Origin of the sequence: Sporolactobacillus sp. KGMB 08714, from assembly GCF_036598985.1 — a bacterium.
Lineage (GTDB): Bacteria > Bacillota > Bacilli > Bacillales > Sporolactobacillaceae > Sporolactobacillus.
Genome location: NZ_JAUUBW010000009.1, coordinates 1 through 99,258, shown reverse-complemented (window position 1 = coordinate 99,258; position 99,258 = coordinate 1). Strand labels below are relative to the sequence as shown.

The window sequence follows — 99,258 nt, the reverse complement described above, 5'->3', positions numbered from 1 at the left end:
GAGCCATTGATACGATCGTCGAAAGTTTTCTGGAAAAACTGCCCACCAGCTACCGCAAACAACTGAAAAAAGCAGCAACTTGAACTAATTTACTTGTGGAAAACGTAGAACCGGCAAGGTGTTAGGGCACTTTTTTAACTTTCAAGTTTTAGTCTATAACAAGGAGTGATTTACATGGGAGATGGGAACTGTAGCATATGTTATGGATTCAGACCTGCAAACAGAAGATTATAGTTCCAGTTCATAGGTCTGTTCCATATGTCGGACACCCCATGAGGCATCTTCCACCTCTTTTGTTTTTTGGAAGCCAACTTTTTGATACATCGCAATCGCCGTTTTCTGATCGTCGGTAGTCTCAAGATAAATTTTTCGGTATCCGGCCTTTCTTGCGAAATCAAGAGCCTCTACCAAAAGATGTTTACCGATTCCTTGTCCTCGGAAATCCGGATGAATCAAAAACCAACGCAGTTGAGCAATCCGAGCCGGATGCTTGGCTATGGCAATCGCACCGATCTTTTTATCTCCAGCCTCTGCAAACCAGAGACGGTCTTTTTGAGGGTCATAATCTTTTAAGAAGTCGAAAAGAGTTTCACAGACATAACCTTCAAACACATGATTGTATCCACATTCTTTCGCGTAAATCCATCCATGCAAATAAATCAGTTCTCCCGCGTCCCCCGGTCTGAGATCATGCCGGATCTGGATCGGTTGTCCTTGTTCATGGGACAAATACTGTTGAATCAATTCCATGCTGTCCGCCAGTTCTCTCTGTTGCGTTTCAGGCAGATTGCTGATCAGTCTCTCCGACTGTTCGTCCGACAGACGGTTCATCTGTAAAAGCGTTTCTTTCCCTTTTTCCGTCAGACGTATGGGATACAGACGGCCATCCTCTTTTGATTGAGTGCGGACAGTAAGCCCATTTTTTTCAAATTTCTTTAAAATTCTGCTGAAATAGCCGGGATCAATGTTTAACTTCTGAGTCAATTTGCTTGCCGAACAGGTATCCGTTCCTCCGATTTCATACAAAATACGAGTTTCAGTCAAGGAGAATTCCGTATTGAGCAGGTGTTGATTCAGAAGCCCAAGGAGGTTTGTGTAGTAACGGTTGAACTTTCGCATTCTGACAATAGGGGAAGATTGTTCCGAATCCATAAAGACACCTCTTTCGACAATTTATTACCTTCTAGTTTAACGTTTTAATTGACAAAGTCAACTATTTTAGTTGCTTTGTCTCCTATCTCTTTTTCCAGCAAAATTTCAATTTGAAACTGAACAAACATGGCGCTTAGTGGATTGGGATAATTCTTCAGAACGTATAATTTATACGAAAAAAGCAAAAAAACTTGTTACCCCTCTTCAAGTCATTGACTCAATTTTTTTTAATAAGGGCCTTGGATTCTTCAGTTTGTGCCTGAAGAGAAAATCCTTTTTGTTCCAGTTTTTTGATCCATTTTCGGATGACTCTTATTTCTCGGTTCAAATAATCCTGTCCAAGCTCAAGATAGGGTTCTTTCTTTGAAAGCATTTGGTAAATGATCCGCAGAAGCAAGTGGGCAGTGGCAACAATCGCTCGTTTACTGCCTTGCGACGTTTTTAGCCGCTGATAATAACTTCTCATTCGGCTCTGCTTTTTCTTTACCGCGACCCATGCCGATTGAACCAAAATCGACTTGAGGTATTTATTTCCTTTCCCGATATGGCTGTCCCGTTTCTTGCCGGCACTTTCGTGGTTTCCGGGACATAGGCCGGCCCAGGAAGAAAGTTTAGCCGATGAACCAAAGACCTGCATCTTATTTCCAATCTCGGCCAGGATGACCGCCGCCGCATCCTGGCTGACACCGTATATAGATAAAAGCAGATCTCTTTCTTCTGAAAAGTAATCGGTAATGAGTTGATCTCGATGCTGAGCGATCGCTTCCACCTGTCTTTCAAAAAAATGAATGATGCTCATATAGTGGTCGAGCAGCTGGCGTTGACTCGGAGTGATCGAACCATTCAACGCCTGAACGATGACTGCTGTTTTTTTCTTTAATTGGAACTTGACCATTTGCCTGACCTGGCTTTCTGTCAGGACTTCACCGTCAATAATACTCTGAAGGAGCGCCCGCCCGGAGACGCCAAACAAATTTGTCAAAGCAACTGAAAGTTTAATGTTACTGCTCTCCAGCACTTTATGAATACGATTCTTATAGGTCGAGATATTCTGCCTGAGTTTCATGACCGACCGGGTATACTCTCTTAATTCCCGGATCTCTCTTCTGGGAACAAAGCTGGCCGTCACTAATCCGCATCGATAGATTTCTGCCAGCCATTCCGAATCCAAACGATCCGTTTTACGACCCGGCATATTTTTAATCGTTTTCGCGTTCGCAAGGACCAGATGAAACGCGTCTTCCATCAGATTCCAAATCGGTTTCCAGTAGATTCCGGTGCTTTCCATCACTACATCCTTGATGCGATAGTGAGAAAGCCATTGAGCTAATTTTTTGATCTGTTCCGTGGTCGTTTGAAAAACATGATGAAGCTTTGAAGGCTTTTGATCGACCGGGCCCCATAGAATGGTGGCGTGGATCGTGTACGATGAATATCCAAACCGGCGCAGCGTTCCAGCACGGCTTCCATGTGAACCACATCCCCGAATGATTATTAGAAGCTGGCCAGGATATCCTGAGAGTTGAAAAATTTATACACGTGTTTGGCACACAATCGGCGGTCCTCCCAGATATCCTTGATTAGTTTGTGTAACGGCTTGTTCAGCCATTTTATACGATAACCTCCGACCGGCTCCTACTTAAAGAATACCCACTTTAAGCAAAATTTTTTTGATTTTTCATCCTCGGCGGTGCCGGGAAGGCATGAAAGTTTTCATATACACCCTGTCCGCTGCGAAAGCGGATTGTCATTTGTGCTTCTCCCTGCCACAACTTTTTGTCCGCTTTCTTGCCGCCTCGCAAAATCGTGTGCCAAAGGGTGCCCTCTTTGGAAACCCGCAAAACAAAACGGCGATATGCACCCTTTCCGGGAACATATCGCCGCTTGTTATTAGCAGCCCGTTTCACGGTCTGCATGTAGTTCCTTGTAAACTGACTTTAGGTTACCTGTAAACCAAAAATACATGTAATAAAAGTCCATCCAGTTTATTTACCTTATCTTGATCAGGAACGAAGTTGAAATTTATTAACTACGGCGTGAAATCATTCTTTTCAACGGGGAAAAATGACACCGGTGAGATAAGAGATCGATATTGCGGGGTTATCCAAAAGGGCAACCCTCTTTATTTATAGCATTATATTATTTATCCAACTTCACCAATAACAGCGAATTTTTCAATAATATGCTGCACTTTTTCTCTACAAATTTTGCATGTTCTTATTTGTACTCAAATCAAGATACTCATGCTTTAATTTATCGATAATTTCTGCTACGGTTTCCTCTTTTTTAATTGCTCCTACTCCATGTCCTGCTGACCATATATTCTTCCATGCTTTTGGACCATTATCATTTGCTTTAGACCAATTAAAAGATCCTTTCGTTGGCAATTGCTTTGGATCGATTCCAGCTCTTTGAAGACTCGGGATTAAATAATTCGCATTGATTCCACTAAATACATCGGTATAAATAATATCTTCAATAGTCGATTCAAGAAGCATTTTTTGATATTCACTGCTGGCTAGGCTTTCTTTAGATGCAAGGAATCTAGTCCCCATATAAACGAGATCCGCACCAAGAATTCTTGCAGCCAAAATATCCCTGCCTGTTGAAATTCCACCAGCTAGAATGGTGATTCCATCCCAAAACTCTTTTACCGCATGGATAAATGCGAATGGATTATAAGTTCCGGCATGCCCTCCTGCACCGTTGCAGACAAGAATTAAACCATCAGTCCCTCTTTCGGCAGCTTTTCTCGCATGAACAAGATTTACAACATCCGAGAACACAAGACCACCGTATTCATGAACAATGCCGACAACCCGGCTTGGATCTCCAAGAGAAGTAATGACAACAGGAGGCTTGTACTTTCTAATATACTCTAATTCTACTTCATATCTTGCATTAGTACGGTGAACAGCCAAATTAACGGCCCAAGGAGCTATCTTTCTCGTTGGTTCATTACGCCTTGCTGTAGAAAGACCTTCTGTGATGCGAATCATCCAGTTATCTAAATCCTCTAAAGTACGAGCGTTAGCCAAAGGAAATGAACCAATGACTCCTGCTTTACAACCTTCAATGACCATTTCAACACTTGAGACCAAAAACATTGGTGAGATTATTATCGGAAGTTCAATCCGAGATACAACAGTAAAAGGTTTTTCATTTGTCATGAAAACTCTCCCTTCCCGGAATACAGTTCTAAATTTTATTTTTAAACAAGTTTAAACACTTTTTATTCTTTAAGATTAATTCTAGAATTGACATAAATATATTCGATGTTATTTCAAAAATTCCGATCAGGTCTTTTTTTGTGTGTAAATTCATCTCAGGAAGGAAACAGGAGCGCGCACTGGCATCAACACTTGACAGATGGCCTGTTGGATCATTCGGTCCAGTCCCGGGGGATGCCCAGTTTGCGCCGGGTCCCGTCCGGCTTAGGAAGACATACTCGTTTGACCGGTTGAGGCCTGTAGGTGCCCGTTTTAAGTTTCCGAATCAGCGGCCGGCAGTATTTCCGAACCTGACTTTCCAGTTCGCCCACGGTGATGCCGTCAATGCCCGGCGCGCCATGATTCGCCTTTACTTTCTGGAGTGCTTTCCATAAGTTTCGAAGGTCTATAACTTTTTCTATCAGTGATACAAGAATCCGTATCTGTCACCGAGTGTTTCCGTTGCTGAGCACTCCTGCATTGTCTCCAGCGGGCAGCTATCTGCCGCTCATGGCGGACGCACAAGACAATAAGCCGACGGACTATGCCGCCGGCTTATTGGTCATGACTTCGTCTGAGGGAGCGGCCGATTCAGCCACTCAGTATAAAAGGCATCAATATCGGGTTCAAAATCTTGCAATATCGGATACCAAGGCGTGACAGCTTCCACTTCGAGCTGCGTTGCACATGATGGACAGTAATATTCGCGAATAACCTGCCACTTCGGATCAGGGGCCAACATGTTCGGGTACAGTTCCGCCAATTTTTCCGGGGTATCCCGAACATAGATCAGCGCATGGAGCTTCCAGTTATCTCCCGCTTCACAAAATTCATGTCCGCAATCACATTTGACCACTCTGCTGCCATCCGGTTTCTGTACATAATATAAATGCAGACCGGCCGGCAGCAGAATCAGATCCTCCCATTTGACCCTTTCCTGCAGGATACTGATGTACTTTTCAAATCGATCGGCATCTTTAAAGTTGGAAAGCATCTCTTTCAGTTTATAAAAATCAATCGTCCCATCGATTAACTCCTCAATGGTCTTGCGGTCATATTGCGTCATGTTCTCACCTCATTTGCCATTATTTGTTGTTCTTTTTTATTTTCGCCCCAAATACTGGAATGCCCAACTCATCTTCTGTCAGATTCCACTCTTCCGGCAAATTCCAAAACGCTTTAAATTCTTTTGCAAAGTTTTCGCTGAGCGCAAAACTGCCCGCATACATATGCTGGACCTGAACGGATGCTTCTTTCTTTAAAATGTTTCCTTTCTCTGCCTCCATCCACTCGCCCGTCGGGACTCCGCGCCTGAGCCGATCTTTTCTTATTTGTTTGCGGCGCTTTTCCGTCGTCTTCTCATCGACAACATACTTTCCTTTCTCATTTTTGCTGACATTCGCGCCATATACATTTTCTGCATAACGCGGCAGAATGAGGCCTTCATTTAAATCGTTTTCAATATTTTTCGGCAGACGCTCAAGCGGATCGCCAAATCCCGGACCTCCGCGGAGGTAGTTCAAATAAAGATCATAATTATCAAAAATGGTTTCAGTCGTAATCGATTGCTTATCGCGAATGATTTCTTTTGCTTCCATTAATTTCTCATATTCAGGATAGTCCGGATCACTGTCTCCCCCGGTCGGAATCGGCAACCCTTTTTTAATCCGTTCCCTTAAATCTGTCCCATGTGCTTCAAAACGGTAACCTGAAGCGGCGGGATAGCCGCCCATCAAACCACAGTCACTGGACATATAGCCATTGCCCATAAAAAACATTGTCCAATCCTTCGCCCCGTATACCATTCGCAGTGTCTCATAACCGCAGCCGCCGCGGTATTTTCCATAACCGGCCGTATTCGGCTTAACGCTGCGTCCTAGATAAAGAAGCGGTTCGGCCAGTTCCCAAATTTCCATGTCACCCATATCACCTTCAGGATTCCAAATCGCCGCCGCATGGCTGATGCCGTCCTTGACTGCACCTGCACCAACCCCTTCAGCCGCCGATTCAAAACTATTCACCGCGTGATTTTCGTTAAACTGATTATATCCGCCGCCTTGCAGCCAATTGGACGTATTTGCATTCCCGGCATTCACTTCTTCTAAATAACCGCGGGCAAAGTAGTTGCGGCTGAGCGCGCGCCACAATGGACTCCATGCAGAAACAAGGAAATGCCAGGCGTAGCTGTGTGCGGTGCGGATATCATCCGGATTGAGCCATGAACCATACGGGAGATCAAAGCTGCTCGCATACAGCGGCCCGTCATTGACACGATCATTGGGAATGAGCGTTTGGGACATCATGACCCATATCCCGCTCGTAATAGAAACCGGTGTTGCATTATAACTGTGCCATCCCCAACGATTTACCCCTTCAAAGTTGATCTGGAATTTTCCATCCTTGTGAACCGTAAGTTCGGTAGGCGCATGCATAATGGTATTGATGCGGGCATATGGAGGGACATCAAGGCCTTCATAAGGAACGTCAACGAATGAAACTTGACGGTATTTCCCCGGAATCAGCAGAGTCTTCACTTGATTGACAAAGCCTCTCCGCCCATCTTCAATCACTTCGCGAATAAAATGTTTATATGTGTCCGCGCCCTCTTCTTTGATGATGTCGAGAACAAGATCCCGGATCATGTGGCACCCGGCAATACGCGTCCGCTCATCAAGAAGCCAGTATTTTGTCGTCCGTACCGAGCGCTGGCTTTCGATGACCCAATCTTTCAGCAAGGTATCGTCTTTGCCGATTTTCCGGCAGGCCACTTGATAACCGTCGTCATAACGGGTCACCGGCCCCACGGTCATGCTTCCCGGCGCCGTTGCGCCGACATCAATAACGTGCGTGACACCGCCGACCCAGCCTATCAGCTCATTTTGATAAAAAATCGGAACAATCGTATGGACATCGCAGGGGTGAACATTCCCGATTTGGCAGTCATTATTGCAGAAAATATCGCCATCCTCAATACCCGGGTTCACCTCATAATCATTTTTAATCATATATTTAATAGCGGCACCCATTGTACCGACATGAATAATAATACCGGTTGATGTCACAATTGAATCGGCGTCCGGGGTGTAAAGTGTAAAACATAATTCTCCTTCTTGTTCAACAATCGGTGAAGCGGCAACTTTTTTGGCTGTTTCCCTGGCGTGCACAATGCCTCCGCGCAGTTTTGAGAAGATTTTTTCATAGCGGATCGGATCACCTTCTTTTAACGGCAGTGTCTTTAATCCGGCATAATATCCGGTTTCACGGCTGAGATCATCAGTCTCCCTGCGCATTTGCTGAAGCGTTTTCCCGTCCCAGCCGATGCTTTTACGGCTGTTCAATCGTTTATCGATTTTCGCCATGCGGCAAACCTCCTTTTACAATTAAAGTTCTTTCAAGTGAAAAATGCGGTGAGCATCCAGATACGTTTCAAATCCAGCCGGTATAACAAAGGTAGTGGCCGGCGATTCAAGAATGGCGAAGGATTGAATACGATTCCCCGGTTTCAATTTTTCCATCTCCCAAATATCCGCTTTTAGCCATTCTCCTTTCCAGTACACACTGCGTTTGCCAAGAAAAGCGTCTGCCGGCGGCGTTTCACCTTCGGACGGCTCCTCCGAAATTCTCGGCTTGGCGACTTCCACAACACCGCGGATGATTGCGCCTGTGATACTATAACCCAGTTCAGGCGATGTGGCCGCCTTTGCGTAAACTCTCGTATAAGTCGCTTCGAAAGCCTTCACTAGCGCATCCCAGTCATCCACACGGCGAAATGCCTTTATCGGCGCTTCGATTTCCAAATCATTTAATTGTCCCTGATACTGCATCCGGAAATAGAGGCGGAAATCCACATCTTTTTTGGCAAACTGGTTTTTTTCAAATTCCCCGGCAACTTTTTCCATTAATTCATCCCAGACGTACTGTAATTCTCTGCCGCCGATCAGCTTTTGGTCATCCTCAGCATCGGCGTCGACATTGATATCGAGTGTTTTATCATAGCGGTATTCGAAATCCGCTGCTCCGCAGCCAAACGCGGAAAATCCGGCGGCCCATGCAGGAACAAGCACATCCTCGAATCCGAGGTTCTTTGTATAGCCTGCCGTATGAAGCGGTCCGCCGCCGCCGTATGAAAAGCAGACATACTGTGAAGGTGAATAGCCTTTGCCTAAAATCATTGATTCCAGATAATTGCGCAACTGCGACTCAAGCAAGTCAATCACGCCGTAGGCCGCATCCTCTACCGTTAGTCCCAGTGGATCGGCAATCTGTTTTTTCACCGCTGCATAAGCGCGATCGGGATCAAGCTGGATCTCGCCGCCAAGAAAGTTATTTGGGTTGATTAACCCGAGAATAACATGGCAGTCGGTGACCGTCACCGTATTCAAACCGCCTTCCGGATAACAGACGCCCACTTTCGAGCCGGCACTGTCCGGCCCCAGTGTCAGAGATTTGAAATTCGGATCGATTCTGACAAAACTGCCGGCCCCCGCTCCCACTGTATCCATCGCGACCAGTGGCAGTGATAGAACCAATCTTGCCATATCCGGACTTGTATTGATGCTTAAATCGCCTTGAGTGATGAGCGCCATATCAAAGCTCGTGCCTCCGATATCCGAACAGGCGATATTACGGATACCAAGATGTTCGCCAAGATATTTCGCACCAATGACACCGCCGATCGGGCCGGAAACCAGTGTTCTTGCCAGTTCATTTGCCTGTGTGCTAATCGTTCCGCCGTGGCTCGCCATGACACGGAGATCAAAATCTGCCCCATGCGCCTTCAGCATGCGATCGATTTTTGCCAATGTCTCACGGGATGGATCGGCTGCATAAGCTTCAATGATCGTGGTATTGGTCCGATGGGTTTCTTTTCTCACGGGATAGTAGTCAACCGAAGCAAAAACAGGGGTGTTTTTTCCCGCTTTCTTTATTGTTTCTCTGGCGATATCTCTGATCCTGCGTTCATGGGCCGGATACTTATAAGAGTGGAGCAAGCTTATCACAATCGCTTCCACATCCTGCCTGAGCAATTCCGAAACAGCCGGTTCGACTTCTTGTTCATAGAGCGGAATGATAACGCTTCCAAAAAGATCCACTCTTTCGGTAATCCCTTTCGTCCATTCCCTCGGTACAAGCGGCGGATCGAAGCGGTGAGTATTTAAATGCAGCCGGTCGGAATAGGAATAGCCTAAATAAGACTGAATCGCCCGGCCCATACGGTGAAAATCTTCCATTCCTTTGTTGACGATCAAACCGACACGACGCCCGTTTCTCGAAACGAGACGGTTGAGCATCGCTGTGCCGGAGTACACACCGGCCAGGAGCTTCGGAAATTCATCCTCGACGCTTGACCCCCAGTATGTGAGTGCATCTCTTGCGGAGTTCAGCAAGCCGATCGATTCATCTTCCGGCGTTGACTGCGCCTTCCCAACGACAAAATCACCGTGATCATCAATGATGAATGTGTCGGTCATCGTACCGCCGGCATCGATGGCCAGAATCTGCGCCTTTCTCATTTTATCTCCCCTTTCAAGCTTATTTCGTGCTCAGCAATTTTCAATGCAAGGATCGTGCCAATTTCCAAAAGATGAAAGCATCCGTCTTTTTAGCCTAATAAACCGAATGAATTGTTGCGAATCGCTACAGCTGTATCGCTACACGTTCTATGCATGTGCACAACCGCTCCGTCTTTTTGCTCCTTGCTGTCGCCCAAGGCCGTTCACAATTTGAAAGCATTTTCATTTCTTTCTTCAGTATGAAATGTTAAAATGGTTTTGAACTTTTCAGGCAGGGAGGACAGAGATGCGGAATCCTTATCTATCCATTTTCTCAACACATGACTTGCCCAGTAAAACAAAGGAATTAGAAAATTTGTGGGATATGTATGTTGTAAAATGTCGAGAAGAGGCTATATTGGATAAGATCAGAGAAAGTGTTTTGCATTCCTGGAGACGTTGTCATCATGCAGGCGTCGATCCTGCACAGTTGCGAACAAAGCAGATATTAACTGATCAAGAGTTGAACCATTTGCTGAAAACATCGGAGATCTATTGGGTGGCAAAGCCGATTATCGATGAATTATTTTATAAAATGTCAGGAACAGGCCATCTGATCACGTTGTCTGATCAAAATGGCCGAATTATTTATTTAAAAGGCGATCCGCCGACAATTCGCAGAGCCGAAAAAATGAATTTTGCTGCCGGTATGGACTGGAGCGAAAGTACTGCGGGCACAAATGCAATTGGCACGAGTATTGTCACGAAGGGCCCGATTCAGATTTTTTCCGCCGAGCATTTTTGCCACGGCTGCCATCCCTGGTCATGCTCCTCCGCACCTATCTTTCATCCTGTTACACAAGAAATCATCGGAACCATTGATTTCACAGGAATTTGGGCCCACGCTCAGCCTCACACATTAGGGCTGGCAGTATCGATAGCTCAAGTGATCGAAACAAAGCTGGCGGAAAGCTACCTGGAAAAAACCTGTCATCTTGTAGAAACTTTTTTCCGCTCAGCTGATAAATGGAAAACCGATCATGTTTTGGTGCTTAACCACGACTTTTTTGTTGTTAAAAGCAGTGAAAAGCTGGCTCACTTTTTCAAACTATCCCCCGCCTCAAAGTTATCTAACCATCCTGATTTTCAGTCCTTAATCAAGGACTATATACGTGCACCGGATTCCAGCTCAAATCTTGTCGCGAATGCATGCTTAATTCAAAATTTTCTGGTCGTCGATATTGAACCCATTTATTTTCATAAGGTTCTTGCCGGTTATTTGATTGTATTAAAAGACGCTGATATCGGAAGAACATCTGAATCTCCATCAGAAATCCCCGCGCAGGCCGGACCTTGGGCTGAGGTGATTGGGCATTCAAAATCTTTTGCGGCGGCAATAAATAAATGCCGCAAGACCGCTTCATCGAATGTGCCGATTATTGTATTAGGCGAAAGCGGCACCGGGAAGGAAAAAATCGCACGGACCATTCACCGATCAAGCAACAAAAACCGTAAACCGTTTTTGGCTATTAACTGCGGTGCGATCCCAAAAGAGTTAGTAAGCAGTGAACTGTTCGGGTATGAACGGGGGACATTCACCGGTGGCATGGCAGGAGGGAAAAAGGGGATCTTCGAAGAAGCAAACGGAGGCACTCTCTTTTTGGATGAAATCGGTGAAATGCCGCTTGACTCACAAATTCACCTGCTCAGAGTTCTTCAAGAGAAAGAAGTCACCAGACTAGGATCTTCTCAACCTATCCCAGTAGATGTCAGGATCATCGCCGCAACGAACAAAAACTTGCTCGCCCTTTGTAAAAAGGGCGAGTTTCGTAAAGATTTATTTTATCGTCTTAATGTCGTGTCGGTAACCATTCCGCCTCTCCGTGAACGAAAAGATGATATTTTACCGATCACAAATTATTTTTTAAAACAATTCGTTGAAAAATATGAACGAACCAGCCTGTCACTTTCGGATCATGCGTTGTCATTTTTTTTAGATTACTCATGGCCGGGCAACATTAGAGAGCTGCAAAATGTTCTGGAACACGCTGTTATTTTCAGCGAATCTTCTTTCATAGAAATGGAGCATTTGCCCAGTTATTTAATAGAATGCGGGAATCATTTATCTGCGGACGATGCAGCGGCGAATATGCCTCCGTTAGATGCGGAAGAGAAAAAAATACTGCTTCAGCTTTTAGAAGAGAGCGGCTGGAACATATCGGCGGTCGCTAAAAAAATGAACATCGCTCGCTCCACTCTGTATCGAAAGCTAAAGAAATACCGGCTCAGACTCAGATAACGCTGATATTAAAAAATCGGCGGAAAAGCCATCTGAAGAACTTATACGGACAGCTTTTGGAAAATGCCGATGAGAGGACAGCCAAATCATCTGACCATGCCTTTGACGAAATTAAAATCATAAAATGCTCATCTTGCCTGCCTATTCTTTAACGGCAGGCATTTTTATGTCAGCGTATCACACTCACATGAAAGAACTTCCGAATCGATATCCCGACAAATCAGAATTCTCCAAAAGCCTTGAAGCTGGAAATTATTTCTAGTCACCATTTATTTTAAAAAACGACAACAATTGAAAACTACTGATGCCTAGCAGATCGAAGGCCCTTCCAGCGCCAAAAAGGATCTGCGTGTCAATACTGTGAAGACCTTATTTCTTTATAATTTTATTTATATTGTAATAATGAAGTAATACACAATTGGTAAAATTAGACTGAATTAGATTATGAAAAGAGGAAATGGTATGTGCAGACAGGAGAAGACACTAAAGGAATGGCTAATAGGGCAGATTAAACAGTTACCTGAAGACGGATTAAAATACATTGAGAAGTCATTAATTGACTACATGAAAAATAAGATTCAAAAATAAATGAATATGACATACCCTGTTCGATATTTTTATCGGTCATTTCTTTATCTAAAGTAAAGGTAAAAATACAAAAAAAGGATCATATGAATTGATTTCTGTTATCAGATTATAAATTATTTAAAAATTTTTTCGGAGGATGCAACGGATATCGATCTAAATTCGGATGTTTTCATAAGTTCTTCCGGATCCAGATCAATTTTTGTTGGATCGATATTGACGGACTAATCGCCAGCATGATGATGTCTAACTGCACGATAAAAGTATGCACGGCACCATCTTTGACTAAAACTGATGGCTTGTGGGCGTGCACTTCGTCAATTTCACCGTGACGCACAATTGGGATAGAAATATCAAAAGCAGATTATTCGATGATCGAACAGCGTAAAGAATACCCAAAATAGTGAATATGCATCAATTATCTGGCTTCTAACTTAATTAGAGAAAAAAGTGCATCCCATTTGGATGCACATCTTCACTTTGCCCATGATTCAATGGGTGCCATTGTCTTTGTTTCGGCAGCCATGCAATACCACAATTTTTGGTTTTTCTGGGGTGCTTCGATGTCCTGCAAGAGCATCGCAGGACATGGCACATTGCTCATACCGAGTATTGCGGCTAATCATTTTGTATTTTTAACCGCCTTTTCGGACGGCTTGTTCGATTGTGAAGCGTACCGTTGCGACGGATCTGCCGGATTTCACCGGTGCATACGAAATTTTGAAATGACCGGTCTCGTTGATCTCATCAACTGCCGGATCGATGACACGGCGCTTTAAGTCAACCCAGCGTTCCAGCTTTCCATCACCCACATCCATTAGATAGCGCAACTGTTCCAATGTCAGCGGCAGCTCATGAAACTTCTCGTGGATTCGTAAGACCTCATACAGCCGTGAACTGTATTTGCTCTTCAGATGCACATCGCCCTGTGCTCTCTCATAGTCAGAGGTCTGAAATCGATCGTGCAGACTCGTGATGTAAGGATAAAGCACCGGGCTCAGTATGACAACAAACTCGGCAGTTTTCTGATCATAAATTGCGTCATCGATCCAGCTTGTCAGTAATTCCCGGCTCTCCCCCTCTGCCTGCCGTATCCAAAATGAATGATTACTGATCTTCCGCAGGATGTCTTTCAGAAGATCAGGGTCATCAGGCAGATCGGACGATTTCAACGAAACACTCTTCGGCTGAAATCGGACATAAGGATGATCCGTTTGAACGGTGCAATATTTAATCAAGTAAAAAAGCATCCGATTTTCTTCAAGACTGCCAATTCTTTGATGCGTTTCTTTAAATAGTTTATTTGCTTTTATTGACCAGTAAACTCTGTCTTTTATCGGTTTCATGATTAGTTTGTCACTTTGGCTCATTTGTTGATGATACATATATATTGCCGCCTTTACTGTTTCATGATAAGATTTAAAAGTGACATAAAATATAAATTTAGAATATACGTCACTTTTCAACTTTGTTGGGGGAGGTGGTTTATTCATGTATTTGGCCTGGAAAGAAATCCGGCGCAGCAAGGGCCGGTTCTTCTTTATGATGGTTATTATTGCACTGCTCGCTTATCTTGTCTTTTTCGTCTCCGGATTGGCCAATGGTCTCTCAAAAGATAACGCTTCGGCTATTGAAAAATACAGCAATGAGACGTTTATCTTGCAAAAAGACGCCGATCAAAGGATCAGCCGTTCCGCACTTTCAACAGACACAGTGGACCGGCTGAGAGATAAGCTCGGCAGCGGCAACGCAACGATCCTGAATATCCTGAACACGACGGTCAATCGAAGCGGAAAGCAAGAGAAAATCGATCTGACGCTATTCAGCCTCGACGCCGGCCGATCATTCCGGCCATCGCTGACTGCCGGCAAGTATCCGGCAAATCATTCTACTGTTGATCTTATCATAGATCAGTCCATTGAGCGAAGCGGCATTCATCTTCACGATACCATCAAAGACCAGCAAAGCGGTCTCACTTTCAAAGTCGTCAGATTCACAAAAAATGCGACTTTTTCGCATATGCCGGTCGCCTATCTGAATCAAAACCAATGGGCATTGCTCATGAACAAAGATGGGTTTTCTGCTGACCAGGCCGTCCATTCCGCCGTGATGACACCCTTTTCCGTTCAGAAAACAAATCGGCTGATTCATCATATCGGCTTGGAACAGACCGTCACAAGTGTATCTTTAGCGCATGTCGTTGAATCTTTACCCGGATACTCAGAGGAACAAGGGTCACTGGATATGATGATCAGCTTTCTGTTTATCATTTCTGTTTTTATTCTCGGCGTTTTCTTTTATATTATTACGGCACAGAAAGATATTCAGTTCGGTATTTTGAAAGCGATCGGTACGGATACGGGCTATCTCGTACGCAGCCTGATTTTTCAAACACTGATGATGCTATTGATCAGTCTGGCTGTCAGTCTGCTGCTGACCTATCTGACAACAATCATTCTCCCGTCCGGAATGCCCTTCTCACTTGCCCCCGGCACCATTACCGGTCGACTGGCCGGATTTATCGGCATCAGCATTGTGAGTATCCTATTATCCATCCGGCAGGTCATAAAAGTCAATGCCCTTAAGGCTATTGAGGGGAGGTAATCAGTGTATGGAGACCATTCTGTCATTTAATCATGTAGACAAGGTTTACAAGGATGGCGACACGACACTTGATGTTCTGAAAGATATCAGTCTTGAAATAAAAAAAGGCGAGTTTGTTGGATTGGTCGGTCCCTCAGGCGCCGGTAAAAGTACTCTTCTGTCTCTTGCCGGGGCACTGATTGCTCCTTCGCGCGGACAGATTCTTCTTAACGGGAAGGCGATCGCTTCAATGAGGGCGAAAGAACGGACCGCACTGCGCCTGAAATCAATTGGTTTTATCTTCCAGAGCGCCCATCTGGTCCCTTATCTTAACGTCCAGGAACAGTTGATCTTCATTTCCAGACTTCAGGGCAATTCGAAAAATCAGTCGGTCCGCCTGGCGAATGAACTGCTAGAAAAAATGGGACTTGCCGACCGTGTACGCCATTTTCCAGAACAACTTTCCGGCGGTGAAAAGCAACGGGTAGCCATTGCCCGGGCGATGATTAATCAGCCCGATCTGATTCTCGCCGATGAGCCAACAGCCAGTCTTGATTATAAACGAGCGAAAGCGGTGATTCATTGGCTGAGCCGTGAAGTTAAAGATCAAGAGAAGGGGGCACTGATGGTCACTCATGACTCGCGGATGCTCGACTTTTGCGATCATGTGATTCAGCTGGAAGACGGCAGGATCCATACAAATCCCGGGGCATGAACAATGTTGATTGAACGGCTATATTCTCACTTTTAAGCTCCTCTGTATTAATCCGCGGCTTTCCTCCCCAATGATAAAAAAAGGCTTACACTGTATTGAAAAGATAACTTCCGTACGGAACGGGGCCACTGAAAAAGTCCTTTAAAAATATAGCACATCATTTTTCACATGGAGTGAAAGGATGGTGCTTTTTTTCTGTATAGTTTTGACGCTGACATTACTTTCAACTTTCTCGGATATGCTTTCTTTGATCTCATGAACATATCAGTCATGCATTGTTCGAAGTCATCCTGATTCATCCAATTGTTGTACTCGCTGCTTATCCAATATACTTTTCCGCTTCCCCGTCTCGAAGAATAAGTAAAAAAAATAGACCCTGACCGGGTCTGAAAATGATTCTTTGATGGGGTATTGGGGGTATTAAATAGCCCAGCTAATAGAACACAACAAGGGATATCATTTAATATCCGTGCCGACCTTTACCACTGTACTTATGCTTTTTTATCGAATCGCCTAAGCCTTTAGAACACGTAACGCAAAATGTGATCAACTCATAAACATAGCTGAATTCATTTATTTCTCTTTATCGGGGAGTTCTTCTGCCCATTTATTGATATTTTTGCGCGCCGCTTTCTGATTGACAAGAGCCCACGTATAAGAAAAATAGTTTTTCCATATTTTATCAGTAGAGGCCATTGGTATTGCTCGATTTGAGGAGAGATCGTTCGATCCGGCTTCAAAAGATTGGCCAACAGATCCAACCCAAAAGCAGAAAAAATTGTTACGGTTACTTCCCCATTTTCATCAACTACCCAATTATATTGATTAGGGTTGAAAAATATGGAAATATCTTTTTCTATTTCGTTGAGAGCTCTTCTCTGTTGCAGAACATAGAGCTGCATTCTTGTTCATTTGGTAGATAAAGTGAAAAGTAGCAGTCTTGTAAAAACAATGGAAACGTACCTGCAAATTTTTGACCTGAATCAATGTCAAAATTATCCGGTCTGGAATATACGTATGCGTGGCTGATTAAATCTCTCAGATGTGCAAAAAAACCGGGAACTTTTGTAAAGATAGACAGGTAGCGAGCGTATTTGCCTTTTATATGTGTCAACAGCGTCACGCACTTTCATAGAACGAACAGTTGTTGCATTTAAAGAGCGGTCTGCTTTATCAATAAAGCGTATCGGCCCCACCTTTAAAAGGAGCGCTATTTGATAGCTTACCTTATGTCGTCATCTGCCCTTTTAAAAGTCTCTTTTTTCTTAAAAGACGGTTTTATCTCGGAAAGCAAAACAGATGCCAAAATGAGTACAGCTCCCAGAATCATGCGAGCCGTTACTAACTCGTGCAAAAATATTATCGAAAACAGCATTCCGAAAAAGGACTCCATTGATAAAATAATCGCCGCTCTGATCGATGTTGTGTAGCTCTGTGCAATGTTTTGCAGGAGATAAGCAATGGCCGTTGAAAAGACTGCCAAATAAAAAATGGATAACATTCCTGTTTTCTCAAGTACAGTCGGGGTGCCTCCTGTAAGGAACATGGTCAGAACACTGAGCAGAGAAGCTGTTACAAACTGTACAATGGTTAGCGTAATTGAATCTTCCTCATGCACAAAGATATTGGTGAAAAAGATTTCAAAAGCAAAGGCTGCTGCACAGGCAAGCGACAGCACATCACCGATATTCACTGTCAGCGAATTCTGCAGAGACATAAAGCCAATCCCGACAAGCGCCATCATCGAGCCGAGCATCTCATAGCGATCGATTCTGCGCCGGTAAATCAAAAATGCAATAATGGGAACAATGACGACATTCACGGCGGTTAGAAAAGCATTTTTCGAAGGAGTCGTATATTGCAGACCGACTGTTTGCAAAATAAAACCCGTGTAGACGCAGGTTCCTAATAGAGCGCCCTTCCACAGCACCGAGCGACTTATTTTTTTTACCTTGCGGTAAAATGCGATGATGATGAGAAAAGTTGCTAAAACGAATCTTCCGGCCATCGTTTGATAGGGATTGAAAAACTTCAGCGCAATATCCGTCACTACGAACCCGCTTCCCCAAATACTTGCCGTGACGAGCATCATGCCATCACCCAAATATTTTTTCATTCGTATTCTCCCTTTTAAAATCGCACGCAAAAAAATAATAGTTTGATAAAAATATATTTTCGCTCAAACTATTATTTCCCACTGGTTATCAGACAGTTAAAATCAATCGGAGTATCTAATATTTATCCAAATACTTGCCGAGATCAGGCACACACCTACCCAGAATCCCAGACCGATGGCTTCTCCTAAAATCAACCAGCCCAGCAGCGTCCCCACTAAAGGCTGGAACACGAAAAATAATCCCGAGCTGGCGGCATTCATTAATTGTAAACCTCGATTCCACATCACAAAAGCAACTGCCGTTGAAATCACACCTAAATATAAAAGGCAAAAGATGACAGCCGGTTGCATGAGATAATGCCAATGTACTGCAGACCGTTGAATGAAAACAATTGGCGACAGGCAAACGATAGCGGTTGCCGTTGCCAGGGTTGTCACCTGTACAGGTGCATATTTGCCGGGAACTAATTTAATCAGCACTGACATTAACGCCCACGTCAGCGCGGCAATCACTAAGGAGACTGCACCCAGTAATTTTTCTATGCCAATGGCGTGAACACCGACAATCATCAGTACCCCAATCGTCGCCAGAGCGACCGAACCGATTTTAACCCAAGTTAGACGCTCTTTTAATAGCCACCACGCAAATAAAACCATGAATGTCGGGGTCGCCGCTGTAATGACGGCCCCTAATTGAGCGGAGGACAGCCAGGTGCCGGTTTCCTGCGTCACAATAGAAAGCGCATTACCAATTACACCAATTAGAATGATTAAAGGTAAATCTTTTCGTTTCACACGCCAGTCGACACGTTGCAGGAAACCAATGATAAACAAAGCGACGATTGCGATTAAATAGCGTAGCCAGACTAATTCAATGGGGGGAATAAATTCCACCACAACTTTGACCACGATAAACATACCGCCCCAGATGCCGGCGGCAGTGCTTAATAATAACGCACCAAAAATCTTATTTTTTTTCATTTATTCTTATCTCCGTATTCGTAATTTATAAATGCATGGTTACGAATTTAACGGAGAGCGGCTCTCCGCTAAATTAACGGAGAACCGGAACATCACATTCGGTTGCCGGTGCATAAATCATGGGTTATGCCTCCCTTGCAGTTTTATCATTGGAAATAACTATATCATGTATCCAAGTATTTTTCGATAGCCAACGATTAGTCTCAGTGTTATCTTGCTCAAATACTTTGTTTAATTTTTGTCTCGAGTAGTCTGAATGATAAGGATCCGCTGCTCACTGTGCTGGAATTCAGATAAAATGAATTTTTCCCATGGAATAATATATATCAATGAAATCAAAAATTCCTAACAGAAAAAAAGAAACGGAACAATAGCCTAAATTATCATCCAGCGGTCTCCAGCTGACTGGTCAAGCGATTTTTATCAGATATTTCAATCTTATTTATGATCATGTAAATTTTTAACTGCTGAGCGACGCAGAGATCATAACAATCGCTAGAGAAAAAGAAAGGAATTTAAACGAGAAGCTGAAAATAACATACAAAATTGCAGACTGAGGTGACAACGTTGAATAAAACACTCGGAGAAATTGCGCGGATAACGGCACAGCTGAATCTTTATTTGTCAAAGTGATTTTTCTCGGTACATCTAGGCCGGGTGCAAAAACTCTCAGTGAATTGCATTTTAATATAAATGAACCCGGTTGTACGATAGGAGACGCCATCTGGGCCGCTTTAAGGGACCCCCATTAGATAAAAACGTAATTTTGTCAGCTGTCAATTACTATTTCCATTCCAGCTTGAGCTGCCGTAACACAATAGAAATACCCCACAATTGTTTTGCAATAATCCCCCTTTGGCTGACACAGATGAACTATCAAAAATTCTTCTGTCGTCTACGGGGGGATTTTGAGAGTATTACCAAGATATTCAGCAGCAGAGACATTCGATATCAAAAACCGATACAGACTGGGTAACCAATCGCTGCGCGCTTTTAGCAAACAGCAAAACATTGTCAATCACACACGAGTCCATTAACCCCGCCAGCAGCCGCTTTCGATCGCAGATGTAATCGTTTGTACGCCCGCTTCACCATTCAGGCGAAATGTATCAAACCAATTTTCGGCACTTTAATACCATTACTCAAATGGGAATATTCCATACTTTTCGCCTCACTGCTAATAAATTTGAAGAAACCGCAGCGAAGAATAGTTACTCAAATGGGAACTTCATTCCCCAGGCATTACGGACACCGTCCATGATATGGCTGACGTCGTGAGATAATTCCAATTGACCGTCATCGTGGCCTGCCTCAATGTAACGTTGCATATCTCTCACTTCATATATTAATGCTTCATCAGAATTGCCCGCAGTAATTGTTTCCGATGCGGACTGATGGGCATCTTCAGTATAGGTAACCTTTGCTTCGGTTGCACGCGGATAATTGTCAATTTCCACATAACCCTTTGTGCCAGAAATAACGCCGCGCTTTGGCTGCCTAGCCCGCAGAGAGAGTGCCATTACAGCCAACTGTTCCTGCGCATTCTTAAGGATAATACCCGATTGTTCATCGACTCCAGTTTCAAAGAATTTTCCAGTGGTCAACGTTACGTTAGGCTGCGACGCTAGAAACGAACGTGCAAATACGGTCGCATAGCCACCAATATCAAGCAGGGCGCCGCCCGCAAGACTCTTATTGAAGAAGCGATTTTTCGGGTCATAATTCTTTAAGCTACCAAAATTAACCTGAACCAGATGAATGTCACCAAGTTTTCTCCGCTCAATTAAGTCTTTGACCTTTTGGTAAATTGGCATGTGGAGCAGTGTCAGTCCTTCGGTCAAAATCAGACCCTTGTCGTGCGCTAATTGCTGAACCTCATCAAATTGCTTCGCATTGACTGTGATCGCCTTTTCTGCAAAAACATGCTTTCCGGCGTTCAGAGCCTTTTTAATGTATGAATAGTGAAATGTATGCGGCGTTGCAATATAAATAATATCAACATTAGGATCGTTAATCATTTCATCGGCATTATTATACGTATGTGCAATGTTCTTTTCAGCCGCAAACTTTTTGAGCCTATCCGGATTGATGTCGGCAACAGCGTAAATGGACCCATTCACACTGTTCAAGGCATCTGCCATTTCATGTGCAATCCACCCTGTTCCAATCATACCCCAATTATATTTTTTCATGTCATTCATCCTTCCTTAAAGTTCGAACAGAACCATTTTCGGTTTCTGCAAGAACAGTTGATGCGAGTCCCTTAAAGTAAGAAGTTCCAACAACACCGTTCACTAGTGACAAAGTACGGTCAATATAGTCGATTTGAGCCCAGTTATCCGTATAACAGTCGACCAATTGGTTACCATTTCGTGTACGGATATAACCCATGTATGAAGTTGAAATACGACGACAGGGTTGCAAGCCGAGTTCTTTCGCTAATCTTAAGAACTGCGGAATAGCTTCATCAATGACTTCAACAGCCAGGGGTACTGAGGGGTCAAGTTGCTGGCCGATTTTTGACTCATCTGTCAAAATAACATACGCACCGGCTGCCTGCGCGTTTACTTTTTCCAAGGTATGAATGCCACCGTTACTCTTCAAGAGGTTCAGGTTTTGGTCGAGACTATCACAGCCATCAAAAGCGATATCCAATGCTTCTGGAGATTCTATGACATCTAATCCCAATTTTCGGCAATATGAAAGCGATCGTTCAGAAGGGCTACAGATACGGATGTCGCTCAGATTATCTTTCTTGATTGCCTCGGCAAGTAATTGCATGTGGTGTCCCCCGCCGAGACTGACTGTCATACCAGAATGCATCAAATCTAATGCAAGCGTTAGCTGGTTTTCCATGCCAGACACCTCCTTTCACGTTTTGGAAAATTAATTTCACGATTATATTATTACTGAAATTAATTTTTGTCAATGCAAGTCAGTTGTTCTTGCTTTACCGGATATTACGCGTTAGAATTCAGTGATAGAGGATTTCATTGACTTATTTTTTTTGAAATTCATTTGAAGGTGATTAGTTGGAAAATCGATCAAATATCATAAACTTGCTATACGGCAGTCTTCCAAAAATGTCCGATACAGATCATAAAATTGCAGAAGTTGTACTCGCAGATCCAGCCAGTATTGTTAATATGACCATCTCGGCACTTGCCCGAAAAGCCAGTGTCAGTGAGGCTTCAGTTTCACGCTTTTGTAAAAACCTTGATCTTGATGGATTTCATCAGTTGAAAATTGAATTAGCAAAAGTTGCGGAGGATAGATATAGCTACTATCAAAAGGTGAACCCTGACGACCTTCTCCAAGCTTTGAAAAATATCAGCGACAATAAGGTGGCAGAAATCGTCAATACACTCACCTCCGCCTCTACAGCAACTATCCGACAGGTATTGAATGCATTAAAAAGAGCAAATCTTATCCAAGTTGCAGCATCGGGGGGAACTTTCCCCGTTGCTGCAGATGCTGTTTATAAATTCAATCAACTTGGACTATTAGCAGTCACTGACGAACTGTGGGAGACCTCGATCGGACAAACTATGAATCTGCCGACAGGTGCGGTGCTGCTGGTTATTTCCAATTCCGGCGAAACGCGAAATTTACTCACCCAGATTGAAGTTGCCAAAAGTCGCGGGATTCTGGTCATTGCGATTACCAACCGTGCGGATTCGCCTATTGGTTTGAATGCCGATTTGCATATATTAACCGCAATTCGACAACAAATCTTTGAATCTGAGTACTACTTCTCACGGGTTGCCGCAATGGCGGCAATTGAGGCCTTGTTCCTGTTATTGCTATCGGGGGATAAAGACAATTTACAGCACATCAAGACACATGAAGAACTGATCGCACAAACAAAAATCTAATGCCATATCTTCACAACGTTGAAGATCCAACTTCCAAGTTACTAAAATCGGATCTCTTTCCGAACGATAAAAAAAACTCTCCATAATGGAGAGTTCGGAACAGAGGGATACATTAACAGTTTGGACAAAATTCATGACTTCTATACTTTTACTACAAGTACCCTAGCTGAATAGGATGACTATTTACATCAAAACTTATAATCCGAGGAGGATTGATGAAATGGATTTAGGAAATGCGGCATTAGTAACGATTGATCTGCAAAACGGGATTCTATTCGGTCTGCCATCAAAGGGTGCGCTTCTTGATAATCATGACGTACTTGCACGTAATGAACAGTTAATCCGTGCAGTTCTCGGTAAAAATAGGCCCGTGGCTGTGGTTCACGTAACTGCCCCCAGTTTCCTCAGTGTCCTTACCAAAAGCTTTTCAAAGCTTAGTATCAATCCTCAAATTTTAGAAAATCCGAATGTGAAGATTTTTGAGAAACATCAGCCCAGTGCCTATTCAATTACCGCATTTCGAGATTTTTTGAAAGAAAAACAGATTAGAACGGTTTTATTAACCGGGGTTTCCACCAATAATGGTGTGCTAAAAACGGCGCGGAATCTGGCAGAGAACGAGATTAATGTCATCACCGTAACAGATGCAACTAACGCTCGTTCTGAGGTCGAATATAACGAGGCGTTGAACGAACTTGGAACACTCGGTGAACTAGTGACGACAGCGGAGCTGCTTAATATGCTCGACAAAGAGTCAAAACCGAAGACTGATTAAGCCGGGTTCAGGGTGAGTCCGGCGCCATTTGGACACGCCGACCGATAAACGAGGTATGTTGACCGATAAACCGGGTATGTTGACCGATACACATTCCTGAAACAGGCTGTTTAACGTTTCGGTGCAAGTTCAGCTGCATTCGGTGCGGCTTTCTCACATTTCGGTGCGACTCAAACCCGATTCGGTGCGACTGATAGTTTTTCTCAGTTCCGACTCTACCTTTTTTGATTGGGTGCAGCCTCCTAAATCCGATCGACGGTTGCGCAGTACCCGTCTGCTGTTTACTTTTAAACCATAACCTGAGCGCTCTTATAGCTAATGATTTAAAAATCAATAGCACTGTCTTTATGATTATTGCAATAAACAGGGGTATTTACCTATTAAAATTTTTTATGATGCTGTTTCATCTGCCAAATTATAGATACCCTTCCATTTTTGTTTCAATGGGCTGCCTTTTACTCTTTAACAGTATGGGTCCTAGTTTTTAACTTTTTGAGACTAAACGACTACCTGCTTTAGCAGGTGGGTTCAGACATCAATGTCTGCGACTTAAAGTCGCCGTTCAAGACTGAAGTCTTCTGAAAGACCTTATGCTCATAGCACACTGAATGCTGACTGAACTCAGTCGTCAATCTTGAATATGTCGTCCTTGACTTACAGTGTGATTGAAACAGCTAAAGAAAACGGGCGATCCGTTCCACTATTTAACCTATCTCTTTGAAACAGTTTCCCAATATCGAGAAAATTATAGACGAAGCTGCAGATGCGCTTCTCCCATGATCCCAAGCGATATGGACAAACCCCCGGGCAAATTCATCGAGAAATAAAACTTGAAAAAGCTAAAGAACTAATTACCAGCACAAATTTATCTGTCAACGAGATTGGTGAAAGGCTCGGTTATACTAGTTCTTCATACTTTATGAAACAATTCAGAAGCAAATATGAAAAAACACCCCTTAAATATCGAAAACAGCATCAGCAAATTGGCTTAAAGCCAGTGGATTTAGACCCTTATTAAAAACGCCGGACACTCCATGGCTTGGGAAAAACCGCGGAGATTGGCTCGGGCGATTGCCAACGGTACGAAAAATTAAGTCAAAATTTATTTTTGTATGTCCTCCTGTAAAAAAACTGGAAGGGGGGCCTTATTTCTCATGCCAAACCCTCAATCAATTGCCAGGTCTGAATTCACTTATCTCGTCTAAATATTGCATTTTATATTGCAATTCTTAATCTAGCAACTTGCGTGCTCAAGTATGATAAGATAGCCTTTGTATCAATTTATGTCGAAATAGACAAGGTGGTGCCATTTTTGAAAAATAATTCAGAACAATCGACAAAATTCATACCCTATATTCCCGCTTCGAAATCGCTTCCCGAACTCACAATTACGGCGATTCTTCTGGGAATTATTCTTGCTGTCATTTTCGGGGCGGCTAACGCATACCTAGGCCTGCTTATCGGAATGACGATCTCTGCCTCAATTCCTGCTTCTGTTATTTCGATGGGGATCTTGCGGGGCATATTCCGAAGAGATTCAATTTTGGAGAATAATATTGTTCAGACGATGACGACATCAGGTGAAGCAATCGGTGTCGGCGCAGTCTTTACACTTCCTGCACTCTTTTTACTGCATATCAAAATCAGCTACATTATGATTTTTTCTATCGTTCTGCTTGGCGGCTTTCTCGGTATCTTGATGATGGTACCGCTTCGACGGTTACTGATCGTGCAGGAACACGGCGTGCTTCCTTATCCGGAAGGTACCGCCTGCGCCGAAGTACTAAAAACGGGAGAAGAGGGCGGCAAGAAAGCACTGCTTGTTCTTTTTGGCCTGATCACCGGCGGTCTCGTGAAAGTATTGGAAGATGGTTTTAACATTTTCAAATATGAAATTCAAACTGGAATCTCCCATTTTAAATACGCTGTTGTCGGGCTGGATGCTTACCCGTCACTGCTGGGCGTCGGCTTCATCATTGGACCGAGCATTTCCGGACAAATGCTTGCCGGTGGACTATTTGCCTGGATTGTCCTTGCCCCACTAATCGGCTTCTTTGGCGCAGACAGCCTCCACGCCATCTTCCCGGCGGTCACGGCTCTAAAAGCAATGGATACGGCTGCTATCTGGGATAATTACATTCGTTATATCGGAGCCGGTGCCGTCGCGGCCGGTGGGATTATAACATTAATCAAAACCCTGCCCACGCTATATCGAAGCTTGAGTGATACACTTAGCGGACTGTTCAAAACAACCGACAAGCACGCCGACGATCTTATTGCTAGAACCGATCGCGATCTATCAATGAGATGGGTAATTCTGGGTTCTCTTTTTTTGTTGCTTTTGGTTGCCCTTAATCCATTCGTGAAAGTCGGCTGGATGGGCGCCGTTCTGGTTGCTGTCTGCGGCTTTCTCTTTGTCACTGTCTCCTCGCGTATTGTTGGAATTGTCGGCAGTTCGTCATCACCGGTGTCCGGTATGACCATCGCAACACTGTTAATCGTCACCATCATCTATAAATTTATCGGGTATTCCGGAACAGCCGGCATTTTTATCTCCATTGGCACCGTCGCGATTATATGCACGGCATTAGCTGTTTCCAACGACATTTCACAGGACTTAAAAACCGGTTTTCTCGTCGGGGCGACACCTTGGAAACAACAAGTGGCGATGATGATCGGCGTCGTTTTCTCATCGATTACCATTGGTGCCGTCTTGTTTCTCTTGAATAGTGCCTATCATTTCGGTTCGCACGCACTCCCAGCACCCAAAGCCGTTTTAATGAAACTGATCGCCCAAGGTCTGATGCAGCAGCAGATGCCATGGGAACTGATTTTCATTGGCGCCGCTATTGCTGTCTGCGTGGAATTCATGGGTATCAATTCGCTCGTCTTTGCCGTCGGCCTTTATCTGCCGATTCACATCAGTACGCCAATCATGTGCGGAGGTATTGTTCGCTACTTTATCGATCGTTTCAGTAAAGATGATCGAATCCGGAAAAACCGGCAGGAACGCGGCACTTTAATGGCATCCGGGCTCATTGCCGGCGAATCATTAATTGGTGTCGTTATCGCTGTCTTTACTGTTTTAAATATTACGGCACCGGCCACACCGTTCTTCTCAAGCGACCTGGTCACCTTAATCGTTTTTGCTGTTCTTTGCCTCATTCTTTGGTATGTAGCAAGAGGTCCCAAAAAGGGGGTATGATTCATGGCCCGTCATTTGAATAAGCAGATAAATTTTCTCGAAATGGTGCCCGTTCTGAGGGACGGATGCCGTGTTGTTTATGAAAATGGAGCGGCAAACCTTGCCATTCCGCGGACAAGCCTATTGGAGCGCATTGCGATAAAATGGTTTAAACAAGCTAAGGAACATCACTACCGTCTGGATGCTCTCGGAGAATGTGTACTGAAGCACTGTGACGGAAACTACCGTGTGTCCGAAATCTCTGCTAAGCTAACTGAGACATTCGGCGAAGCAGCCGAACCTGTCGTTCCGCGACTGCTCAAGTTTCTGCAAGAGCTCGACGCACATGACCTTGTCACGCTGCATATCAAATAAAATGTGAAAACAATTCAGAGAGACTGCTCAAAAGCGGCCTCTCTTTTAAAATTTAAATAGTTTCGTTCTCTGGCTAAGATAAATTCCACGAGCCGTGACAGCATGACGTACTACCTGAATTTAGAAAGTCAATCAGCAAATTAATTTTTTAAACGAGTTTCCGTCTCTGCTAAAAATTTTGTTAATGCGGCATTAATATCGGCATTCATGCGATCGGCCCATACAAATAGCCGCCAGATACTTCACACTCCAAGCTTATGTCCTAATTCAGCCGGGGGTATCTCTGCTTACGGGCCAATGAGCCTGCTGAGACGGTGGGAGTCGAACATAAATCGTCAAGCGCCTATCCATGTTTCAAGCTGCATTGACTAATTTACTCCTCAAAAGAAGAATTGCATGGGAGTTTACTAATTTTGTTCTAGAGTGTTCTGAATGACAAGGATCCACAAGTAACCGTGCTGAAATTCGGATAAGGTAAATTTTTAATTGAACAACCATAAAAAAGCGTTGAACAATCATTTCTTTTCGCTTCATTGATCATTCTTCTTTGAATACTATGTCATTGTACAAGATGGCGAATAAAGGGTATCTTAATCGCTGGACATGCTTATACTATAATTGCCCAACCTATTCTTTATCCCCTCGTATGATCCCCGTGCCTCAGCATGGGGATCATTATTTATTTAAAGCGGCATCTTTTCATGTTGCAGTATAGAAATATTTTTGCATAAAAAAATTGCATGGTTTTCTATTTTCGTATTTTGATTGCGCAGGAGGAAACTTTTGACTCCCATCCTCTTAGTGGAGTAGCCTAGGAAACTTTCACTGCATCGAACATCAAGAAAAATTCATTTTGCATGCAGCAATAGGGTATTTTCCCATCACCTTTTGAAGGCGTTAAGAAAATGAGATTTTGGAAAATTGAACTGTTGGATAATCCTTATGAAATCTTGGCATTGTTAAAATTATTGCATGAGTTGCCTATTAACTGCTTAAAAATTGGCGGTTTAATTACGGCTTAGATAAAGTAGTGTGACAAACATAATAGAATTTTTAAAAATTGGAATCTATTATAAAACTACACTTCGTTTCTCTTAACTCTTCATTTAAGGCTGCCCTGTAGGGGCCTTTTTTGTGTATTTTTACAAATTATTTTTATGATTTTTCTACGTGATTAACGTTCATGGGTGAGTCTAAAGATGTTGAGTAAAGGCTAATCCGTATGCTTTTCCCCAATAGGATTTATTGTATTCATAAAATAAAGATACCTTTCGGGGAATTGCTTTTTCAATCATCGGTATTAAGAACGATTCAGCTTGTATCTGACTGACATTATTTATAATACTTATGTTCAAATTCGGTCCAGGATTTGGAGAATTTGTGATTCTGGAACGCTTCCTTCAGCCCGCTAATTTGCTTCAGACGGATGATCTCGTCAAGCTCCATTCCCAAATTCCGACTGATTTTTTCATCGCTCCAACCCATTTTACTGAGAGTGATCACGATGTTGCTCATGGAGCGGATTTGGTGCGTCCCTCTCGCCCGATTATGCCGGATGGTCGAACCGATGCGCTCGTCCAGTGGTTTGGATATGACGGAAAGGGGAAGATAGCCGAACATCCTTTTGGCGATATCCGGATAATTCGTTCCAATCCGGTCGCGGTGAAAGCCATCGGTGACTTCATATTGGCCGTCACCGAGATAATAAGACACGATCGGCTGTGTAAAGCCGTCTAACCGGATAGAAGTGTACAGCAAATTCATTTCAGCAGATGCAACTTTGTTTGGATTATAATCGTTTGCATGCACGTTTCCAGCAGGGATCCATTGTACCAAGTCGACCGGTTCGGAGAAGGGAGAGAGTTCGTTCACAACTCTTCGTACGCGGTTCAGGGCCTGTACTTTCTCATGCAACCCCATGGGCGCCAAAATCCGTTTGAGCTGGCCAAGGCAATTTTCAAGATCTGGATTGAGCTTTCTGCAGGTATTGTGATGGACGTTCATGGAGTACCTCCTTATTCGTACACAGAAACCAATAATTTTTGGTTGTCCGATAAATCCTGAATCCTTGTTTGATGTAATAATTCTTGATAAACGCAAGATTGGTCGAGGTCTTAATCGGCCAGCCAAGTTCGCGGCAATATTCGAAACGAATGTCCGTCAGTGCTTTAAAAAGTCCTTTTCTCCGATAACGCGGTTCGACCCATTCTGTAGTAAAAAGAACGTATTCCCCTGGAAACTCCAGAGAGGAGAAGGCAATAACCTGCCTATCTCGTTCCATGGTGAACCAGACCTTTTCTCGCTTGTTTCGTAGATAGGGCATCCGCCGGATATATTTTTCCTCAGCAAAAAAGCGTCCCATTTTGGAGTAGAAAAGGGACCGATCATAATTTCCCTCGTAACACTGAATGTTGTCCATATTCATCCTCCCGTAGGGCCTCCCTCAGTTTTTTATCCTTGATATCTTCCACCCGGAGCAAACTCCGGTATTTTCTCCGCAGACGCAGAAGAAGTTGCACGTCAGTCTTGGTCTGGGCAAAGCCCAGTCGCCGCATCCAGAAATCATTTTTTTCGACAGCACGAGCTACTCTCCGCCAGCTCGGCACCTTTCCATGGCTCTCCAGTTTCCGGTCTGCTTCATCCGGAACTTCTTCGATACGGATTCCGTAGTGCCGTTCCCACCATCGGAAAAAGGTCTTGATTTTCAGATAGTAATGATCGCGAAGTTCTGGGGAATAAAGCCCTAAGCTCTCTAGAAGAAAGACGGCATACTGCTGCCAGTTCATCCCGGAGGGCTTTTCCGATTTCATGTTGCCGAGCAGGGAAGTTCTGGCGTAAATGTTTCCAAAATTGACGCCGTGAACGCGGTGAATCACTTTTTCCCACGTTTCAGGTTCCAGTGCACGGAACTGATCGAGGCCCTTGCGCTGATCGTCCCCATAGGGCTGACAAAGTCGCTGCTGAGAAATTTTCACGCCGTTTTTATACATCAATTCATAAATCTCGTTAAACGCAAAATCAAATTTACTCACGGCTCCCCATATGTCCTCAGTCCGCCAATCGTATAAGGGATAAAAATTGTACACGTTGCAATCTGGCTCCGAGGTATGTACCTTCGTCGTCCAGTTATAACCTTTGAACGTTTTTTTGGTTGTATTAATGATCGTGTTGAAACGATTGAGACTTTCATCACTTCGGATGGCGATGCCGACCGCCACTGGAACGCCCGCTTTTCTTTGAAACCACTGGCAAAATTTGTAGTCAAATTCCTCGAATTCCATCCCTTTGTGAAACCATGTCCATTCCTTTGGGTAATTGTGTTCATTGATCACGCAGTCATAGGCGGGCATAGAACGGACCCATTTGTCCTGATCATTTTCATCCCAACAGATCCAAGTCGGCTGGATAACTGAAACTGCGTTACGTAACGAGAGGGGCATGCAGCACCAATAGAAACGATCCACCACGTCGTTCGTCATCTTCCGCAACTGTCTAACCTGGTGGATCGTCGCTTGATACTGGCTCTCTAAGTCGATGAACATGACGCTGAATTTCCGCTTTCGCCTGCGTGCAATTTTCGCGCAAAGTTGCAGCATCACAGATGAATCTTTTCCTCCGGAGATGCAGAGATAAAAATGAGAAAAGTTGGAGAAAATTACGTTGAATCTCTCCATAGCCGCAGTCAATACATCTTTCTTCATATAAATTTTGGGAATCAGAAGCGCCTCCCTTACCGGACAGCTAAAAAAAGCTCAGTCCTGTCTTTGGGGAATCGAACCTTTTTGTACTTTCATCCCCTTTCTATTTTACCAATAATTGAATAGACGACAGCAACACAATTGTATCTATTAATAAAATTTTGGCGAATAATCTTTCACTTTGACGATCTGACTAAAGCTAGTAGATCGTTTCATAAATACCGTTAATATATTAATGCTCAGTTTGCCATGGACTCCATTTTATATTTCCAACGAAAGGGGACAGGATTTTGGTTGATTTCCTGTAAATAAAGTTCCATGCGCTGCTTTAATTCCCCTTTGGAATCCACCCGAATGTGGCGCAGGCAACTTTTACTCATTTTCGCAAAAAAGGATTCAATGATATTCAGCCATGAACCATGCGTTGGGGTGAAGACAAAATCAAATCGATTCGGTACGGTTTCCAAATAGGCACGTGTTTCTTTTGATGTGTGGGCTGAATGATTATCCAGTATGACCTGAATACGAAAATCCGGATCATAGTGCGTATCCAGTTTTTTTAAGAAGTCGACAAACTCCCGGCTGCGATGGCGATCTTCTACCGAACCGATGACTTTTCCGGTGATCAAATCAATACCTGCCAGCAGGCTGAGTGTGCCATGGCGCACATATTCTGAGTCTCGACCGATAGCCGCGTGCTTTCCGGGAACCGGCGATAAATCAGGAGCTTTATTCCCAATGGCCTGAATGCCTGGTTTCTCATCGTAAGAGAGCATCACGTCGCAAAGAGGTTTAAATTCATTATCTTCCAAGACCCATTCGACCTGTTGATACACATGCAGGACTTGAGCCATCTTGACGTCGAAATCCGGATCCCGCCGTTCTAAATAATAAGTGATTTTGTGCGGCTTGATTTCTTTTTCGGAAAGGATGCGCGAGACCGTACCCGAGCCAATCCGGGCCACGCAAGGGTTTCCTTGTGCTGCCGCGTGCTTGCGAATATGTTGGGCCAATAATCTTGTGGTCCATAATTCATAAGAATAACCCAGGTCCTTGGGTTTTTGACAGGCTAAAGAAACCATCCAGGTCTTTGCCTCTTCAGTAATCGATGCAGGGCGGCCGGAACGTTTTAAGTCATTGATGGCGGTTTGAACACCGAATTCCAGAGCTTTATCAATACAGCGATAAACCTTCGGCGTGTTTGTCTTTAATTGTTCCGCGATTTGAGGAACGCTCAGGCCCTCACTATAAAGCAGAATCATATGAGCACGCTCAACGCGTCTCAATTCTTCCGTTCGTGTTTTGGTGATTTTCTCTAAGGATTTCCTGTCTTCTTGAGTCAGCAGCAGTGCTGCTTTTTGGCGTTTGAATGGCATCGTATCCTCTCCCCAGAATCTTCTTGTTTCAAGGATACCATAAACCATCTATATAAACACTAATTTTGAAACGATCTACTAGGACACTTTACCATTAACTACTTAAAAAAAGTGTTGGTGGATACAATCAATTTTACAGGCAATCTCAAGATCGATGTCCCTGAATGAAACATTTGAATTTGTCCCCACTGAAAGGCATGCAAATGTTTAAAAGTTCGATGTTTTGTGCTAGGCTGGCGGGTGAGCCATTATAAAATCCGACGCTTTAATGACACACAGAATGGTGTTTTATTCCTCCAATCTAATTGGCAGCTGACTAATTTGATTTTACAACTGACCAATTTTATAGATGTTCAATTTTTCTATAAATCCTTAGCAATAATTCAGGCTTTCTTTTTGGCTATATTCCTTCTTAGGAAACTGCAAAGGGGGCATTGAGGCATTAATGCGCTGCATTTGATAACCCTGGTGTTGTAAATATTGAAGCAGTAATTCAAGGGATCGATAAGTCGTATCACATTCGTGAAGCAAAATAACCGGTATTTGTTTCTTCTCATCAAGTCTTTGAATTTGCTGAATCGTCCGCTGAACAAATCGTCGATCTCTATATCGCCAATCCTGGCTATCCACATTCCAATCCCACATGATAAATCCATCTTGAGTGACTGCCCTTTCATAAATACATAGCTGCCATACGGTACACGAATAAACAGTGTTGTGCAATACTTCTGACGATTTTTTGATCTTGTTTCATTTCTTCCATGAGCGACTCCTCTGAACGATAAAACTTTTTATAATCGTGGCTAATACCATGTAGTCCAATAGTGAATCCTTCCCTTACCATACGCCTGACGCTGCAGATTCATTATTCTATTGGAAAATGCTGAAGGACCGTCATCAAATGTTAAATAACAAATTCTCCTCCCATTAACAGCACTCATTTTATAAATTAAACGACCACCTGCTTAAGCAAGTGGTCGTTTAGTCATTGATTAAAGTATTTTTAAACCCGAAGCTTTAATATCTTTCTCAAAACCTAGCACCGTCTCAAGAGATACCTGTTGTGCAGATTTTCCTACATTGGTTAGTTTCTTAATAATTGTCGGAGGAACTGTGATAATATCTACACCTAATCTTTGTGCTTGAAAAATATTCAGCACTTCTCGTGTGCTTGCCCATAACAGATTAGCTTCAGGGTGTTCTTTCACAATACTTACACTTTGTTGAACGAACTCTGTAGGATCAACCCCTGTGTCTGCTACTCGACCTACAAAAATTGACACAATGTTTTTTGTTCCTGGTGCAAAAGCCGCCACTGTTTCTTTAACCTGAGCTATTGTAGCAATAGCTGTGACATTGATTGAAATACCCTTATCTGATAATTTATGGATAAGTGGAGCCGTACTTTTACCATCGGTCGTGATAATTGGAATTTTTACATATACATTTTTTCCAAGAGAATGAAGTAATTCTGCTTCTTTCAGCATTGCCGCTTGGCTATTACTAAAAACTTCAAAAGAGATGGAATAATCCGGAAATTCAGCAACGACTTGCTTGGCGAATGTTAAATAGTCAGTAATACCTGCTCGTTTCATTAATGAAGGATTCGTTGTAAAACCTGAAACAAAATCGTTCTTTGCAACTTCACGCATATCTGCAATATCAGCACCATCAGAATAAATTTGGATCTTAAAATTTAGTTTACCAGCCATTTTAAAACCTCCCAAAAGCTATTTTGCAAAAGTTTGTTTATATTGAAAAACAATATTGTCAACATTAAAGCCATAATGTTTAGTAATTGATGGCCCATTGCCGCTAGCACCAAATCTATCGATGCCAATAGTCACACCTTTTCTTCCAACGTAGCGCTCCCAGCCTAATGTTGAGCCCATTTCAATTGACATACGATTACCAACTACATCTGGTAATACTTTCTGTTGATAATCCTTGGGTTGCTTTTCAAACAATTCAAATGACGGCATTGAAACAACCGAAACATCAATTCCATCATTTTTTAACGCTTTCTGAGCTGACAAAGCTAAACTTACCTCCGAACCAGTCGCAATTAAAATACCATCTGGAACTGATTTTTCACTAGCAGATAAAACATATGCTCCATGGCTTACCCCTTTAGCAGCCAATTTATCTGTCCTTGGTAAAATAGGTAAACCTTGCCGTGTAAGTACTAAAACCGTAGGGGTACTATCTGCTTCTAAAGCAATCTGCCAAGCTGCAATAACTTCATTAGCATCTGCCGGTCGAATAACATTAACATTCGGCATTACACGCAAGCTCATCAAATGCTCAATTGGCTCATGTGTAGGGCCATCTTCACCAACGGCAATTGAATCATGCGTGAAAACATAGGTAACTGGTAAATGCTGCAACGCCGATAATCTTAAAGCGCCACGTAAATAATCTGAGAAAACAAAGAAGGTACTGCCATAAACTTTCATTCCACCATGCAAGGCGATTCCATTAATGGCTGCCGCTTGGCCAAACTCACGAACACCAAACCAAATATTACGTTCTCGCGGGCTATTCGGTTCGAAAGCTTTACTGTCTGCTGCATTTGTTTTATTAGAAGAGAATAGATCGGCCGAACCGCCCCAAAAATTAGGATTATGCTCAGAAATTGCTGAAATTATTTTATGACCAGTAACTCTACTCGCCTCCGCAGATGTACCTACATGATAATTGGAAACATCTTTTACCCAGTTAAAATTTACTTTACCAGCAAGATTATCTTGAAATTGTTCTGCTAATTCAGGATAACTTTGACGATAACGAGCAAATAATTCCCCCCATTTTTCGTACTGTTGTTCACCATCATCAATCATAAATTCGCAGAAACGATCATAAACACTTTGAGGAACTTCAAATGGTGCATATTCCCAGCCATATGTTTTTCTAGCAGCTGCAACTTTTTTTGCACCTAAGGATGCTCCATGAACCTTATTTGTCCCTTGATCAGGCGAACCATATCCAATAATAGTCTTTACCTCTATAATAGTTGGCTGTTCTTCGTTATTTTCAGCCTTAGTTAAAGCTTGATCAATCTTTTCTAAATTGTTGCCATCATCTACTCGTAAATATTGCCAACCATAACCCTCAAAACGTTTTTTAGCATCATCATCGAAAACCATGTTAGTCGGCCCATCAAGCGAGATATCATTTGAGTCGTACAAAACAATCAGTTTGCCTAATTTTAGATGCCCAGCCAAGCTAGCAGCTTCATGCGAAATACCCTCCATTAAATCACCATCACTAGTTAGGGTATAAGTATGATGATCAACTATTTTTTTATTAGGACGATTATAAATTGCTGCTAAATGTTTTTCGGACATAGCCATTCCAACCGCCATGCCTAAGCCCTGACCTAATGGGCCTGTGGTGGCTTCAACGCCATCTGTGTGACCAAATTCCAGATGACCTGGAGTCAAACTATTTTCTTGACGAAATTGTTTTAAATCTTCAATTGTTACTTTGTAACCAGATAAATGCAATAAACTATAGAGCATAGCAGAACCATGACCGGCCGAGAGAACAAAGCGATCGCGATCAGCCCACTTTGTCTTTTTTGGATATGTTTTCAAATGACGGGTCCACAAAACATATGCCATAGGTGCAGCCCCCATTGGCAACCCTGGATGACCAGAATTTGCTTTTTCAATTGCATCAATACTTAACATACGAATCGCATGAACACATAATTCATCTTGCTTATTAAACATTTTTAATTAAATCCTTCCTTAAAGAATTTATTTTTACCACATAAAAGGATTTCGCTAATTATATTAATCTCAAATTGAGAAAATCCAGCTTTTTATTTTTTGGGGGTAGATTCCAATGATTTAACCCTATTCGCCTTTTTTCCACAAGAATTGCTAGTAAAAATGATTCTAGTTGCATAGATTGCTGGTGACTAGTGGCTAGCCACATACAAGCCATCGTCGAATTGGTAGCCAGTCGATTCTTCGTATTCCTTCACCATTTGGTTCCAGGAATCTTCAATGCTATCGGTCAGACCAAACAGACCACTGCGACCTATGATGTAGATGTCTGGGTTGGCATCAGACATCAGTTTCCAATGCTTCAGGTTGGTGGAACCGTCAATTTCGATCTCATACTTGTAGCCATATTTTTCACGCAGCCTGCGCAGTTCGGTGATCTTATCCAGACAAACTTTCAAGAACCGTTGACCGGCAAAGCCTGGGTCGACCGTCATGATTGTCACCTTGTCGAGCCGATCGATGTATGGCAGCAAAGCGTCAACTGGCGTTTCAGGATTCAGTACGATACCGGCCTTCAAACCGGCGTCGTGGATTTGGTCTATCAGGCGGAAGGCCATCCCATTGATCACTTCGGCAGGAATGCAGATTGTTTCGCATCTGATGTCGATCAGCTGTTGGACCCAGAATAGCGCATCTGTGACCATCAGATGGGCGGACATCGGCACGTCAGAGATCTTGCGCACTTGTTCGATGAACCATGGCGACAACGTGATGTTTGGTACGAAGTGGCCGTCCATGATGTCGATGTGGTAGAAGTTTACCTTGTCATTCAGAAAAGTAATTTGTTTTTTAAACTTATCGAGATCCATCGTCATTAATGATGGCGATAATTGAATCTGCCGTGACATTTTTACAATCAATCCTTTCTAAAATTACATAATTTGAAGATCGTCCAGATCGATGTCTTCTTCTTCAGAAGCATCGCTTTTTGACTCGCCTGCACCGGCTGGAATGTTCTTCTTAATCAAGGCATAAACAATACCAGTAACTACGACATTCGCTAAGATAGCTAACAGGCCGACCCACCAGTTCTTACCCATGGTTGGCAGCATCAGAAAGCCACCGAATGGTACGGTCGCACCTTCACCGTGAGTCATCGTCATCAGAATGGCACCTTCGCACATCCCACCGAGACCAGCGGCAAAGATTCCACGAACGATATCGTTCATGACAATCGGAATGGAACCTTCAACAATGTTGACTACCCCCATTGGGACAGTGGATTTCAGAGTTTCAGTTTCTTCGTGCGTGTAAATGTTCTTGCGCAGCATTTTGGCAATCAAGAAAGCAAGCCCGAAACCAATTGGTGTAGCAGTGTTCGTCAGTTGCAAAGCAGTAACCGGACCATTAATCCCCTGGGCCTGCAGAGTTAAGGCAAAGGCAAAAACAGTCTTGTTGATTGGGCCGCCAAAGTCGACGATACTCAGGATACCCAGGACAGCACCAAAGACTAAGTTAGAAGTACCGTTCATGCTTTTCAGTAAGGCAGTCAGCAAGCTTGTGAACCAGGAGACCGGCGTCCCGATGATGTAAACCATGATCAGCCCACTGACCAGAGATGCCAAGAATGGCACAATCAGTGTTGGCATCAGGCCTTTTGCCCAGCTTGGAACTTTAACGTACTTCAAAATGGCAAAGGCTAACCAACCGGCGATGTAACCACCGATGATTCCACCGATGAACCCGGCACTGATGGAGTTGGCAGCTAACCCGATAACGAAACCCGGGGCAATCCCAGGCTTACCTGCGATGGAGAAAGCAATCCCAGTCGCAATGATCACTGGCAGCAGCGCGAGGGTATGACCGCCAAGCGTTGCCAGAGCCTGGAAGAAGTTGAACTTTCCAATTACTAATGCGTCTTGGCTCTTACCACCAAAGGCCATCCCAATGGCGATAATGAACCCGGCACCACAGACAATAGGAATTAAGTATGAAATGGCCGTTAACAGATGACCCTTAAAATTAGCCTTTTTCCAGAAATCTTTCATTTTATTACCTCCTCGTCTTATCACTCAAAGATTTACTTCCTAGCAAGTTCATGGAGCTTGGCAACCAGCTTGTGTGGTGATTTGATCGCCGTTTCGGTGGAAACCTTAACTACCTTCTTGCCCTTGAAGCGGTCTTCACCGGATATCTTTACGTCAACGGCCAGAATCACGATATCGGCATCCTTGATTTCCTCCGGTGTCAGTTTGTTCTCAACCCCAATAGTCCCTTGGGTTTCGATTTTAACGTCGTCGTCGGCCTTCTTGGCAGCGTCTTCAATTTTTTGCTGCGCTAAATATGTGTGCGCAATCCCAACCGTACATGCAGATACACCAACAATTTTCATGATCAATTCCTCCCAGAATTTTTTTAATCAGCAAACGCATTAATTACGTCATCAACCGTTTGCGCCTTCAGCAAGGCATCGATGACTTCATCCCTGCCCAGCTTGCGGGCGAACATGGACAACATCCGTAAGTGCTCCTTGGCTCCCTCGCTGTCATCACCAACATCGAAGAGGACAACAACCTTCGCACCGGTGTCATCGAGTGATTCCCATTCGACTTCGTGATCCAAGATAGCAATGGCTACCCCGTTCTTTTTCACGGTGTCACTCTTACCATGCGGAATGGCGACGTAATTACCAATCCCGGTGGCGCCTTCCTTCTCCCGTTCATAAACAGCCTTGACGAATTCATCAACGGAGCCAATGTAGCCTTGTTCATAAAACTTTTGGGCCAGATCCTTGATGACATCGTCCTTTGTATTCATTTTTAACTTAGTGATGATCGTGTTCCGGTCCAGAACACTTTCTAAAGATGTTGCACCCATGATTAATCTTCCTCTGTCTGTATTAATTTTTGAACTTCCGCCTGATTGCCGCCACTCAGTGCTTTTATTGCTTGGTCGTTCGCGATTCGAATGTAGAAATCCTTAAGTGCCGCTAAATCGGAGATGACACAATTTTCTGGAATCAAAGTAAAAATGTAGCGATCGACCTGTGCGCCCACTTGCCAGTCGGTCAAGGTATCCGTCAGTTTGACAAACAATAAGACAGCTTGCTTGATGGCACTACTTTTTACATGAGGGATCGCCAGGTTTGGGGCAATCAGCGTGTTACCAAGGCTTTCGCGCTGATTGATTGCGGCGATGGCCGCGGTTTGACCAACAATCAAATCTTGCCCCGCCAAATAAGCAATTACATTTTTGATTAAAGTTGGCTTATCCGGTATAGCAAATGTCGGTTCCCATAAGATTAATTGTTTCATTGGGCCATCATTCCCTTCCAGATGTGATCAACTTCTTGTTTCAAGCGCTCCTGATCTTCCATCGTAAACATAGCATTGACGACTAAGGTTGGTACCTGAATATCATTCGGCAGGCTGATTGTCGAAACGACTAAGTCGACTTCCGGATGCTTATTAATTTCGTTGCCTAGGGCCCGGCTGGCTACTAATTCTACAATATTAAGTTCAGAGAAACGTTTTTCAATCTTGACACGCAGCAGTTGTGCCGTCCCGAAACCAGTCGTGCAAACGATCATGATGTTAATCGGCGGCCGCATATTTTCGGCCGCTTGGGCAAAGTAAACAGTGATAAAGCCAACTTCCTCGTCGTCGATCGGATTCAGTTGGTACCGTTTGGCCAGTTGCACCGTCGCTGTTTTTACGACCTCAAACAAGTGCGGATACTCCAGATTGATTTGCTCCAGCAGGTTGTTTTTCACCTTGATATTGTTTTCCAGCCGGTTCAGCAACGGCTTCATATGCTTGGATAGGCTGGTAAACAAATCTTGGCTGTTAATATGGTGGTATTGTGGATCTTCAGTTACCCTGTCGATCAAGAAGTCTGTAATCGTCCACACTCGCTCTGAAATTTCATTCAAGTTGGCCCGATCATTATTAACTCGCGAAGAAGTCAAATACTGATAGAGATAATAGACTTCAATTTCCGGCAACTTAGTGTTCAAATAGGTATTCAAATTGTCGATCACCTTTTTGCAGATCTCCACCGCTTCAGGATGATGCCGCAGCTTCACCATTTCACCAGTCTTTAAATAAAATTCCTTGTCAATCAAGGAACCAACACTATGATACCGTTCAATCAAAATATACAAGTGGGAGAACAAATTCACGTTGTATGGATAAGGAATTTCTGAATGCATCTGTTTTTCAATTAAGTTTAATTGGCAAGTCACAAAGGAGGCATCCTGTTGCTGTACATATTGGTTCGACTGTAAGAAGTGGCTAATGCTGATGACGTCATCAGTGACGAGCAAGTCGTTAATAGCCTTGCGAATATCCGTTTCAATTCCTTCAATCCAGATATAATCATTGCGCCGTTTGAGTTCCAAGTGGTACTTGCTCAACATCTGCCGCAGGATCTTCAAATCGGAAGAAATCACGGAATCACTAATGTAGAACTTGCCAAAGATGTTGTTTAACTGATGCTTCTGGGGCGACGTAATCAGTAGCCGTTTGATGACCGCGTTGCGTCGTTCGACCGAAGTTAGCTGACTGATGTTGACGAATTCGTTCACTTGACCGCTTTGATCAAGGTAATTTTGATAATTTAAGCGATATCCCCTTCCCTTCTTTGATTCGATAATTGGGCTATCCACGGATTGATTGTTAATCCGTTTTACGGTCCGCAAAATAGTCTTGGTAGAAACGTCCAACACGGCAGACAATTCGGGGCCCGGAACAAACCCGCGATGGTTTAAAAGATAATTAATTAATGATTGTTTATATCCAGTAGTCAGTGCCATGCCCCTCTCTACACTTGATATTCTATCAAAAAAATTTGGTAGCGCTTACGCATGTCTGTCCCTTGACAAAGGACACCAGTTCGTAACGTTGTGTAACATTTGTCGAATCTTGTTGAACAGATCATGACCCTTGGCATAATTAGGAGTCAGTTGTACATTCTCCGATGGAGTGAGCATGTCTCTAAGTATATCCAAACGATTTTTTAAAGGAAGGTCAGTCACCCAATTCCCGTTGTAGTAAAGAAGATCAAAGACCCTGTAGTAGACCAGCATGTTCTCCATAGTCAAACTTATTCGATCCGTTTTGCGTATACTATTCCGTTTCATAGATTTCATGAAATGAGGGCTGACCTTCCTGATTGAGCGCAATGGCCTCTCCGTCCAGAATAAATGATGATTGGGCTTGTACAAATTTTCTACTCGTTACAATATCTGGAAAAGAAGCTGCTCTTTCATTTTTTTCTTTGATTGAGCAGGCGTGCATCCTTTCGCGTTGTTGTACCATTCCTTTGATAAATCGATTCTTTTACAATAATTATCCGCTAGGATTAGGGCATCCGGAGTTTTGAATTCCGTCACAATTTTCGCCATATAAAAAAGGATCGGATCCAATTCTGTCGAATTATAGTTTTGTAGTTCTTTTTTATCAGCTGAATCGTTTCAAGGAGGTGGTTGTTCTTTTCTTCGATTTTCTTTCGTTTCCCTCTTGTTTGGCCCTCTTTTCCCATTTTTATCGTTCCACTCGTATTTCATTTTTCTTGTTTTTATCTGTTCACTTCCGCTTTTTCACCCACTTTTTGACCCCACTTCAAAGGAGTTCTTCACATGTTTAAAACCTTCCGTAAACTCGTTTTCAGAACGTGCCTTTACTCTGATTGAAATAAACAGAGGTATTTACCCATGCTTTATGTAAACTTATAGCTTACTAAAAAAACGATAAAAGCACCTATTCTTTACAAAGGTACTTTATCGCTTAATTAAGGTCTATTAATTAATTCAAATTTTACCGGTAGGCCCCGATAGGTCACCTTTGCCTTTGGCCCACAGTTCCTACTGCCAAGCGTGCAACGGACTTTCACCATCTAGCTGTCCTCCATGCCGGGCGCTCTCAGAATAAAAAGCATGCGAAAGTGAACTTCCGCATGCTTTTTAAATCATTAAACAGTTCGCTGCGTCAGATCGGCCTTCAGCGTCGCTCCTTTGGAATCAATAACCCTGCGGTACCAATCAAAGCTTTTCTTTTTGCGGCGGACAAGAGTGCCACTCCCCGCATTGCCGCGATCGACATGGATAAAACCATAACGCTTTTCCATCTCTCCGGAACCGGCACTGACAAGATCAATAGGCGCCCATGAGGTGTAACCGATCAGCTCAACGCCGTCCTTGATTGCTTCAGCAGCCTGAATGAGGTGATCGTTCAAATAGCTGATGCGGTAATCATCATGAATGGTTCCGTCCGGTTCAACCTGGTCTTTGGCTCCCAACCCATTCTCGACGATAAACAGCGGTTTCTGGTAGCGATCATAAAGAACATTGAGCGCGTAGCGCAGCCCTTTCGGATCAACCGGCCACCCCCACGCCGATTTTTGCACATACGGATTATCAACTGAATCAAACATACCGCTCGCCACATGGCCCGGATGGTCAGCCGATACGACGAAGCTCTTATAGTAGCTGAACGCAATGTAGTCAACCGGATAGTCGCGTAGAATGTGTTTATCTTCTTCCGTCCGCTCCAGCTGAACTCTGTTTTCTTCAAAAAAACGCTGCATATAAGCAGGATAGCGGCCGCGCACGTGTACATCGCCATAGAATAATGCCGTGCGGTTCTGCTGAAGCGCAGCAAGCTGATCGTCAGGACTGGACGTTGCCGGATAATATGGCGAAAAAGCAAGCATACAGCCCATTTTTGCTCCTGGAACAAGTTCATGCAGCTTTTTTGTAGCAAGCGCACTCGCCACCAATTCATAATGCGAAGCCTGATAGATAGTCTGCAGTGGATTTGTTTCATCGTCAAGAACGATGGCGCCGGCTATGAACGGATTATCAAGAATACAGTTGATTTCGTTAAAACTCATCCAATATTTGACGCGTGTCCCGTAGCGTTTAAAAATTGTCTCTGCAAATCTCAAATAGAAATCAATAAGTTTCCGATTTTTCCAGCCGCCGTATGTCTTAACAAGAGCAAGCGGAGTCTCGTAGTGTGAAATCGTCAGTACAGGCTCAATGTTATGTGCCTCCAATTCATCCAGAACGCGATCATAATAAGCAAGCCCGGCTTCGTTTGGCTCTGCGTCATCGCCATTTGGGAAAATACGCGTCCAGGCAATGGACAGCCGCAGCGCACTGAAATGCATCTCCGCAAACATCTTGATGTCTTCCTTGTAATGTGAATAAAAGTCGATTGCCTGATGTGACGGATAGTACAGGTCACTTCTAGGCTCCAAATATTGCTTAGGATGTGCCAGCATATTCTCTCTTTTCGGTCCCGCCGGCTCAACATCAACGATTGACAGTCCTTTACCGTCTCTATCAAATGCCCCTTCATACTGGTTGCCTGCCAGCGCTCCGCCGAAGAGGAACCCATCTGGAAACAATTCTTGATTTTTCATATCTTCATCCCCCTTCAGAATAACGGATCTGGGAACGTCCACAGGAGCCGCTATCCAGTTGCCGATCACCCATTGACTCAATCTTTCTCATCATAGAAAAAATCACTTAATCAAAGTTTCGGCAAAATGGAGTACACTCTTTCCATCCATCATCCCGTAGTCTTTCATACTAATAACCGCCAATGGGATCCCCGCCCGATCAGTCTTTTTTTTGATTTCGTTCTGCATATAAGCGACCTGGGGACCGAGCAGCAGCACATCCGGATGTTCAGCTTCCAGTGAGTGATCAACACTGGAAGTAGCGATTGCAAAAATTTTGTAGTCCTTGCCTTCACTCTCTGCCGTCTGCTTCATCTTGCTGACCAACATTGAAGTTGACATGCCTGCTGAACAAGCTAGCATAATCGTTTTTCCAGCCATAACAATTTCTCCTTTATTAAAATCATTTTGTTAAAGTCCGCTGCTTTTCATTCAGTCGCAGCTGCCCCCTGCCGGCAATCGCTCCCCGCAGTCATTCCGCTTCACTGACATTGAACAAAAGCAATGTTAGATGATAACGTAATCTGTTGAATAAAAACAATCAACCTCTAAAATAATTATTTTTCATCCCGGGATTGATGAATCATCCGTCGCGATCGTTTCCGTTCCTTTTGCCTGTTCCTGCTTAAAGAGATACTGGTCGTATTTCCTGGCAAATGGAAAGTAAACCGCCGTCGAAATGGCTAACACAACGACCTGCCAAATGGCCATCTTCCAACCGCCGATCAAAAATCCGGATATGACTGCCGGTGTCGTCCATGGCGCCGCTACGCCATTCAAGGGCGGAACGATGCCGAAGAAAATGACTGCGTACGTGGATAGCGCAACAATGACGGGTGTTAAGAAGAACGGAATAGCCAGGAACGGATTCAAAACCAGCGGCAAGCCGAACAGAAACGGTTCATTGATATTAAAAAGTGCCGGCACAAGCTCAACTTTACCAATCGACTTAAATTGTGCCGATCTCGCAGCAACGATTGTAAATACAACCAGCCCGATAGTAACGCCTGAACCGGTCAGATTAATAAAGTTGTTATAGAATTCATTCGTCACAATATGGGCACCGTTCGCCAATGATAAATTTCCGGCCTGATAAAGTGCGGCATTATCAAACGTGTTTGGAATCAGCAGACCACTTGTAATGGCCCCCATGATCAATCCGCCGTGAACCCCGAAGAACCAGAAGAAAGGCACAAGTAAAGCGATAATCAACGCGCCGCCTAACGAATCAGACAGGCCCTGCAGCGGTGTCTGAAGCAACTTATAAATAATTTGCAACAGATCTGAATTCAAGAAATATTTAAGTGCACCAAAGATTAACATTGCCGAAGTCGAAATGACAGCCAGCGGAATCATTGCAGTAAATTGGTTGGACACACTTTCCGGCACTTGCTCAGGCAGTTTGATCCTCCAGCCGGCTTTAATCATTTTGGTATATGACCAGCCGACTAAAATACTGATGATAATTGCGGCAATCATGCCCTGCCCGCCCATCCAGGACATATTAATGGCATTTGTCACCGGCGAGGTAAGAAAGCCCTGCAAGGCATGCGGCAGCTTATCGATGTTTGTCTGAACTTGAGTTCCCGTTAAGACAACTGCGCCATTGGTATTCGTAATACCGCTGCCGCCCTTGCCCAGCGCAGCGACGAGAGGATTGTCAACCTGCAGAAATTGCAGGAGCAGGAAAGTTGAGAAAGACGCAAGTCCTGCCGGCAGAGCCTCCAATCCTTCATTTTTGACATAGACATAGGCAATACCGATAGACGCCCAAATGGCGATCAACCCAAAAGTCGTACTATAGGCCTGATTAAAGATAGCAGACCAGCCAGAGGCTTTCAGTGCATCAGCCACAGCGGGAATTGGGATATTGGACAAAATTAGGAAGACTGACCCGACAATAATGAATGGCAGAGCGTATACCATGCCATCCTTTAATGCCGTCATTGACTTGGTATTGATGAATTTCATAATCGGTGGCAGGACGTGTTGATTAACAAACTCACTGAAATTTGTCTTTTTACTCATGACACTCGATCCCCCAAATAAGTTAGTGCAAACGCAAAATAAAAAACCAAAACACATGAAAACAACCATCGCTTGAAAATCTACCCAACTTGATGTGCAATAGATGTGCTCTGAAACCAAATTCGCCTTTTCATTACCTCCTCATTGAAAGCCTTTTCATTCTTTAACATCCTAACTATAAGCTTTTTAGGAACAATGGTCAACTCTTTTATATAATAAAATATATACCTTTAAAAAATAAATATATACAATTTTTCCGATATGGATTACATTACGATCCCATTCCAGAGTGCATTGTTTGTATGTTATGGCTATAGATATGCAAGAGTCGTCTGTAAAAAATACAGTTCTTTTAATAAAATGTATTTATCTTTTCCACGGATACGATATAATAAACTCACCGGCAAAATCAAGAGGAGGGGGACAACTTGACGCTTCTAACACCGGATTTCTTCTGGGGTAATTCTACCTCAAGCATACAAACAGAAGGTGCCGCCCACGAAGGGGGCAAAGGGCCTTCACTCTACGACTTGAAGCATGAAACAGCGAACAGCGCGGATTGGAACACTGCAATTGACGAGTATCATCGTTATGCTGAGGACATTTCATTGATGAAAGACCTCGGTATGAATTTCTACCGCTTTCAAGTTTCATGGAGCAGAGTTCAGCCACGCGGTGAAGGGGATTTCAACGAAGAGGGAATTGCCTTCTATCACCGCTTAGTCGATGAACTCCTCGCGGCCGGTATTCAGCCGATGATCTGCCTCTATCACTTTGATCTGCCATTGCTCCTGGCTGAGAAATACAATGGTTTCGTCAATCGCAAAGTCGTCGATGCCTTTTATATCTTCGCCCGGCGTATGATTGACGAATTTGCCGGTCAGGTGGCCTATTGGATTACTTTCAATGAGCAGAACCTCTACAGCCTCCCGGCGGCCTTTAAACAAAGCGGCTATCTGACCGGCGATCAAACGCCCTATGAGCTGTACCAAATTCAGCATCATATTGCTCTTGCTCATGCAAAGGTGGCTAACTACATCCATACACAGTATCCCGAGCTGCAAATTGGCGGCATGTTGGCCTACCAGGAATTTTATCCTGCTACGCCCAATCCGCAGGATATTGAAGCTGTCCGCCGCTTTCAGGAATTTGTCGATTTTAATCTGCTGCGTCTGTTTACGGAAGGCCGTTACTCTGATGAAGTCATTGCCTACATGAAACATCATCAACTGTATGATATTTTAAAAGAAGCGGAATTGGCGGAGATCTCGCTGACAAGAAGCGATTTCATAAGTTTTAGTTATTACGCAACCGCGACAATGGATAGTTGCCTGATTCCAATCGATGCCATGCCCAACAACTACTCAGCATTGGGGCAGAAGAAGAATCCCTATTTGCGTGCGAATGAATGGGGCTGGCAAATCGATCCTCAGGGTTTTTATAAGGTATTGATGGATCTATCCAACAGAACGCATTTGCCTGTCTTTCCTATTGAAAACGGCATTGGAGTCCGTGAAAAATGGGATGGAGTCAATCTTATCGAAGACAACTATCGCATCGACTATCATCGGGAGCATATCAGAGCTTTAAAGCAAGCGGTTTCCGACGGGGCAAATGTAATCGGCTATCTGGGCTGGGGGCTGATCGACATACCAAGTTCACAGGGCGATGTTGAAAAACGTTACGGCGTTGTGTTTGTCAACCGGAATAATCATGAATTGCTGGATTTAAAACGCGTGCCTAAACGTAGTTACCGATGGCTTAAGCAAGTGATTGCCAGCAATGCCGAACTAATCTGAACATCGGCAATTTCTCATCAAAAAAGTATTATTTTTTCAACATCTCTGTTGAAGCCGGCTGTCATTTTTAATCTTTAATCAACGATTCATGCGGATCAGGTAACCGCCCGTTGCAGCTTTCCCACGGCTATTCTGCCTGCATCCGACCGCTCGAGACTGAATATAAACATCCTGACAAGACCGCAGTGTTTATTCAAACAAAAAACAGGAAAGGAATGTCCGCATTATGGCTGGAGAATTAGAAAATCAACAGGTAATTATGGGATTGATTATTAATGGAGGAAATGCAAAAAGTTCAGCTTTTTCAGCGATACAGGCCGCTAAAAAAGGGGACTTCTTGGAAGCGAATGCAAAGCTGAAAGAAGCTGACGACTTTCTATCTGAAGCACACAATGCTCAAACAGCCATGCTGACTCAAGAGGCTCAGGGCAATCACACGAATGTCACATTATTGATGGTACATGCTCAGGACCATATGATGAATGCCATTACTTTCCGGGATCTTGCAGGCGAATTGGTAGATCTTTACAGATCGCATCAGTAAGCATTCTTATAAAAGTGTTAAATATTATTACCATCCAGCCGGCTCAAATAGGCGTCCACTCATCGCGCCCCATGTTTACCGATAAACGACGGCTGTATCGCAATCTTCCACATGCTGAAGCGGGAGGATTGCTTTTTTTGCAGATGTTTATCTCTTGCGACTACCCCCCTATGGATTCCATTCTGATTTCTATGCAGGGATTTTTCACTCTCCGGTGCCGGATTGTCTTTACAAAAAAGGTGCAGGAAGTCTGTTTGCAGCTTCTGCACCACTTAAAATCCGGTATATTTTAAGACCTTTCCCATTTATATCCGTTGACGACCGCTGCGGGCAGCCAATAAAACGGCCCAGTCCATGAACGACCGTTTCATCTATCGCAGCATACATCAGTAGTACAATCATCTCTTACCCGGCAGCGAGCAGGCTCCATTATCCCGCAATGAGTTGTCCTTACTAACAATCAACAAATAAACAATGGGAGAGTGCATAATTTTTTTTCACATTGATAACAAGGATCGCGCTATCTGCTCTTTATACTTTACCCTTTTAGAAGAAGCATTTTCATTTTTCCCATATGGGAAGCATGGGCCCGCATGCGGCAGGGACTCCCAGCTTAAATGCCACAGCCTAGAACCGCACTTACTGAATGAAGAACAGAAAACAACGGACGATTTAACATCTATTTTAATAATGCAGCCTCTTTCTCCGCCCCTGCCTCATACATTATCTAATGTCCAGCACCGTATAGCTGCGCGTATCATATCGATTGCGCGCTGTTGAGTACTCTATATTTTTACCATTATTCAGCCATACAATCTCTTCGACCTCAAGAATCGGATCGTGTTCGCCTGCCTCTAGATATTTCATATCGAACGGCGTGGCCAATGAGGCATGTATTTTCCGATAAGCGCCGCCAAATTTCAGGTTTAATGAATGATGAAGATAGCTGTAGATCGATCCCTTTAGAATGTTCTCCGTTAGTCCCGGTACTAATTCTACCGGCATATATGTATGTTCAAGGATAAAGGGATCATTTTCAACCCGCCTGAGCCGGATAATGTCATAAACCGGACGGTTAACTGTGAGATCCAGTTTTTTTTGAATATCGGCATTGGGAAAACCAACGTCAAAGGAAATAATATCACTTGTGACGCGATCTTCCCCCAACTGCTTTGTCAACCCGTCAATGGCGCCGGCTGGAGAATCACGCGATATTGTTTGAAGCGGGACAATCCCCAAAACATAGGTACCTAAACCAGATTGCTTATAGATAAACCCTTCTCTTGCCAAACCGTCTAAAGCTTTTTTTACAGTCATCCGGCTCACATGAAATTCTTCTGCCAATGTATTTTGGTCGGGAATCAATGATTTGGCCGGGTACTTTCCTGTAACGATCCTTCTTCTAATCTCGTCTGCAACAAATTGATATCTCGTTTTCTCCATTTTTTCCCAATCTTTCCTTAATTAATTGTCAATGTCAGATTCATTATGTTTAAAAATCCGATGTTTTATGTCAGGCTGGGGATAGGCCACCATAAAACCCAGAGCTTCGACGCTTTAATGATTTTATGATGGTATTTGGTTTTCAACCCAAAACCGGTCATATTTAAAAAATTTTTTTAAACTCATGGTTTTAATCATAATTTGTAAAAAGCTGGACAAAGTGCGAAACGGCCGCGGGAAAAGCGGCCCAAACGAATGTTACTCAAGAAAGTCACGGATGCCCGCGTCAAGCAAACGTTTATTGTGGCGCACAAACGAGAGACAATAAAAATGACATATAACTTTAACTATGTCTTTAAATTAAAGCGGTTAACTGCAAAGATACACATAGTAACAACAAAAAGTATATATCTTTATTTCCAAAAAGTCAATCATTTTCAGGTCACAGTGATCGGCATTTCGCACTTGTAGAGATACTCCTGCTCACGTGCGATCCGGCACCCTTTTGCATGGGTTAAAGATCGAAGGTAAATTTAAATATAGATGTACCTATTTATCAGCTTTATCACCGCATAGACTATACAATGATGAGAGAGAGATCATGGAGATGAGTAAGGACACGATCAAAAAAGGACCGTGGGCAAGAAGCATTAGATCAGTGACCGCATGATCATCGGCCTGGAAGCACTATCACCAGACTTTTAGTTTAAAATTGCGAACCTTTTCTTATCCATAACATGCAGACAATCAACTTGGGAATGAGATTGTATTGTATTATATTTATTAATGTATATACCTATATTATAAAAATATATATTTTATATATAAAAGGAATTGATTATTACTTTGAGAAAGCTTATAGTTAGGATGTTCAGTCGAGACAGTAAAACATGTGATCTCGCTGATCCAATCGGGTCGATTGACAGTGCTATGCGCTAAGAAGTGCAGGCGGCGTTCATCCCCCCCAAAAAATTAATTACTTCTATGGCCGGCACTGCTCGTGGATGAATCGAAAGTTGCAAACAGGCCGAGCTTTGAGCAGCCCGTCGTTTTGGAAATTCTGCAGGATGCACAGGATGCAGCGGTTTATGTCAAAGGAAAAGCATCCATTCCGGACGGCAGGACCGTAATGCGCAAGAGCGCGGCAAAGGGCGGATGTCCTTTAAATAAGTGGCCGTCATTGATATGCTTGAGCGGGATTTAAAAACAATCAGCAGTGTGACCGAGATTTCCCCTTTTACAAATATTGCCGGCGGAAGCGGCGTGCCATGATTTCTGAAAAATCACTGCCAATGAGGTGAAAACAATGACCAGACATAATTGGGCCATTCTCGGTCCTGGAAGAATCGCTGCAGATTTTGCCGAAGCGGTATACGGGGCGGGCGGACACATTTACGCCGCAGGGTCGCGCAGTCTGAACCGGGCAAGGGCTTTCGCGGAAGAACATCATATTGAAAAGGTCTACGGCAGCTATGATGAGATGCTGAAGGACGACAACATCGACATCGTCTATCTCTCAACGCCGCACTCCAACCATTATAAATATCTGATCAAGTGTCTGGAAAGCGGCAAACACGTACTTTGCGAAAAAGCAATCACAATCAACAGCGAGCAGCTGAACCATACTGTCCGGCTGGCAGAAGCCAAGCATCTTATTGTTGCCGAAGCTATGACTATTTACCATATGCCGCTTTACAGGAAACTGAAAGAATGGGTGGCTGCGGGAAAGATCGGTCGGCTGAAGATGATCCAAGTCTCCTTCGGAAGTCTGAAACCCTATGATGCCAAAAGCCGTTTCTTCAATATGGATCTGGCCGGCGGTGCGCTGCTGGATATCGGTACTTATGCTCTATCCTTTGCCCGTTTCTTTCTATCAAGCCAGCCGAGCGAAATTCTAACTGCGGTAAAAACATTTGAAACCGGCGTCGATGAGCAATCCGGTATTATTTTAAAGAATCCGGATGATGAAATGGCCGTCATCACCCTGACCATGCGGGCAAAGCTGCCGAAAACAGGAATCATTGCGGGCGACAAAGCCTATATAACAGTAGATAATTTTCCACGTGCAAGCAGCGCTGCAATCACGTATCCCGACGGAACGACCGAGATTATTGAAGCGGGCGACACGTCAAAAGCCATGGTTTATGAATTTGAAGATATGAATTCGGCGATCCGCGGGGACCGCAGCGAAACTCTGTCCCTGACCATTGACGTCATGTCGATTTTAAGCAATGTCAGAGCGCAGTGGGGGATCCGTTATCCCTTTGAATAACTTTCCACATCCGGAATTAATTAAATCCGGTAGAAAGAGCGTTTCATTTTATTGTGTTATCAAGTTGAGCTATTGAACATGATGCAATTGGTTCATGTCATTACTTTTTTTCTAAAGAAAGCGGCCCTGAAAATGGCGGGATCGGCTGTAAACAAAATTCTCGCCGCCTGCGGAAAGGCCATCTTCCGGACAACCGCAGACAGGTGGACTTTACGATGATTGAAGGCGTTTTGCAGCCGGTAAGTTACTCCCCACTCAGTAAATCCGCTGCCGTTGGATGGATCACATTATCCCTTATCTATACGATAAAGATGTTTATCGCTTAATTAAAAAAATACAGTAATTTCTCTAAACTGTATTTGTGGCTGCTGCACATTAGCGTCGAACAGCGAAGCAAAGATCAAAATATTTATGGACTCTAATTAGGCTTGGAATTATTTTAAGAAATCAGCTACTGTTTGACAAAAAGCTTGGGGTTCACAGTCATGAATCGTATGATTGCTTTTTCCAAAAAATTGATAAGTTGTATTTTTGCTCCTTCCTGCCATTTCAATGATCTGCTCATCAGAAACTACGTATAAAAATTTACCATGTAGTAAAAGTGCAGGGCAATCTGTTGAGAGAAAATTTGCCCACCAATCTCCGTTTAAATGACTTATGAACTGGAAAGATGTTCTTTATCAAACCTAAAGTGCCAGCTATATTAATTCCATCATGATAGCAACCCATTATATTTTCAATAGATTGAAGTGCCGCGTCCACCCTATCTCAAACATTGGCCGAATTCAAGTCCGGCAGCTGGCCGTTGCCGACAAGCATTGTACCTGCGGCGATTACCGTTCTGCCCGGTTTCATGATACAGGCAGATGTGTCTGAACATGCGTCCGGCTGTTTCGATCACGCACAAATTCACACCGAAGAACCAAAGTTCTCCTACTGTCAGGGGATAATCCCGCATTCGTCCTAGTCGAACGTTTCAATGTTTTATCAGCCTTCACACCGTTCTCCGGAAAGAGATCGCCATAGAACATTCTCCATGCTAAAGCGTATTTAATCAATGGCTGTTAACCGTCGATTTAAGATTATGGAATGAGGTCCCGCTTAACGATTAAGGTCAAAGCCGCCCGCAGCCAACCGGCAGGCACACAGCGTTTAGACGGTAGACTAAACTCTAGATTCCTCTAAAATGAATGGCCTCGCTTACCGGCACTCTTATACTGACCGGACGATTATACGGATGATCCGCATCCTCATAGCCCATCATAATGCCAACAATCACACGCTGATGATCAGGAATTTTCAGTATTTCCCGCAAAATATGCGGGTAAGAAACAGAACTGGCCGCTGGTGTTGAACCCAATCCGTAGTACGTCGCAGCCAACATCAGATGCCCGGCATAAATGCCTGCGTCCAGCGTAGACCACTCAGTAAGTTCACGTTCAAGACACAAAAAAACAGCAACCGGTGCGTTAAAAAAAGAGAAATTATTTCTCCAGTTTTTCTCGCGTGCCTGGCGATCATCGCGGATAATTCCGCTATCGGCAAAAACTTTGGCAATGGACTCGCTCATTCTATTCTGCAGATTATCCGGCCATTTCTTTGGTTTTGGCATATCGCGATCATCAGTTTCCTCTTTATGATCATAGGCTGCCAAATAAGCTTTGCGCAGCCGCTCAAGACTCTCACCCGCCGCTACATAAACTTCCCATGGCTGGGAATTCCCCCAGGAAGGAGCTCTTTGGGCTTTGCTTAGAATGTTCAGAAGGACGTCCTTAGGAACCTGCTGATCCGTATATTTCCGAACAGTCTTGCGTTGATCAAACAAATTGTTCATTGAAAAATCACCCCATTTATATCAAGTTTAAGATCCTGTATCCTTTATTTTATATTTCATCTGCTGCGTAGACCAGCAATGACACTTAATGGGATTATTCCCACAAATAGGCGAGCGACAAAGCAGCAGCTAAAACCGTGCGGAATTTTGATCCTGGAACCATTTGTACATTTTGTGAACCGCCAACGCTCGAAAGAGAAATGTCTCGTTATAAAAATGATTCCTCAGAATATATAAAAGACCCCAGGGGGCCTAAAAAGAAGAGTTATGAGAAGCAAAGTGTAATTTTACAATATATTCTTTTTTTAAAAATTCCATTATGTTTGTACACTACTTTATTTATGCTGTGATTAAACCAACGATCCTTGGGCAGTTTAGTAATAGTAATCGCTTATCAGTCACTTTGAATGGATTAAGAGTTCCAGTTTCTGACTTAAGAAACCCGTTGAATCTCTTGGCCGGTAAGGGCTTCTCCTATTTTTCAGCTATTGGCCCTGATTAAGTAGGTTTTTTCTTAAAGATTCCTGTTATTCATTGAAAAAATGATCTGGGAAATAATAATGTTTCTTACTCCGCCTCATGCAAGGTAAGCGTCAAATAATGGACACCTTCTCATATTCCTAGCGTCATGCGATAATGCCTCTATTAATTCATCAGGAGGATGGTCCATGACACGAGCGGAATTTCGAGAACTCTGGAAGAATAAAATGAGCGATTTCGAGGCAAGTGGATGATCAGGGAGTCAATGGTGCGCCAATCAGAAAATTCCATTAAGTTCCGATATTGGCGGCACAAGTTACGTCCAACAAGAGTGCCGCATCCTCAAGCAGGCCATCTTGGATGGCCGTTGATCTGGCCGGACAAGAGAAAGCCGATGTGCTTTCATCTACCTAGGCTCGGCAAAAATCGAACTTCATGCTGGATTCGATCCGGACCTGTTCGCTGATGCGGTTCGTGTGCTTCGGAGCTTATGATTCGGGAATCAACGATCGAAAATGTCTACCTGGCCAAGGGGAACACCGATCTGCGCAAATCGATTGACGGATTATCCGTCCTGGTTCAGGAAAGTTTTCACCTCGATCCGTTTTCACCCTGCCTGTTTGTCTTCTGTAATCGCAAACGGGACAAGCTGAAAATTCTTCACTGGGAAACCAACGGATTCTGGCTTTACTATAAACGTCTGGAAAAGGGGACTTTCCAGTGGCCGAAGGCCAATAACGATGCCCCGTCTCTGAAAATTAGCCGGCGCCAATTGAATTGGCTGCTGGACGGACTGTCCCTCGAACAACGCGAGGCCCACCGGCCGTTAAGGCAGCACGCACACTGATCTGATTTTTGGTCAAACCGCAGACAGGGAACGCACTTTCCATTATAATGAAAGAATGAAAAACGGAGCGGAAGCACCTTCATCCACAATTGAAGCCCTTCAAAAAGAACGCGATGCGTTGAAAAAACAAAACGCCGAACTGACACTGAAGCTGAAAGGGTTCGAAAAACAATTCCGTCTCAGCCAAAAACGCCAGTTTGGCGCTTCAAGTGAAAAGACGCATCCGGATCCGGAGCAGCTCACCCTGCAACTGTTCAACGAGGCAGAGAGTGAATCGAATCCACAAGCCCCCGAGCCTACGGTTGAAACCATCACCTATAAGCGGGAGAAGACCATAGTTTTTTTCATTCTTACTGAAATCCATCAGACACCAGTAATAGACAACATAGTCTGCTTAAAAAGAATATGGAAAAGTATTGAACCATTTTTTATGTATTAAAAAAGATGATCTAATACTTCTTAATTTTTTGATATCTATTTTATTTGATGTTAATTAATTCAGCCTTTTTGAGATGTTGCTTCATTATAAGCTTTGTACGCCTCTTCAGCTGTTCCGGATCTGTGAACAAGGACGTTTAATCCGGCAACCATTCCGACTGGGCTCTCATTTTGAGTAATATTTCTCCCAACCGCTACTCCTTTAGCGCCTACTTTCATGCAATGTTCGACAAATTTATAATAGGTAAGCGTATCCGTTTTAGGACCGCCCAACGCAATAACCGGACGACTGGCATCTTCAACAATTTGTTTATCGCCGTCTCCTCCGGAAAATCTTGTTTTAATAATATCTGCACCGAGCTCTGCACTGATACGGGCAGCTGTAGCAATATATTTTGGATCATTCGATTCTTTTGTAGTGATAGGATACCCATAAGGTAATGTTTCTACTATCAAGGGAAGATCCCATTTTTCCGATTCCTTAGCTAGGCGGGCGACCATTTTGTGGCCCTCTTTTTCCTTGTCTGTACCTGGAAAAGTCATGCATACGACTCCTTCGGCACCTAACCGGATGGCATCTTCGATACTAAAAAACTGATAAGTTTCCGGTACAGTTGGATCATAGACATTAATCGAATCGTCGACACGGAGGATAATCGGAATTTGGCTCAGGACTTTTTCATAGGTTTTTGCTTGTCCGTATGTTACTAAAGCAGCATCAAGTCCGTTTTTAACCAACTCGTTCAAATGTTCTACGGTATAGTCAACGCCTTCAGTATTCATTGAGAAACCGAATCCGTCCAAAGCTGCGATAACCGCTTTTCCTTCTTTTCCGAAAATCTGATTTAAACGTCTCTGTTTACTCATTTTGATAGTCCTCCTTAATCATTTTCCTTTTTTAATGGGATAAATAGATTTAATATTATTCTTCTTTGCCATTTCAAATATATCTTCTGGAAGCTGTCGGTCAGAAATAATTACATCAATCATTTCCATTGATAAACTTAGATGAAAGAAGTTTTTCGAAAATTTGTCACTGTCCACTAACAGTACTGTCTGATCAGCATGTTGAGAAAGCGTCCTTTTTAACAAGGATTCTTCATCGGTTGCATCAAAGGCACCATTAATCGACAATCCTCGGCATGACATAAACACAATATCAGCATGAAAATTGGATATATACTGACGGACCGTACCACCTGAAACATTTTTCAGAGTTCGATTGACTTTTCCGCCTGGGTAAAACAGCTCAGCATTAGTATTGCTGCACAAATAATTCAACGATGCTAATCCATTTGTAAGAACTTTAATATCATGGTAATTTTCCATCTTACGAACCATAAAATATACGGTACTGCTGGAGTCCAGGAAAATAGTTTGATCACCTTTAATATATTTAATTGCCTGGGAAGCTATCTTTTCTTTTTTTTCTACTGATTGTTGAAAACTGAAAGGGTATGGAGGTTCGTCTGGATTTTTTATTAAAACAATTCCACTCCCCCATTTGCGAACCAGTTTATTATCAATCAGATACTTGAAATCACGCCTGACTGTTGAGATACTGACGAATAATTCCTTTGCTGCTAGTCTTGTAGAAAGATAATTATGTTTTTTTAACAGGGCTAGCAGTCGCTCATAACGTTCATAAGGAATCATTCTTAAACAAGCCTTCCTTCTTCAGTCACTATTTCTGAAATTCAGCTTTCTGCGTGGGGTTGTACGTTGCTTTTTTTCTTAATAGATACAAGAATCATCAACACAAGCAAAACGCTAATCGTTATCATCAACGGTGTAGCTCCTATCCTCCCGATAGTTCCTAAAATTACGGAGAAAGTCAGGAAATCACTATCAGAGAAGGTCGTTGTTGTAAAGCCAACTCCTCCAAAGAGATTAATGAACAGTAGAGGCAGAAACGTCATGATTATGCCTGTAAGAAATGGTCCGATGATTGCCCCTCTCCGGCCACCAGTCGCATTACCAAATATTGCTCCGATTCCTCCGCAGAAGAAATGGAATACAATACCTGGAAGAATTATCACTGTACCCATCATAAATTGAGCCGTCATGCCAAGAAGTCCACCAAGCAGACTCATTAGGAACCCTACAAGCAAAGCATTTGATGTTCCTCTAAACAATATGGCAAACGGATAACCAGGTACAGCATTCGGAACAATCCTGCTGCTAAATCCCTTAAAGGCCGGATTGATTTCATCCAACAAGATATTAACACCTGTAACAAGGATTAAAATACCCGCGGTAAATTGTAAGGCCTGCAGCAACGCCCATACGTATGGATTTACTCCGCCTGATAGTGTAGAAACATATTCAGGTCCGGCAATAATGGTAATCACGTAAAACAATATGGTCATGATAATGCCGACCGATACATTGCTGTCCTGCAAAAATTCCAGTTGTTTAGGAAAGTTAATTTCTTCAATCGAACGTGAATTTTTACCAAATATTTTCCCTATTTGTGCGCAGAACCAGTATCCAAATGTACCAAAATGAGCAAAGCTCATGTCATCCTTGCCCGTAATCAGCTTCATTGTCGGATGAGCGACAGCAGGCATAATGCAAAGAATCATCCCCAACATAAGGGCACCAAATACAATCGACTCTGTTAAATTCATCCCGGAAGCGACCATCACAGCTGTTAGTGCACAGGACATATATAAAGCGTGATCAGTTGAGAGAAAGATATACTTGAATCGCGTTATTCTAGCCAAAAGGATGTTCAGGATCATTCCAAAAACGAAGATCAATGTAGCAATGCTTCCGTATTTACTTAGAACAATGGAGATAGCTGCTTCATTACTTGGAATAACCCCTTGCATACTAAAAGCTTTGCTGAAAACCTTTCCGAAATTTGACAGAGCAGCGACGATAATATTCGTTCCCATTAGCAAGGTTACAAACCCGATCGTCGCCCTTACACTTCCGCGAATAATTTCGGTTATAGGTTTTTTTAAAGCAATCAATCCCATGCAGACAATGAGACCTGCAACAATCGCCGGCTGTCCAAACAAATCTCTTAGCAGTCCCATTACTTATCACCCGCCTGCAACCAATTTGGGTTTTTTTAAAATATTTTTCTGCATTTCATATATTTTCTTATATCTTTCAAAGTTTTCATTGTATTGTTCATGGTAATTTTTATTTGGTTTAAAGACTCTACGGATTTTAATCAGCTTTTTCATGGCGCTTTCATAGCTGTCAAAAGTACCTGCAGCGACGCCTGCTGTAATAATAACCCCCATTGTCCCCGCTTCTATATTTTCTACGGCGTCGATTTCTTTATTTAATATATCAGATTTAATCTGCAGCCATATATCAGATCTTGAACCGCCTCCACTGGCCCGGAGTCGGTCAATGGGTACGCCGTATGCCTCAAGATTTTCTATATTAACTCTGACCTCATAACTAATCCCTTCCAGGATGGCCCGATAAAGTTTCTGCTTATTTGTTCCCAGATCCATCCCCAGAATAGCTCCCTTTGAAAAGGAATCCATGTAGGGCATGGCACTGCCACTGAAATGTGGAAGTATAAGAATATTTGTTGGTTTCTGAGAGCAATAATCATTGAAAATATCATAGACACTGATTCCCAGATATTTTGATACTATGTTTTCTGATTCACCAAGGTTGTCTCGATACCATCTTAAAAGGGTACCGCCGTCATTCACATATGCATACGTCGTGTACAGACCATTCAAATATGAGACAGTAGCATAATTATTGGTTGCCATCTCAACCACTCTATCATTATACTGAAAGATAGGAGAAATATTGTCGACTGAACCCATACCGTCCAGTGCTTCTCCCGGATGCAGAATTCCTGAACCGATCGCACACATTATTTGATCATGAGCTCCTGCAACAATTTGAATATCGGTTGACAGTCCGAGTTCATTGCTTGCAAATTGACTGACATGACCAATGATTGTCCCGGTTTCATGAATTTCCGGAAAGATGTCGGCATCTATTCCGGATGCCTCAATAATTTCTTCATCCCATTTTTTTGAATTTGTATTTAGTGCCATTGTTCTCAATCCTAAGGTAATATCAGTTGCAATCGGCCCTCCCAGTTTGTATAGGATGAAACCCCCGAAAGGAATGATTTTATCTATTTTATCATAAAGTTCCGGTCGATTTTTTTTTATCCACATTAGTTTTGGTAGTGAAAATACCAGAGCAGGCTTTAAACCTGTTTTCTCCATAATCCTTTGAGATGTTAGCTTCTCAATCAGCTCACTAGTTTCACTAGACCCCCTTGTGTCAGTATACAGCATGCTATTTGACAGGACTTTTCCTTTTTTGTCCAACATCACAAAAGATTCACCTAATGATGACGAGCTCACGCTGATAATTTTTTCACCACATTTTCTGGCAGCATTTTTGATAACAATTTTTGCTTTTTCCCACACCTCATCTGGGTCTAACTCAAACCACCCGCTCCTGGGCGAATGGGTTGGATACTCCCTGTAAGCACTTGAGATGTACTCCCCATCGTTATCAGTAATTGTCGCTTTAATTCCTGTTGTTCCGACGTCAATGCCTAACAGAGCCATCTTTCATTTCTCCTCCCTTTACCTTTAAATGAAATTAATTCTCTCCGCCCCCCTTTAAAATAAAAGAATTTGTATCCGCTTACAATTTGAATTATATTAATCAACCTATCGTTTTTCAATAGATTCATGAATTATTGAATTTCAATCATAATAAACCAAATAGGCTTCAATTTTTACTCAAATAATGTCCATGTCACACAGCTGAAAAGTAAAAATATCTTGATGGTGGTACTCTCTTCCCATAGTCAACGCTTTAATGTGATCAGAAGGAAAAGCTGCGATATGCCCGTATCATTATACATACATTCGCTCAAACATACGCACCACCATTTTAAGGCAGGTCCAAAATTCCTTCGAACTTTCTTTATCAGATTTTGAACTAACGACAACAGGTCGGATTCAATCGAGACTTTATTTAACCCTCCGCCAATGATCCACGGCAATCGTTAGAGAATGATTAACCAAAGTTTGCAGAAGTTTGTAACGTTTTTGACGATTCACTGATAAACCTAATTCTACCCTAAATACGATCTATTCACTTATTCATTGTCCTTAAATTATTAGTAGCACAGTCTTTATGATTAATGAAATAAGTAAGGGTATTTACCCATAATAGAATGACTCTTTTCTCCAAAAAGAATGCCTTTGAAACGATGATGGCGGTCGGAGTCGAATGTACAGGATGTATGCCTATTCCATGGGATTTTTAATATGCCTTATACAAAATTTGTGTAAAACAATTACTAAGTAGAAAGAATAGATCACAAGTATTACATACCTACTCGCAATCTGAGAGAGATGGATAAACAGTCAAACTGCAGTTCAATTTAAATAAAGATTCATAAAATAAATTCAGTGGGTAATGGTTGTTGTTTTGTTTTTCTCTTAACTAAGTTTCATTCTACAAGCACTTGGATTTTCTTTAACAACTGCTTGAAGGGGCGGCTGCCCTAGAGAGTTGATACGTCATTCATAATGTACTTTGACTGTCAGCCACAGCTTCAGCCAACGAATGTTTTCTTTTCCTGAAGATTATCAAAAGGATTATGGTCATTTTCCAGGCAAGCGGCCTTTCAGTAAAAAGCTGTCATTCCTTCGAAGTTTACTTTCCAGATCAATAATAGCCAATATAGATGAGTGGATCGTTCTAGGATTGAATAGACATCTCCCTCCCGGTAAGAAAAACCTTCAACAGCCGCAATGACATCTTTATAGTTTTTGATCTTTCGTCAGTTCGTATCCTTACGGCCGATCTAATAGGAACTGTCGATTTTTTTACTACAATTCCTTTCATGCCCAATTACTGGATCTTATTGAGCAGTTCATGACAATTGCACGATTTAAGAAAAGAATGTCCATATAATTAACTACCGATCATTATTATGGTCGACTTCATTCACAAATTTCTAAAAAAATGTATCGATATCGCTGCTTCACCGTTTCTATGTGAGCATATAAAAAGAGCCGTTCACCCGATCTCATCGGTTGAGGGCTCTTTTCTTTTTTACTATATTGTCTATTGTCATACCAGCAGCCTCGCCATGAGGTCTATCGATCCGTCATAGGTAGTCAGAAGCCGAATTAATTCTTTGTTATAACACTTTCTCTTCAGAAAATGCGGATTAAATCAGTGCATGTTCTCTCAGCATTGGCAGCGCATCGACGATGTGTCTTTTAATTCCCAATTCTTTTGCAGATAATCCCAGAGCAAGGCCGATCAGTTGAGGAAGGTGCAGAACCGGAAGAGTAATGTCTTTGTCGAATCCTTTCTGGGCACCGGGCTGATAGGCATCGAGCTGCATCTGACAGAGCGGACACGGCGTGACAAGACAATCGGCCCCGCTGTCCTTTGGCGACAAACAATTGATCCGCGTCAGCCGGGTTACCTCTTTCTCCGCTGGGAAAACCGCATGAAAGCCGCAGCAGGCCAGGCGCTGAGAAAAGGTGACATTCTCCGCCCCCAGTGCATCGACGACCATTTCCATTGATTGAGGGTTCGCAGGATTCTCAAAGCCCATAATTTTCGGCGGCATCAGGATATGACATCCATAAAAACTGGCTACCTTCAGGCCGGTCAGCGGACGGACCACTTTTTTCCTGAGATTTTCCAGCCCGTAATCTTCGATTAGCGCCCAAAGCAGATGAGTCACTTCTGTCGTTCCTTTGTACTGATGATGGGTCTTGCTCAGTCCTTCATTGACTTTGTCCCTTAGTTCTTTATTCTCATCCATCTTTTTCTTCGACTGCCGCAGCATCAATGTGCATGTGTTACAGACGGTGATGATTTTATCAACATGCAATGCTTCTCCCAGAGCAATATTACGTGCATTAATCGATATCGCGATGAAATCATCAATATCCTGTATGTGACTCGCCCCGCAGCAAGTCCAGCCTTTCAATTCAATCAATTCAATATCCAGCGCCTCGGCGACTTTTAGTGTCGACATTTTTAGTTCCTTCTCGGCAGATTCCAATGTGCAACCCGGGAAAAAGCCATATCTTAGGTGTTTCATTGCTTCTTTTCCTCCTCGGCGTATTCATAAATGTTTTTGACTTCTTCGATGCCTTCTACCTTTCTTGGAATTTCTAAAGGATTAATCTTGCCGGTTTTAATCATTCGAAGAGCGAACGGAACTTTTGTGGCAGCGGTATGCAGCATACCGTCCGTCTTTATTGGCAGCATAACTTCATTCAATCGGCCCGTTTTTCTGACATCGTTAAAGAACGCGAATGCGTGTCTTGCACCTTGATTATTCGTCTCACCCATTTTCATTGATATTTTCCGGAGTGCCGAAATTTCTTCCGTCAGATCGATTTTTTTGGGGCAATTGCTGACACATTCCATACAATGAAGACATTTCCACAGTCCATTTTTATAAGCCGGCTCAACGTGTTTCTCCGGTGAACCGTCGCGAGTGTCTACGGTGTAACGGTATGCTCGGTTCCAGACAAACGGATCAAGAAAGGTTCCGCCGTTGACCCGAAGCTGATTGCATTCGGAAGCGCAGATACCGCAAAGGATACAATCTGTCGATGAAGCAATTTTATGAAAATTTTCTTGGCTTTGCAGAAATCCCCGTTCTTTTGTTCCTTTTTCAGAGGGAATCAGCCACGGCCTGATTTTCTTCATCTTTTCCATCTTTGTTTCCCAGGCTACAGCGAGATCGCGGATGACGGGAAAATTGGTTAACGGTTCATATGTCAGCAATTCTGTTTTAAAAATGTCGATGACTCTGTCCAAGGGCGTTTGACAAGCGAGAAAAGATTTGCCGTTGACTTTAATGGCACAGCTTCCGCAAATTCCATGTTGACAGGCGGAAGTATAGACTAGAGAACTGTCCAACGTTTCACGGATCGTCGTCAATGACCAGAGAATTGTTCTTCCCTTTTCATAAGGGATGACATAGGTTTGGTACCAAGTCTTTTTACCATTGAAACGTTTGATCTTGATTTTCAATTTTTCCATCAGTATTTCCGCTCCTCCGGCTGGTACGTCGTAATTTTCACTGGTAAATAGTCCAAACGATAACAATCGTCTTCTTTGTAGACAAGCGTATGCTTCAGAAAATGTGTATCATCGCGCTTCGGATAATCGCTGCGCGAATGAGAACCCCGGCTTTCCCGCCGGCTGTAGGCGCCTAAAGCGACGGCTTTTGCCAGCTTCAGCAGATTGCCGACTTCCACATAATTGATGAATGCCATATTGTACTGCTTTGATGAATCCCCGATATAGGCATCTCGATACTCTTCCATCGCTTCATCAATCGTCCGCAGAGCTTGCTTTATTTCGTCGCCCGTCCGAAAAATGCCGACGTTATACCACATCGCCTCAGCCATCTTGTCTCTGATTGCGAAGAAATTAATTCCGCTTTTTTTGTCACGCATACGAGTAAACTTCTCATTCCACAGCTTAGTATCTTCCTCCAGCTTGCCGGTTGTCGCAAAATCACGCTGCTGAGCAGTCAGTCGTGCGCCGATGCCAGCATATTTGCCAAACAGAACCACATCCGCTACTGAATTTCCCCCTAAACGATTGGCCCCGTGGATCGATACGCAGCAACATTCACCGACCGCATGAATGCCCTTAATTGGCGTTGCCAGTGTTTTATAATCACTGACATGAATGCCGCCCATCATATAGTGACAACTTGGACGAATCGGAACGGGTTCTTTAATCAGATCGACTCCTTCAAAATTGAGTGCCAATTCACGGACCTGAGGCAGGCGATTCATAATCTTGTCGACGCCCAGATGACGAAGATCCATCAGGACGTAAGACTTCATTCCTTCACCAAAACCGCGGCCCTGTTTAATTTCGGTCTCGATCGAGCGGGCGACTAAATCGCGGGGTCCAAGTTCCATTTTCTCAGGCGCGTAGCGTTTCATGAAACGTTCGCCGTCCTTATTGAGCAGAAAGGCTCCTTCCCCACGGCAGGCTTCAGATAATAAAACGCCGGTCGACGCCAGTCCTGTCGGATGAAACTGAACAAATTCGGGATCCTTTAACGGAATGCCCGCATCAAAGCAGGCGGCCGTCCCGTCGCCGGTCATGTTGATCGCATTCGTCGTCCGGCTCCAGAATACCCGTCCAAATCCGCCGGTCGCAATGACGACCGATCGCGCAGAGATGGCTTCTATTTTTCCTTCTCTCATATCCATGGCGACAAGCCCTTCGAAAATGCCGTGATCGACGGATAGTGAAAGCAGGAACCAATCGTCAAGAAAAACAACGCCATTTTTTAGACACTGCTCAAAGAGGGCATGCAGAATCGCATGGCCCGTTTTATCAGCTGAGTAGCACGCTCTTGGACTGGATGCTCCTCCAAAGGGCCGCTGTGCAACATGACCGTTTTTATCCCGGGAAAACGGAACGCCCATGTAATCAAGTTCTGAAATAATTTTCGGCATATTTTCGCAGAAAAACTGAACGGCGTCTTGATCCGCGAGAAAATCGCTTCCTTTGATTGTGTCACGAAAATGTTTATCTACTGAATCTGTACTATCGCGATAGCCAAGTGCAGCATTGATCCCACCCTGTGCCGCCCCGGTGTGAGAGCGGGTTGGGAAAATTTTTGAAAGAACAACAACGCTCAAATCATTTCCCTTAGCCGCATTCAGTGCTGCTTGCATGCCAGCACCGCCGGCACCGACGACTACAATATCGTATTGTTTCATTAACTTTTCTGCTCCTTCAGACTCAATATATTCCATCGAACAAATTAACATAAAAGAGCTTCCGTATAAGAAACTCTTTTATGTTTTTCATATTACTGAATGTGTTGAATCATAATCTTTTACTCTATTACCAGAGACCGATAATTTTCCACCATAGGCCGCCAATTATAATCCAAATTATTAAGTGAACAATGGATATAAGAAAACCTATGGACCACCACTTCTTCTGAGTGACATAACCTGCCCCAAATAAGACCGGTGCTGGTCCACCTCCGTAATGAGTAGTGCAATAGAAAACATTACTGAAAAACGCTAAAAGCAGGGCAGCAAGCATTCCGGGTGCTCCTGCGGACAGGGCTACAGCAAGAAAAGCAGAGTACATAGCGCTGATATGCGCAGTTGCACTAGCGAATAGATAATGAGAATAGAAATAAACAAGAGCGAGTACAATCAAGGCTGTTATCCAAGGCAATCCTTTTACGGCCGCAGCCATTATTCTGCTAAACCAGGGAATAAAACCTAACGAACTTAGATATGTCGCCATCATGACTAAGGCTGAGAACCAAATTAAAGTATCCCAGGCTCCCTGTTCTTTCTTTATATCATTCCAGTTTAAACAACCTGATAGCAGCAGAACACTCAGACCGATCAGTCCAGTGGTGGTTGCATCTATTCCTATATTTGTTCCAAAAATCCATAACAATAAAACCAGCACAAATACACCCAACATATACCATTCTTGTTTTTTCAAAGCCCCCATTTCTTTTAATTTCTGATTTGCAAGATCAAATGCTTCAGGCGTTTGTTTTATTTCAGGAGGATATATTTTGTAAATAATCAAAGGAATGATAATTAAAGCGACTAAGCCAGGGAGCAATGCTGCTAAAAACCATCCCATCCATGTTATATTGACATGGATGATACTTTTCGCTAGTGAAACAATTAGAGGATTACCCGCCATTGCCGTTAAAAACATAGCTGAAGTTATTGCACTGCCCTGAAAGGCAACTGTTGTCAAAAAAGAACCCATCTTTCTTTCAGTCCCATCTTCAACCTTGGAACCAAATGTATCGGATAGAGAACGAATAATTGGGAATATTATCCCGCCGGATCTTGCGGTAACACTAGGCATTGCCGGGGCGAGTATAAAATCACTTGCGAGTAAAGAATAAGAAAGTCCCAACGTTTTTTTACCAAATTGGCGCACAAAAACATAAGCAATACGGTTGCCAAGCCCGGTTTTTATAAAGCCTCTTGAAATGAAAAAAGCAGTAACGATCAACCAAATAGTCGGATTGGCAAAACCTGATAAAGCGTCTTCAATAGGCAAGGTCTTCGTTAGTATTGTAGCTGTTATTGCAATGATTGAAACGGCTCCCATCGGAAGTGGCTTAATGATTAATGCGACAATGGTTGCAACGAAAATAGCAAGCAAGTGCCATGCCGTCTCATGTAAGCCATTGGGTGCCGGTATAAACCAAATACCGCATCCAATGACTAATGTAATTAATAACTGGAGGATTTTAACTTCACTTCTTGTGGTATATCCAGCAGAAGACATTGAATGATCCCCTTTCCGAGCGATTATTAAATTACGAATATTTTGACAAATAATAGAATATAATTATTTGTCTGAATGAGCATAAGAACAATCAATGTGTGGTAATATATATTTGTGTATCTATTCTCCACTATGAAGAATAGTAAAATATGGGTTGAGAAAACACTTTTTGCTTATTCATAGAATTAATTGTATTCAATAAGAATTAGCTAATAAAAGTGTTTCCTCAATCATTTTTCTAATTTTGATTTTTAATCAGTGTCAACCTTTATTTTCAGCGTAGGAATGCCACTTTTCGCTTACTCGTTCAACGAATTGGACACATAGACCAATATAATTTTTAGGATGCAGATGCTCTCTCACTTCTTTTTCATTCATTTGAGCCATAATATCCTTGTCTTCAAATGTAACGTCTAGTAATGGTCTCTTTTCTTCAAATGCCTTCATTGAAACTTTATAGACCATTTCATGTGCCACTTGTCGTCCAACGTGTCGCCCAAGAGCAAGCATAAGATTTTCGGATACAATCAAACCTTGAAGTAAATTTAAATTTTTCTCCATATTTTCTTTGTGTATAATTAGTCTTTCTAAAATATTTTGCATTTGCTGTATTTCACCACTGGTCAGTATACAAATTTCCGGAATATATGCCCATTCTGTTGTCCAAAAGGTCATGTCTCTCTCGTGTTCTTGAATCATTCCATCAAAGCCTAGTGATGCATTTCTTTGAACAAGCCTAGTCAGGCCGACTACATATTCGCATATCATCGGATTTCTCTTGTGTGGCATTGTGCTGCTGCCCACTTGGCCCATTTTAAATCCTTCTTCTATTTCACCTATTTCAGATCTTTGCAAATTTATTATCTCATTTGCTATTTTTCCGACAGTCCCGGATATCATTGCAATAATGCTGGAAAATTCCGCAAAACCGTCTCTTTGTACATGCCATGTAATGGTTGGTTGGTCAAGTCCTAAATTTTCACAGTAAAGTTTTTGCACATCCAGTCCATGTTCCCCTATTGAAGCAAGCGTACCTGCTGCACCGCTGAATGATCCAACCAGATAACGTTTTTCCCCTTCTTTTAGTCTCTCAATATGCTTACCAATCTCATCTGCCCAAACCGCGATTTTATAACCTAAGGTTACAGGTAAGGCATGTTGCCCATGTGTTCTTCCAGGCATAATCGTTTCTTTATGTTCCTGAGAAAGTCTGAGTAGCGTTCTTAAAAATTTATATAATTGGTTCAAAAGAATTTGCTGTGCTTCTTTCATTTGAAGAACGACTGCACTATCCATAATATCCTGAGTCGTCGCGCCCCAATGAATATATCCTCCCGCTTCACCGCCAACTACTTTTGTAAATTCTCTAATTTGAGTGATTAATGGATGAGTCGTATCAACAATACCTTCACGAATTGTCTTCATTTCCAAATTTCTATAATCAGCTTTTTTGGCAATCTCTTCTGCCGCAGCTTTTGGAATAACACCAATATCTCCTTCAGCTTTTCCCAACGCTACCCAACAATCCAACCATTTTTGTAAGAGTGATTCATCGGAAAATACTTTTCTCATTTCTTCCGATACATAAATACCCCTGTACAATTCTGAGTCAATAACATTTGAAGCCATTTAAACCCCTCCAGTAAATCGTTTGTTTAATCATATAGCTTAAATATAACGCAAACGTTTGCTTATTTATTGTATATTTAAATCGCTTTCGTTGCAATAATACTCTATATTTATTTTTTGAATTATTTATGAAAAAATTTATGTGGCACAAGGCTAACAAGATTTGTACCTAAATAGAAACGAAATTAATAACTGTCTATATCTTATAAGGCAAACGTTTTACTTTATCGTTCTCAAGCATTATAAGTTTACAAAGGCCTATTTAGTAGAAATGCAAAAATTCGGAAATTTATACACATATATTTTTAGGCATCTTGATTTGTCAAACTAAATGTACACCTAGCCAAAAAAGCCTAAAATGGAGTTTTTCAGCCCAAACATTTGTGATCGTCGATTCATCGACGAGACACATGACATCTGAATCAGTAAACTGCTTTAAGTCTTGACCTTAAGGGAAATATTCTCGCAAAAGTCCATTGATGTTTTCACTACTTCCGCTTTGCCACGGTGACGCAATTTGTGTGCAAAGCCGAGCTGCTAGCTCTCTTCATCCAAACGATGTTACTCAATCCCTCGATAAATGGTCGCATAGCTGATCTGCCACCTGCTATGATCCGATTTTAAACGCGCATCAAGATGGATCAATAGCTGGTGACGGTGACACCGTTCTCGACTTAGCGAACCCTACTTCAGCTCTCGCAGGTGAGTACTTTCCGGTTCCAGGTGTTGCACTTAAAGTACAAATTCAAAATCAAAAAATATATTTTTACGATTTGGAAAACACATTAAATCTTTCAACATGCAAATAATCATTTGATTCCTATATTTTAGCTACGCTTTCCCGAGAAATAATAGAGCCCCCAGGAACAATAATTCCCTTTCCAGTATCCTTTTTTCTTAACATTGCTATTAATTTTCCAATTGCTTGGTCTCCCATTTCTTCTAGAGGCATTTTAACTGTAGTCAAAGGAGGATTCAATGTATCTGCAAAAAAAACATCATGATATCCAACTAAAGATATATCCTTTGGAATGGACAAACCCGACTCACGTATAGCTTTCATAGCTCCTAATGATATTAAAATACTTGCTGCAAAGACGGCTGTCGGACGCTGAGATAGCAGTAAAAGTTTTTTCATAGCGGCGTAGCCGCCTTCTATAGAATAGTCACTCTCTTGAACATATTCAGAGTTAAATTCAATGTTACATTCCTTTATAGCCTTTCTATATCCTTGGAGCCGTTCTATACCTGTGGTAGTATATAATGGTCCAGATATATGTGCTATTCGTTTATGACCGTATTCCGCTAAATATTTGACGCCCAACATTGCTCCATATAAATCGTCTACTATTACAAAATTGTTCATGTTAGGGACTTTACGATTAATGAGTACTAATGGTATTTTTTTATTAACTAGGTCTAGAATATATGAATCCTCTAAACATGAATTTGAGATCAACAGACCATCATATGACTTGTCGATAAAAGAAGAAATGGTTTTTGACTGATTCTGTCCGGGACCGCAAACAAGAAGATTATAGCCCTCCTTTGATGCACGTATTTCTGCACCATGAATAATACTCGCGATAACAGGATTATAAAAATCAGATATAACTAACCCTAAAGTTTTTGTTTCTCCTTTTTTTAAATTTCTTGCTGCGACATTAGGATGATAATTCAATTCTTTAGCTGCCTTTAAAATACGGGCCCGTGTATCTGATCTTATTTTCAAATCAGGGTCATTGTTGATCGTCCTTGAAACAGTGGAAGGATGAACGCCCGTTAATTTTGCTATTTTTTTTAACGTTACCATGTGATAAACGCTCCATCCTATCAGCATTAGATTTCTTACCTAATTATTGTTAAATGTCCTATTATATGCTTCTAAACAGGTACAAACTTCTTTAAAGAACGTGCAATTATTTTAATTTTATCATCTTTAGAATAGCTTTGCATCGTCTCTGCAAGGATTGGGTCATAGCAGTCAATGATAATTGTACGAATTATAAAATCCAAATAGGATTGGCACGGCAAGTACGATTGTGTACAGTGTGATTGAAACGGCCAAATGAAACGGGCTTCGCCCTTTTCATTACCTATCCTATCTCTTTGAACAACTTCTAAACCTCGGCAGAGTCACAGAAGAAGCTGTGAATTCATTTCTTCCATGGTCTGAAACGATTCCATGAATACTGACTATTCACAAAAGCATAAATAATATAAGCGTCAGCCCTCACTTTTTTCAAGGTGGGGGCTGACGCTTATCTCTTAGGGAGCAGCACACAATATCCTGGTAAAAATTGAGTATCTTCGATTGCCACGTATCCACTCTTCATTTCTGCTAAAACCATGGGATTCGTTCCTTTTTTAGCTGATTGAATCCTGTTTTCTCTCCAGGTTCATATTTATAACCCCCAATTTTTTTCTTATAACTCCACTGCTTTAAAAGTTTGATATTTCACAATACCCATTTACCGTTTACTTTAAACCATTTTACACCATAACCTGAGCGCTCTTATAGCTAATGATTTAAAAATCAGTAGCACTGTCTTTATGATTATTGAAATGAACAGGAGTGTTTACCCATCTATAAATAGACGTCAAATAACCGCCATCTACTGTGCAGATGACGGTTATTTTTATGGGTAAATACCGTCGGCCAAACCGACTAGACCACTTCGACGGTGAAAGTCGATATCTTAAATTTTCCTCTAAATATTACAGCATTTTTAGACATGCTGCGCAAAATATTTTTTTGAGAAAAACTTTCACGGACTCATTTGATCCTTCGGCTGCTTTTCCAGTTTACTGCTGTGAATAAAATAGAATATTGTTAACTCTGTTCTATTCTACATTCATTTGGATTTTCCTTAACAATTGCTTACAGGGGGTTGCCTTAGAAAATGTCCGTTACATCTAATGCAGCTTGACTGTCAGATGCGACTTTACCAACGAACGTTTTTTTCTCACCTGAAAATTAACAAAGAAATTATGCTCATTTTCTAAGCCAGATTATAAACTCGGGAAAGACCCTACCTTGTCAACTTTAAAACACCATTCTGTGATCATACCTTTCCATTACTGCGCAACCGTTTATTGAGGTTTGATCTGAACATCCGACAGCCCTCGATAACTCTAGCACCAATCGGATCTGGGTTATCTTTGAAGTTCACGAATTCCATTGTCATCTGATTGATCTTCTCGCCGGTCGTCTTGTTTGTGATGCGTACTTTGTAGCGAATTGCAGCCCAGTCGCCCACGATAAGCATGTTGTAAGATTCACCCAGCTCCATGTCAAAAACCTCGAACAGGTTTCCCATGGCGTCTTTATACTGCTGGAGAGTCCATTTTGGACCATAGACATTGTAATGGGCATCCGGCTCGTACAGAGTGTTACACCATTTTAGCCATGCGTCATAACCACCGTTCCAGTTTTTAAAACCATTCTGTAAACGATCCCTGATTGCTTCTTCAAAATTCTTGTCCATTTCAGATTCATCCTTTCCAGTTGGTCGTGCCTGGCAAGCCGGGTTGATGTTTTTACCCTTTGCTTTGGTAGAAAGACAACGATCAGAGTTCAGTTTCCCGTCGGCAGAGACACTCCGGCCTCTTTGAGCGTTCGGGCAAGCGCCTTCATATAGAGATTGGCATTATCACTAAAAGGACCATGCACGCCGATTGCCACATCAAGGAAAGCGTTGAAGTCTTCATTGTCCATGTTTAATACAAAAATTAGCATCTCAATCAAAAACGCCCTTTCTTTTATAAATTGTCCCCTGAAGTTGGCCAATCAAAATCCAATTTCAGGGGACTTTACTATAACCGAGTATTCAATTGATTTTTAAGATGAAGGTCATCCATCAGCATCTTGGTGTGATATGTCAGTTTTTAAAGAATTCTGCGGCTTTAGCTTGAAAATTTTGTCTGAACCCTTTTGTAATCATTCTCTATAGGAGGAGTCCCAAATCTTTTTAAAGCTTTTACAATAACTTGATTTCTCGTCGGCTTGCTTGGCTGCATGCAGCAATTGCTCCTTTAGAACCGTTTAGTTGATCTAACGCAATGCAGGCTCCAAGTTCTACTGCAACGTTTTGCCAAATCCGGTTAACCTACACCAAAAGGAACAGAGACAAAAAGAACCTCTGCCATGATCAGGTCATTCTTGCTGTTGAGACCGTTGTGTGTAATGGACACCTGTGTATTGAAGCAGTTTCGTCTGCAAGACATAATCACGAATAATAAAACTCTACAGAACACTCAGGTTTGACAGACCCATGTTGTGCACCGCCATCACGACGGTGTACGGCGTATCCCGAAATGTCTCGAAAATCAGTGAAAAGTCCTTTGTGTCTTCCAGGCAATGATAGGAGCCGGACCCGACAAAAATATAGGAGTTATCCATTCTCTTTCACTCTTCTTCCGATAAAAAGTATTCAGAAGTGTCCACAAAATTCAAAGATTCTTTGTGTGGTAGTTCAGTCCCAGGAAATGCCTTGGCATTTTAATGGAATAAAGTTCTTCCAGCTCGCAAGCCAGCAGCGTGTATTTCGAATCAAGCCGCGCGATCGCTGCATTTCCTTTTTCTGAACCTCTGAACCGTCGACACCCTTCATAAAATCCCTTCACAGCGATATTAATAAATAATACGTTTGCCATTACTTCTTCTCCTTATGATTTTGTTTTATGTGCGATTGAACTATAGATACTCAATAAACGGAAAAAGTATCTTTATATTAAAAAAGTCCTACGCATGCTCAAAATCATGGGATGGACATGTGCAGGACGCTTTTCAAAAGAAGCGTCTTCTAAATTAATCATTCTGCGGCTTTTACTGTTTCATTTAGACAACTTTTTTTCGGTACAGTTTTATTTACGTCTGGGAAAATCAAAACCGCCATGCCTGTGACGGCCTCCGAAAGGAAAATCCTTTCTTTCCGAACCGTCAAAAGAGCTTTCATCGAAAAATCGCGGATCATTGCTGCCCATCGCTCCCCAGCCAAAATCTTTTGTAAAATCGTCCAGTTCGCCTTCTTTTGCAAAAGATTTCTCCAGGTTTTTCGTCAACTTGATCAGCAGAGCAAGAAGCTGTTGTTTTTCTTCGCTGGTCAGACCGGGGAACCATTCATCATAAGTTTGCTGTTGGTTTTTTATAATATTTTGAGCGGTTTCACGGCCTTTTTCTGTCAGGTAGATCTCAATGATACGCCTGTCCTGCTCAGCACCGCGTCGTTCAGCAAAACCGCCATTTTCCAGTTTGGTCACCAGTTCACCGATGGACGCGGGACGGATCTGAAGGGCCGTGCCCAGTTCCTCAACCGCTGTCAAAGGCTCAACACCATTTTTTTCTGTCTTTTCCCGTTTTTATTTTGCATCTCCGTTGGTAGGAGATTCATCTGTAATGTCGCAGCTCTGCGCAAAAATTGAATGCAGGCGAAAACGAAGATTCAGCGTCAGACAGATCTACCTCTACCTAATAAGAGTTACAAACGATTGGTCTGCCGCCATGTTCTGTATTCTCGTTCACTTATGGGAACCTATCCACCCCCGGATATTTATAAAGATTATTAACAGTACTATCATTTTATCATTTATAATAGTGAAAAGTATTATGATAAATTTAAGGTTAAAACGGAAGGTGATGTCACTTTGGATTTGGAATTTATTCTCCGCTTGGGTGTTGCTGGTATTCTCGGAGCACTTATCGGAATTGACAGGGAAATCCGCTCAAAAGATGCTGGCATCCGGACACATTTTCTTGTTTCGCTTGGAAGTGCATTAATTATGGTCGTTTCCCAATATGGCTTTCAATATATTATTCATGAAAAAGATGTCGTCCTTGATCCAAGCCGTGTTGCTGCCCAGGTAGTTAGCGGTATCGGCTTTATCGGCGCCGGAACGATTATTGTTCAGAAAAAATTTGTCCATGGTCTAACAACGGCTGCAGGCATCTGGACGACTGCCGGTATCGGATTGACCATTGGCGCAGGTATGTACTGGGTCGGGATTGGAGCAACAGTTCTGACGCTCATCGGGCTGGAACTATCGAACATTTTTTTCAAATCACTGAGAAGCAATGCCATCTATTTTAAAATTTTGTCAAAAAGCAAAGAGCCACTGAATCAAGTGTTGACTTTGTTTGATCAAGACACGATTTTAAACTATGCCGTGAAGGAAAAAAGCAGAGATAAAGATGAAAATGTCATCTACGAAGCCACTCTAATCGTTAAAATAAAACATAAAAAGAACATTGCAAACACAAGGATTATCCAAATTCAGAATATAGACGATATTATACTAGAAAATGTAGAATAGGTGCCGACAATCAAATTGGCTTCCCGGGCGAAATCCTCGACAGTTTAAAGCAACAGGCGGAACAGCCATTTTAAGCAATGGTTTGCCCCGCCTGTTGCCCTCACTTAGCCCCTCGTACTATGCAGGGAAAAATATCACCATCGGCAAGCTCAAGAGTGGAAGTATCCAGCGGTAACGGTTTTAGCAACAGAACTCTTTTATCTAGATACATCATTGCCAGAGAAGACAGAGATAGCTTCCCGGCATGAATCGCACATCTAACAACTGTAAAGCCGCAATTTTCGACGCAAAGATGCTGAAAGCACACGAGGTTACTGTGTAGCTAACGTCGAAATTTCCTGATTCGTGAGGTGGCGTTTAAAGAATAGTGAATAATACTTTTGCATATCCGTTTTGAAGGCCTTCTGCCAATCTGCGTCATCGGGACAGCAATCCAGGGGCATTTATTCACCCAGCGTCCAATTTTTCCGAGTACGGTCAGTGAATCCATGGACGCCGAATCCACCGAGGACAAATCCAGTTGAAAGCGAAGGGCGATGGAGCGAAGACACGCCACCCAGTAATCAATCAAAGCAAAAAACCAACGGTTCCACCAAACAAAGTAGCGTTATCCGCCGCGATATCATTCTCACTGGAAGACGAATGGCTTTTTCAAAATAACGGGCTTCATAACGTTTATAAGGTAGAAAAAAAATCAGGAAGTTCATGGTGAATCTAATGACAGTCCACACACTGAAGACGCCGAATCCGTAGGGCGGTCTTTTCTTCCCCTGTGTCTCTTATGTATTTTCTCAACCGGCTCCCGATGACTTCGAGTTTTCCTCCACAACATGGACAAGGGACCTTTCCATACATGAATTATTGCATTACATATCCACGAAACTTTAAAGATGTTTCTAAAAAAACGTTTTAAAAATAAAAGATAAATAAATTACAGATTATGTATGCCTAGTCAAGAGAAAGATTTTTTTCCTGTGCAATGACAATTAATTATTAGCCCATAATAAGAATTATATAAAAGAAGACAGTGAATCAAAGATAAAAAGGTTTTTAACAAGGATCCCCTTTCTTTGATCCATTTACATATAAAAGAATCGTAATAAGTCCAATATGCATTTTAGTCAGGCTATTGAGAAACATCACCAATTAACTACTAATGAGGTTTCATTAAAAGAACATAAATCAATTTAAATGAATATCTTCCTTATTTGTAATTTTTAAATTAGTAGCACATTATACGTAATTAATGAAATAAAGTAGAGTATTTACCCATTTTATATATAGGTATCAAATAACCGCCATCCGCTGTACAGGTGACGGTTATTTATGGATAAATACCGCTGAACCGACAAACCAAGCAAACTGATTAGGTCATTCCGACAGTGGGAGTCGAATTTAAAGGGGTGAGCGCTTATTTATCAATGGTTTCAGGCCATTTCGCCCCCCCTCCATCTACCCCTCAAAAGAGAAATTGCTTGAGAACTTAATAATCCTTAGCCTCAGGTGGTATGAATGACAAAGTCCCTCCGCGCCCCGTACTGAAATTAAGATAAAGTAAATTATTAATTGAACAGTCATTAAAAGACGACTACTTAGAGTGTACCTAAATTGAAAAAGTAAAATCATTCTACAGGTTGGCAAAAAAATATGGATTGAGGAAGATTGAATTAGAAAGGATTGCGCAAATGCCTGATGAATTTTAGTATGATGTGATTCACTTAGAAACTCGATTATTACGGATAAAAATGGCCGACTCGCGATGAGCCGGCCATTTTTATTAAAAAGTTTTTGATCCGATTCAAGCAAACAGCAGTACAGAAAGATAAACACCCATCAAGGTGATCACCAGAACAGGCAGGGTAATAACAACACCGATTTTAAAATACTGCCCCCACCTGATTTTGACGCCCTTTTCGGACAGTACATGCAGCCACAAAAGTGTCGCTAGCGAGCCGATCGGGGTCATCTTTGGACCGAGGTCGGCGCCGACCACGTTCGCATATACCAGTGCCCGGCGCATCAGACCCGTCATCGGAGTGGCATCGATCGAGAGGGCATTAATCATCACCGTCGGCATATTGTTCATCAGAGCTGAAAGAACAGCAGAAACAAAGCCCATCATCAGCGTTCCGGCGAAGAGTCCGCCTTTTGTCCCTTCCTCAATCACATAGGCAAGCAACTGGATAATTCCCGCATTTCTTAGGCCATAAACCACCACGTACATGCCCAAAGAAAAGAAGACGATTGCCCATGGGGCGCTCTTCAGGATGGCTGTCGTCTGGATAGCCGGGCTCCGGCTGCCAAGGACAAGAAAGATAAAGGCGATCGTAAGCGCGATAAAGGATACCGGAATTTTAAACAGACTGCTGACAAAATACCCGGCAACCAGGATGATCAGGACGAACCAGGAGAGATGAAACATACGGATATCTTTCAATGCGAAAGCAGGATTTTTCAGATCAGACATTGCGTATTGATGCGGCCAGTCCTTTCGAAAATAGAGATACAGAACCGTGACACTGGCAATCAGTGAAAAAACGGTGGGCAGGAACATGTTCAAGGCGTAACGGCTGAACGTGATCCCGAAGAAATCAGCCGAGACAATATTCACCAGGTTACTGACAACGAGCGGAAGCGACGTCGTATCGGCGATGAAGCCGCAGGCAATGACGAAAGGAAAAACGTGTCGTTCGTCGAATTTCAGCGCCCGGACCATGGCCAGAACAATGGGGGTCAGAATCAATGCTCCGCCATCGTTGGCAAACAGGGCAGAGATGAAAGCGCCCAATATAGAAATAAAGATAAACATGCGAATACCGTGGCCTTTGGCTAATCGCGCCATATGTAAGGCGGCCCATTCAAAAAAGCCGATGCGGTCGAGAATTAATGAAATAATGATGATCGCCACAAAAGACAGAGTCGCGTTCCAAATGATCCCGGCCACGGTCCAGACGTCATTCAGGTGAACGACCCCAACCAGTAAAGCAAGCACGGCACCGCCGCAGGCCGACCAGCCGATCGACAGATTTCTCGGCTGCCAGATCACCAGCGTCAGTGTCAGTAAAAAGACAATGATTGCAAAAACCGCAGACATGCCACTTCCCCTTTTCTACTTATTAAAAAAGTCAAAAATAAAGTGGAGCCAGAATAGAGCGTATTCTAGCTCCAACCCGTTTATTCAAGCATGGTTTACTTGTTGCTTAACAGCAGCCGGAAGAGCCACAGCCGCAGGAGCCTCCGTCAATGACCAGTCTTCCCTCATTGACACTGATCGTCAGAGCATTCGTCTGTTGCTGCGCCTGTTCATCCATGATCACGGGAACACCATTAATGACCGTCGTTTGCTCATTTGATTTCTTTGCATCCAGGCCAAAATTCAGCGACACGCCGCAACAGCCCGGTTCGGTAAAAACACGCAGACAATCGCAATTGTAATCCTTCATGCTTTGATTTAACATCTGTTTCGCTTCATCCGTTACTTTCAACATTTTTCTCTTCTCCTTTTTATAGTCTTAAGATTGTTTCAATTCCTGCACATTCAGTCCCTTTTCCAACCAGGGAACGACAACAAAACGGTGTCCTGAATCTTCCGCGATGCGCTTGAACCAGTCCGCTTCTGCTGTTGCCCGTGCTTTCAGTAAGGGATCTTCCGTTTCTGTCATCATTAAGCTCTGATTGATGACCCACCAGGTCGGCGTAATACCGGCACGCGCCAGGTCTTTAGCCAGCCGTTCAGATTCAAACACCGGTGTGGTTTCTGCCAGTGTAACAATGACGACCGCTGTTTCACTGGTATCCTTTAATCGGGGTAACAGACGCTGCACGGAGACAGGGACTTCACCTGCCGAATGAGCAATTTCCCGATGATAAGCCTCTGTGGCATCGAGAAGCAGCAAAGTATGGCCGGATGGGGCCGTATCAATCACAACGATTTCATCATCTGCTTTTTCAACCACATCGGCGAATGCCCGGAAAACCGCGATTTCTTCCGTGCAGGGCGAACGAAGATCTTCTTCCAGATAAGCGAGCCCCTCCTCGTCCAACTGATCTTTCGAGCGATCCAGCACACTTTTTCGATAGTCCTGAACCTCTTTTTTCGGATCAATCCGGCTGACCGTAATCTGTTCATTTTCAAACGAAATAGGATCAAAATGGCCGGCCGGATCGGTTGTTGTCAGATGGACCCGGTTCCCCCGTGCGGCCAGTTCCATAGCAATCTTTCGAGCGACTGTTGTTTTACCAACACCGCCTTTTCCCATCGTAAAGATGATCCGTTGCTTTTTTCTGGCTAGGTCATCAATCAACATTGGGAGTTCAGGGTAACGGGCCCGCTCTTTCTGATGCGTCACCCCTTCATCAGGACAGGATGGTTCCGAGAAAAGTCTGCGGAGGTTCGCAATTCCCGTCATATTGAAGGGGGCGAGAAAAATATCAAAGGACGGAATATTTTGCAGTGCATCCGGGAGATCGGCCAATGCCTGATTCTCGCGTTCAATAAAGGCCTGGGTCAAGGCGTCTTCAACATTCGTCTGTTTCATTCGTCCATTGATCAACAGGTATTGATTCTTCATGCCAATTTTCTTTAGTTCATCAGCTGCCCGGGCAGCCTCCTTGATCGCAGATGTTTCAGGCCGTGTCACCAGCAGCAACAGGGTTCTTGACGGATCCGAAAGGGCCTGAACCGTTTCCAGGTACTGCTTTTTCTTGTCGTTTAACCCAGCAAGAGGACCGAGACAAGAGGCCCCGTGAGTATTCTCGCTGAGAAATCCGCTCCACGCGGTGGGCAGCTGTAAGAGTCGCAACGTATGTCCTGTCGGCGCCGTGTCAAAAATGATGTGGTCAAAAGTTTGGACCATAGATGGATCCGTCAGCATTGAAGAGAAAGCATCAAAAGCCGCAATCTCCACCGTACAACTTCCCGAAAGCTGTTCTTCCATCTGCTTCACGGCCACTTCAGGTAACCGTCCACGATAGGGACCGATGACCCTTTCTCTATAATTGTCGGCCGCTTCTTCCGGATCGAGGTTAGAAACATAAAGACCGGGAACCTCAGAGATTTCCTTAGATGACATCGTTAATGGGACATTAAAAACATCCTGCAGGTTAGAGGCCGGATCGGTACTGATCAGCAGAACCTTCTTTCCCATATCTGCTAAGGCAACAGCCGTCGCACAGGCGGTCGAGGTTTTCCCGACCCCGCCTTTGCCGGTAAAGAACAAAAAGGGTGTCAAATCCATGGATTGAGGATGCAACAAGCGAGACATATCGATCTCCTTCTTTCGCTTACTGGTTAATCACGTTAAGCTTAATCTGGAACTGTTGCTTTTTACTGATTTCATCGACGGATACGGCCGTCCAGCCGGCCAGTTCCTGATTACTTGGATAGCTCCCCTTCTTAACCACTTTTCCATCGCCAACCGTCACCGGAAGGACATCCATGCCTTCAGATGTTAATAGATCCTGGATAGACTGATTGTTGGCAAAAGCGTCCGGATGACTGGTTAAGTTAAAACGTGAAATGTCCACGTTCTGTTTTCTTAAATTGTGCACCGCCCCGGTTATTCTAATTAATTCCGGATCAATGCCGGGTCCGCAGACTCCGGTCGAACAGCACATCGCCGGCTCAAAAATCTGGATCGTCTTCATCTCGACTCATCTCCCTTTAATGATTTAGTGATTGTTCATCCTCCGCAAACTGCTGAATCCGCTTTTCAATGCCATCCCGGACGCGCTGGAACACAGCCCATTTTTCAGCCTCCGTGCCCTGTGCCTTTGCCGGATCATCGAATCCCCAGTGTTCGCGTCTCACCTGGGGAGGCGTCATCGGGCACCGTTCTTCAGCATCGCCGCATAAAGTGACGACCAGATAAGCCTGATTGAGCAGATCTCTGTCGATCCGTTTGGATTTCTGCTGCGAGATATCAATACCCGCTTCTTTCATTGCCTCCACAGCATTTGGATTGAGTCCGTGCGCCTCAATGCCGGCCGAACGGACATCAAATGCTTCGCCCAGATATTTTTTCCCGAACCCTTCGGCCATCTGACTGCGGCAGGAATTGCCCGTGCAGAGAAAGTAAATGATTTTTTTTGTCATATTCCCAATTCCTCCCGGATCTTTTTTTTGCTCACTATTCGATTTCTTGCCGTATATACGAATCAGCAACACTCCGGATTCAGGCACCCCCCCACATTCCGGTCGGGCAGGGATTGAATGATCACAGACACATATCCGGGAAGCTGTTCATTCAGACTGTAATAGACCCAGGTTCCCTGTTTGCGTTCGCGAATGATACCGGCAAGGCGCAGCTTCTTAAGGTGCTGACTCATGGCCGGCTGAGAGACGTTTAATAGGTCGACGAGTTCACAGACGCATAATTCTTGATGCTTCAGATAAGAAAGAATCGTCAGTCGTGTTTTATCGCCCAGAAGCTTTAAAAGGGAAGACATCTCGGTCACATCTTCAATGACGGCATCCAATATATTCACCCCCAACTATATTTCAATATCTTTATATTAAAATACACTTATATATTTTGCAACTAACTTTATCTAAGGCCTTATTATCAGAGCTGTTTTTTTTTTCAATCACATGAACAAGCAGCTGGATCATTCCTGCATTTCTCCAATATACATGCCCAAAGAAAAAGAGACAGGCGCCCATGGCGTGTGCTTCAGGGGAGAATTTTTAGATTGCCACTCCCTACCAAAAACATGGATTAGGGTTTAACGGCCTGAATAGTCGACGATACAATATACTTTTCAATATCTGTTCCCGGGCTCCATTCTTTAATGAATTTTTTGGATTCGTCTTTGGGGCTGATCTCAATTTGTGTAAACCCATTTTGTTCCAGCATGTTCTGGAGATCAGTTATCGAAGAAGCTCCTGACATGCAGCCTGAGTAGGAAACGTCTAAGTCATTCTTTATTTCGGCAGGCAATTCAGCCGTGAGCACAACATCCGAAATTGCAAGCCGTCCGCCTTTTCTTAGTACACGAAAAGCCTCTTTAAATACTTGGGGTTTATCCGGTGAAAGATTAATCACGCAATTCGACAGGATGACATCAACGGACTGATCGGCAACAGGCAAATGTTCAATTTCTCCCAAACGAAAATCAGTATTCGTGATTGATCCCTTAACAGCATTCTGCCGAGCCCTGCTGATCATTTCCGGAGTCATATCCACTCCTATAACCTGACCGGTTTCACCTACCTGACGAGCAGCAAGAAAGCAGTCAAATCCTCCGCCACTTCCCAGATCAAGGACACTTTCACCAGGTTTTAATGAGGCAATAGCCTGTGGATTGCCACAGCCCAAGCCTAAATTAGCTCCTTCAGGTACCGCATTTAATTCTTCAGGAGAGTAGCCAAGCTGTTCAGATACATTGTTACGGTCAACCTGAGTATTACAGCACGCCGCTTCAGAGGAACAGCCACAAGATGGGGCGGAAACATCCTGAATAGCGATCTTTTTATATCGGCTCCGAACGTTTTGCCTGATTTGGTCATTAGATAGTGCCATATTTTCCAACTCCCTTTTATTTAGTCCATTGTTCTCCAAAACCTTTAGCCATCTGACTTAAGAATTTCCGAGGCAGAGATAGTAAATGATTCTTTTGTCAGGTTCACGATTCTTTTTAAGTATTGATTTCCTGGTTGAAATAACGTTTTATAAGTCACGACACACAGCTTAGGCAGAAAAGAACAGTCAGTCGTATCCTCATCGCCCAGAAGCTTTAGCTTAGAAAGAAAACATTTCGGACACGTCTTCAATAACAGCGGCCATATATTCGCCTTCTTTTATATATCGATATTTTTATATTAAAACACGCTTATATATTTTGCAACTAACTTGAACTTATTATTGAAGTTGTTAATACCTCTATCCGATTTCCCCTGCGCATTTGTTCTACTACAGGGACAATCACATAAAAATGCCGATAACAAAGGAGCTGAAGCAATTATCCAAATACAAGTTGTTATACGCCGGTGTGGGGTCGAATATATCAGATATATACCTATTTTATAGAGCTTTTAACATACCTTGTACAAAATTTGTGTAAAATACTAAGTAGAAAAAATAGATCAAAAGCATTACCTCCCTACGACCTATAATTATTCCACGAGAATGATACTGATTCCCTGAAGGGACAGACAATTCAATATATCTTTAATAAAGATTCATAAACATCAGAGGGGAATTGTTGTCGTTTCATTTTTTCTTAACTCAATTCCATCTTACAAGCAGTTGGATTTTCCTTAACAACTGCTTGCAGGGTCGGCTGCCATAGAGAATGCCCGGTACTCCATTCAATATAATGCACTTTGACTGTCAGCAGCGGCTTCAGCCAACAGATGTTTTTCTTTTCCCGAAAATTAACAAAGAGGGTATGCTCGTCTTTCAGGCGAGCAGCCCGTTCTGCAAAAAGCTGCCACTCCTCTGCAGGCAACTTTCCAAGTCAGCAGTGACCAATATAGACAAGTTGATCTTTCGTGTTATAAGGCCCCAGCAGAATTGAATGGACGTTGCTCTCCCCGTAGGAGAGGCCACCCACAATAGCAACGACATCTTTATAGTTTTTGATCTTTCGCCAGTTCGCATTTTGATGCCCGATCCAATAGGAACTGTCGATTTTTTTCACGACAATTCCCTCCATGTCCATTGCCGAACCTTATTGAACAGATCATGACTATTGGCATAATTAGGAGTCAGCTGTATATTCTTCTGATGGAGTGAGCATTTTTCTAAGTATGTCCAAACGCCTTTTCCCGTTATAGTAAAGAAGATCAAAGACCCTGTAGTAGACTGGCATGTTCTCCATAGTCAAACTTATTCGATCCGCTTTGCGTATACTATTCCGTTTCATAGATTTCTGAAAAAAATCGAATCGTTTTCACTGACCGCATACCATTATTTCCAAAGCCAAGGTCTTCATTAGTCACACTTTCCATGGCCTGGACAAAAAGTATCTCCATGTATCTGGATAAATTCTGTTATCGATTCAATCGTCTCCTGTTGCGCGACAGCAAAGTTACCTATAATGAGCTAACGGCATAATCAGATAACGTTTTTTAAAGGGTTCAGAGTGAAGGAATGTCATCTCCGGGTTTCTCCAAGTAATACACGGGCACTCTCATTTTACATAAAAAATAGGATGAAGAAAACCAAAGACCAATTTGACGATAAAGTAATAAGAATAAAAGGGTATTTATAGCGTAATGAGTTCGAAATTCTTGCGAAGAAAGGGATATTGTAAGGTTAAAAAAAATAGAAAGGCACATATTTGTTAACTAAAATCATTGATATGTTGACATATATCATCTTCCTTTCTAAAATTAAAAATGTATCTAATTCAATAAGAGCATAGAGAAATATTAAAGAACTCATCGATATGATTGTTTGTTACTGCTCTGGCAACGATCAGCGTCAATCTTTGGCAAATCGTTGCGACCAATGTGTCCATTATCATTCTCTATCTGACCGACACCCCATAGGTATAGCTGACAATATTTTTGGATCAGCTACTCTGAAAATGAGTGAGTTTTAAATTCATGGAGTTGTATTTAAGGCGTTTATGGTTGCCGTGTTTGCTGTTAAGCTGCATGAGCGGATCCGTGCCATCGGTAAAACATCTTTAGATCAGGAAATAGGAAGCTGCCGGGGGGAAATGAAAATCTCATGAATATCACAGAGACTTATAAAAGCTCGGCTGAAAAATGGCCGGAAAAAACGGCGATATATGATCAGAACGGCCGCCTGAATTATCGTGAATGGGACGCAGCTGTTTCGCATGCAGCGGAATGGCTCGAGGGCTGCGAAGATACGGATAACCATCGTGTCGGGTTCTTGCTTGGAAATAACCGATCTTGTCTGATTATGTTCGCAGCAACGGCTAAAATTGGCTGGACAGCTGTTCCTCTTGATCCGCGATGGGCACGTTCAGAATTAGATGCAAAAGTCCGTTTAGCCGGATTAAAACTGATCATCACTGAACCTGCTTGGACGGACAAATGCAGCTTTACATCCGTTCATATCGCAACTGCTATCGAAATTCAGAAAACTGCGATCCGCTCCGCAATGGGATATGAATCAAAGGAAGACGATCAGCCTTTTTTCTTTGGATTTACATCAGGATCTTCGGGCGAACCAAAGGGTTTTGAACGTTCACAGGACTCCTGGGTACATAGTTTTGATTGTAATTGTCGTGATTTGCAATGGACTTCTGATGAACGTATTCTTGTTGCCGGATCGCTTTTCAATACGCACTTTCTCTATGCGGCGGTCTGCGGATTGTATCTTGGCGCTTCTGTTATCCTTCTGCCGGCTTTTTCCGCAGATATATGCCTGAGGTTGATGGAAAAGTTCCTTCCTAGCCAGATTGTGGTTGTTCCAGCTATGCTTGAATCACTGCTTGCTGAAAAAAGGTCCTGGCTCGGTCATTTTCACTGGGTCTGTTCCGGAGCAAAATGTGCAGTCGCTACAAAAATAAACATCGCCAGTCTTTTTCCAAACAGCCTGCTCGATGAATTTTACGGAGCTTCAGAGCTGAGCTTTGTGACGCTATGCCGGCAGGAAGAAAATGCACCTGCCGATTCGGTCGGACGTCCGTTTTTCAATGTTTCAGTGGCCATCCGTGGGAAAATAATTCCTGGATTCAGGACAATCGTCCCGGGGAGATTTATGTCAGGGGGCCGCTTCTCTTTGATCACTATGTGACAGCCTCCGGAAATACAGAACTGCCTCAAATCGAAGGTTGGGTGACAGTCGGTGACATTGGCAGTCTGGATCCGGACGGATACCTGTATATTATCGGGAGAAAAAACGGAATGATCAATTTTGGCGGATTGAATATTTTCCCCGAGGAGATTGAAAATGTGCTGAAGAATTGTCCCGGAGTGGAACACGCGGCGGTGCTGGGCCTGCCGGATTCTCACTGGGGCGAAGTGGTCGTCGCATTTATCCAGATGAAAAGAAGAGTTCACGCGGATAAAAAAAGACTAAAACATGAATGCCTCAGATGCCTGACCCCTTATAAAGTGCCGCGGCTCTGGTTTTTTCCGGAAAAGATGCCTTATACAGCGGGTGGAAAAATTGATAAACAGTTGCTGGGCAGACGACACAAGGAGGCAGCCAATTGGAAGAAGCAGTGATTGTCCGTGCCAAACGAACACCGATATACAAGAAAAACGGGCGCTTCGGCCACTTAGGCGTACATGAATTGCTCTCCCCTTTACTCCGGGCAGTCGGTGGCGACGTGGTTTCTCTGATTGATGATGTGATTATCAGCAATGCGGTCACACCGGGTGGAAACGTAGCCCGGTTGGCAGCACTTCATGCCGGCTTTCCCGAAACCGTGCCGGGAATCACACTTGACAGGCAATGCAGCGGCGGTTTGGATGCTGTCCGCTTTGCTGCCGCGTTGATTGAGAGTGGAATGGGTCATTGCTATATTACCGGAGCTGCAGAAAGTCCCAGCACAGTACTAAGGCCGCGGGCAATGTTCTCAACGCCTGAAATTGGCGATCCCGACATGACTGAGGCTGCAGAGAATGTGGCCCGCCGGTATCGAATCTCAAGGAAAGAACAGGATGCGTATAAGGTCCGATCCTTTGAACGGGCATGGTGCAGCTGGAAACAGGGCTTTTTTAAACGATGCATTGTTCCCGTAACAGGTTGTGCCTCAGATGAAGCTTTTAAAAGAAAAAGACCGATGCAACGTTTAGTTGAGAGAGCCCGACCGCTTAAAGCCGGCGGTACAGTAACGGCAGCAAATAGTAGCGGTATTCATGACGGCGCTGCTGTGTTGCTGATTATGAGCAGGAGTCTGGCCCGGAAATTATCCCTTACGCCGGTACTCACAATCATTTCAGGTAATACTGTCGGTTTTTCACCGCTCCTTCCATCAATCGGTCCGGTAAAAGCTTTGTCGGAACTTATGGATAAGCAGCACATGGTTCCTGCCGATCTGGACCGAATTGAAGTCACCGAAGCCTTCGCCGTTAAAATTGTAGCGGCAATAAAGCTTCTGCATTTGCAGGAAGAGCAGGTGAACTGCCATGGCGGCGCATTAACGATCGGCCACCCTTTCAGTGCGTCAGGGATCATACTTTGCATCCATCTTTTTTATCAGGCACTAGAAGAACATCTTTCATATGTCGCTGCAGCAACAGGAAGTGGCGGCGGTGTCGGAACTTCTCTTCTTTTCCATGGCATATAATGGAGCAGTTCGGCCCTTATATAATTTCGGGAATCTGATGTGAGTTATTAGAACATGAAACACAGGAGGAATTCTACGGATTGAAAAGAAGATAGAATTGAGTCAGCTAAAAACGGAACAAATCCAATGGCTCTTGCAGAAATGAAAAGCGGTTTACGCGGTCATAGGCGATCAGCGCACGGAGAAAAATGGATGACATACTTAGAAGCTGAGCAGGCGAAGCAAAAGGCATTGAAATAAAGCATTTTTAAACATATCGCAAAATTCGCGCAAAAATATATATTTTTTTCAATCTCTCTGATTACTTGTCTCTCAATTTCCTGCAAACGGTCTATTAACTGATACCGTCTATCAGTGGGGTCTCCAACAAAGGCCAACCGCCCAAACCAAGCGTAAATACCGTCCAAGTCTGCATTTCTATCATGGCTCAACTGACGGCCGAACGTATCAAACTGGTATGCAGTGCTGGCTGCAGCGCTGAAAGCGTAATCCCCATGCTGCGTGACAGCCCCGCTTCAATGCGTCGCTGCAGCATGAGTCATTGATTGTCCGTTTAATTAGTAGCACAGTATTCATGACTAATGAAATAAATAGGGGTATTTACCCATTCTTTATGTAAATAAGATACTAAAAAGCGATAAACACTCCTTATCCGTACAATAAAGATGTGTTTATCGCTTAATTAAAAGATACAGTAATTTCTCTAAACTGTATTTGTGGCTTCAACGCAGTAGCGTCGAATTGCGCAACAATTTTTAAGCGTTAGTCTTTACATATTTGATTTATGACAATAAAGTTCTTTCCCGAACAATAAAGTTGTTTACTCCACGGTAAAGTTGTTTCCTGAAAAATCGTTTATTGCACAGTAGAATACTTAAGAAATGGAAATAATTATTATAATTTTTAACAGTTTGGCTTATTAATTCATCCTTCCAATGTAAATCAATCCATTAGAACGGTGACCATTCATAGTTGTATAAACTACTTTCTCATACTCCAAATCTTCAAAAGCATCAATCCACTCTTTGACACGTTCATCATTATGGTGTCTCAAAATAGCCCCTTCTGGCAACTCAAATACTCCATATGTTTTATATTTGTCTTTATATTTTTTATAACGGGTTAAAATTCTCTCGTCATCGTTTAATAAAAAGTCATTAATATAAATAATACCATTGGGTTTTAAGACTCTCTTTATCTCATTTAGAATCGAGTCTTGTTCCTGATCTTTATAAACACAGGTGAGGACAGCAAGTAATAATACAGCATCAATGGAATTATCCTCGAAAGGTAATTTAATAGTCTCCCTTCCAGTAACAAAAAAAGGAGGAAAAAACAAAATGGCTAAAACATCTTTAGTTATTAAGCATAGTAGAGAACAGAAGTATCATGTAAGATCATATACACACTGTGAACGCTGTGGCCGTCCGCATTCGGTACTCAGGAAATTCAAATTATGCAGAATTTGTTTTCGTGAGCTTGCCTACAAAGGACAAATTCCCGGCGTTCGGAAGGCAAGTTGGTAATCATCATCCCTCAATTATTAAGGGACTTTTTATTGCATTGTTATGCAGGACTGCGAATTAATGAACCGCTTTGCAAACCTTAGTTGCTGCTCTACATATCACCTCGTCAAAAAAGTGATTTCTGATACCCGTCCGTGCAGCCACCGGGTTGATCTACAACGTTTCCTTCCATATTACCCCTGCCTCCCCTTCGCATGCTTCGTTCGCCTTATTCGATCGCTCAGCATCTCGTCGTACAAGGGATTTCTCTTTATCAGCTGATTCGCTCCTGCCATCGACAAAACAGACTATTTCATTCATCCATGTATCCCCCTTCATGATCACTTGTCCACTCATATTGTGTATTATCAAGTGAAAGGAGGTGTTCTCTTGGGATACGATGATGGATCTAGTAGCGGCTATAGTGGAACTAGCATGAACTTTGCTCTGATTGTTGTGCTATTCATTCTGTTGATTATTGTCGGCACTGCTTTCGTGTATTAAGAACAAATGCCGTATCCATAGCCATAGGTAACCCCATACGGGCCTCCCCCTCCTACAAAGAGCATCCTGACCCGGATGCTCTTTTGATTTGCTTCTCACCATTTTCTCTCCTTAACCTCTTTCCAATCGTTATGCAACCACGTATTCGATACGGCCTTGCTAGTACAAACGCTTCCTTCTACTTTAATGACTAACTGACCAACTTTACTTATATGTATTAGTCTTTAAATAACTAGTAGCACATTGTTTATGATTAATGAAATAAAGTAGGGGTATTTACCCACATATTTGCTTATGTTAATGACATGGGTAGTATTCTCAAGCATTTTTTTCAGTGTTAAGGAGAATGTATTACGTAAATCACTTTATGCTAATTTGCCCGAAGTGATCGCTTAAGGAAATGCGCGGTGGAAATTGTAAGCTTCCACCGCGCATTTTCGCCATATAATCAGTTATCGCAAAATCCCACAAGAAGGGCAGCCAAAGACGCTAAAGTACCCTGAATATTTGCTACAATTATCAAAAATAATAAACGTAACAAAATACCCGCGATCGCCAGTTGTTTCGCCGTTCTTTCTAGTTTCCGATGCACACCCGTCTTAATTCATGATCGCATAAAAATATCCGTAAAATTTCTCCATGTGGATAGGACCGTTATCCAATTTTTTGAGGGAGCTCGGGCGACTTGTATTATCAGAGTTCTTCCGGTATTTCCAGACTACTCGGGCTGCTCAGCGTCTTCTTCTCAATTCTATCATTTTCTGCTGTACTTGCTCTAGAGTGTGTTTTCAAACTACCAAAGATAAGTAATATCTGGTAATCTTTTCTTTATGAAGAGACGATACGAACTACGCGACGATCCATGGGAACACCTTAAACTTATTATGCCACCTGAACGTAAGCCGCAGGGAGGCCGACCGACGAAAGACAACCGACACATGCTAAATGCCATGCTTTGGGTTGTTCGATCGGGCGCTCCCTGGCGTGATTTACCGGACGATTATGGCCCCTGGCCATCCGTCTTCTATACGCGCTTTCGACGTTGGGAAAAAGCCGGCCTGTTTGACCCCATGCTGGAATGCCTTTCTGCTGATCCTGATGAAGAAAGCGTCATGATTGAGGCCTCTATCATCCGTGTGCACCAGCAGGGTGCGAGCGCGAAAGGGGGCAACACTTTCAGGCAATCAGGCACTCCAGAGGCGGACTGACGTCCAAAATTCACGCGGTGGCTGACGCGCTTGGCCATCCGCTCCTGTATCGGATCACGGCCGGGAACAGCAATGACTGGGTGACGGGCTACGAAATCCTCGACACGCTGGATCTTGAGAACAAGCAGGTCATAGCGGACCGCGGTTACGACACGGATCGCATTTTAACCCTTCTGAAGGATAAACAAGCGCATTCAGTCATCCCTAGCCGCAAGTGCCGTACCGTTCAACGCCCGACGGATGGGTGGCTGTTTAAAGAACGTCACCTGGTGGAAAATCTGTTTAACCAGTTGAAACATAATCGCCGGTTGGCTACGCGCTACGATAAGTTGGTACGCACTTTCACCGCCTTTTTAAAGCTTGCTTCTGCCTTGATTTGGTTAGCCTAGGGTTTGAAAACACACTCTAGGGGGTAGAACATTTGTCCCCAATTCTTCCACTGCACAAACTTCAATTTAGAGTATGCAAAGTTTTACGTTCACCCCTTTGTTAAATAGGAAGGATAGCCCACATGCTAATCCATCCTGTTTTGATACAACCCTTTACTTTACAACATGGGTCGTATACGCATTCTGCCATCAACAAACAAATCAATGGCGGTACCCCCAAGTCATCCATCCGAAACAGTCAGTAACGAAATTCCCAAGTAATTTACATATAGTACCTTCCCATTTGAACAATGTTGGATTTCCCATCAATTATGTTAACCGTTTTAAGAAACGCTTCATCATGGGCTGAACGCGTACACCACCATCAACAAATAACTCGACGGCATTAATACCGAGATTATCGAGTAAAAAGAGTATCGTCTGTGCTACACCCTCTGTATGGGTGATTCGTTGTGTAGGTGTCTTTGCAACAGCCTTCTCTATGAAGTCCGGCGAGTTTTCCCATGCAGGCGTGTCGCCAACCAAACCAGGGTGGACAGAATTTACTCGAAAACGTGCGTTTTTCAGACATCAGCTTGAAATTGATAGCGATCAGCCGTTGCGGGAGGTCTCTGGCTTAAGTCATGCCCAGAATGCCCAAGGGCTGGTCGGTCATGATGATCCCAGTGGCCCGTCAGAACGTCTGCGACGACGAGAGGTTCTTCACGCTCTACTAAGCGATGCGTGACGTCCAGGCCGGGATCAACGAGGGCGTCGAACAGCCCGCCCTCCTGGCGCTCCTCCCGCCGGTCACCGGCGCCCACGTGGTCGATCTTCACTTTGCGTGACCTCGACACGGGCGTTTCGCCGGGTGGCGGGCACCTCACAGGGGACGCTCCGGCCGTTGCCGGCGACGGACCTAGCGCTCGTCCGGGAGCCTAAGCGCGTCGGGGTTGAGCCTCTCCAGCATGCGAGTCATGATCTCGCGCGCGGTTGCCTGCTGTCCGGGGTCGAGAGCGGCGAGTATGTCGTCGGTGACACAGCTGACGATCTCATCGGCGCGCGATGCCTCTTGCCTACCGCCGGGGGTCAGGCTGAGGCGCTTGATACGCTTGTCCGTCGTGGACGGGGCCGCCTGGACCAGGCCGCTTGAGATGAGGCCCTTGATGGCCGTCCCTATCGACTGGGGCGTTATCTTGGTGCGGCGCGCGATGTCAGCCACGGTGAGGTCCGGGCTGAGGCGGAGAATGATCAGCGCCAGGCTCTGTGCGCCGGACAGGCCCAGTCGGCGTACGTCGCGCTCCACGCGCGCTGCTACCGCCTGCGCAAGCTGCCATGCGAGGTAGGCGATCTGCTCGGTCGGGTTCTGTGTCATGAAACATTCCTCCAAAGATAACTTGCAAGTTTTATTCTAATTATGCTACAATGAGCCCGTCAGGTCAACTGGCCCGCACCAACCATCTCAGGAAAAGGAAGGTCATGCAGATCATGCAGAACAAAATCGCTCTGGAAGAGCACTACGAGATGTTCGTCGATACCACGGTAATGAACCTCCTGGCGGAAAGCGAGGGCTTCGACCCGGATTACCTCGCGGATGTCACACGCAGGGCGCAGGACATCGACATGCGGGTGGAGGAGATGGACCGCAACGGCATCGGCACGATGATCCTGTCGCCGTCGCCACCCGGTCCTGAAATGGTCACCGACGCCGGCCGGTCCGTGGATCTGGCCCGCAGGATGAACGACCACGCCGCGAACCTCGTCGCCAAGTACCCGGCCCGGCTGCGGGCGTTCGCCGCCGTCCCGCTACAGGATCCGGAGAAGGGCGCTGACGAACTCGAACGGGCTGTCCGGGACCTGGGCTTCGTCGGTGCCCTGATTAACGGCTTCAGCAACATCGGGGACGAGGACACCGCGCTGTACCTCGACGAACCGCAAGTGGAACCGTTCTGGGCGCGCGTGGAACAGCTCGGCGTCCCGGTCTACCTGCATCCCCGGCCGCCGCTGCCGAGCATGCGGCGGGCCTACCAGGGCTACCAGGGCCTGAACGGCTCGGCGTGGGGTTTCAATGTCGAAACCGCTACCCACGCGCTGCGGCTGATGCTGTCCGGCCTGTTCGACCGTCATCCCGGCGTTAACGTCATCATCGGGCACATGGGCGAGATGCTCCCGTTCCAGCTGCCCCGGGTAGACCACCGGCTGCGGCACCTGCGTCCCGGCACCCACGGCAACCACCAGAAGCTCCTGACGGAATACCTGCGGACCAACTTCTACATCACCACCGCCGGCGTGTTTCAGACCTCGACCCTGCTGAACGCGCTGCAGGAGGTCGGCACCGACCGCGTGCTGTTCTCGGTGGATACCCCGTGGGAATCGGCGGACGAGACCTGCCCGTGGTTCGATACCTGCCCTATCAGCGAAAACGACCGGTGGAAAATCGGCAGGACCAATGCCGAACAACTCTTCGGTTTCAAGCATGTTAAGTCCCACGGTGAATGACCCCGGATTTCTCACAATAGATGGTCGCGTACGATCCGTAAAACACTCGAGTTTCGGAAGAAACCCGAGTGGCAGAAACGGAAGCCTAGGCGACACCCAACTGGCCGCGTTGGCGGGCCAGCGCGCATCGGATTGCAACGTGCGTCGGCGAGTCATCTTACCACGCCGCATAGGGGTACAGCCGACATAAAATAAGATAAGGCCACTTGTTGGATATTTATTCCAACAAGTGGCCTATTTTTACATGTGTCTCGGCTGTACCCGTAATTTGATACAAAGAGTGCTTCAATACAAAAAAACCCCTGTTTTCACGCTCAGAGACTTTTTTACGTATAGCATCAAGGGTTTTTAATATGCCTTGTGCAAAATTTGTGTAAAAAAATACTGAGTAGAAAAAATAGATGCAGAGAAAAGACCCGTGCAAAGGTATTATGGGAGGGAATCCCGTTCGGCACTCAAGAAAGCTTTCGAACCATTCTTTGCGGGCATACCTGAATTCTTCCATATCGGTAAATGAATCGATCGCACAAATAGTTGCGGTCAACGCAATGTTTAAGATATCAATCAGGTTATGACGTAAATGATTCCCGCTACGCGGATCAGGAATGTCAGAAAGATGGTCAATCAAATGTTTTGTCATGGGCGCAGGTCTCCTATTACGGCCTTTTCTTCACATTTTACCGTTTTTTGGAAGAATATCCCTCACTTTTTAAATGCGTAAGCCATGACAGTCGGGTATATAAAGGTACGGTCGTAGTCCCGCATGGTGCAGCCTTTTCCCCTACAGACAGTCATCGATTGGGACCAGCCAATGACCACAACAATTTTATAGCTAATGATTTAAAAATCAATAGCACTGTCTTTATGATTATTGAAATAAAGTAGAGTATTTACCCATATTTGCAAAATTGATTGCATCATTTTTCTTGCACGGTTGCCTGATCACCGCGGAGGGCACCGCTTGTAGCATTTTCAATGGAAATTCGATCATTCCTATGATACACTCACTCATGCAGCATAAACATAACAGACTATTCACAATCAGTGAAGCAGTGTTATCTCAAAAGTGGTGAAATGATGTCAAATTCTATAATTACAGAAAGAGCGCTCGCCGAATCGTTAAAAAAACTGATGCAGCGCTATCCTGTCAATAAAATCCATGTCCAGATGATCACGGACGACTGCAAACTGACGCGACATACCTTTTATAACCATTTCCAGGATATTTACGAATTGCTTGGTTGGATCTATGACCACGAAGTGATCGAGGATCTTGAAAAATGCTGTAACCTGGCCCACTGGAAAGATGGAATTCTTTTAGTGCTGCAATACACGGTCGAAAACCGCAAAATCTGTCTGAACACTTTTCATTCCCTGGGCCGAGACCATCTGAAGTCCTTTGTATATCATGTGTTTAACCACGTGCTGGCTGGGATTATTGCGGACATTACGCAAAATATCCATGTGGACGAGAAGTCAAAAAAGGATGCCGCAGATTTTTACGCCAATGCGATTATGGGAATTTTTATAGCCTGGTTGAAACAAAATTTGAAAAGGGAGCCGACTGTGATCGCGGACTGGGTTGATAAAATGGTGAAAGGAAACCTTGTTCGTCTGATGAACCAATGCGCGAAGTCGTAAATCATTAAAAATTGCACATTATAAGGTATCTGTACATTTTTTGCACAGATACCTTTTCTGTTCATTGAAAAGGCTTCATAAAAGAATTATCTTGAAATCGTAAGATATAGAAAGGTGGTACAAGTCATGAACAACTATCAAAGGATCAATCCAAAGGCCCCTGAAAATATTGAGAAAAGAAAGGCTTATCTGATCGGTGGCGGTATCGGAAGCCTGTCGGCTGCAGCTTTTTTGATTCGAGACGCTCATATGCCGGGCAAGAACATCCATATTCTTGAGCAACTTGATGTTGCAGGCGGATCCATGGACGGTGCCGGAACTGCGGAAACCGGGTATACCGCGCGTGGTGGGCGCGAAATCGAAGCGCATTTCGAGTGCTTTATGGATCTGTTCGGCTCTATCCCGTCAATCAAAGATCCCGACAGGAGCGTACTGGATGAATTCCATGAGCTGAATCTGGAAGAACCGATCGAATCTCATTGCCGGATTGTCAGCCATCAGGGACAGAAAGAGGATTTCTCAAACCTTGGCCTTTCCAGGGAAAATGCAATGGAACTGGCAAGGCTGCACCTATTGACTGAGGAAAAACTGGGCGACACCACGATTGAACAATATTTCAGCCCCAGCTTTTTTGAAACGAATTTTTGGTTCTTCTGGGCGACCATGTTCGCCTTTGAAAAATGGCATAGTGTCGTCGAGGTCAAACGATATGAAGAGCGATTCATGCACCTCATCGGCGGCTTGAACCGCCTGAAAGGAATCCTGCATACAGAATATAATCAGTACGATTCTCTTATTCTGCCTCTGATCATCTGGCTGAAAAGCAACGGTGTGAACGTTGAGCTTGATTGCAGTGTCATAGACATTGATTTCAATTTTTCGAATAACGAAAAAATGGCTACCGCTATCCACTATAACAGCAGCGGCAAGCCCGGAACAATCAGCGTAAAAAGGGATGACCTGGTACTGTTTACAAACGGTTCTATGACGCAGAATACCACAAGGGGTGACATTGATCACCCGGCTATATTGAATCGCTCTGAGGATAAAGGCTGTTTCTCTGTCTGGGGAAAAATTGCAAAGAAATCTCCCGATTTTGGACATCCGGAAAAATTCTGTACCGATATAGATAAAACCAAATGGTTGTCTTTCACCATTACTCTCAAGGATGACGATATCGTGTTTCCCCATCTGTTGACGCTCACGGGCGACAAACCAGGAATGGGCGGCCTTGTTACTATCAAGGACTCCAACTGGTTTATGAGCTGGGTTGTTCCTAAGGACCCTCATTTTATCAATCAGCCAGAAAACGTCAAAGTCCTTTGGGCTTACGCGCTGAATTTGGATGTTGAGGGAAATTATGTCCATAAGACGATGTCCGACTGCACAGGCCGTGAAATGTTTGAGGAGCTCTTGTACCACATGGGACTCAAAGATAAAATTCCTGAAATTCTGTCCCACACAGTCAATGTTATCCCGAGTATGATGCCCTATATCACCTCGCAATTCATGCCTCGTGTCGCCGGTGATCGGCCGAATGTCGTACCCGCCGGAAGCAAAAACTTTGGCTTCATCGGGCAATACGCTGAGATCCCGCACGACTGTGTGTTCACCGTGGAATATTCCGTTCGCGGAGCCATGATGGCGGTCTATAAGCTGATGGGGCTTGAGAAAGAGATTGACCCTGTATATCCGAGCCAGTATGACGTACGGGTCCTGATGAACGCAGCGAAGACCTGCCTAGGCTTAGACAAGGTTCCGCTACAGGATGTATCGCTCGGCCAGCTGCTAAAAGACACAGAGCTTGCGGATCTGTTGATGTCGTGACCCTTATTGGTTCGATGTTTTAATACAATACCGCTCATGCTTTCCCTTGTGAATTTTTGATTTTATCAGGCTTTTTCAACAGACTGCCTGTACCGGAAAAAGAAGCCGTCTCAACAAAAACCTCTTAAATCGAGAAGAAGGAAATCAATGATTTCCTTCTTTCTATAACAGAATACGCACGGTTCGTATACAACGGTTCCTTAATTGACATGCAGGCGCTCATACCGCTGGAGTCAGTCTTTCTGGCCCTCAGTGGATGAGCGTTTTGCCTGGAACAGCCCAGTGCATCGTTTCGCTCTGAGAACGGACAGTAAACCCTTTTGGCTTGTCGACAATTTTAGTGCTTCCGCCATGGTTCAAGCCAAATCAGCAAGCAGTAGCGTGTAAATTAGCTGGCGGAAAAGATGATTCTGCCATTAGAGAAAAACGAAAATAGTAAAATATGGAATCAAACATTGGATGCGTATGTCCCGAAGAACGTCACAAAGATTTACTCCTCAGAGCTGAGCCTATGACGGCCTGATTCACTTTTTGGGCACGTGCGGAAAAGTTCCCGCTCTCAGTTTTCGAATTAATGGCAGGTAGTATTTCCGAACCTGGCTTTCCAGCTAAAATAAAAAGCTGCTGCAAGTCAAATTATAATCTTTTGTGGATTATAATCAGCTATTTAAGGCAGCTGGTAGAAACGCTCAACTATTTCATGAGTTTATATAAACCTATTAAAAAACAGCACATTCTCGAATAAATACCTACCCATAAATTTTAATTACTATCCAATCACTGATGACAAAGTTAACAAAATCAATGTAATGAATGCTGGAAATCCCTGCTTCCATAATATGGATTTTGGAGAAGTCAATGGATCCATATATGGCTGCAATCACGATACAGATTACAAAAAACATAACAAGCGGGAATTGTGCTGCTCTAGGGGCAAAAAACATCCCCCAAATGATTCCTACAGCCAGGAAACCATTATATAAGCCTTGATTTTTAAATAGTGTTTTTACCCGATAGTCTTGTAGAAAATCTCGATCTAATGCAAATGTTCGCTGAGCCACCTCATTCGAAGAATAGAACATTTCAAGACTCATGATAAATAAATGCTCTAGGGCGACTACAAAAGCGATAATATAAGCTATTGTTGTAAGCATATCTTTCCCTTTCTTAATTTACTTTTTAGCGGAGCTACCAATTACTTGATCAACTTGATTCCATGAAACAACGCGTTCTATTGGAAGTCGCACACTTTCATGGGCTGGCTTCGATGCCTTGCCGATAGAAATAAACATAATCGGTACGTAGCGTTCAACGTCTATACCCAATGTCTCCATGACTTCTTTACGTTCAAATCCTCCTATTGGATTGGTATCATAGCCGTGTGCCTTCGCAACCAACATGAATTGCATAGCGACTAATCCGCCGACGATTAAAGTGTTTTCGCGTATTTTCTGCTTCGTCATTTTGGAAAATGCATCCTTCAAATAGCTCATATAATAATCTTTAACGTCCTGAGGCATCAGGTTTTGTTCAACAGCTGACGAAAAAATTTCATCAGCATAATCTATATGATTCATATCCCCTAAGACTAAGATCATCGCCGACGATGTATTCAGTTGCCGTTGATTAAAACGGACAAGTGATTTTAAACGTTCCTTTCTTTCATCGACAACAACAAAACGCCAAGGCTGTAGATTCACCGATGAAGGAGCTTTTGTTGCTTCACGAAGCATCTCCAGCATTTCTTCACGAGGAATTTTAAACGAAGAATCATACTCCTTTACTGAATGACGTTCTTGAAGTACTTTAAAAAAATCAATCTTATTTGGTGTTTGCATGATCCTTGCTCCTTATTCTTTGAGAAATATGTTCAATGAATTGAGACGTGGCAATAATTTGCTCATTAGTCAAATCAGCTAATAGCTGGTTTTGAAATTGTTCTTTAACTCTCTCCAACCGAATCAATTCCTGCTGTCCTTTTTTAGTCAGCGTGAGCATCATCAGACTCTTTCCCTTGCTTTCCCTTTTCCTGTTTACCAACTCTTCTGCTTCCATTCTTTTCAAATGTCGTGTAACTGCAGCGGCATCAAGTTTAATCCGATCAATTAATAGCGTCTGGGTTATCTCGCCAAGCAAATGGATATGAAATAAGATCTCAAGTTTTGTCAGACTGGTGCATGTTAATTTTTCAAAGGATCGATCAATTTCTTTACTCACTAAATGTAATCGATAAAACAATTCATCTGCCTCAGTACACTTTCTAATCATTCTCACCTCCAATCGCTAATTGATGCATCAATTGATGCATCAATAATGTACCCATTAAATTACTTCATGTCAACAAAATGGTAGTTTAAACAAAAATTATTTCATTTGCAACAGCCAAACATTATTTTTGGCCTATAATAGTGCATTTTTTTTTCAGTTTCTCGATTAACCACAATGAGGATTCACTAAAAGAACATAAATCCATTTAGATGAGTATCTTCTTATTTGTAGTTTTTAAATTAGTAGCACAGCATTAATGATTAATGAAATAAATAGGGGTATTTACCCATATTCTATGTAAACTTATAGTATAGCTTGCTAAAAAAGCAATAAAACACTTATTCTTTACAATTTAAAAAATATGAAAACCTTATTGTTATTGACGCTTGATTTTGACCGAAAGCTGACGGAATTGCCCGTCCATTCATTGCCGGATATAATGTCCGTAGGACGTTATATTCGGCAATTATTTTTTAGAAAGGAAAGAGGACATCCTTGTTTGTGTAAACGCGACTTCACACAAGAGATGTCCTCTCACTCAACTCGTGATTATTATATCAGACTACCAGTTGATTGATAAGCCACAAAAGGGCGTTTTTAGTTAAGAGTACGGAGAAAGTTCCCTGTCCTTGTTGCGGAGGACAACTCAAAGTGATCGGGAGTCGGCCAAGAAAATACA

87 protein-coding genes, 1 pseudogene and 1 riboswitch are annotated in these 99,258 nt (G+C 43.3%); of the genes and pseudogenes, 23 read left to right on the top strand and 65 right to left on the bottom strand.

Features of this window, described 5'->3' with window-relative positions; all coding sequences use genetic code 11:
• Positions 1-228: 228 nt before the first annotated feature.
• The 6 genes from Q6A92_RS05220 to Q6A92_RS05195 form a co-directional block, all read right to left on the bottom strand.
• Positions 229-1,152 carry a bifunctional helix-turn-helix transcriptional regulator/GNAT family N-acetyltransferase gene (locus Q6A92_RS05220; protein WP_332237299.1) on the bottom strand — a complete coding sequence of 308 codons (924 nt, stop codon included), beginning with the start codon at positions 1,150-1,152 and terminating at the stop codon, positions 229-231.
• Positions 1,153-1,369: 217 nt separating this feature from the next.
• Complete coding sequence (locus Q6A92_RS05215; RefSeq protein WP_332237302.1) at positions 1,370-2,491, bottom strand: IS110 family transposase; 1,122 nt, start codon at positions 2,489-2,491, stop codon at positions 1,370-1,372.
• Between the two features lie 859 nt (positions 2,492-3,350).
• Positions 3,351-4,322, bottom strand: coding sequence for an NAD(P)H-dependent flavin oxidoreductase (locus Q6A92_RS05210; protein WP_332237298.1), 972 nt, complete (start codon positions 4,320-4,322; stop codon positions 3,351-3,353).
• A 601-nt stretch (positions 4,323-4,923) separates the two neighbouring features.
• Positions 4,924-5,427 carry an acetone carboxylase subunit gamma gene (locus tag Q6A92_RS05205; RefSeq protein WP_274401520.1) on the bottom strand — a complete coding sequence of 168 codons (504 nt, stop codon included), beginning with the start codon at positions 5,425-5,427 and terminating at the stop codon, positions 4,924-4,926.
• Between the two features lie 19 nt (positions 5,428-5,446).
• Positions 5,447-7,720, bottom strand: coding sequence for a hydantoinase B/oxoprolinase family protein (locus tag Q6A92_RS05200; RefSeq protein WP_332237297.1), 2,274 nt, complete (start codon positions 7,718-7,720; stop codon positions 5,447-5,449).
• Positions 7,721-7,741: 21 nt separating this feature from the next.
• Positions 7,742-9,874: a hydantoinase/oxoprolinase family protein gene (locus tag Q6A92_RS05195; protein ID WP_332237296.1), complete on the bottom strand. Its 2,133-nt coding sequence runs from the start codon at positions 9,872-9,874 to the stop codon at positions 7,742-7,744.
• A 286-nt stretch (positions 9,875-10,160) separates the two neighbouring features.
• Between Q6A92_RS05195 and Q6A92_RS05190 the strand changes: the two genes are divergently transcribed.
• A complete protein-coding gene (locus tag Q6A92_RS05190; protein WP_332237295.1) occupies positions 10,161-12,152 on the top strand; it encodes a sigma-54-dependent Fis family transcriptional regulator in 1,992 nt (663 codons plus the stop codon).
• A 1,220-nt stretch (positions 12,153-13,372) separates the two neighbouring features.
• On the opposite strand, the gene Q6A92_RS05185 is transcribed toward Q6A92_RS05190, so the two are convergent.
• Entirely contained in the window at positions 13,373-14,122 is a 750-nt protein-coding gene (locus tag Q6A92_RS05185) for a replication initiation protein (protein WP_332237294.1), read from the bottom strand.
• Positions 14,123-14,228: 106 nt separating this feature from the next.
• Here Q6A92_RS05185 and Q6A92_RS05180 point away from each other — a divergent pair, with 106 nt between their 5' ends.
• Together Q6A92_RS05180 and Q6A92_RS05175 are read left to right on the top strand one after the other, a co-directional pair.
• A complete protein-coding gene (locus Q6A92_RS05180) occupies positions 14,229-15,341 on the top strand; it encodes an ABC transporter permease (protein ID WP_332237293.1) in 1,113 nt (370 codons plus the stop codon).
• A gap of 7 nt (positions 15,342-15,348) precedes the next feature.
• The gene (locus Q6A92_RS05175; protein ID WP_332237292.1) at positions 15,349-16,035 is read left to right on the top strand and encodes an ABC transporter ATP-binding protein; all 687 of its coding nucleotides are present in this window, start codon (positions 15,349-15,351) and stop codon (positions 16,033-16,035) included.
• Between the two features lie 569 nt (positions 16,036-16,604).
• Here the strand turns inward: Q6A92_RS05175 and Q6A92_RS05170 are convergent.
• From Q6A92_RS05170 to Q6A92_RS05150, 5 genes are all read right to left on the bottom strand, one after another.
• On the bottom strand, positions 16,605-16,937 hold the full coding sequence (locus Q6A92_RS05170; protein ID WP_274401528.1) for a hypothetical protein: 333 nt from the start codon (positions 16,935-16,937) through the stop codon (positions 16,605-16,607).
• 320 nt (positions 16,938-17,257) lie between these two features.
• The gene (locus Q6A92_RS05165) at positions 17,258-18,151 is read right to left on the bottom strand and encodes a DMT family transporter (RefSeq protein ID WP_332237291.1); all 894 of its coding nucleotides are present in this window, start codon (positions 18,149-18,151) and stop codon (positions 17,258-17,260) included.
• Positions 18,152-18,253: 102 nt separating this feature from the next.
• Positions 18,254-19,132 carry a DMT family transporter gene (locus tag Q6A92_RS05160; RefSeq protein ID WP_332237290.1) on the bottom strand — a complete coding sequence of 293 codons (879 nt, stop codon included), beginning with the start codon at positions 19,130-19,132 and terminating at the stop codon, positions 18,254-18,256.
• Between the two features lie 1,211 nt (positions 19,133-20,343).
• Entirely contained in the window at positions 20,344-21,324 is a 981-nt protein-coding gene (locus Q6A92_RS05155) for a Gfo/Idh/MocA family protein (RefSeq protein WP_332237289.1), read from the bottom strand.
• 1 nt (position 21,325) lies between these two features.
• A complete protein-coding gene (locus Q6A92_RS05150; protein WP_332237288.1) occupies positions 21,326-21,988 on the bottom strand; it encodes a ribose-5-phosphate isomerase A in 663 nt (220 codons plus the stop codon).
• A gap of 176 nt (positions 21,989-22,164) precedes the next feature.
• Between Q6A92_RS05150 and Q6A92_RS05145 the strand changes: the two genes are divergently transcribed.
• From Q6A92_RS05145 to Q6A92_RS05130, 5 genes are all read left to right on the top strand, one after another.
• On the top strand, positions 22,165-23,007 hold the full coding sequence (locus tag Q6A92_RS05145) for a MurR/RpiR family transcriptional regulator (RefSeq protein ID WP_332237287.1): 843 nt from the start codon (positions 22,165-22,167) through the stop codon (positions 23,005-23,007).
• Between the two features lie 220 nt (positions 23,008-23,227).
• Positions 23,228-23,782 carry an isochorismatase family cysteine hydrolase gene (locus Q6A92_RS05140; RefSeq protein ID WP_274401534.1) on the top strand — a complete coding sequence of 185 codons (555 nt, stop codon included), beginning with the start codon at positions 23,228-23,230 and terminating at the stop codon, positions 23,780-23,782.
• A gap of 763 nt (positions 23,783-24,545) precedes the next feature.
• Positions 24,546-24,800 carry a helix-turn-helix domain-containing protein gene (locus Q6A92_RS20245; protein ID WP_443029689.1) on the top strand — a complete coding sequence of 85 codons (255 nt, stop codon included), beginning with the start codon at positions 24,546-24,548 and terminating at the stop codon, positions 24,798-24,800.
• Positions 24,801-25,094: 294 nt separating this feature from the next.
• Positions 25,095-26,987, top strand: a complete 1,893-nt coding sequence (locus Q6A92_RS05135; RefSeq protein WP_332237286.1) for an OPT family oligopeptide transporter — start codon at positions 25,095-25,097, stop codon at positions 26,985-26,987.
• A 3-nt stretch (positions 26,988-26,990) separates the two neighbouring features.
• Complete coding sequence (locus tag Q6A92_RS05130) at positions 26,991-27,341, top strand: PqqD family protein (RefSeq protein ID WP_332237285.1); 351 nt, start codon at positions 26,991-26,993, stop codon at positions 27,339-27,341.
• Between the two features lie 354 nt (positions 27,342-27,695).
• On the opposite strand, the gene Q6A92_RS05125 is transcribed toward Q6A92_RS05130, so the two are convergent.
• The 19 genes from Q6A92_RS05125 to Q6A92_RS05045 form a co-directional block, all read right to left on the bottom strand.
• Complete coding sequence (locus Q6A92_RS05125; RefSeq protein WP_274401537.1) at positions 27,696-27,875, bottom strand: hypothetical protein; 180 nt, start codon at positions 27,873-27,875, stop codon at positions 27,696-27,698.
• Positions 27,876-28,673: 798 nt separating this feature from the next.
• A complete protein-coding gene (locus Q6A92_RS05120) occupies positions 28,674-29,345 on the bottom strand; it encodes an IbrB-like domain-containing protein (protein WP_274401539.1) in 672 nt (223 codons plus the stop codon).
• Complete coding sequence (locus Q6A92_RS05115; RefSeq protein ID WP_332237284.1) at positions 29,299-29,760, bottom strand: GNAT family N-acetyltransferase; 462 nt, start codon at positions 29,758-29,760, stop codon at positions 29,299-29,301. The genes Q6A92_RS05120 and Q6A92_RS05115 overlap by 47 nt, the downstream gene beginning before the upstream one ends.
• Positions 29,726-31,015, bottom strand: a complete 1,290-nt coding sequence (locus Q6A92_RS05110) for a DUF3440 domain-containing protein (RefSeq protein ID WP_274401543.1) — start codon at positions 31,013-31,015, stop codon at positions 29,726-29,728. The genes Q6A92_RS05115 and Q6A92_RS05110 overlap by 35 nt, the downstream gene beginning before the upstream one ends.
• A 263-nt stretch (positions 31,016-31,278) precedes the next feature.
• Positions 31,279-32,415: an IS630 family transposase gene (locus Q6A92_RS05105; protein WP_332237283.1), complete on the bottom strand. Its 1,137-nt coding sequence runs from the start codon at positions 32,413-32,415 to the stop codon at positions 31,279-31,281.
• A 372-nt stretch (positions 32,416-32,787) separates the two neighbouring features.
• Complete coding sequence (locus tag Q6A92_RS05100; RefSeq protein WP_332237282.1) at positions 32,788-33,060, bottom strand: hypothetical protein; 273 nt, start codon at positions 33,058-33,060, stop codon at positions 32,788-32,790.
• Positions 33,061-33,088: 28 nt separating this feature from the next.
• Positions 33,089-33,259, bottom strand: coding sequence for a hypothetical protein (locus Q6A92_RS20240; RefSeq protein WP_443029688.1), 171 nt, complete (start codon positions 33,257-33,259; stop codon positions 33,089-33,091).
• 148 nt (positions 33,260-33,407) lie between these two features.
• Entirely contained in the window at positions 33,408-34,127 is a 720-nt protein-coding gene (locus tag Q6A92_RS05095) for a transaldolase (protein WP_332237281.1), read from the bottom strand.
• A gap of 18 nt (positions 34,128-34,145) precedes the next feature.
• Entirely contained in the window at positions 34,146-36,149 is a 2,004-nt protein-coding gene (gene tkt, locus Q6A92_RS05090; protein ID WP_332237280.1) for a transketolase, read from the bottom strand.
• 191 nt (positions 36,150-36,340) lie between these two features.
• Positions 36,341-37,057: a D-allulose 6-phosphate 3-epimerase gene (gene alsE, locus Q6A92_RS05085; RefSeq protein ID WP_332237279.1), complete on the bottom strand. Its 717-nt coding sequence runs from the start codon at positions 37,055-37,057 to the stop codon at positions 36,341-36,343.
• A 24-nt stretch (positions 37,058-37,081) separates the two neighbouring features.
• A complete protein-coding gene (locus Q6A92_RS05080; RefSeq protein ID WP_332237278.1) occupies positions 37,082-38,197 on the bottom strand; it encodes a PTS fructose transporter subunit IIC in 1,116 nt (371 codons plus the stop codon).
• 32 nt (positions 38,198-38,229) lie between these two features.
• Complete coding sequence (locus tag Q6A92_RS05075; RefSeq protein ID WP_332237277.1) at positions 38,230-38,541, bottom strand: PTS fructose transporter subunit IIB; 312 nt, start codon at positions 38,539-38,541, stop codon at positions 38,230-38,232.
• A gap of 23 nt (positions 38,542-38,564) precedes the next feature.
• Complete coding sequence (locus Q6A92_RS05070; RefSeq protein ID WP_332237276.1) at positions 38,565-39,026, bottom strand: fructose PTS transporter subunit IIA; 462 nt, start codon at positions 39,024-39,026, stop codon at positions 38,565-38,567.
• Between the two features lie 2 nt (positions 39,027-39,028).
• Positions 39,029-39,463 (bottom strand): PTS sugar transporter subunit IIA, encoded by a 435-nt coding sequence (locus Q6A92_RS05065; protein WP_332237275.1) that lies wholly within the window; start codon positions 39,461-39,463, stop codon positions 39,029-39,031.
• Positions 39,460-40,962 carry a BglG family transcription antiterminator gene (locus Q6A92_RS05060; RefSeq protein ID WP_332237274.1) on the bottom strand — a complete coding sequence of 501 codons (1,503 nt, stop codon included), beginning with the start codon at positions 40,960-40,962 and terminating at the stop codon, positions 39,460-39,462. The genes Q6A92_RS05065 and Q6A92_RS05060 overlap by 4 nt, the downstream gene beginning before the upstream one ends.
• A 45-nt stretch (positions 40,963-41,007) precedes the next feature.
• Positions 41,008-41,289, bottom strand: coding sequence for an ATP-dependent DNA ligase (locus Q6A92_RS20235; RefSeq protein ID WP_443029691.1), 282 nt, complete (start codon positions 41,287-41,289; stop codon positions 41,008-41,010).
• An 830-nt stretch (positions 41,290-42,119) separates the two neighbouring features.
• A complete protein-coding gene (locus Q6A92_RS05055) occupies positions 42,120-43,574 on the bottom strand; it encodes a glycoside hydrolase family 1 protein (RefSeq protein ID WP_332237273.1) in 1,455 nt (484 codons plus the stop codon).
• A 102-nt stretch (positions 43,575-43,676) separates the two neighbouring features.
• A complete protein-coding gene (locus tag Q6A92_RS05050) occupies positions 43,677-43,994 on the bottom strand; it encodes a PTS sugar transporter subunit IIB (RefSeq protein ID WP_332237272.1) in 318 nt (105 codons plus the stop codon).
• Positions 43,995-44,177: 183 nt separating this feature from the next.
• Positions 44,178-45,641, bottom strand: a complete 1,464-nt coding sequence (locus tag Q6A92_RS05045) for a PTS sugar transporter subunit IIC (protein ID WP_332237271.1) — start codon at positions 45,639-45,641, stop codon at positions 44,178-44,180.
• A 428-nt stretch (positions 45,642-46,069) separates the two neighbouring features.
• Between Q6A92_RS05045 and Q6A92_RS05040 the strand changes: the two genes are divergently transcribed.
• Positions 46,070-47,440, top strand: coding sequence for a glycoside hydrolase family 1 protein (locus tag Q6A92_RS05040; RefSeq protein WP_332237270.1), 1,371 nt, complete (start codon positions 46,070-46,072; stop codon positions 47,438-47,440).
• Positions 47,441-47,666: 226 nt separating this feature from the next.
• Entirely contained in the window at positions 47,667-47,984 is a 318-nt protein-coding gene (locus tag Q6A92_RS05035) for a PTS lactose/cellobiose transporter subunit IIA (RefSeq protein WP_332237269.1), read from the top strand.
• A 723-nt stretch (positions 47,985-48,707) separates the two neighbouring features.
• Here Q6A92_RS05035 and Q6A92_RS05030 read toward each other — a convergent pair.
• A complete protein-coding gene (locus tag Q6A92_RS05030; RefSeq protein WP_332237268.1) occupies positions 48,708-49,427 on the bottom strand; it encodes a GntR family transcriptional regulator in 720 nt (239 codons plus the stop codon).
• A 1,306-nt stretch (positions 49,428-50,733) separates the two neighbouring features.
• Here Q6A92_RS05030 and Q6A92_RS05025 point away from each other — a divergent pair.
• A complete protein-coding gene (locus Q6A92_RS05025) occupies positions 50,734-51,699 on the top strand; it encodes a Gfo/Idh/MocA family protein (protein ID WP_332237267.1) in 966 nt (321 codons plus the stop codon).
• 1,171 nt (positions 51,700-52,870) lie between these two features.
• On the opposite strand, the gene Q6A92_RS05020 is transcribed toward Q6A92_RS05025, so the two are convergent.
• On the bottom strand, positions 52,871-53,533 hold the full coding sequence (locus Q6A92_RS05020; RefSeq protein WP_332237266.1) for a nitroreductase: 663 nt from the start codon (positions 53,531-53,533) through the stop codon (positions 52,871-52,873).
• A 970-nt stretch (positions 53,534-54,503) separates the two neighbouring features.
• On the opposite strand from Q6A92_RS05020, the gene tnpB reads away from it, so the two are divergent.
• Both tnpB and Q6A92_RS05010 read left to right on the top strand, forming a co-directional pair.
• On the top strand, positions 54,504-54,860 hold the full coding sequence (gene tnpB / locus Q6A92_RS05015; RefSeq protein WP_332237265.1) for an IS66 family insertion sequence element accessory protein TnpB: 357 nt from the start codon (positions 54,504-54,506) through the stop codon (positions 54,858-54,860).
• 55 nt (positions 54,861-54,915) lie between these two features.
• Positions 54,916-55,299 carry a transposase gene (locus Q6A92_RS05010; protein ID WP_332237264.1) on the top strand — a complete coding sequence of 128 codons (384 nt, stop codon included), beginning with the start codon at positions 54,916-54,918 and terminating at the stop codon, positions 55,297-55,299.
• Positions 55,300-55,358: 59 nt separating this feature from the next.
• Here Q6A92_RS05010 and Q6A92_RS05005 read toward each other — a convergent pair whose 3' ends face one another.
• The 15 genes from Q6A92_RS05005 to Q6A92_RS04935 form a co-directional block, all read right to left on the bottom strand.
• The gene (locus tag Q6A92_RS05005) at positions 55,359-56,165 is read right to left on the bottom strand and encodes a class I fructose-bisphosphate aldolase (protein WP_332237263.1); all 807 of its coding nucleotides are present in this window, start codon (positions 56,163-56,165) and stop codon (positions 55,359-55,361) included.
• Positions 56,166-56,183: 18 nt separating this feature from the next.
• Complete coding sequence (locus Q6A92_RS05000) at positions 56,184-56,954, bottom strand: DeoR/GlpR family DNA-binding transcription regulator (RefSeq protein WP_332237262.1); 771 nt, start codon at positions 56,952-56,954, stop codon at positions 56,184-56,186.
• A 41-nt stretch (positions 56,955-56,995) separates the two neighbouring features.
• Positions 56,996-58,342 (bottom strand): PTS ascorbate transporter subunit IIC, encoded by a 1,347-nt coding sequence (locus Q6A92_RS04995; protein ID WP_332237261.1) that lies wholly within the window; start codon positions 58,340-58,342, stop codon positions 56,996-56,998.
• Between the two features lie 6 nt (positions 58,343-58,348).
• Entirely contained in the window at positions 58,349-59,866 is a 1,518-nt protein-coding gene (locus Q6A92_RS04990; RefSeq protein WP_332237260.1) for an FGGY-family carbohydrate kinase, read from the bottom strand.
• Positions 59,867-61,488: 1,622 nt separating this feature from the next.
• A complete protein-coding gene (locus Q6A92_RS04985; RefSeq protein ID WP_332237259.1) occupies positions 61,489-62,379 on the bottom strand; it encodes a CoB--CoM heterodisulfide reductase iron-sulfur subunit B family protein in 891 nt (296 codons plus the stop codon).
• On the bottom strand, positions 62,376-63,332 hold the full coding sequence (locus Q6A92_RS04980) for a succinate dehydrogenase/fumarate reductase iron-sulfur subunit (protein WP_332237258.1): 957 nt from the start codon (positions 63,330-63,332) through the stop codon (positions 62,376-62,378). The genes Q6A92_RS04985 and Q6A92_RS04980 overlap by 4 nt, the downstream gene beginning before the upstream one ends.
• Positions 63,332-65,041 carry an FAD-dependent oxidoreductase gene (locus tag Q6A92_RS04975; RefSeq protein ID WP_332237257.1) on the bottom strand — a complete coding sequence of 570 codons (1,710 nt, stop codon included), beginning with the start codon at positions 65,039-65,041 and terminating at the stop codon, positions 63,332-63,334. Before Q6A92_RS04975 ends, Q6A92_RS04980 begins: the two co-directional genes overlap by 1 nt.
• A gap of 127 nt (positions 65,042-65,168) precedes the next feature.
• Positions 65,169-66,602: an anion permease gene (locus Q6A92_RS04970; protein ID WP_332237256.1), complete on the bottom strand. Its 1,434-nt coding sequence runs from the start codon at positions 66,600-66,602 to the stop codon at positions 65,169-65,171.
• A gap of 261 nt (positions 66,603-66,863) precedes the next feature.
• On the bottom strand, positions 66,864-68,231 hold the full coding sequence (purB, locus tag Q6A92_RS04965; RefSeq protein ID WP_332237255.1) for an adenylosuccinate lyase: 1,368 nt from the start codon (positions 68,229-68,231) through the stop codon (positions 66,864-66,866).
• 820 nt (positions 68,232-69,051) lie between these two features.
• On the bottom strand, positions 69,052-70,044 hold the full coding sequence (locus Q6A92_RS04960; protein ID WP_332237254.1) for a LacI family DNA-binding transcriptional regulator: 993 nt from the start codon (positions 70,042-70,044) through the stop codon (positions 69,052-69,054).
• Positions 70,045-71,296: 1,252 nt separating this feature from the next.
• Positions 71,297-71,719, bottom strand: coding sequence for a hypothetical protein (locus Q6A92_RS04955; RefSeq protein WP_274402164.1), 423 nt, complete (start codon positions 71,717-71,719; stop codon positions 71,297-71,299).
• Between the two features lie 89 nt (positions 71,720-71,808).
• A complete protein-coding gene (locus tag Q6A92_RS04950; RefSeq protein WP_274402165.1) occupies positions 71,809-71,979 on the bottom strand; it encodes a hypothetical protein in 171 nt (56 codons plus the stop codon).
• Positions 71,980-72,477: 498 nt separating this feature from the next.
• Complete coding sequence (locus Q6A92_RS04945) at positions 72,478-72,633, bottom strand: hypothetical protein (RefSeq protein WP_332237253.1); 156 nt, start codon at positions 72,631-72,633, stop codon at positions 72,478-72,480.
• A gap of 50 nt (positions 72,634-72,683) precedes the next feature.
• On the bottom strand, positions 72,684-72,887 hold the full coding sequence (locus Q6A92_RS04940) for a hypothetical protein (protein ID WP_274402168.1): 204 nt from the start codon (positions 72,885-72,887) through the stop codon (positions 72,684-72,686).
• 210 nt (positions 72,888-73,097) lie between these two features.
• A complete protein-coding gene (locus Q6A92_RS04935; protein WP_274402170.1) occupies positions 73,098-73,556 on the bottom strand; it encodes a MarR family winged helix-turn-helix transcriptional regulator in 459 nt (152 codons plus the stop codon).
• Positions 73,557-73,877: 321 nt separating this feature from the next.
• On the opposite strand from Q6A92_RS04935, the gene Q6A92_RS04930 reads away from it, so the two are divergent.
• Positions 73,878-74,543, top strand: coding sequence for an MgtC/SapB family protein (locus tag Q6A92_RS04930; protein ID WP_274402171.1), 666 nt, complete (start codon positions 73,878-73,880; stop codon positions 74,541-74,543).
• A 714-nt stretch (positions 74,544-75,257) separates the two neighbouring features.
• Here Q6A92_RS04930 and Q6A92_RS20230 read toward each other — a convergent pair.
• The 10 genes from Q6A92_RS20230 to Q6A92_RS04885 all read right to left on the bottom strand — a co-directional run bounded on the left by Q6A92_RS20230 (position 75,258) and on the right by Q6A92_RS04885 (position 83,204).
• Positions 75,258-75,398, bottom strand: a complete 141-nt coding sequence (locus Q6A92_RS20230) for a DUF6431 domain-containing protein (protein WP_443029687.1) — start codon at positions 75,396-75,398, stop codon at positions 75,258-75,260.
• A gap of 943 nt (positions 75,399-76,341) precedes the next feature.
• A complete protein-coding gene (locus tag Q6A92_RS04925) occupies positions 76,342-77,637 on the bottom strand; it encodes an arsenic transporter (RefSeq protein ID WP_332237252.1) in 1,296 nt (431 codons plus the stop codon).
• Positions 77,638-77,743: 106 nt separating this feature from the next.
• A complete protein-coding gene (locus tag Q6A92_RS04920; protein WP_274402174.1) occupies positions 77,744-78,031 on the bottom strand; it encodes an iron-sulfur cluster biosynthesis family protein in 288 nt (95 codons plus the stop codon).
• Positions 78,032-78,055: 24 nt separating this feature from the next.
• A complete protein-coding gene (arsA, locus tag Q6A92_RS04915; protein WP_332237251.1) occupies positions 78,056-79,807 on the bottom strand; it encodes an arsenical pump-driving ATPase in 1,752 nt (583 codons plus the stop codon).
• Positions 79,808-79,826: 19 nt separating this feature from the next.
• Entirely contained in the window at positions 79,827-80,189 is a 363-nt protein-coding gene (arsD, locus tag Q6A92_RS04910) for an arsenite efflux transporter metallochaperone ArsD (RefSeq protein ID WP_332237250.1), read from the bottom strand.
• Between the two features lie 16 nt (positions 80,190-80,205).
• Positions 80,206-80,637 carry an arsenate reductase (thioredoxin) gene (arsC, locus tag Q6A92_RS04905; protein ID WP_332237249.1) on the bottom strand — a complete coding sequence of 144 codons (432 nt, stop codon included), beginning with the start codon at positions 80,635-80,637 and terminating at the stop codon, positions 80,206-80,208.
• A 62-nt stretch (positions 80,638-80,699) separates the two neighbouring features.
• Positions 80,700-81,020 (bottom strand): ArsR/SmtB family transcription factor, encoded by a 321-nt coding sequence (locus tag Q6A92_RS04900; protein WP_332237248.1) that lies wholly within the window; start codon positions 81,018-81,020, stop codon positions 80,700-80,702.
• Between the two features lie 239 nt (positions 81,021-81,259).
• Complete coding sequence (locus Q6A92_RS04895; protein WP_332237301.1) at positions 81,260-82,063, bottom strand: arsenite methyltransferase; 804 nt, start codon at positions 82,061-82,063, stop codon at positions 81,260-81,262.
• A 700-nt stretch (positions 82,064-82,763) separates the two neighbouring features.
• Complete coding sequence (locus tag Q6A92_RS04890; RefSeq protein ID WP_274402180.1) at positions 82,764-82,991, bottom strand: hypothetical protein; 228 nt, start codon at positions 82,989-82,991, stop codon at positions 82,764-82,766.
• 9 nt (positions 82,992-83,000) lie between these two features.
• A complete protein-coding gene (locus tag Q6A92_RS04885; RefSeq protein WP_332237247.1) occupies positions 83,001-83,204 on the bottom strand; it encodes a hypothetical protein in 204 nt (67 codons plus the stop codon).
• A gap of 1,016 nt (positions 83,205-84,220) precedes the next feature.
• Here Q6A92_RS04885 and Q6A92_RS04880 point away from each other — a divergent pair.
• The 3 genes from Q6A92_RS04880 (at position 84,221) to Q6A92_RS04870 (ending at position 86,759) form a co-directional block, all read left to right on the top strand.
• On the top strand, positions 84,221-85,258 hold the full coding sequence (locus Q6A92_RS04880; RefSeq protein ID WP_332237246.1) for an AMP-binding protein: 1,038 nt from the start codon (positions 84,221-84,223) through the stop codon (positions 85,256-85,258).
• A 110-nt stretch (positions 85,259-85,368) separates the two neighbouring features.
• Positions 85,369-85,692 (top strand): AMP-binding enzyme, encoded by a 324-nt coding sequence (locus Q6A92_RS04875; RefSeq protein WP_332237245.1) that lies wholly within the window; start codon positions 85,369-85,371, stop codon positions 85,690-85,692.
• Positions 85,677-86,759 carry an acetyl-CoA C-acyltransferase gene (locus Q6A92_RS04870; RefSeq protein ID WP_332237244.1) on the top strand — a complete coding sequence of 361 codons (1,083 nt, stop codon included), beginning with the start codon at positions 85,677-85,679 and terminating at the stop codon, positions 86,757-86,759. Before Q6A92_RS04875 ends, Q6A92_RS04870 begins: the two co-directional genes overlap by 16 nt.
• A gap of 919 nt (positions 86,760-87,678) precedes the next feature.
• On the opposite strand, the gene Q6A92_RS04865 is transcribed toward Q6A92_RS04870, so the two are convergent.
• Entirely contained in the window at positions 87,679-88,098 is a 420-nt protein-coding gene (locus tag Q6A92_RS04865) for a methyltransferase domain-containing protein (RefSeq protein WP_332237243.1), read from the bottom strand.
• Between the two features lies 1 nt (position 88,099).
• On the opposite strand from Q6A92_RS04865, the gene Q6A92_RS04860 reads away from it, so the two are divergent.
• The 3 genes and pseudogenes from Q6A92_RS04860 to Q6A92_RS20225 all read left to right on the top strand — a co-directional run.
• Positions 88,100-88,285 carry a type Z 30S ribosomal protein S14 gene (locus Q6A92_RS04860; RefSeq protein ID WP_332237242.1) on the top strand — a complete coding sequence of 62 codons (186 nt, stop codon included), beginning with the start codon at positions 88,100-88,102 and terminating at the stop codon, positions 88,283-88,285.
• Positions 88,286-88,654: 369 nt separating this feature from the next.
• Positions 88,655-88,768, top strand: a complete 114-nt coding sequence (locus tag Q6A92_RS04855; RefSeq protein WP_443029686.1) for a YjcZ family sporulation protein — start codon at positions 88,655-88,657, stop codon at positions 88,766-88,768.
• Positions 88,769-89,609: 841 nt separating this feature from the next.
• Positions 89,610-90,362 (top strand): annotated as a pseudogene (locus Q6A92_RS20225) (transposase); the annotation flags it as partial.
• A gap of 312 nt (positions 90,363-90,674) precedes the next feature.
• On the opposite strand, the gene Q6A92_RS20220 reads toward Q6A92_RS20225, so the two are convergent.
• Complete coding sequence (locus Q6A92_RS20220) at positions 90,675-90,932, bottom strand: SDR family oxidoreductase (protein ID WP_443029690.1); 258 nt, start codon at positions 90,930-90,932, stop codon at positions 90,675-90,677.
• Positions 90,933-91,263: 331 nt separating this feature from the next.
• A complete protein-coding gene (locus tag Q6A92_RS04840) occupies positions 91,264-91,719 on the bottom strand; it encodes a MarR family winged helix-turn-helix transcriptional regulator (RefSeq protein ID WP_332237240.1) in 456 nt (151 codons plus the stop codon).
• 104 nt (positions 91,720-91,823) lie between these two features.
• On the opposite strand from Q6A92_RS04840, the gene Q6A92_RS04835 reads away from it, so the two are divergent.
• Positions 91,824-92,843 (top strand): amidohydrolase family protein, encoded by a 1,020-nt coding sequence (locus tag Q6A92_RS04835; RefSeq protein WP_332237239.1) that lies wholly within the window; start codon positions 91,824-91,826, stop codon positions 92,841-92,843.
• 217 nt (positions 92,844-93,060) lie between these two features.
• Here the strand turns inward: Q6A92_RS04835 and Q6A92_RS04830 are convergent, their stop codons facing one another.
• Positions 93,061-93,483, bottom strand: a complete 423-nt coding sequence (locus tag Q6A92_RS04830; protein ID WP_332237238.1) for a transposase family protein — start codon at positions 93,481-93,483, stop codon at positions 93,061-93,063.
• A gap of 437 nt (positions 93,484-93,920) precedes the next feature.
• On the opposite strand from Q6A92_RS04830, the gene Q6A92_RS04825 reads away from it, so the two are divergent.
• Positions 93,921-94,484, top strand: a complete 564-nt coding sequence (locus Q6A92_RS04825; protein ID WP_332237237.1) for a TetR/AcrR family transcriptional regulator C-terminal domain-containing protein — start codon at positions 93,921-93,923, stop codon at positions 94,482-94,484.
• Between the two features lie 126 nt (positions 94,485-94,610).
• Complete coding sequence (locus Q6A92_RS04820) at positions 94,611-96,311, top strand: oleate hydratase (protein WP_274402112.1); 1,701 nt, start codon at positions 94,611-94,613, stop codon at positions 96,309-96,311.
• A gap of 636 nt (positions 96,312-96,947) precedes the next feature.
• Positions 96,948-97,045: riboswitch (purine riboswitch) on the bottom strand.
• 15 nt (positions 97,046-97,060) lie between these two features.
• On the opposite strand, the gene Q6A92_RS04815 is transcribed toward Q6A92_RS04820, so the two are convergent.
• From Q6A92_RS04815 to Q6A92_RS04805, 3 genes are read right to left on the bottom strand one after another with little or no spacing between them, the layout of a single operon-like run.
• Complete coding sequence (locus tag Q6A92_RS04815; RefSeq protein WP_332237236.1) at positions 97,061-97,465, bottom strand: DUF1304 domain-containing protein; 405 nt, start codon at positions 97,463-97,465, stop codon at positions 97,061-97,063.
• An 18-nt stretch (positions 97,466-97,483) separates the two neighbouring features.
• Positions 97,484-98,149, bottom strand: coding sequence for a nitroreductase family protein (locus tag Q6A92_RS04810; protein WP_332237235.1), 666 nt, complete (start codon positions 98,147-98,149; stop codon positions 97,484-97,486).
• The gene (locus Q6A92_RS04805) at positions 98,133-98,579 is read right to left on the bottom strand and encodes a MarR family winged helix-turn-helix transcriptional regulator (RefSeq protein WP_332237234.1); all 447 of its coding nucleotides are present in this window, start codon (positions 98,577-98,579) and stop codon (positions 98,133-98,135) included. The genes Q6A92_RS04810 and Q6A92_RS04805 overlap by 17 nt, the downstream gene beginning before the upstream one ends.
• Positions 98,580-99,258 lie beyond the last annotated feature (679 nt).

What these genes read in the sequence shown, in the direction of transcription:
- Q6A92_RS05220 (WP_332237299.1), bottom strand. Translation starts at nt 1,152, where the DNA reads ATGGATTCGGAACAATCTTCCCCTATTGTCAGAATGCGAAAGTTCAAC.
- Q6A92_RS05210 (WP_332237298.1), bottom strand. Translation starts at nt 4,322, where the DNA reads ATGACAAATGAAAAACCTTTTACTGTTGTATCTCGGATTGAACTTCCG.
- Q6A92_RS05205 (WP_274401520.1), bottom strand. Translation starts at nt 5,427, where the DNA reads ATGACGCAATATGACCGCAAGACCATTGAGGAGTTAATCGATGGGACG.
- Q6A92_RS05200 (WP_332237297.1), bottom strand. Translation starts at nt 7,720, where the DNA reads ATGGCGAAAATCGATAAACGATTGAACAGCCGTAAAAGCATCGGCTGG.
- Q6A92_RS05195 (WP_332237296.1), bottom strand. Translation starts at nt 9,874, where the DNA reads ATGAGAAAGGCGCAGATTCTGGCCATCGATGCCGGCGGTACGATGACC.
- Q6A92_RS05190 (WP_332237295.1), top strand. Translation starts at nt 10,161, where the DNA reads ATGCGGAATCCTTATCTATCCATTTTCTCAACACATGACTTGCCCAGT.
- Q6A92_RS05185 (WP_332237294.1), bottom strand. Translation starts at nt 14,122, where the DNA reads ATGTATCATCAACAAATGAGCCAAAGTGACAAACTAATCATGAAACCG.
- Q6A92_RS05180 (WP_332237293.1), top strand. Translation starts at nt 14,229, where the DNA reads ATGTATTTGGCCTGGAAAGAAATCCGGCGCAGCAAGGGCCGGTTCTTC.
- Q6A92_RS05175 (WP_332237292.1), top strand. Translation starts at nt 15,349, where the DNA reads ATGGAGACCATTCTGTCATTTAATCATGTAGACAAGGTTTACAAGGAT.
- Q6A92_RS05170 (WP_274401528.1), bottom strand. Translation starts at nt 16,937, where the DNA reads ATGCAGCTCTATGTTCTGCAACAGAGAAGAGCTCTCAACGAAATAGAA.
- Q6A92_RS05165 (WP_332237291.1), bottom strand. Translation starts at nt 18,151, where the DNA reads ATGAAAAAATATTTGGGTGATGGCATGATGCTCGTCACGGCAAGTATT.
- Q6A92_RS05160 (WP_332237290.1), bottom strand. Translation starts at nt 19,132, where the DNA reads ATGAAAAAAAATAAGATTTTTGGTGCGTTATTATTAAGCACTGCCGCC.
- Q6A92_RS05155 (WP_332237289.1), bottom strand. Translation starts at nt 21,324, where the DNA reads ATGAAAAAATATAATTGGGGTATGATTGGAACAGGGTGGATTGCACAT.
- Q6A92_RS05150 (WP_332237288.1), bottom strand. Translation starts at nt 21,988, where the DNA reads ATGGAAAACCAGCTAACGCTTGCATTAGATTTGATGCATTCTGGTATG.
- Q6A92_RS05140 (WP_274401534.1), top strand. Translation starts at nt 23,228, where the DNA reads ATGGATTTAGGAAATGCGGCATTAGTAACGATTGATCTGCAAAACGGG.
- Q6A92_RS20245 (WP_443029689.1), top strand. Translation starts at nt 24,546, where the DNA reads ATGCGCTTCTCCCATGATCCCAAGCGATATGGACAAACCCCCGGGCAA.
- Q6A92_RS05130 (WP_332237285.1), top strand. Translation starts at nt 26,991, where the DNA reads ATGGCCCGTCATTTGAATAAGCAGATAAATTTTCTCGAAATGGTGCCC.
- Q6A92_RS05125 (WP_274401537.1), bottom strand. Translation starts at nt 27,875, where the DNA reads ATGAAGCGAAAAGAAATGATTGTTCAACGCTTTTTTATGGTTGTTCAA.
- Q6A92_RS05120 (WP_274401539.1), bottom strand. Translation starts at nt 29,345, where the DNA reads ATGAACGTCCATCACAATACCTGCAGAAAGCTCAATCCAGATCTTGAA.
- Q6A92_RS05115 (WP_332237284.1), bottom strand. Translation starts at nt 29,760, where the DNA reads ATGGACAACATTCAGTGTTACGAGGGAAATTATGATCGGTCCCTTTTC.
- Q6A92_RS05110 (WP_274401543.1), bottom strand. Translation starts at nt 31,015, where the DNA reads ATGGAGAGATTCAACGTAATTTTCTCCAACTTTTCTCATTTTTATCTC.
- Q6A92_RS05105 (WP_332237283.1), bottom strand. Translation starts at nt 32,415, where the DNA reads ATGCCATTCAAACGCCAAAAAGCAGCACTGCTGCTGACTCAAGAAGAC.
- Q6A92_RS05100 (WP_332237282.1), bottom strand. Translation starts at nt 33,060, where the DNA reads ATGTGGGATTGGAATGTGGATAGCCAGGATTGGCGATATAGAGATCGA.
- Q6A92_RS20240 (WP_443029688.1), bottom strand. Translation starts at nt 33,259, where the DNA reads ATGGTAAGGGAAGGATTCACTATTGGACTACATGGTATTAGCCACGAT.
- Q6A92_RS05095 (WP_332237281.1), bottom strand. Translation starts at nt 34,127, where the DNA reads ATGGCTGGTAAACTAAATTTTAAGATCCAAATTTATTCTGATGGTGCT.
- tkt (WP_332237280.1), bottom strand. Translation starts at nt 36,149, where the DNA reads ATGTTTAATAAGCAAGATGAATTATGTGTTCATGCGATTCGTATGTTA.
- alsE (WP_332237279.1), bottom strand. Translation starts at nt 37,057, where the DNA reads ATGTCACGGCAGATTCAATTATCGCCATCATTAATGACGATGGATCTC.
- Q6A92_RS05080 (WP_332237278.1), bottom strand. Translation starts at nt 38,197, where the DNA reads ATGAAAGATTTCTGGAAAAAGGCTAATTTTAAGGGTCATCTGTTAACG.
- Q6A92_RS05075 (WP_332237277.1), bottom strand. Translation starts at nt 38,541, where the DNA reads ATGAAAATTGTTGGTGTATCTGCATGTACGGTTGGGATTGCGCACACA.
- Q6A92_RS05070 (WP_332237276.1), bottom strand. Translation starts at nt 39,026, where the DNA reads ATGGGTGCAACATCTTTAGAAAGTGTTCTGGACCGGAACACGATCATC.
- Q6A92_RS05065 (WP_332237275.1), bottom strand. Translation starts at nt 39,463, where the DNA reads ATGAAACAATTAATCTTATGGGAACCGACATTTGCTATACCGGATAAG.
- Q6A92_RS05060 (WP_332237274.1), bottom strand. Translation starts at nt 40,962, where the DNA reads ATGGCACTGACTACTGGATATAAACAATCATTAATTAATTATCTTTTA.
- Q6A92_RS20235 (WP_443029691.1), bottom strand. Translation starts at nt 41,289, where the DNA reads ATGAAACGGAATAGTATACGCAAAACGGATCGAATAAGTTTGACTATG.
- Q6A92_RS05055 (WP_332237273.1), bottom strand. Translation starts at nt 43,574, where the DNA reads ATGAAAAATCAAGAATTGTTTCCAGATGGGTTCCTCTTCGGCGGAGCG.
- Q6A92_RS05050 (WP_332237272.1), bottom strand. Translation starts at nt 43,994, where the DNA reads ATGGCTGGAAAAACGATTATGCTAGCTTGTTCAGCAGGCATGTCAACT.
- Q6A92_RS05045 (WP_332237271.1), bottom strand. Translation starts at nt 45,641, where the DNA reads ATGAGTAAAAAGACAAATTTCAGTGAGTTTGTTAATCAACACGTCCTG.
- Q6A92_RS05035 (WP_332237269.1), top strand. Translation starts at nt 47,667, where the DNA reads ATGGCTGGAGAATTAGAAAATCAACAGGTAATTATGGGATTGATTATT.
- Q6A92_RS05030 (WP_332237268.1), bottom strand. Translation starts at nt 49,427, where the DNA reads ATGGAGAAAACGAGATATCAATTTGTTGCAGACGAGATTAGAAGAAGG.
- Q6A92_RS05025 (WP_332237267.1), top strand. Translation starts at nt 50,734, where the DNA reads ATGACCAGACATAATTGGGCCATTCTCGGTCCTGGAAGAATCGCTGCA.
- Q6A92_RS05020 (WP_332237266.1), bottom strand. Translation starts at nt 53,533, where the DNA reads ATGAACAATTTGTTTGATCAACGCAAGACTGTTCGGAAATATACGGAT.
- tnpB (WP_332237265.1), top strand. Translation starts at nt 54,504, where the DNA reads ATGATTCGGGAATCAACGATCGAAAATGTCTACCTGGCCAAGGGGAAC.
- Q6A92_RS05010 (WP_332237264.1), top strand. Translation starts at nt 54,916, where the DNA reads ATGAAAAACGGAGCGGAAGCACCTTCATCCACAATTGAAGCCCTTCAA.
- Q6A92_RS05005 (WP_332237263.1), bottom strand. Translation starts at nt 56,165, where the DNA reads ATGAGTAAACAGAGACGTTTAAATCAGATTTTCGGAAAAGAAGGAAAA.
- Q6A92_RS05000 (WP_332237262.1), bottom strand. Translation starts at nt 56,954, where the DNA reads ATGATTCCTTATGAACGTTATGAGCGACTGCTAGCCCTGTTAAAAAAA.
- Q6A92_RS04995 (WP_332237261.1), bottom strand. Translation starts at nt 58,342, where the DNA reads ATGGGACTGCTAAGAGATTTGTTTGGACAGCCGGCGATTGTTGCAGGT.
- Q6A92_RS04990 (WP_332237260.1), bottom strand. Translation starts at nt 59,866, where the DNA reads ATGGCTCTGTTAGGCATTGACGTCGGAACAACAGGAATTAAAGCGACA.
- Q6A92_RS04985 (WP_332237259.1), bottom strand. Translation starts at nt 62,379, where the DNA reads ATGAAACACCTAAGATATGGCTTTTTCCCGGGTTGCACATTGGAATCT.
- Q6A92_RS04980 (WP_332237258.1), bottom strand. Translation starts at nt 63,332, where the DNA reads ATGGAAAAATTGAAAATCAAGATCAAACGTTTCAATGGTAAAAAGACT.
- Q6A92_RS04975 (WP_332237257.1), bottom strand. Translation starts at nt 65,041, where the DNA reads ATGAAACAATACGATATTGTAGTCGTCGGTGCCGGCGGTGCTGGCATG.
- Q6A92_RS04970 (WP_332237256.1), bottom strand. Translation starts at nt 66,602, where the DNA reads ATGTCTTCTGCTGGATATACCACAAGAAGTGAAGTTAAAATCCTCCAG.
- purB (WP_332237255.1), bottom strand. Translation starts at nt 68,231, where the DNA reads ATGGCTTCAAATGTTATTGACTCAGAATTGTACAGGGGTATTTATGTA.
- Q6A92_RS04960 (WP_332237254.1), bottom strand. Translation starts at nt 70,044, where the DNA reads ATGGTAACGTTAAAAAAAATAGCAAAATTAACGGGCGTTCATCCTTCC.
- Q6A92_RS04955 (WP_274402164.1), bottom strand. Translation starts at nt 71,719, where the DNA reads ATGGACAAGAATTTTGAAGAAGCAATCAGGGATCGTTTACAGAATGGT.
- Q6A92_RS04945 (WP_332237253.1), bottom strand. Translation starts at nt 72,633, where the DNA reads ATGGATAACTCCTATATTTTTGTCGGGTCCGGCTCCTATCATTGCCTG.
- Q6A92_RS04940 (WP_274402168.1), bottom strand. Translation starts at nt 72,887, where the DNA reads ATGGCAAACGTATTATTTATTAATATCGCTGTGAAGGGATTTTATGAA.
- Q6A92_RS20230 (WP_443029687.1), bottom strand. Translation starts at nt 75,398, where the DNA reads ATGTATGGAAAGGTCCCTTGTCCATGTTGTGGAGGAAAACTCGAAGTC.
- Q6A92_RS04925 (WP_332237252.1), bottom strand. Translation starts at nt 77,637, where the DNA reads ATGTCTGCGGTTTTTGCAATCATTGTCTTTTTACTGACACTGACGCTG.
- Q6A92_RS04920 (WP_274402174.1), bottom strand. Translation starts at nt 78,031, where the DNA reads ATGTTGAAAGTAACGGATGAAGCGAAACAGATGTTAAATCAAAGCATG.
- arsA (WP_332237251.1), bottom strand. Translation starts at nt 79,807, where the DNA reads ATGTCTCGCTTGTTGCATCCTCAATCCATGGATTTGACACCCTTTTTG.
- arsD (WP_332237250.1), bottom strand. Translation starts at nt 80,189, where the DNA reads ATGAAGACGATCCAGATTTTTGAGCCGGCGATGTGCTGTTCGACCGGA.
- arsC (WP_332237249.1), bottom strand. Translation starts at nt 80,637, where the DNA reads ATGACAAAAAAAATCATTTACTTTCTCTGCACGGGCAATTCCTGCCGC.
- Q6A92_RS04895 (WP_332237301.1), bottom strand. Translation starts at nt 82,063, where the DNA reads ATGGCACTATCTAATGACCAAATCAGGCAAAACGTTCGGAGCCGATAT.
- Q6A92_RS04885 (WP_332237247.1), bottom strand. Translation starts at nt 83,204, where the DNA reads ATGGACATGGAGGGAATTGTCGTGAAAAAAATCGACAGTTCCTATTGG.
- Q6A92_RS04880 (WP_332237246.1), top strand. Translation starts at nt 84,221, where the DNA reads ATGAATATCACAGAGACTTATAAAAGCTCGGCTGAAAAATGGCCGGAA.
- Q6A92_RS04875 (WP_332237245.1), top strand. Translation starts at nt 85,369, where the DNA reads ATGATCAATTTTGGCGGATTGAATATTTTCCCCGAGGAGATTGAAAAT.
- Q6A92_RS04860 (WP_332237242.1), top strand. Translation starts at nt 88,100, where the DNA reads ATGGCTAAAACATCTTTAGTTATTAAGCATAGTAGAGAACAGAAGTAT.
- Q6A92_RS04840 (WP_332237240.1), bottom strand. Translation starts at nt 91,719, where the DNA reads ATGACACAGAACCCGACCGAGCAGATCGCCTACCTCGCATGGCAGCTT.
- Q6A92_RS04835 (WP_332237239.1), top strand. Translation starts at nt 91,824, where the DNA reads ATGCAGATCATGCAGAACAAAATCGCTCTGGAAGAGCACTACGAGATG.
- Q6A92_RS04830 (WP_332237238.1), bottom strand. Translation starts at nt 93,483, where the DNA reads ATGACAAAACATTTGATTGACCATCTTTCTGACATTCCTGATCCGCGT.
- Q6A92_RS04825 (WP_332237237.1), top strand. Translation starts at nt 93,921, where the DNA reads ATGTCAAATTCTATAATTACAGAAAGAGCGCTCGCCGAATCGTTAAAA.
- Q6A92_RS04820 (WP_274402112.1), top strand. Translation starts at nt 94,611, where the DNA reads ATGAACAACTATCAAAGGATCAATCCAAAGGCCCCTGAAAATATTGAG.
- Q6A92_RS04815 (WP_332237236.1), bottom strand. Translation starts at nt 97,465, where the DNA reads ATGCTTACAACAATAGCTTATATTATCGCTTTTGTAGTCGCCCTAGAG.
- Q6A92_RS04810 (WP_332237235.1), bottom strand. Translation starts at nt 98,149, where the DNA reads ATGCAAACACCAAATAAGATTGATTTTTTTAAAGTACTTCAAGAACGT.
- Q6A92_RS04805 (WP_332237234.1), bottom strand. Translation starts at nt 98,579, where the DNA reads ATGATTAGAAAGTGTACTGAGGCAGATGAATTGTTTTATCGATTACAT.